103 protein-coding genes and 1 pseudogene (1 of these 104 running past the window's edge) are annotated in these 113,963 nt (G+C 60.1%); 49 read left to right on the forward strand and 55 right to left on the reverse strand.

What is annotated here, in order from left to right; all coding sequences use genetic code 11:
- The 3 genes from KHO30_RS05600 to KHO30_RS05610 form a co-directional block, all read left to right on the forward strand.
- Window positions 1-590: the end of a feruloyl-CoA synthase gene (locus KHO30_RS05600; protein WP_425312878.1), read on the forward strand. Its footprint begins 1,324 nt before the window's first position; 590 of the gene's 1,914 nt are visible here — the last part of the coding sequence; its start codon lies beyond the left edge, outside the window; the stop codon is at window positions 588-590.
- Window positions 591-699: 109 nt separating this feature from the next.
- Window positions 700-1,746, forward strand: coding sequence for a phytoene/squalene synthase family protein (locus tag KHO30_RS05605; RefSeq protein WP_211700291.1), 1,047 nt, complete (start codon window positions 700-702; stop codon window positions 1,744-1,746).
- Window positions 1,747-1,912: 166 nt separating this feature from the next.
- Complete coding sequence (locus KHO30_RS05610; RefSeq protein ID WP_093637584.1) at window positions 1,913-2,161, forward strand: hypothetical protein; 249 nt, start codon at window positions 1,913-1,915, stop codon at window positions 2,159-2,161.
- A 289-nt stretch (window positions 2,162-2,450) separates the two neighbouring features.
- On the opposite strand, the gene KHO30_RS05615 is transcribed toward KHO30_RS05610, so the two are convergent.
- The 4 genes from KHO30_RS05615 to KHO30_RS05630 all read right to left on the reverse strand — a co-directional run bounded on the left by KHO30_RS05615 (window position 2,451) and on the right by KHO30_RS05630 (window position 5,735).
- Entirely contained in the window at window positions 2,451-2,759 is a 309-nt protein-coding gene (locus KHO30_RS05615) for a DUF4148 domain-containing protein (RefSeq protein ID WP_200621429.1), read from the reverse strand.
- Window positions 2,760-2,986: 227 nt separating this feature from the next.
- A complete protein-coding gene (locus tag KHO30_RS05620; protein ID WP_054035533.1) occupies window positions 2,987-3,850 on the reverse strand; it encodes an ABC transporter permease in 864 nt (287 codons plus the stop codon).
- Window positions 3,851-3,867: 17 nt separating this feature from the next.
- The gene (locus KHO30_RS05625; protein ID WP_054035532.1) at window positions 3,868-4,662 is read right to left on the reverse strand and encodes an ABC transporter ATP-binding protein; all 795 of its coding nucleotides are present in this window, start codon (window positions 4,660-4,662) and stop codon (window positions 3,868-3,870) included.
- A 53-nt stretch (window positions 4,663-4,715) separates the two neighbouring features.
- Window positions 4,716-5,735, reverse strand: coding sequence for an ABC transporter substrate-binding protein (locus tag KHO30_RS05630; protein ID WP_200621428.1), 1,020 nt, complete (start codon window positions 5,733-5,735; stop codon window positions 4,716-4,718).
- 283 nt (window positions 5,736-6,018) lie between these two features.
- Between KHO30_RS05630 and KHO30_RS05635 the strand changes: the two genes are divergently transcribed.
- From KHO30_RS05635 to KHO30_RS05660, 6 genes are all read left to right on the forward strand, one after another.
- Entirely contained in the window at window positions 6,019-6,696 is a 678-nt protein-coding gene (locus tag KHO30_RS05635) for a response regulator (RefSeq protein WP_027778124.1), read from the forward strand.
- Complete coding sequence (locus KHO30_RS05640; RefSeq protein ID WP_211700292.1) at window positions 6,686-8,080, forward strand: sensor histidine kinase; 1,395 nt, start codon at window positions 6,686-6,688, stop codon at window positions 8,078-8,080. Before KHO30_RS05635 ends, KHO30_RS05640 begins: the two co-directional genes overlap by 11 nt.
- 185 nt (window positions 8,081-8,265) lie before the next feature.
- Entirely contained in the window at window positions 8,266-9,648 is a 1,383-nt protein-coding gene (locus tag KHO30_RS05645; protein WP_093637570.1) for a sensor histidine kinase, read from the forward strand.
- Between the two features lie 25 nt (window positions 9,649-9,673).
- Window positions 9,674-10,372, forward strand: coding sequence for a response regulator (locus tag KHO30_RS05650; protein ID WP_054035528.1), 699 nt, complete (start codon window positions 9,674-9,676; stop codon window positions 10,370-10,372).
- Between the two features lie 155 nt (window positions 10,373-10,527).
- Entirely contained in the window at window positions 10,528-11,283 is a 756-nt protein-coding gene (locus KHO30_RS05655) for a COG4705 family protein (RefSeq protein ID WP_200653535.1), read from the forward strand.
- Between the two features lie 73 nt (window positions 11,284-11,356).
- Window positions 11,357-11,776, forward strand: a complete 420-nt coding sequence (locus tag KHO30_RS05660) for a histidine kinase (protein WP_211700293.1) — start codon at window positions 11,357-11,359, stop codon at window positions 11,774-11,776.
- A 95-nt stretch (window positions 11,777-11,871) separates the two neighbouring features.
- Here KHO30_RS05660 and KHO30_RS39715 read toward each other — a convergent pair whose 3' ends face one another.
- The gene (locus KHO30_RS39715; protein ID WP_093637563.1) at window positions 11,872-12,150 is read right to left on the reverse strand and encodes a transposase; all 279 of its coding nucleotides are present in this window, start codon (window positions 12,148-12,150) and stop codon (window positions 11,872-11,874) included.
- 536 nt (window positions 12,151-12,686) lie between these two features.
- Between KHO30_RS39715 and KHO30_RS05670 the strand changes: the two genes are divergently transcribed.
- Window positions 12,687-13,463, forward strand: a complete 777-nt coding sequence (locus tag KHO30_RS05670) for an EAL domain-containing protein (protein WP_244863954.1) — start codon at window positions 12,687-12,689, stop codon at window positions 13,461-13,463.
- 208 nt (window positions 13,464-13,671) lie between these two features.
- Here KHO30_RS05670 and KHO30_RS05675 read toward each other — a convergent pair whose 3' ends face one another.
- The 3 genes from KHO30_RS05675 to KHO30_RS05685 form a co-directional block, all read right to left on the reverse strand.
- On the reverse strand, window positions 13,672-14,940 hold the full coding sequence (locus tag KHO30_RS05675; protein WP_211700295.1) for an isoprenylcysteine carboxylmethyltransferase family protein: 1,269 nt from the start codon (window positions 14,938-14,940) through the stop codon (window positions 13,672-13,674).
- A gap of 77 nt (window positions 14,941-15,017) precedes the next feature.
- Window positions 15,018-16,898 (reverse strand): collagen-like triple helix repeat-containing protein, encoded by a 1,881-nt coding sequence (locus tag KHO30_RS05680; protein ID WP_211700296.1) that lies wholly within the window; start codon window positions 16,896-16,898, stop codon window positions 15,018-15,020.
- Window positions 16,899-17,167: 269 nt separating this feature from the next.
- Complete coding sequence (locus KHO30_RS05685; protein ID WP_211700297.1) at window positions 17,168-18,328, reverse strand: iron-containing alcohol dehydrogenase; 1,161 nt, start codon at window positions 18,326-18,328, stop codon at window positions 17,168-17,170.
- Window positions 18,329-18,591: 263 nt separating this feature from the next.
- Here KHO30_RS05685 and KHO30_RS05690 point away from each other — a divergent pair, with 263 nt between their 5' ends.
- The 3 genes from KHO30_RS05690 (at window position 18,592) to KHO30_RS05700 (ending at window position 22,264) form a co-directional block, all read left to right on the forward strand.
- On the forward strand, window positions 18,592-20,172 hold the full coding sequence (locus KHO30_RS05690) for a methyl-accepting chemotaxis protein (protein ID WP_093637546.1): 1,581 nt from the start codon (window positions 18,592-18,594) through the stop codon (window positions 20,170-20,172).
- A gap of 263 nt (window positions 20,173-20,435) precedes the next feature.
- On the forward strand, window positions 20,436-20,909 hold the full coding sequence (locus tag KHO30_RS05695) for a hypothetical protein (protein WP_211700298.1): 474 nt from the start codon (window positions 20,436-20,438) through the stop codon (window positions 20,907-20,909).
- A gap of 56 nt (window positions 20,910-20,965) precedes the next feature.
- Window positions 20,966-22,264, forward strand: a complete 1,299-nt coding sequence (locus tag KHO30_RS05700) for an MFS transporter (protein WP_211700299.1) — start codon at window positions 20,966-20,968, stop codon at window positions 22,262-22,264.
- A gap of 99 nt (window positions 22,265-22,363) precedes the next feature.
- Here KHO30_RS05700 and KHO30_RS05705 read toward each other — a convergent pair whose 3' ends face one another.
- Window positions 22,364-24,070: an MFS transporter gene (locus tag KHO30_RS05705; protein WP_211700300.1), complete on the reverse strand. Its 1,707-nt coding sequence runs from the start codon at window positions 24,068-24,070 to the stop codon at window positions 22,364-22,366.
- A gap of 126 nt (window positions 24,071-24,196) precedes the next feature.
- Between KHO30_RS05705 and KHO30_RS05710 the strand changes: the two genes are divergently transcribed.
- On the forward strand, window positions 24,197-25,114 hold the full coding sequence (locus KHO30_RS05710) for a LysR family transcriptional regulator (protein ID WP_093637532.1): 918 nt from the start codon (window positions 24,197-24,199) through the stop codon (window positions 25,112-25,114).
- 48 nt (window positions 25,115-25,162) lie between these two features.
- Here the strand turns inward: KHO30_RS05710 and KHO30_RS05715 are convergent, their stop codons facing one another.
- On the reverse strand, window positions 25,163-27,352 hold the full coding sequence (locus tag KHO30_RS05715; RefSeq protein ID WP_211700301.1) for a TonB-dependent siderophore receptor: 2,190 nt from the start codon (window positions 27,350-27,352) through the stop codon (window positions 25,163-25,165).
- Window positions 27,353-27,759: 407 nt separating this feature from the next.
- On the opposite strand from KHO30_RS05715, the gene KHO30_RS05720 reads away from it, so the two are divergent.
- Window positions 27,760-29,988: an NADP-dependent isocitrate dehydrogenase gene (locus KHO30_RS05720; protein ID WP_211700302.1), complete on the forward strand. Its 2,229-nt coding sequence runs from the start codon at window positions 27,760-27,762 to the stop codon at window positions 29,986-29,988.
- Window positions 29,989-30,150: 162 nt separating this feature from the next.
- On the opposite strand, the gene KHO30_RS05725 is transcribed toward KHO30_RS05720, so the two are convergent.
- From KHO30_RS05725 to KHO30_RS05745, 5 genes are all read right to left on the reverse strand, one after another.
- Window positions 30,151-30,378, reverse strand: coding sequence for a hypothetical protein (locus KHO30_RS05725; RefSeq protein ID WP_093637525.1), 228 nt, complete (start codon window positions 30,376-30,378; stop codon window positions 30,151-30,153).
- Between the two features lie 397 nt (window positions 30,379-30,775).
- Window positions 30,776-31,582, reverse strand: a complete 807-nt coding sequence (locus tag KHO30_RS05730) for an alpha/beta fold hydrolase (RefSeq protein ID WP_211700303.1) — start codon at window positions 31,580-31,582, stop codon at window positions 30,776-30,778.
- A 217-nt stretch (window positions 31,583-31,799) separates the two neighbouring features.
- Complete coding sequence (locus tag KHO30_RS05735) at window positions 31,800-33,101, reverse strand: DUF3443 family protein (RefSeq protein ID WP_211700304.1); 1,302 nt, start codon at window positions 33,099-33,101, stop codon at window positions 31,800-31,802.
- Between the two features lie 29 nt (window positions 33,102-33,130).
- Window positions 33,131-33,637: a DUF2844 domain-containing protein gene (locus KHO30_RS05740; protein WP_234487007.1), complete on the reverse strand. Its 507-nt coding sequence runs from the start codon at window positions 33,635-33,637 to the stop codon at window positions 33,131-33,133.
- Window positions 33,638-33,986: 349 nt separating this feature from the next.
- Window positions 33,987-34,898 carry a LysR family transcriptional regulator gene (locus tag KHO30_RS05745; RefSeq protein WP_211700305.1) on the reverse strand — a complete coding sequence of 304 codons (912 nt, stop codon included), beginning with the start codon at window positions 34,896-34,898 and terminating at the stop codon, window positions 33,987-33,989.
- A 99-nt stretch (window positions 34,899-34,997) separates the two neighbouring features.
- Between KHO30_RS05745 and KHO30_RS05750 the strand changes: the two genes are divergently transcribed.
- Genes KHO30_RS05750 through KHO30_RS05760 form a run of 3 tightly spaced genes read left to right on the forward strand, consistent with a single transcriptional unit; the run spans window position 34,998 to window position 38,016 of the window.
- On the forward strand, window positions 34,998-36,302 hold the full coding sequence (locus KHO30_RS05750; protein WP_211700306.1) for a CitMHS family transporter: 1,305 nt from the start codon (window positions 34,998-35,000) through the stop codon (window positions 36,300-36,302).
- A gap of 33 nt (window positions 36,303-36,335) precedes the next feature.
- Window positions 36,336-37,694: an acyclic terpene utilization AtuA family protein gene (locus KHO30_RS05755; protein WP_211700307.1), complete on the forward strand. Its 1,359-nt coding sequence runs from the start codon at window positions 36,336-36,338 to the stop codon at window positions 37,692-37,694.
- 1 nt (window position 37,695) lies between these two features.
- Complete coding sequence (locus KHO30_RS05760; protein WP_211700308.1) at window positions 37,696-38,016, forward strand: AtuA-related protein; 321 nt, start codon at window positions 37,696-37,698, stop codon at window positions 38,014-38,016.
- Between the two features lie 73 nt (window positions 38,017-38,089).
- Here the strand turns inward: KHO30_RS05760 and KHO30_RS05765 are convergent, their stop codons facing one another.
- A complete protein-coding gene (locus tag KHO30_RS05765; protein WP_211700309.1) occupies window positions 38,090-38,800 on the reverse strand; it encodes a FadR/GntR family transcriptional regulator in 711 nt (236 codons plus the stop codon).
- Window positions 38,801-39,235: 435 nt separating this feature from the next.
- Between KHO30_RS05765 and KHO30_RS05770 the strand changes: the two genes are divergently transcribed.
- From KHO30_RS05770 to kdgD, 3 genes are all read left to right on the forward strand, one after another.
- Window positions 39,236-40,567, forward strand: coding sequence for an MFS transporter (locus tag KHO30_RS05770; protein WP_200652100.1), 1,332 nt, complete (start codon window positions 39,236-39,238; stop codon window positions 40,565-40,567).
- 52 nt (window positions 40,568-40,619) lie between these two features.
- On the forward strand, window positions 40,620-41,969 hold the full coding sequence (gene gudD, locus KHO30_RS05775) for a glucarate dehydratase (RefSeq protein ID WP_154559212.1): 1,350 nt from the start codon (window positions 40,620-40,622) through the stop codon (window positions 41,967-41,969).
- Between the two features lie 69 nt (window positions 41,970-42,038).
- The gene (gene kdgD, locus KHO30_RS05780; protein WP_093637486.1) at window positions 42,039-42,956 is read left to right on the forward strand and encodes a 5-dehydro-4-deoxyglucarate dehydratase; all 918 of its coding nucleotides are present in this window, start codon (window positions 42,039-42,041) and stop codon (window positions 42,954-42,956) included.
- Window positions 42,957-43,006: 50 nt separating this feature from the next.
- Here the strand turns inward: kdgD and KHO30_RS05785 are convergent, their stop codons facing one another.
- The gene (locus KHO30_RS05785; RefSeq protein ID WP_200619577.1) at window positions 43,007-44,515 is read right to left on the reverse strand and encodes an MFS transporter; all 1,509 of its coding nucleotides are present in this window, start codon (window positions 44,513-44,515) and stop codon (window positions 43,007-43,009) included.
- A gap of 433 nt (window positions 44,516-44,948) precedes the next feature.
- On the opposite strand from KHO30_RS05785, the gene KHO30_RS05790 reads away from it, so the two are divergent.
- Window positions 44,949-45,743: a substrate-binding periplasmic protein gene (locus tag KHO30_RS05790; RefSeq protein ID WP_200619576.1), complete on the forward strand. Its 795-nt coding sequence runs from the start codon at window positions 44,949-44,951 to the stop codon at window positions 45,741-45,743.
- Window positions 45,740-48,538, forward strand: a complete 2,799-nt coding sequence (locus KHO30_RS05795) for a bifunctional diguanylate cyclase/phosphodiesterase (RefSeq protein WP_211700310.1) — start codon at window positions 45,740-45,742, stop codon at window positions 48,536-48,538. Before KHO30_RS05790 ends, KHO30_RS05795 begins: the two co-directional genes overlap by 4 nt.
- 33 nt (window positions 48,539-48,571) lie before the next feature.
- Here KHO30_RS05795 and KHO30_RS05800 read toward each other — a convergent pair whose 3' ends face one another.
- Window positions 48,572-49,249 (reverse strand): FadR/GntR family transcriptional regulator, encoded by a 678-nt coding sequence (locus tag KHO30_RS05800; protein ID WP_093637468.1) that lies wholly within the window; start codon window positions 49,247-49,249, stop codon window positions 48,572-48,574.
- Between the two features lie 225 nt (window positions 49,250-49,474).
- Here KHO30_RS05800 and KHO30_RS05805 point away from each other — a divergent pair, with 225 nt between their 5' ends.
- The 4 genes from KHO30_RS05805 to KHO30_RS05820 all read left to right on the forward strand — a co-directional run bounded on the left by KHO30_RS05805 (window position 49,475) and on the right by KHO30_RS05820 (window position 54,559).
- Window positions 49,475-51,259, forward strand: a complete 1,785-nt coding sequence (locus KHO30_RS05805) for a gamma-glutamyltransferase family protein (protein ID WP_211700311.1) — start codon at window positions 49,475-49,477, stop codon at window positions 51,257-51,259.
- Between the two features lie 48 nt (window positions 51,260-51,307).
- Complete coding sequence (locus KHO30_RS05810; RefSeq protein ID WP_211700312.1) at window positions 51,308-52,726, forward strand: MFS transporter; 1,419 nt, start codon at window positions 51,308-51,310, stop codon at window positions 52,724-52,726.
- A 9-nt stretch (window positions 52,727-52,735) separates the two neighbouring features.
- Window positions 52,736-53,305, forward strand: a complete 570-nt coding sequence (locus KHO30_RS05815; protein ID WP_408280373.1) for a GAF domain-containing protein — start codon at window positions 52,736-52,738, stop codon at window positions 53,303-53,305.
- Between the two features lie 66 nt (window positions 53,306-53,371).
- On the forward strand, window positions 53,372-54,559 hold the full coding sequence (locus tag KHO30_RS05820; RefSeq protein WP_408279820.1) for an MFS transporter: 1,188 nt from the start codon (window positions 53,372-53,374) through the stop codon (window positions 54,557-54,559).
- A 64-nt stretch (window positions 54,560-54,623) separates the two neighbouring features.
- Here KHO30_RS05820 and KHO30_RS05825 read toward each other — a convergent pair whose 3' ends face one another.
- The 4 genes from KHO30_RS05825 to KHO30_RS05840 all read right to left on the reverse strand — a co-directional run bounded on the left by KHO30_RS05825 (window position 54,624) and on the right by KHO30_RS05840 (window position 57,182).
- A complete protein-coding gene (locus KHO30_RS05825) occupies window positions 54,624-54,926 on the reverse strand; it encodes a 4Fe-4S dicluster domain-containing protein (RefSeq protein WP_200619570.1) in 303 nt (100 codons plus the stop codon).
- Complete coding sequence (locus tag KHO30_RS05830; RefSeq protein WP_211700315.1) at window positions 54,923-55,237, reverse strand: hypothetical protein; 315 nt, start codon at window positions 55,235-55,237, stop codon at window positions 54,923-54,925. The genes KHO30_RS05825 and KHO30_RS05830 overlap by 4 nt, the downstream gene beginning before the upstream one ends.
- A gap of 12 nt (window positions 55,238-55,249) precedes the next feature.
- A complete protein-coding gene (locus tag KHO30_RS05835) occupies window positions 55,250-55,825 on the reverse strand; it encodes an RNA polymerase sigma factor (protein WP_093637440.1) in 576 nt (191 codons plus the stop codon).
- Between the two features lie 124 nt (window positions 55,826-55,949).
- Window positions 55,950-57,182 carry an NAD(P)/FAD-dependent oxidoreductase gene (locus tag KHO30_RS05840; RefSeq protein ID WP_211700990.1) on the reverse strand — a complete coding sequence of 411 codons (1,233 nt, stop codon included), beginning with the start codon at window positions 57,180-57,182 and terminating at the stop codon, window positions 55,950-55,952.
- A gap of 171 nt (window positions 57,183-57,353) precedes the next feature.
- On the opposite strand from KHO30_RS05840, the gene KHO30_RS05845 reads away from it, so the two are divergent.
- On the forward strand, window positions 57,354-58,127 hold the full coding sequence (locus tag KHO30_RS05845; protein ID WP_093637437.1) for an MBL fold metallo-hydrolase: 774 nt from the start codon (window positions 57,354-57,356) through the stop codon (window positions 58,125-58,127).
- A 42-nt stretch (window positions 58,128-58,169) separates the two neighbouring features.
- Here KHO30_RS05845 and KHO30_RS05850 read toward each other — a convergent pair whose 3' ends face one another.
- The gene (locus tag KHO30_RS05850; protein WP_093637433.1) at window positions 58,170-58,484 is read right to left on the reverse strand and encodes a helicase; all 315 of its coding nucleotides are present in this window, start codon (window positions 58,482-58,484) and stop codon (window positions 58,170-58,172) included.
- Window positions 58,485-58,718: 234 nt separating this feature from the next.
- Between KHO30_RS05850 and KHO30_RS05855 the strand changes: the two genes are divergently transcribed.
- Window positions 58,719-59,861 carry a sigma-54-dependent Fis family transcriptional regulator gene (locus KHO30_RS05855; RefSeq protein ID WP_200652093.1) on the forward strand — a complete coding sequence of 381 codons (1,143 nt, stop codon included), beginning with the start codon at window positions 58,719-58,721 and terminating at the stop codon, window positions 59,859-59,861.
- A gap of 81 nt (window positions 59,862-59,942) precedes the next feature.
- Window positions 59,943-61,745 carry an NAD(P)/FAD-dependent oxidoreductase gene (locus KHO30_RS05860; RefSeq protein ID WP_211700316.1) on the forward strand — a complete coding sequence of 601 codons (1,803 nt, stop codon included), beginning with the start codon at window positions 59,943-59,945 and terminating at the stop codon, window positions 61,743-61,745.
- A gap of 85 nt (window positions 61,746-61,830) precedes the next feature.
- Here the strand turns inward: KHO30_RS05860 and KHO30_RS05865 are convergent, their stop codons facing one another.
- The 5 genes from KHO30_RS05865 to KHO30_RS05885 form a co-directional block, all read right to left on the reverse strand.
- On the reverse strand, window positions 61,831-63,288 hold the full coding sequence (locus KHO30_RS05865) for an MFS transporter (RefSeq protein ID WP_211700317.1): 1,458 nt from the start codon (window positions 63,286-63,288) through the stop codon (window positions 61,831-61,833).
- A 102-nt stretch (window positions 63,289-63,390) separates the two neighbouring features.
- On the reverse strand, window positions 63,391-63,777 hold the full coding sequence (locus KHO30_RS05870; RefSeq protein WP_200619563.1) for a VOC family protein: 387 nt from the start codon (window positions 63,775-63,777) through the stop codon (window positions 63,391-63,393).
- Window positions 63,778-63,787: 10 nt separating this feature from the next.
- The gene (locus KHO30_RS05875) at window positions 63,788-64,744 is read right to left on the reverse strand and encodes a hydroxymethylglutaryl-CoA lyase (protein ID WP_211700318.1); all 957 of its coding nucleotides are present in this window, start codon (window positions 64,742-64,744) and stop codon (window positions 63,788-63,790) included.
- A 13-nt stretch (window positions 64,745-64,757) separates the two neighbouring features.
- Window positions 64,758-65,948: a CaiB/BaiF CoA transferase family protein gene (locus KHO30_RS05880; RefSeq protein ID WP_211700319.1), complete on the reverse strand. Its 1,191-nt coding sequence runs from the start codon at window positions 65,946-65,948 to the stop codon at window positions 64,758-64,760.
- A gap of 113 nt (window positions 65,949-66,061) precedes the next feature.
- A complete protein-coding gene (locus KHO30_RS05885) occupies window positions 66,062-66,976 on the reverse strand; it encodes a LysR family transcriptional regulator (RefSeq protein WP_200619561.1) in 915 nt (304 codons plus the stop codon).
- 448 nt (window positions 66,977-67,424) lie between these two features.
- Here KHO30_RS05885 and KHO30_RS05890 point away from each other — a divergent pair, with 448 nt between their 5' ends.
- On the forward strand, window positions 67,425-67,871 hold the full coding sequence (locus tag KHO30_RS05890; protein ID WP_054035492.1) for a hypothetical protein: 447 nt from the start codon (window positions 67,425-67,427) through the stop codon (window positions 67,869-67,871).
- A gap of 39 nt (window positions 67,872-67,910) precedes the next feature.
- Window positions 67,911-68,057, forward strand: coding sequence for a DUF3096 domain-containing protein (locus tag KHO30_RS05895; RefSeq protein WP_093637406.1), 147 nt, complete (start codon window positions 67,911-67,913; stop codon window positions 68,055-68,057).
- Window positions 68,058-68,091: 34 nt separating this feature from the next.
- On the opposite strand, the gene KHO30_RS05900 is transcribed toward KHO30_RS05895, so the two are convergent.
- A complete protein-coding gene (locus tag KHO30_RS05900; RefSeq protein ID WP_093637403.1) occupies window positions 68,092-68,970 on the reverse strand; it encodes an NmrA/HSCARG family protein in 879 nt (292 codons plus the stop codon).
- Window positions 68,971-69,085: 115 nt separating this feature from the next.
- Here KHO30_RS05900 and KHO30_RS05905 point away from each other — a divergent pair, with 115 nt between their 5' ends.
- Window positions 69,086-69,964 (forward strand): LysR family transcriptional regulator, encoded by an 879-nt coding sequence (locus KHO30_RS05905; protein ID WP_211700320.1) that lies wholly within the window; start codon window positions 69,086-69,088, stop codon window positions 69,962-69,964.
- A gap of 260 nt (window positions 69,965-70,224) precedes the next feature.
- A complete protein-coding gene (locus KHO30_RS05910; protein WP_093637396.1) occupies window positions 70,225-72,141 on the forward strand; it encodes an SMP-30/gluconolactonase/LRE family protein in 1,917 nt (638 codons plus the stop codon).
- 921 nt (window positions 72,142-73,062) lie between these two features.
- Here the strand turns inward: KHO30_RS05910 and KHO30_RS39155 are convergent.
- Entirely contained in the window at window positions 73,063-73,287 is a 225-nt protein-coding gene (locus KHO30_RS39155) for a hypothetical protein (RefSeq protein ID WP_244179419.1), read from the reverse strand.
- A gap of 349 nt (window positions 73,288-73,636) precedes the next feature.
- Between KHO30_RS39155 and KHO30_RS05915 the strand changes: the two genes are divergently transcribed.
- From KHO30_RS05915 to KHO30_RS05925, 3 genes are all read left to right on the forward strand, one after another.
- Entirely contained in the window at window positions 73,637-75,358 is a 1,722-nt protein-coding gene (locus KHO30_RS05915; protein WP_244863957.1) for a hypothetical protein, read from the forward strand.
- Between the two features lie 169 nt (window positions 75,359-75,527).
- Window positions 75,528-77,105, forward strand: a complete 1,578-nt coding sequence (locus KHO30_RS05920) for an amidase (RefSeq protein WP_211700322.1) — start codon at window positions 75,528-75,530, stop codon at window positions 77,103-77,105.
- Window positions 77,106-77,242: 137 nt separating this feature from the next.
- Window positions 77,243-78,802 (forward strand): GGDEF domain-containing protein, encoded by a 1,560-nt coding sequence (locus KHO30_RS05925; protein ID WP_200619553.1) that lies wholly within the window; start codon window positions 77,243-77,245, stop codon window positions 78,800-78,802.
- Between the two features lie 649 nt (window positions 78,803-79,451).
- Here the strand turns inward: KHO30_RS05925 and KHO30_RS05930 are convergent.
- The 5 genes from KHO30_RS05930 to KHO30_RS05950 all read right to left on the reverse strand — a co-directional run bounded on the left by KHO30_RS05930 (window position 79,452) and on the right by KHO30_RS05950 (window position 85,821).
- Complete coding sequence (locus KHO30_RS05930) at window positions 79,452-80,084, reverse strand: response regulator (RefSeq protein WP_054040705.1); 633 nt, start codon at window positions 80,082-80,084, stop codon at window positions 79,452-79,454.
- A complete protein-coding gene (locus KHO30_RS05935) occupies window positions 80,081-82,096 on the reverse strand; it encodes a hybrid sensor histidine kinase/response regulator (protein WP_200652082.1) in 2,016 nt (671 codons plus the stop codon). Before KHO30_RS05935 ends, KHO30_RS05930 begins: the two co-directional genes overlap by 4 nt.
- Complete coding sequence (locus tag KHO30_RS05940) at window positions 82,089-84,200, reverse strand: response regulator (RefSeq protein WP_342345951.1); 2,112 nt, start codon at window positions 84,198-84,200, stop codon at window positions 82,089-82,091. Before KHO30_RS05940 ends, KHO30_RS05935 begins: the two co-directional genes overlap by 8 nt.
- 118 nt (window positions 84,201-84,318) lie before the next feature.
- Window positions 84,319-84,717, reverse strand: a complete 399-nt coding sequence (locus tag KHO30_RS05945) for a hypothetical protein (RefSeq protein WP_211700324.1) — start codon at window positions 84,715-84,717, stop codon at window positions 84,319-84,321.
- Window positions 84,718-84,855: 138 nt separating this feature from the next.
- Window positions 84,856-85,821, reverse strand: coding sequence for a hypothetical protein (locus KHO30_RS05950; protein ID WP_211700325.1), 966 nt, complete (start codon window positions 85,819-85,821; stop codon window positions 84,856-84,858).
- Between the two features lie 225 nt (window positions 85,822-86,046).
- On the opposite strand from KHO30_RS05950, the gene KHO30_RS05955 reads away from it, so the two are divergent.
- From KHO30_RS05955 to KHO30_RS05965, 3 genes are all read left to right on the forward strand, one after another.
- Entirely contained in the window at window positions 86,047-86,754 is a 708-nt protein-coding gene (locus KHO30_RS05955; protein ID WP_093637782.1) for a dienelactone hydrolase family protein, read from the forward strand.
- A gap of 264 nt (window positions 86,755-87,018) precedes the next feature.
- Window positions 87,019-88,605: an alpha/beta hydrolase family protein gene (locus tag KHO30_RS05960; protein WP_211700326.1), complete on the forward strand. Its 1,587-nt coding sequence runs from the start codon at window positions 87,019-87,021 to the stop codon at window positions 88,603-88,605.
- Between the two features lie 55 nt (window positions 88,606-88,660).
- A complete protein-coding gene (locus KHO30_RS05965; RefSeq protein WP_211700327.1) occupies window positions 88,661-89,653 on the forward strand; it encodes a helix-turn-helix domain-containing protein in 993 nt (330 codons plus the stop codon).
- Between the two features lie 18 nt (window positions 89,654-89,671).
- Here KHO30_RS05965 and KHO30_RS05970 read toward each other — a convergent pair whose 3' ends face one another.
- Window positions 89,672-90,274, reverse strand: coding sequence for a phosphatase PAP2 family protein (locus tag KHO30_RS05970; RefSeq protein WP_093637364.1), 603 nt, complete (start codon window positions 90,272-90,274; stop codon window positions 89,672-89,674).
- A 237-nt stretch (window positions 90,275-90,511) separates the two neighbouring features.
- On the opposite strand from KHO30_RS05970, the gene KHO30_RS05975 reads away from it, so the two are divergent.
- Entirely contained in the window at window positions 90,512-91,387 is an 876-nt protein-coding gene (locus KHO30_RS05975; RefSeq protein ID WP_211700991.1) for a GNAT family N-acetyltransferase, read from the forward strand.
- Window positions 91,388-91,483: 96 nt separating this feature from the next.
- Here the strand turns inward: KHO30_RS05975 and KHO30_RS05980 are convergent, their stop codons facing one another.
- The 6 genes and pseudogenes from KHO30_RS05980 to KHO30_RS06005 form a co-directional block, all read right to left on the reverse strand.
- Window positions 91,484-91,789 (reverse strand): panthothenate synthetase, encoded by a 306-nt coding sequence (locus tag KHO30_RS05980; RefSeq protein WP_211700328.1) that lies wholly within the window; start codon window positions 91,787-91,789, stop codon window positions 91,484-91,486.
- Between the two features lie 94 nt (window positions 91,790-91,883).
- Complete coding sequence (gene arsH / locus KHO30_RS05985; protein WP_211700329.1) at window positions 91,884-92,666, reverse strand: arsenical resistance protein ArsH; 783 nt, start codon at window positions 92,664-92,666, stop codon at window positions 91,884-91,886.
- Entirely contained in the window at window positions 92,666-93,088 is a 423-nt protein-coding gene (gene arsC, locus KHO30_RS05990) for an arsenate reductase (glutaredoxin) (RefSeq protein ID WP_200619546.1), read from the reverse strand. Before arsC ends, arsH begins: the two co-directional genes overlap by 1 nt.
- Before the next feature lie 21 nt (window positions 93,089-93,109).
- Window positions 93,110-93,250, reverse strand: a pseudogene (locus KHO30_RS05995) (arsenical-resistance protein); the annotation flags it as partial.
- A gap of 131 nt (window positions 93,251-93,381) precedes the next feature.
- Complete coding sequence (locus tag KHO30_RS06000) at window positions 93,382-93,708, reverse strand: ArsR/SmtB family transcription factor (protein WP_211700330.1); 327 nt, start codon at window positions 93,706-93,708, stop codon at window positions 93,382-93,384.
- Between the two features lie 159 nt (window positions 93,709-93,867).
- A complete protein-coding gene (locus KHO30_RS06005; protein ID WP_244863958.1) occupies window positions 93,868-94,506 on the reverse strand; it encodes a methylated-DNA--[protein]-cysteine S-methyltransferase in 639 nt (212 codons plus the stop codon).
- 214 nt (window positions 94,507-94,720) lie between these two features.
- Here KHO30_RS06005 and KHO30_RS06010 point away from each other — a divergent pair, with 214 nt between their 5' ends.
- Together KHO30_RS06010 and KHO30_RS06015 are read left to right on the forward strand one after the other, a co-directional pair.
- Window positions 94,721-96,091 (forward strand): leucine-rich repeat-containing protein kinase family protein, encoded by a 1,371-nt coding sequence (locus KHO30_RS06010; protein WP_211700331.1) that lies wholly within the window; start codon window positions 94,721-94,723, stop codon window positions 96,089-96,091.
- A gap of 34 nt (window positions 96,092-96,125) precedes the next feature.
- Window positions 96,126-97,088, forward strand: coding sequence for a substrate-binding domain-containing protein (locus KHO30_RS06015; RefSeq protein WP_211700332.1), 963 nt, complete (start codon window positions 96,126-96,128; stop codon window positions 97,086-97,088).
- A 74-nt stretch (window positions 97,089-97,162) separates the two neighbouring features.
- Here the strand turns inward: KHO30_RS06015 and KHO30_RS06020 are convergent, their stop codons facing one another.
- Together KHO30_RS06020 and KHO30_RS06025 are read right to left on the reverse strand one after the other, a co-directional pair.
- Window positions 97,163-98,005, reverse strand: a complete 843-nt coding sequence (locus KHO30_RS06020; RefSeq protein ID WP_244863959.1) for a transposase — start codon at window positions 98,003-98,005, stop codon at window positions 97,163-97,165.
- A gap of 54 nt (window positions 98,006-98,059) precedes the next feature.
- Window positions 98,060-98,368 carry a hypothetical protein gene (locus tag KHO30_RS06025; protein ID WP_093637340.1) on the reverse strand — a complete coding sequence of 103 codons (309 nt, stop codon included), beginning with the start codon at window positions 98,366-98,368 and terminating at the stop codon, window positions 98,060-98,062.
- Window positions 98,369-99,002: 634 nt separating this feature from the next.
- On the opposite strand from KHO30_RS06025, the gene KHO30_RS06030 reads away from it, so the two are divergent.
- Window positions 99,003-99,212, forward strand: coding sequence for a hypothetical protein (locus KHO30_RS06030; RefSeq protein ID WP_093637336.1), 210 nt, complete (start codon window positions 99,003-99,005; stop codon window positions 99,210-99,212).
- Between the two features lie 895 nt (window positions 99,213-100,107).
- Here KHO30_RS06030 and KHO30_RS06035 read toward each other — a convergent pair.
- Together KHO30_RS06035 and KHO30_RS06040 are read right to left on the reverse strand one after the other, a co-directional pair.
- Window positions 100,108-100,488, reverse strand: coding sequence for a DUF4148 domain-containing protein (locus KHO30_RS06035; RefSeq protein WP_211700333.1), 381 nt, complete (start codon window positions 100,486-100,488; stop codon window positions 100,108-100,110).
- 67 nt (window positions 100,489-100,555) lie between these two features.
- Entirely contained in the window at window positions 100,556-100,882 is a 327-nt protein-coding gene (locus tag KHO30_RS06040) for a DUF4148 domain-containing protein (protein ID WP_372450015.1), read from the reverse strand.
- A 469-nt stretch (window positions 100,883-101,351) separates the two neighbouring features.
- Here KHO30_RS06040 and KHO30_RS06045 point away from each other — a divergent pair, with 469 nt between their 5' ends.
- A complete protein-coding gene (locus tag KHO30_RS06045; RefSeq protein WP_093637324.1) occupies window positions 101,352-101,861 on the forward strand; it encodes a DUF1269 domain-containing protein in 510 nt (169 codons plus the stop codon).
- Window positions 101,862-102,096: 235 nt separating this feature from the next.
- Here the strand turns inward: KHO30_RS06045 and KHO30_RS06050 are convergent, their stop codons facing one another.
- The 3 genes from KHO30_RS06050 to KHO30_RS06060 all read right to left on the reverse strand — a co-directional run bounded on the left by KHO30_RS06050 (window position 102,097) and on the right by KHO30_RS06060 (window position 103,817).
- A complete protein-coding gene (locus KHO30_RS06050) occupies window positions 102,097-102,417 on the reverse strand; it encodes a DUF4148 domain-containing protein (protein WP_211700334.1) in 321 nt (106 codons plus the stop codon).
- A gap of 623 nt (window positions 102,418-103,040) precedes the next feature.
- The gene (locus KHO30_RS06055) at window positions 103,041-103,343 is read right to left on the reverse strand and encodes a hypothetical protein (protein WP_211700992.1); all 303 of its coding nucleotides are present in this window, start codon (window positions 103,341-103,343) and stop codon (window positions 103,041-103,043) included.
- 156 nt (window positions 103,344-103,499) lie between these two features.
- Window positions 103,500-103,817 (reverse strand): plastocyanin/azurin family copper-binding protein, encoded by a 318-nt coding sequence (locus KHO30_RS06060; protein ID WP_372341822.1) that lies wholly within the window; start codon window positions 103,815-103,817, stop codon window positions 103,500-103,502.
- Window positions 103,818-104,259: 442 nt separating this feature from the next.
- Here KHO30_RS06060 and KHO30_RS06065 point away from each other — a divergent pair, with 442 nt between their 5' ends.
- Entirely contained in the window at window positions 104,260-104,763 is a 504-nt protein-coding gene (locus KHO30_RS06065; RefSeq protein ID WP_211700335.1) for a nuclear transport factor 2 family protein, read from the forward strand.
- Between the two features lie 476 nt (window positions 104,764-105,239).
- Complete coding sequence (locus KHO30_RS39180) at window positions 105,240-105,488, forward strand: hypothetical protein (protein ID WP_244863960.1); 249 nt, start codon at window positions 105,240-105,242, stop codon at window positions 105,486-105,488.
- Window positions 105,489-106,325: 837 nt separating this feature from the next.
- Here the strand turns inward: KHO30_RS39180 and KHO30_RS06070 are convergent.
- From KHO30_RS06070 to KHO30_RS06085, 4 genes are all read right to left on the reverse strand, one after another.
- Window positions 106,326-107,495 carry a porin gene (locus tag KHO30_RS06070; RefSeq protein WP_211700336.1) on the reverse strand — a complete coding sequence of 390 codons (1,170 nt, stop codon included), beginning with the start codon at window positions 107,493-107,495 and terminating at the stop codon, window positions 106,326-106,328.
- A gap of 462 nt (window positions 107,496-107,957) precedes the next feature.
- Complete coding sequence (locus KHO30_RS06075; protein WP_200619534.1) at window positions 107,958-109,271, reverse strand: SUMF1/EgtB/PvdO family nonheme iron enzyme; 1,314 nt, start codon at window positions 109,269-109,271, stop codon at window positions 107,958-107,960.
- 131 nt (window positions 109,272-109,402) lie between these two features.
- Complete coding sequence (locus KHO30_RS06080; protein ID WP_425312879.1) at window positions 109,403-110,197, reverse strand: helix-turn-helix domain-containing protein; 795 nt, start codon at window positions 110,195-110,197, stop codon at window positions 109,403-109,405.
- A 249-nt stretch (window positions 110,198-110,446) separates the two neighbouring features.
- Window positions 110,447-110,914 carry a universal stress protein gene (locus tag KHO30_RS06085; protein WP_211700337.1) on the reverse strand — a complete coding sequence of 156 codons (468 nt, stop codon included), beginning with the start codon at window positions 110,912-110,914 and terminating at the stop codon, window positions 110,447-110,449.
- 290 nt (window positions 110,915-111,204) lie between these two features.
- On the opposite strand from KHO30_RS06085, the gene KHO30_RS06090 reads away from it, so the two are divergent.
- Window positions 111,205-111,894: a FadR/GntR family transcriptional regulator gene (locus tag KHO30_RS06090; protein WP_054040669.1), complete on the forward strand. Its 690-nt coding sequence runs from the start codon at window positions 111,205-111,207 to the stop codon at window positions 111,892-111,894.
- A gap of 80 nt (window positions 111,895-111,974) precedes the next feature.
- On the opposite strand, the gene KHO30_RS06095 is transcribed toward KHO30_RS06090, so the two are convergent.
- A complete protein-coding gene (locus KHO30_RS06095; protein ID WP_093637295.1) occupies window positions 111,975-112,568 on the reverse strand; it encodes an acyl-homoserine-lactone synthase in 594 nt (197 codons plus the stop codon).
- A gap of 154 nt (window positions 112,569-112,722) precedes the next feature.
- Here KHO30_RS06095 and KHO30_RS06100 point away from each other — a divergent pair, with 154 nt between their 5' ends.
- The gene (locus tag KHO30_RS06100) at window positions 112,723-113,040 is read left to right on the forward strand and encodes a helix-turn-helix domain-containing protein (protein WP_054040665.1); all 318 of its coding nucleotides are present in this window, start codon (window positions 112,723-112,725) and stop codon (window positions 113,038-113,040) included.
- Here KHO30_RS06100 and KHO30_RS06105 read toward each other — a convergent pair.
- Window positions 113,024-113,728 (reverse strand): helix-turn-helix transcriptional regulator, encoded by a 705-nt coding sequence (locus KHO30_RS06105; RefSeq protein ID WP_093637292.1) that lies wholly within the window; start codon window positions 113,726-113,728, stop codon window positions 113,024-113,026. The two genes, KHO30_RS06100 and KHO30_RS06105, sit on opposite strands and share 17 nt — an antisense overlap.
- Between the last annotated feature and the right edge of the window lie 235 nt (window positions 113,729-113,963).

Consider the following 113,963-nt stretch of genomic DNA (forward strand, 5'->3'; position numbering starts at 1 on the left):
GGCGCGCGAATTCCGCGGAGTTGGACAGCGTCTTCGACGAAGAAGGCTACTTTTGCAGCGGCGACGCGTTGCGCTTTGTCGATATCGAACGACCGGAACTCGGGCTGCTGTTCGACGGTCGCATCGCCGAGGACTTCAAGCTGAGTTCAGGCACCTTCGTCAGCGTCGGCCCGATGCGGGCTCGCGTGATTTCCGAAGGCGCGCCGTACGTGCAGGACGTGGTCGTTACCGGGATGAATCGCGACGACGTGGGTTTGCTGGTGTTTCCGCGGCTCGACGATTGCCGGCGACTGGCTGGTTTGCCTTTGTCGGCCAGCGCGCGTGAGGTGATCGAAGCACCCGCCGTGCGCGCGCATTTTGCAGCCTTGTTGGCAACGCTCAATCGCGGTGCGACTGGCGGCGCGACGACGATCGCCCGTATCCGGCTGATGGACGTCGCCCCTTTGCTCGATCTCGGCGAGATCACCGACAAAGGGTCGATCAATCAGCGCGCGGTGCTCACGCATCGGGCGGCGCTCGTCGAAGCGATGTACGACGCGGCACAGCGCGACCCCGCCGTGATTTACGCGGCTGCGTGTGGCGCGACGTAAGGCACGCATCGTTCGCTAACCCTGGGTCTCTCGTCGCACGGCAAAGGCGCTTCGCCGTATACAATTCGGCAGCGCCTGATTCTTGCCCAATACTGACCTGATCCCACTCATGCCGAATCCGACCCGGGCCTTTCTTCTCGGCCCGCTCCTGAAAGGCGTTTCACGCTCCTTCTATCTCACCCTGCGCGTGCTGCCCGCGGGGATGCGCGATCCGATCGGCCTCGCGTACCTGCTCGCGCGCGCGGCCGACACGATTGCGGATACCTCGCTGATCTCGCCCGAGCAACGCCTTGCAATGCTGCTGTCGCTGCGCGACCAGATCAACGGCGCCCCGAATGACGGCGCGCTGCTCCAGCGCATGGCCACTGAAGTGGCGGGCCAACAGATCCAGTCCGATGAAAAGGTGCTGCTCGAGTCGCTAGGACCTGCACTCGAGGTGCTGTCGCAACTGAGCGAGTCCGACCGCAAGGCCGTACGCGAAATCGTGTCGACGCTGACCGAGGGCATGGAATTCGACCTTCGCAAGTTCCCTGACGAACGTTCCGGCCAGATCGCCGCGCTCCGCAAGTACGAAGAACTCGACCGCTATACCTACCTGGTGGCCGGCTGCGTCGGCGAATTCTGGACCACCATGACCTACGCGCACATGCCCGGTACGCTGAAAGAGCGGCCTGAGATCATGGCGCGCCGCGGCGTGCGTTTCGGCAAAGCGCTGCAGATGACCAACGTGCTGCGCGATTGCGGCAAGGATCTGCGGATCGGCCGCTGCTACCTTCCGCAGACAATGCTCGATCAATATGGTCTGAGCGCGCAAGACCTCCTGCAGCCGGCAAATTCCGTTCGCGCCCGGCCGCTGATGGTCGAACTCGTGCGCAAGTCGCTGGATCATTTTCGCGAGGCATTGGACTACACGCTGGCGATTCCCGCGTTTTCAGTGCGTTTGCGCCTCGCCTGCTTGTGGCCGATCCTGATCGGCCTCGATACGCTGCTGTTGCTGGTGGATAACAATGACTGGCTCGACCCGGCCAAGGTCTCTAAAGTGCGGCGCAATCAGGTGTATCAAATCATTGCGTCTTCACTGCTGCTGGTGCCTTCGAACGGTCTGGTGCGGGCGTCGGTTGAAAAGCGGATCAAGCAAATCGAAGCTCGATTCTGAGCGTGGGTTGCGATGGTTTTAACGTGGATTCAGTCATGCCGCATAGCCGATTCACGCGGCATTGCCTTTCAACTTAATCCGCATTATTGAATCGCCAGCAATCGGGAAACCCCTGGCACCCTGCATTGATGGTTCGCGTTAGTCTCTTCAAAAGAGGAGACGATTCATGAGACAAGCGTTCAATATTGCAGTGGTGTTGTTGCTTGGCTATTTGATGGCGGATAGAGCGCTGATGCGCGCGCAAGCCGGAGAGATGGGGACAATTACGTGCCACCAGGGCGCGGAACTGGTCAAAGCGAATGCGTTGAAAAAGGGTTTCGGTGACGCCGGGGCCAGCAGCCAGGGTGAAAATTTCCTGTCGAGCTGTCTCGTCACGGGTCGTGGCCAGGTGGGCGATCTGATCGCTCGCGAATAACGCAAGCAGCCTGGCGCCGCTAAGGCTCAGGCCAGACGTAGCACGACATAAACAAAAAGCGCCCAGACCGTGAAGGTCCAGGCGAAGTCATCGGGAACCCGATGACGGAGGTATCGAATACAGAACTGGCCCGCGATCGGGGATACTCGGTCGCGGGCCAGTTCGTTTGAATCAGAGCGTGCGGCTGTGTTGCGGGCTTAGCGGTCGATCAGGGCAGACGGCGTGGCCTCTCTGCCTCGATCCGCTGGACGGCCTGGTTGCCAACTGAGTTGGCAGCTCAGTTACCAGCTTAGTTACCGAAATAAACCGACTTCGAACCGCTCATCGGAACCGGCTGGCCCGACTGCGACGAGCCGTTCGCCACACCGCCGTAGCTGCTTTCTGCGGTACCGTTTTGCTGGGCGACACGAGCTTGTGCAGCCTGGATGTCAGCCGGATAGTACGGGTCGGAACGGCCCGGCTGGTAGCCTGCCTTTTCGAGTTGAATCAGTTGCGCGCGGACTTCGGCGCGGGTCACGGGCTGGTTGGACTGCGCGAACGAGGCAACAGGAGCGGCCAGCACAGCGGCGACAACAACGGCTTGAATGAGCGATTTCATGATGAACTACCTCCAGTTCGGTCTTTATCTTGCTACGAGCGGTGTTGTTCGTAGTCAGTGATTGCATTGTAGTTTTGCGATCTGACCGGAGTAATCATCAATTCAGCTAATGTTTGTTGCGAGATTTGCAACAAAAGAAGAGTGCTTTGGTTAATGCGCTCTTGTGCGCATCGCGAAAAAAAGGGCGCCGACGGCGCCCTTTCTCCCTTTACGACCTGACGTTCAACTCAAACCGCTGCGGGCCGCCACTTCAACAGCCGCTGTTCGACCGCAGTCAGCAGGTAGTCTGCGGCGAGCGCGACCACCGCCAACACGATCATCGCCGCGAACACGCCGCTTGCGTTGAACGCGCCTTGCGCAGTGGAGATCAAGAGACCGATACCTTGCTTCGAGCCGAGGAATTCGCCCACCACCGCGCCGACCAGCGCAAAGCCGAAGCTCACGTGCAAGCTGGCGAGAATCCAGCTCAATGCCGACGGGATCACCACCGAGGTTGTCACCTGACGGCGCGACGCACCCAGAATCTGCGCATTCGCGATCATGTAGCGGTCAGCTTCACGCACACCCTGGAACGCATTGGCGAACACGACGAAGAACACCATCACCACTGCCAGCGCCACCTTCGAAGCCATGCCAAGACCGAGCGCAATCACGAACACCGAGCCGAGTACGACGCGCGGAATCGAGTTGGCGATCTTGATGTAGAGGCTGAACACATCGGAGAGCAGCTTGTTGCGCCCGAGCACGATGCCGCAGAACACGCCCGCTACCGAACCGATAATGAAGCCAAGCCCGGTTTCTTCGAGCGTGACCCACACCTGCGTCAGGAGCGGTCCTTGCGACGTGCCGTTCACGAACCAGTCGATGATCTGATCGAAGATCGCACTCGGCATCGAAAAGAAGAACGGATCGATCCACTTCAGGCGCGCGGACAATTCCCATCCGCCGAGCACAACCACCAGCACGACAATACGCAGCGTGATCACCAGCGCATGACGTTGGCGGATACGTTTTTGCGCGACGCGTTCGACTTGCGCGAGCGACGCGGGATCGATGCCCGAAGGCATCGTCTGTTGAGGGGTAGTAGACATGTTTGCCGTTCCTTGGGTTATCCGATCTGCACTTCTTCGCGCAGGTCGTGCCAGATGTCGCGCGAGATTTCGATAAAGCGTGGGTCGTAGCGAACTTCCGACGTGACGCGCGGACGCGGCAGATCGATTTCGTACACCTTCTTCAGCGTCGCCGGACGCGCGGTCAGCACGAACACGCGATCCGCAAGCGCAATCGCTTCTTCCAGATCGTGCGTGACGAACACGACCGAACCGGCGCCGCCCCACAGTTGCAGCAGTTCGTCCTGCATCAGCGTGCGCGTCTGCATGTCGAGCGCCGAGAAGGGCTCGTCCATCAGCAGGATTTCCGGCTTGTTGATGAAGGTTTGCGCCAGCGCCACGCGCTTTCTCATACCGCCGGACAGTTGATGCGGGTAGTGCTTGCCGAACTTGTCGAGGCCCACGCGGCGCAGCCATTCGTTGGCTTCGTCGTACGCGGCGGATTTCGAGCGGCCGCGATAGAGCGGGCCGGCCGCCACGTTGTCGATGACCGAGCGCCACGGAAACACGGCGTCCGCCTGAAACACGAAGCCGATGCGCGGGTCGATGCCGTCTACCGGTGCGCCCATTACGCGCACTTCGCCGGTGGTGGGCTTCAGCAAGCCGGTGATCATGCTGAGCGTGGTCGACTTGCCGCAACCCGTCGGGCCGACAACCGCGACGAACTCGCCGCGCGCCACCGACATGCTGAAGTCGCGCAACGCGATCGTCGCTTTGCCATCCGGAGAGATGAAACGGCACGATACGTTGCGCATCTCGATGGCGGGCGTATCGCGTGACAGAGGTTGATTCATCGGCTGGTGCCTCGCAGTTCTCTTGATGTTGAAAGGGCGTGACGCAGAGGGTGTTACTTCGCCGCGGTCTTGACCGGTGCCGACACGTAGTCGTTGCTATAGGTCTTGGCGAGGTCGATATGCTTGCCCTTCACCGAAGGATTGAACGCCGACAGCACCTTCAGGACAGTGTCCGGGCCGTCGGCGGGCATCTTGCCGTCCTTCGTGAACATCGGCAGCGACGCTTTCAGCGCGCCGACGTATAGGTCCTTGTTGTTGCCGTAGTAATCCTTCGGCATCTTCGCGGCGATCTCTTCCGCGCTATGGGTCGCGATGAAGTTCAGCGTCTTCGCGAAGGCGTGCGAGAGCTTCGTGGCGTCGTCCTTGTGCGACTCGGCCCATGCGCGCTGCACGTAGAAGCTCGAAGCCGGATACGTGCCGCCGAGCGCAGCGCGCGTGCCTTCCAGCGTGCGCATATCGACCAGCACCTTGGCGTCGCCGGTCTTAAGCAGTTGTGAGACCGTCGGCTCGGTGGTCATGCCCGCGTCGATACGGTTCTGCTTGATGGCGGCGATAAAGCTGTTGTCCGCGCCAACCGGCAGCAGCGTGTATTGCGTGGACGGCACGCCCGCGCGTTGCGCGAGGTATTGCGTGAGGAAGCTGGTCGACGAGCCGAGGCCGGTCACGCCGAGCGTCTTGCCCTTCGAGTCGGCCATGCTCTTGAAGGTCTCGGCCGATTTGGTGGCGACCATTTCCACTTCACCCGGCACCTGGCCGAAAATCACCAGCGCCTGGACTTCCTTGCCCTTGCTCTGCAAGTCGATGGTGTGGTCGTAGAAGCCCACCACGCCTTGCACCGCGCCCGCCAGCAGTTCGTTTTCCGCGTCCACGCCGGCCGGTTGCGAGAGGATTTCGACGTCGAGGCCTTCGTCCTTGAAGTAGCCGAGCTGCTCCGTGAGCTTGGCCGGCAGATAGATGATCTTGGTGGCGCCGCCGACCATGATCGTCAGCTTCTCCGCATGGGCCGCGGCCGAAGCGGCGGCAAGGGTAAACGCAACACCTGACACGGCGGCAATCTGGCGCAAGGTACGCATGAAGCAGTCTCCTGAGGTTTATTCGCCGCCCTGTGCGGATACGGCGCTTTCTGGACGAATGACGGCGATTATAGAAATCTGAAACCTTCTGGCAGCTTTCGGGGCTGCGAGCAAATCATGGGTGTTAACCCGAAAATCCTCCGTAATCTTTGGGGCGCCCCCTGGCAAACCCCATAACGTGGGCCACAAAGCACCCAAGCCGCGCGCAAAGCCCTTGTTTTACGGCACAATCGGCGTCCTGACTTTTGCCGCGCATTAAGTTGCCTATTTCGCCGTTCTCCCCATGAAGCTGCTGCTCATCGAAGACAACCCCACGCTGGCGCACTGGCTCGCGAAGATGCTGGAGCAGGAGGCGTTCGCGCTCGACGCGGTGCAGGACGGCGACGCCGCCGACCGCTTGCTGCGCACCAATCACTACGACGTGATCCTGCTCGACCTGAATCTGCCGAAGCTGTCGGGCAAGAACGTGCTGCGCCGTTTGCGCCAGCGCGGTGACGCCACGCCGGTGCTGATCCTGACGGCGAGCGGTTCGATCGACGAAAAAGTGGAACTGCTCGGCGCCGGCGCGGACGACTACCTGGTCAAGCCTTTTGAAGTACGCGAGCTGATCGCGCGCATCAAGGTGGCGATCCGCCGCCAGTCGCCCTCGAAGGCGAGCGAGGTGGTGTGCGGCGATCTCGCGTTCGACATCGACACGCGCCAGTTCACGCTGAAGGGCGCGCCGCTGAACGTGACGCCGCGCGAGCGCTCGGTGCTCGAAACGCTGATCCTGCGTTTGGGCAAGACGGTAACCAAGCCCGCCCTGGTCGACGCGATCTTCACGCTCGCGGACGAGCCGAGCGAGGACGCGGTCGAAATCTACATTTCGCGGCTGCGTAAGAAACTCGACGGCAGTTCGGCCGCGATCGTCACGTTGCGCGGACTGGGCTATCTGCTGCGCAAGAAAGAAGATGACCAATAGCCTGCGCATGCGTCTGCTGTGGTGGCTGCTGGTGCCGCTTGCGTTGTACGTGTTCGTCACGGGCAAAGCGGAATACGACAACGCGCGGCGCACGGCGGACCTGGTGCAGGACAATCAACTTATCTCATCGGCGCGGATGATCGCCGGTGAAGTGGAGTGGGTAGATGGGTTTCTGCGCGTGGATGTGCCACCCGCCGCGCTTGAAGTGTTCGTGTCGCCCTATCGCGATCAGGTGTTCTACAGCGTGCGGGTCGACGATGGCCGCCTGCTGGCGGGCACGCCGGATTTTCCGCAGCGCTCGGCGCGCTCGCCCGACACGGCCGATCACTACGACACCGAACTCCACGGGCAACCCGTACGCGCGGTCGGCCTCGTGCGCCTGATGTACGACAACGGTGCGACGCGCCGCGTACGCGTGACGGTGGGCAAGACCGTACGCTCGCGCGACGCGATGGCGCAGCAATTGTGGCAACCGCAACTCGTGCGGCAGATCGAGATGATCGTGCTGGCGGTCGCGCTGGCCTGCATCGGCCTTACCTTCGAATTGCGGCCGCTGATGAAAGTGAAGGAAGAGGTCGCCGACCGTGACCCCATGCAGCTCGAACCGATTCGTGTCGAGCGCCTGCATACCGAGTTGCGGCCGATCGTCGAAGCGATCAATCAATGTATCGCGCGGCTCGGCGTGCAGGTGGCCGCACAGCGGCGTTTTATCGCCGACGCCGCGCACCAGTTGCGCACGCCGCTCACGCTGCTCGGCACGCAGTTGCAGTTTGCACGCCAGCAGGACGGCCTGAATCCCGCGCTCGACGAGGCGCTCGCCGCGATGCACCGCAGTAATCGTTCGATGGTCGGACTCACGAACAAGCTGCTGTTGCTCGCGCAGGCCGAGGCTGCCGACAACAAGCAACTCGCGGTGGAAACGGTCGATCTAGTGCCGCTGGCGATGGAAGTGGTGGAAGATCTGGCGTTGCTCGCGCAGGCCCGGGACATCGATCTGGGCGCGGAACTGAATGGCCCCGCGCCGGTGGCAGGGCATCGCGGCTTGCTTCAGGCGTTGATCGCCAACCTTGCGGAGAACGCGATCCGCTATACCGGCAGCGGCGGCCACGTCACGGTGGCGGTCAGCGGTCAAGCCGATACAGTCACCGTGACGGTGCTGGACGATGGTCCCGGCATTCCAGCCGAATCGCGCACCCGCGTGTTCGAGCCGTTCTTTCGGGCGTCGACAGATACTGAAGGGACCGGGCTGGGCCTCGCCATCGTGCGTGAAATCGCGGACGCCCATCACGGGGAGATTGTGCTTAAACCGGGTGAGGGCGGTAAAGGCGTGCACGTGACCGTCTCGTTTCCGCGCGCACCGACGGAAGAATCTCAGGCCGGTTAACTCGGCCGCTTCAAATCGGCGGCTTCAAAAGTACTCGGGACAAACCCGCAATCGGCACAGGAAACGCGTGTTCGAAAGCCTGTAGAAGGATTTGTACCCCTAGAATTTGAGGCAGGCGATTCATCGAACGCCCACCGCGCACGCGGGACATAGCGGAGACATCCAGCACAGAGGAACGAAGAATCGTGTTTTCAGGCAGTCTGCGCGGACGCTTGCTGTGGTGGCTCTTGCTGCCGCTGGCGGCGTTCGTTTCCATTTCCGGCATGATTTCGTATCGCAACGCGCAGACCACCGCCGACCTGGTTCAGAATAACGCGTTGCTATCGTCGATACGCATCATTGGCGAGGACATCGACTGGGATAACGGCAACGTGTCGGTCCAGATTCCGCCGGCCGCGCTCGAGCTGTTCGAGTCGCCGGAACAGGACAGTGTGTTCTATCGCGTCGAAGCAAGCGGCCACCGCCTGCTGGCCGGCAGTCCCGAGTTACCGTTGCCGCGCGGCGTGAGCGACGTGCCGATGCTCTATTCCACCCATCTCGAAGACGGCCGTGCCGTGCGCGCGGCTACTTACGTGCGGCAGCTGTACGACTCGGGCCGCACCGAAGAAGTTGTCGTCGCGGTCGCGAAAACGGAAGGTTCGCGCGACGCCATGGTGTGGCGCCTGCTGCGGCCGCAACTGTTCGGCGAAGTGCTCACGCTGGTGCTCGCGATGGTGTTCGTCTATCTCGGGCTGACTTTCGAATTGCGGCCGTTGATGAAGGTGAAAGACGACGTCGCCGATCGTAACGCGTCGCAACTTGAACCGATACGCGTGGCGCGCTTGCATGTCGAATTAAGACCCATTGTCGAAGCGATCAACCAGTGCATCGCGCGCATGGGCCAGCAGGCCGCGACGCAGCGGCAATTCATCTCCGACGCGGCGCATCAGTTGCGTACACCACTCGCGCTGCTGGTGGCGCAGATCCAGTTCGCGCGGCAACGTGAGAATCGGGACGCGCCGCTCAGCGAGGCACTGGCCGGCATGCATAAAAGCAGCCGCAAGCTGACCACCTTGACCAACAAACTGTTGCTGCTCGCTCAAGCCGAATCCGCCGCGCCTTCCAGTACGCGCGAACGGGTCGATCTGAGCGCGTTGATCGCGGGGGTGCTGGAGGAGTTGATAGCGTTCGCGCAGTCGCGTGAAATCGATCTGGGCGCCGAGTTGGAAGACGGTCTGTACGTAACCGGCGACGAGGCGCTGACCGCGGCGTTGGTGACCAATCTCGTCGATAACGCGCTGCGCTATACGCAACCCGGTGGTCGCGTCACTGTGCACACGCAGCGCGGTAATGACAGGGCGATCGTGCGGGTGATCGACAACGGGCCAGGTATCAAAGCCGAGGCGAGAGTGCGTGTGTTCGAACGTTTCTATCGCGCGTCGAGCCACGCTGACGGAACCGGGCTCGGTTTGCCGATCGTGCGCGAGATCGCCTGCCGGCAAGGCGGCACGGTTACGCTCGAGCCGGGTGAGGGCGGTGTCGGCCTGGTCGCCACCGTCGAGATGCGACTATGGTCGGCGGTGGTGTGATGCGCCGCCAAATCAGGGGAAACCTATGAAACTGCTGCTCGTTGAAGACGACGCTGACCTCGCGCGCTGGGTGATGAACCTGATGCAGGTCGAGAATTTCGTGGTTGACTGGGCGCAGGACGGCGAGCGTGCGGAGACGCTGCTCGGCATGCAGTGCTACGACGCAGTGTTGCTCGATCTGCGCTTGCCCGGCATTGGCGGCAAGGACGTGCTGGCGCGTCTACGGCGTAAACGCGACAACGTGCCGGTGCTGATGCTCACCGCCAACGGCTCGACCGACGACAAAGTGGCCTGCTTCTCGGCCGGCGCGGACGATTACGTCGTCAAACCTTTCGATGCGCGCGAGCTGGTGGCGCGCATCAAGGCGCTGATCCGCCGTCAGGCGGCCGGCGATAAGGGTCAGTCGATCGACTGCGGCGATCTGCGCTATCTGTTCGATTCCCGCGAATTCGTCTTGCAAAACGAGCCCTTGCCGTTACGGCGGCGCGAACACGCCATCCTCGAAACGCTAATGCTGAAGCAGGGCAAGACCGTCTCGAAGTCCACCCTGATGGACAAGGTGTTCACGCTCGACGACGAACCCAGCGCCGATGCCATCGACATTTACATTCACCGCCTGCGCAAACATCTGGCGAGTTCCAGCGCGAAGATCATGACCTTGCGCGGGCTTGGCTACATCCTGCGCGAAGAAGTGCCGTGCGAAGCGTTTGCCGAGTCGTTGTAGCGCAGCAGATCACTCCGTAAGGTTTTCCTAAGGTTCCCCATTGCACTATTCGCCGCATCGAGCGAGCGCAAGCGCGCCTGCTCGCAACGTCGAATTGAATGCCTATTGATGGGAGAACCCGCTTGCTAGAGACCTCGACTTATCGTGTTGCCGAGATGCGCAACAAAGTGCCCGAGGCAACACTTGTCTTCTGGGCGATCAAGATCATGGCGACCACCGTCGGCGAGACCGGCGCGGACTATCTGGCCGTTCACGTGGGGCTCGGCACCGCGCTCACCGGCGCAATGATGCTCACGTTGCTGATTGCCGCATTGGCCGTGCAGCTTCGCATGCGCAAGTACGTGCCGTGGATTTACTGGCTGACCGTGGTGCTGGTCAGTGTGGTCGGCACGCAGATTACCGATGCGCTGACCGACAAGCTCGGCATCAGTCTCTATGCCAGCACGATCGCGTTTGCACTCGCGCTGGCTGTGGTGTTCGCGCTCTGGTATCGCAGTGAACGGACACTGTCGATTCACACCATCTACACGACGCGGCGGGAGCTTTTCTATTGGGCCGCCGTGTTGTTCACCTTCGCGCTGGGCACCGCTGCCGGTGATCTCGCGACAGAAGCGTTGGGACTCGGCTTCATGATCGGCGTGGTGGTATTCGGTGCGCTAATCGCATTGGTGTGCGCCATCTACTACGTCGGCGGGAATCCGGTGCTGACGTTCTGGCTTGCCTACATTCTGACGCGGCCGTTGGGCGCCTCGTTCGGCGATCTGCTCTCGCAGTCACGCGCATACGGCGGTATCGGCCTCGGCACGATCAATACGAGCGTGCTCTTTCTGAGTGCCATTGTCGTTCTGGTCGTCTTCGCGAGCGCAGTCGAACAGCGCTCCACGCGCGCGATCGCCACACGTGAGCCTTGAGCGCGGGTCGCTCGACAAGTCGTAGACGTAGCCCTTTTCAATCGTATGTTGAATCAAACGGAAGTGAACAATCATGAACCAACGCACGCTCAACAAAGCCGTCATCGCTTCTTTCATTGCCCTCAGCGCCGTTAGCTTCGGGCATCGCGAGGCAGGTGGGATCGGCTTTCCGTCGGCTGCGGCTGCCGAGCCCGTCAAGGCATCAAAGCTCGGCGACCTCTCGCCGTTCCGCAAGATCGCTGCCGACACCGCGGTACTCGTCGACCAAGGCAATCTCGCGGGCGGTAAGGCGCGTATCAAGGATCTGGAACTCGCATGGGACGACGCCGAGCCTTCGCTGAAGCCTCGAGCCGCAGCTGACTGGCATACCATCGACAAAGCGATTGACCGCGCGCTGAGTGCGTTGCGCGCCGGCACGCCGAACGCAGCGGAATGCAAGCAGGCGCTCGCTGATCTGCTGGCGGTGATGGATCGAATGAACGGGAAGGCCTGACGCGCTGAAGGGTGCGAGCGATCACTGCGACCATCTGTGAAACACATGTTCGCCTTTGAATCGATACGGTATGCAAAACAATTATTACCGCTGATTCAGCAAGTTGAAAGCTCGTGGTCGCACAGTGGCAGGCGCTCGTTCACCTGGTCAAGAACGCCCGTTTTTTTCCAAGCCATGTATCGAAGATAACAAGTCTGTTGCGGCGGAAAAGTGGCCGGCAGCCTGTGCCACTTTTCTTTCGTCTGCAGCACCCAGAGTATCGCGTTGAGGATCTCGCGATCGCTGCGGCGAGGGCGCCCGCGCCCTGACGAAACCACGGGAAAAAGACTCTGAACACGCGCCCAATCGGCGTCGGTGAGGGGGATCTGAAGCATCTGCCGCCTTGAATGACTGTGTAGGGAATGCGCAGTCGTTACATGCTGCGTTTGCTGCCGATACTAGTAAATCTTTTTTTCTCGGTCAAATTTTATTGTTGCGGTGCGACGCCTTCATTTATCGCTTGTTGTTTAGCGATCTTATTCACGACGCATGACATGGTTTCGCCGTTTGAAGCGATGGACTTGTGGTAGCCGGCGCGTTCGACGTTTTGTGCGGCCCCGTAACGTCGATGCGAAACGCTACGTAACATCCGCGTTCATACAAACGTTTGGCGATTGAAATTACGCTTCGACAGATTTGATCGGATGGCCGTAAACCATTGAACTAAAGGGCTTGTTGGCCAAGGCCGCGGATAGTCGCGCAGTGAACGTGCCGCTTGGCACGACATGTGCATGCGTTAGTCAGGTTAAAAAATTGCGCCTACGCCATGCTATCGCTCGACTATGACAAGCCTGTATCGCTCGCAACGACATTCGGCATGCGTAACGTTTGCGTTGAACAGACCAATTGGGATGACTCACGCGACGATCCCATGGAACTGAGCGAACTCGAAAGCCGCGTCCACCAGGGTCTGCACGCGGGTGAATTTCATCTCGTGTTTCAGGGGGCTTATCGCGCGGCAGGTGGCGCGCTGGCTCGCCTCGAAGCGCAGGTTCGATGGACGCATCCCGACTACGGGTTGCTGCTACCCGGTATTTTCATGATGCCGCTCGAGCACCCGCAGGTTGCGCTGGAGATGGCCTTGTTCGTCATCGATGGCGTGTGCCGTGAACTGCGCGATTGCCTGTCGTCGAAGATGGCGTTGCTGCCGGTCGCGATCACGGTGCCGGCGCAGGTAGCCGTGCTCGAATCGTTTGCCGACGACCTCACGCGCATCGCGCGATCGTATGGCGTGCCGGGCAACCTGCTTGAAATCGAAGTGCCCGATAGCGCAGATGCAGCACGTCTCTTGTCTTTGCGTACTTTGACGGCTGGCCTTCGGTCTGCGGGAGCCGGCATCTCGCTGGGCAAGTGGGGCAATGGCGCGTCTTCGCTCGCACTGCTCGGCGCGCTCGACGTGGACACCTTCACGATTGCGCCCGAGTTGATGGCAGCGGTTCCACGCGATCCTCGTGCCTGCGTAGTGATGTCGGCGTTGCTGGATCTGCTTCATGCGCTCGACGTGCAGATCGTGGTGAATGGCGTCGAGACCAAAGCACAGTTGCAATGGTTGAGCGCGTCATGGCCGCAAGCGTTGGTGCAAGGCTTTCTGTTCTCTCGCCCGAAGGCCGGGTTGGCCAATGTGCTGGCGCCAGGCTGCGAGTCGTGAACACGGCAGAGGACGTTACGTAACGTCCTGCCTGCGATGTCATTGAGACGAGCACCCACTGCTCGCGGAAAATTGGCAACGGGCGCGCTCGTCTGTTTCCACCGGTGACTGCCTACAGGCGGTCAAAGATACTCATCGCCATCTTCACGCCGCTAAAGAATGGTGCGCTGCAATAAATGCACTCGACCGCGTTCGTAGCATAAACATCTCATTCAAACGCACGTGTGATCCTGGCGAACAGCCCGTTCCTCGCGATCCATTCTGCGTACGCCCGGTAGTTGGGATCGTTCATCAGATGCCGCTCCTCGGTTTTAGCGCGCATGAAATACAGCAGATTGACGCAGGCCAGCGCGAAGCAGTGCGTGAGCCCGACTTGCCAGCCCATGGGTTCGATGAACGGCACCGAGACCATCCAGAACGAGAGATTCTTCGTGATGTAGGCGGGATGCTTCGTGAAGCGATAAGGGCCTGACGTGATGATGCCGCGATTGGTCAAATTCGAAAACCGCAATCCGAACGCGATGGTGGAAAGCGCGTAGCAGAAGACCAACGCGATAATCACGGTGCCCCAGATGATTCGAACAATGGGCACGGATATCAACCAGCTGTCCCAGAACATCGCGCCCTGGTAGTGCATGTACTGGGCCGAGATCACCGACCAGAACGGCTGATAACAGAGAAGTGCAACCAGCCAGCCGAGCGTGGTCGGCTCCGCGCTACGCACGTGGGTATCGAGAATGCGCAGTGTGCACAGATAACCCACCGTGCCGAACATCAGGTCCATCGTGAAGGACAGGTCGTACATGAACCTGAACGTCGCAAGCGAGAACGGCGCGTTCATGGCGGTCGCAAGCGAGGCGCCGATATGGTCCGCATCGGTGGAAAGATAGGTGATCATCAGCGGCAGGAAGAACGCTTTCACCATCCATCCGGCGAGCATTTCACGCACGGGCTTCCAGTTGGCTGGACGCTGCCCGAGGAATACGAGGCGGCCCCACAACATATAGGCATCGTCGACTTCGCGTTGACGTCTGTCCATCCACGCAAAGTAAAACGGCGCGGCCACGATCAGGTACGGTGCGAGCGTGCGGATCAGAGACCAGAAGGGGTTATAGAAGGTGCCGTGATACTCGGGCAAGAGCCAGTAGAGCACACCGATGCTGACATACACGGAAGCCAGCGCGGCAAGACGCAAGCCTACACGCGCGATGCTGAGTGGTCGAACCGCCTGACCCGTAAGGCCGGCGCTTGGGCGTAGATACACGCGTGCGACGAACAGTTCGTATAGAGCGATCGTTGCGATGATCGCGAGGCAGGCGGCGGTGCTGCGGCGCGCGCCATCCAGCGCGGTACTGTCGCGCAGCAGCCAGAGTGTTAGAAGGCCGACGGCGATGCCAAGCAGGCCGACGGAAAACGGCGTCGCCGAACGCGGCCGCTGCTCCTGCACGTGCGCCACGTTATCCAGAGTGGAGTTCATGTCATCCTCGTAGTCATGACATTGATAGCGGCCGGGCTTTTGATTTTTTAAGTCCCGGCCGCTGTGCTGATTACCGCTTATTTACCTGCGACGCCACCCAGCAATCCGGTGACAAGGTTCGTCACCGGCGCCAGCGGATTCGTGCTGGACGAACCACTCCCGGCACTGCCCGCGCCACCGGTCAGGCCGCTCACGAGGCCAGTGACTGGCGCGAGCGGCGAGGCTTTACCGGACGATGCGCCGCTCAGCGTCGAAGTCAGCGTCGTGACGAGACCGGTGACGGGCGCGAGCGGTGAGCTTTGGCCTGCGGCGCCGCCCAGCGTCGAGGTCAACGTCGTGACAAGACCCGTGACCGGTGCGAGCGGGCCGCCGTTGCCGCCGGAAGTGCCGCCGAGCGAACCCAGGTTGCCGAGAAGTCCGGTGACCGGTGCGAGCGGGCCGCCATTGCCGCCCGAGGTGCCACCGAGCGAACCCAGGCCGCCGAGGAGTCCGGTGATCGGCGCGAGCGGATTACCGCTGCTACCGGTCCCACCGAGCGAACCCAGGTTGCCGATCAGGCCGGTCAGCGGCGGGATGCTGAGGCCGCCACCCGATCCAGTCGATCCGCCCAGTCCTCCGAGCGGGCCCACCAGGCCGGCGATCGGCGCCAGCGGGTTGGTCGTCGCGCCCGTCAGCAGTCCGCCGGTGCTCGTGACCGTCTTGCCAAGCTGGCTCACTACGCCGCCGATATCTTTGCCGACCTGATCACCCGTCGCGCCGGACACCTTCTGGCCGGCCGAATCGAGTCCGTTGCCGATGGTGCTCAGCAAGCCGTTGAGCGGCGCGCCGAGACCCGTGGTGTTGCCGATGGTCTGCGTCGTATTCGAGACGACGAGGGTGATCGGGTTGATGACCGTGCTCAGTTGGGTCTCGACCTGTTGAACCGGCGAGCTGGTCAGCGCCGAGTTCAATCCCGCGCCCACTTTGATGACGCCGGCGCCCACACCGGCGACAACGGTACCCACCGTCGACGTGACGGGTGCGAGCGGCGCAAGCGGCCCGGTTCCGAGACTTGTCACCACACCGCCCACCGCCGTAACGGCCGCGCCTGCATTAGTAACGAGGCCCGATGTGGAGGTCAGGGTCGGGCCAAGCGGATTGGTCGAACTGCCCAGCGTGCCGAGGCCTGCGGCCGTGCCGTTGCCGAGTACCTTGACGCCGTTGCCGAGATCGGTGATCGCGGCGCCGAGATTCGCAGTCGTTGCGCCGTTGACGCCAGGGACTGAAGTGCCGGTGATCTTGGAACCCGTATCAGCGACGGTCGTGCCCACGGCAGTGATGAGGTTGCTGCCTTGCGTGACGATGTTGCCGATAGGGGTGGAGGAGGTGCCTGAGGTGCCGGAGCTCGTACCGGAGCTGGTGCCGGAGCTCGTACCGGAGCTGGTGCCGGAGCTCGTACCGGAGCTCGTGCCTGAGCTCGTGCCTGAGCTCGTGCCGGAGCTGGTACCGGAGCTTGTACCGGAGCTGGTACCGGAGCTTGTACCGGAGCTGGTGCCGGAGCTCGTACCGGAGCTTGTACCGGAGCTGGTGCCGGAGCTCGTACCGGAGCTTGTACCGGAGCTTGTACCGGAACTGGTACCGGAGCTAGTGCCCGAGCTGGTACCGGAACTCGTGCCCGAGCTAGTACCAGAGCTGCTCGTACCGGAGCTGCTAGAACCAGAGCTACCTGAAGTGCCCGAGCTACCAGAGCTGCCCGAACTACCAGAGCTGCCCGAACTACCAGAGCTGCCCGAACTACCAGAGCTGCCCGAACTACCAGAGCTACCCGAACTGCCAGAGCTAGAGCCCGAAGTGCCGCCTAGCCCACCGCCACTAAGCCCGGTTTTGGGAGTACCGATGTTACTGGTTCCACAACCGTAGAGCGCGAGTAATGCGGATGTCGCGACAGCGATGGCTGTCCGACCGGCGAATTTTTGCATGATGGTCCCCGTTGAACGACTATTGGTGGGGCCAACACTGCAAGTTGCACGCCAAATGCCACTTATCGCTTCATCTCAGTAATTCAGCGAATAAGTGGTTAAAGAAATTATGATATGAAGAATTTATCGCGTCATAAACGCGATTCTGCCTAAAGGCGCGATGCCGTGTTCCACGTAGCATGCTACGTAACGTGTCCGCTGGCCGTAACGGCGCGGAGTCGTCGCCAAACATCTCGGCGACTCCCGCCCTCAATTACGCCCGTCGCCGATTAAAACGCAGCGCTATAAATCGCCAATGCATCGGCCTCGCTAACAGGCCGGGGGTTGTTCACCAGAAGCCGCGTTTGCAGCATCGCGTCGCTCGCCATCCGTTCGAGCCCGCTACGTTCGATGCCGACATCGCGCAACCTGGCCGGAATCGCGGTCGCGGCAATCATCTGTTCGAGCCGTTCGATCAACGCCTGCGTCCGGCTCTCGGCGCTGCCCGTGATGCCCGGCAGGACCACGTCCGCGAGTTCCGCGTACAGATGTGCCGCCGCCTCGGCGTTGAACCGCAACACGTGCGGCAGCACGAGCGCATTCGAAAGACCGTGCGGGACGTGATAAATGCCACCGATCGGATAGGCGAGCGCATGCACCGCGGCCACCGGTGAATTGGCGAACGCCTGGCCAGCGAACGCCGCGCCGAGCAACATTGCTTCGCGCGCCGCGCGGTTCTGGCCGTTCTCACACGCGGGCAACAGATTGCGCGACAGAAGTTCTAGCGCCTTCACCGCCAGCATGTCGGACACCGGGTTTTTCAAATGCGCGGACGTGTACGCCTCGATCGCGTGAACCATCGCGTCGACGCCGGTTGCAGCGGTTGCGGCAACCGGTAGTCCGAGCGTGAGTTCCGCGTCGAGAATCGCCAGATCGGCGACCAGTTGCGGCGCGACCACGCCCATCTTCTTCGCCTCGCCCACCGTCACGATCGATACGGCCGTGACTTCGGAGCCGGTGCCCGCGGTGGTCGGGATCTGCACGAGCGGCAGGCGCGACACCGTCACCTTGTTCACACCGTACATCTCGCTGAGCGCTTGTTGATCCTGCGGCGCCAGTACGGCGATCAACTTGGCCACATCCATCGAGGAACCGCCGCCGAGTCCCAGCACGATCTCAGCGCCAGCCTCGCGCGTGCGAGATGTCGCCTCGAGCACGATGTGCTCGGGCGGATCGGCGATTACGTCGTCGATCACGGTGGCGTTCCAGCCGTGCGCCGCGAGATCGGCGAGCGCCGGATTCAGCAGGCCACTCTGGTGAAGAAACCCATCCGTCACCACGCACAGGCGTGTAAGCAATGGAAATTGCGCGCGCAGCAAAGCGCCGAGACGGCGCGCTGCACCAAATTCGACGACCATCGTCGGCACGGTTTGAAACCGGAATGCGTTCATCTTCTCACCTGCAGGTCGGCACTGGCCGTTGATACGCCAGCAAGATCGGTACTTCCAACGTTCGGAGTCCGGACTCCGCCATTCGCTATCGCGGGCGGACAGGCAGACATCTTATAAGGATATCCCTACCTCTGTTTCAGGAATGGCCCACGGAATAGCGTCTTCAGGGTTGGCGTTCGCAGCCGTATACGTGTAGTGAGCGAACTCCGATAGTCCGTATTGTCAGCGGGTATTTTTCCCTTTGGTTATTGAAGAAACCGACTATGCCAACGTTTATTTCCAATCTGCCCATCGCCAAGCGACTGGGGGCGGGCTTTGTTCTGGTATTGATCATGTCGATGATCAGCATCGTCATAGGGCTTGCGCGCCTGTCCTCTGTAGCGCAGGCAACCCGCAATCTGGTTGCCAATCCAATCCAGACCGAGCGGCTTGTCAACGACTGGTCGCGCAATATCAGTACCGCAGTCACCCGCACGACCGCGATTGCCAAGAGCGCTGACCCTGGCCTTGCCAGTTACTTTGTGGAAGAAGCCGTGGCTTCGTCCAAGGTGTCGGGAGCGTTGCAAAAGTCGATCGAAGCCTTGATGACCTCTGACGAGGAAAAATCCTTGTTTGCCGCAATCGGTGAACAGCGCAAAGCTTTTATCGCTACCCGCGACCAGATCTATGCACTGAAAAAGTCGGGCAAAGCCGAGGAGGCGAACCAGTTGCTGGAGCAACAGTTCATACCCGCTTCCAGACTCTTTGTGGCGAAGGTCGACGCTTTAGTGAAGCAGCAGCGCGATGAAATCGACAGGGTGGCCACGCAGATTGAGGCCAACTACGAATACAGCCGCACGCTGATGATTGCTCTTGGCGTGGTCAGCCTGCTGCTGAGCGTGGTGTGTGCGTGGCTGATCTCCGGCAGCATCACGAGGCCGCTGGTCAAAGCCACCGGGGTAGCCCGCCAGGTCGCCGAAGGCGATTTGACCGCTCGTATCGATAACCACAGTACCGACGAAGTCGGCCAGTTGCTCACCAGCCTGAGAGACATGCAAACCAGCCTCGTGCGTGTTGTCTCCAACGTACGTTCCGGCTCGGAAAGCGTGGCCACCGCCAGCGCCGAAATCGCCCAGGGCAACGACGACCTCAGCGCCCGCACAGAAAGCCAGGCCAGCGCGCTGGAAGAAACCGCCGCCTCCATGGAAGAGCTCAGTTCCACCGTGCGCCAGAACGCCGACAATGCCCGCCAGGCGAACCAGTTGGCCATGAACACGTCTGAGGTCGCCATCCAGTGTGGGGAAGTCGTCAATCAGGTCGTGGAAACCATGAAAGGTATCAACGACAGCTCCAGGAAAATCGCCGACATCATTGGTGTCATCGACGGCATCGCCTTCCAGACCAACATCCTCGCCTTGAACGCTGCGGTGGAATCAGCCCGTGCCGGTGAACAGGGACGCGGCTTCGCGGTAGTGGCCAATGAAGTGCGCAGTCTGGCTGCACGTTCCGCCGATGCGGCCAAGGAAATCAAAAAACTCATCAGCGCGAGCGTGGAACGCGTTGCACAGGGTTCGGCCCAGGTCGAGCAGGCCGGCGTCGCCATGACCGAAGTTGTTCGCTCCATCCGCCGCGTCACCGACACCATGGGCGAGATCAGCGCTGCCAGCAACGAACAATCCCTGGGCGTGGCTCAGGTCGGTGAGGCTGTCACCCAGATGGACGAGACCACCCAGCAGAACGCCGCGCTGGTGGAACAAATGACCGCCGCGGCTAACAGTCTGCGCAACCAGTCCCACGAACTGGTGCAAGTCGTCTCGATCTTCAAGCTCGACGGCGGCGCGAGTCTCGCCATGTCGCTGGGTTGAGGGAGATGCGACGACCGTCGTACGAAGCCGCATGCCGGCATGCGTGAGTGGCGCGGGTCCAGTTGATCCGCGTTTTTTTATTGTGCGAATTTGCATCTATGCAAAATTCTCACGCATAAACACCGTGATGAAGTTTCTTAAAGTAAGTATGAGAAATTTTCTTCGCAATTTGATTTCGGATCAAATTCTTTAGAATTTGAATCAGAGCGCGGGTCAGGCTTGTCTGGTGTTTTGAAGCGACGTTGACCTTTCCGGAGGGTGCAATGGGTAGCCTGGATTCGCATGATGTGTCGAGCGCGGATTGGGATTGGATACTGCGGGCATCGGAATTCACGCAACTGTGCATCGTCGTCGACGGGAGCATTCCGACTTCGGTTGCACACGCGTTGGCGCAGCGTTTCACCGCCGTGTCTCAGGTCTCGATGCTGCGAATTCCCGAGCCTGTATCTCTGCATCGAGCATGGATTGAATCCAGCGAACACGAGACATTCTCCGGCGCTACGGCGACGGGGGATGCCGCCAAATCGTTGCGACAGTTATCCCGGGCCGTACAGCTGTTGCTGTGGTCCAGTGTGCCAGAAGAACTGGATTGGCTCGGCGGTGTTCACGGGCAGCCCGTCTTGCACATGCGCTATCGAATCGAAACGGACGAGGCGTCGGCCGTTTCGATCGGGATCGAGCGAGTCTTTGCTGTTCTCCGCGCAGTCGTCCTACGCAACGTAGCGACCGGTTATTGATACCACATCGGGTGTATGGCCCGCAGGTTCACTGCTAAGCCCTTATGGAGCATGTCATGGATACATCCGCAAGTGTGAGCGCCAATCTCCTTTCTCAGCCGAAGAAAACCAGCTTCTATCTCACCATATTTGCTGCGACTATCGGAAACGCTTTGGAATGGTTTGATATCCTGATTTATGGATTCTTTGCCACGACTATTGCGAAGACGTTCTTTCCAGCATCCAGTCCCGCGGTATCGCTGTTGGTCACGCTTGGCACCTTCGGTATTTCCTATCTTGTGCGACCCATTGGTGCTCTGGCACTTGGCTCCTACGCCGACCGGCACGGCCGGAAAGCGTCGATGCTGGTATCGATCATGATGATGATGGTCGGCACACTCACGATCGCCGTCATGCCGTCATACGCGTCAATCGGCATGGCTGCGCCTATCGCCGTGCTTGCTGCACGGCTGTTGCAGGGCTTTTCCGCAGGCGGCGAGTTTGGCAGCACGACCGCGTTTCTGGTCGAGCAGGCGCCGCACAGAAGCGGCTTTATGGCGAGCTTCCAGTTCGCGAGTCAGGGACTGAGCTATCTACTGGCCGCAGCGTTCGGCGCGGTGCTAACCAGCACACTGGACACGGCATCCATGGAATCATGGGGCTGGCGCGTTCCGTTTTTCTTTGGAATTCTGATCGGGCCAATCGGGCTGTACCTTCGCAGACAGATGAAGGAGGAGCATGACCTTCATACCCTGGGCAAATCGCCTGTCGCGCTTACGCCTGTCAGGACTGTTCTCGCGCAACAGAAGCTGCGCATGCTGCTTTCGATCGGCGTGTTGGCCGTGTCAACTGGCACGAGCTACGTGATTCTTTATATCCCGACCTACGCGGTCAAGCAGCTTCATATGCCGGCGAGTTTCGGATTCACCGCGACCGTATTGACGGGTGCAATTCTGATGTTCGTACCGCCGTTCATTGGTCTCCTCTCCGATCGGGTGGGCCGAATTCGCTTGATGGCGGCCTCTGGCGTGATCTTCACGTTGTCGATCTACCCGGTATTTGCCGCATTGATCCGTCATCCGAGCCTGGGCGCGTTAATGGCAATGATGGCGTGGATCGGTCTGCTGAAGGCCGTGTATTTTGGGGCGCTGCCCGCGTTGATGGCAGACGCCTTTCCGAAAGAGACGCGCGCTACCGGCATGGCAGTCAGCTACAACATTGGTGTAACGGTCTTCGGCGGGTTCGCGCCGTTGATCGTTGATTCGCTAATTCAACTCACCGGCAACAAGCTTTCGCCTGCGTTGTACCTGGCATTTCTCGGTGCGCTGAGTCTTGTGGCCTTGTGGAAATGCAAAACCGCTTTGCGGTTGCGCTGAGCGTTGCGAACTGCTTCTCGACCTTATCAAGGTGCCAGCGGCGCACTTTGACGCCGGAGGCAAAAAAATGCGCATCGAACGTCAAATGGCCGTTGGTATTTAGCAGGAATCGCATCGAACGGCGTGCGGTGTTGGGGCCGTTTCTATTTTCCTCAGCCTTCTCGAAGCGCTTCCCGAAATCACAAAACTCAACGCGGCGAGTACCCAGACCCCGACGCCGCCATAGAGCATCACCCAGCCAAAGCCGTCTATTAGCGCGGCGTGAACGGCGGTTCCGGATGGGTCGAGTGTGGCTAGTGCTGGGATTCCCTGTCTGACCGCTTCGACGTCTCCTGCGGCAATCTTCTCCGCCAGTCGTCCGAGTGGGGCGGTGTCGAGCGTCGCAGGCAGTCGCGCCCTCAGATTGACGAGGATGCCGCCAACCAGGATCGCGCCCATCAACGCGATGTTGATCGCAAGCGTAATCATGCGCGCGCTCATATCGATCCCGGATGCCATGCCCGCCCGCTCCGCCGGAACCGCACCGGTCGTCGTATTGGTGACAGGCGTGTTGGTGAGGCCGAGGCCGGCGCCGGCGAGGATGCAACCGGGCAGCATCGTCCACACGCCGGGATGCGGGACGTGACTGCCGTATTTCATCAACATGAAGCCGAGGCCGATCGTAAACAGGCCTGCAGGTATCGCGATTCCTGATCCGTAACGCAACGCAAGACGTTCACCGAGCGGCGGAAATAACAGTGTCGGCAGCGTGTATGCGAGCAGCGCAAGACCGGCGTTCACGCTGTCGTAGCCGAGGCCGATCTGGAAATAGATCGGCAGATAGATCATGAACGGCCAGAAGCTGAAGTTCATGCCCGCGGAACCCATCAACGCGCCGGAAAATTTCCGGATCCTGAATACGGAGAAGTCGAACATCGGGCGCGCACTGAGTCGCTCAGCGCATAGAAAAGCCACGAAGGCGACGACCGTTGCCACCAGAATCAGGATCGCGCGAAGACTCGCGAAACCAAGATCCGAGCCCTGTGTGATGTAGTACGTGAGTCCGAACACCGCCAGCGAAAGCGTGATGATGCCGGCAACATCGAGCGTGTGTGCGTGCGGATCGCGCGACTCCTGGACGCCGCCGAAAACGAGTGTCAACGTGATGGCGGCAAGCAGCGCGTGAATCCAGAAGACCCATTGCCACCCCGATACCGCAACGATCATCCCGCCGATGATCGGTCCAAAACCAAGCCCGATGCCGAGAATGATGCCCCACGCGCTGAAGGCCCGGACGCGCTCAGGTCCCTCGTTAAATTGATGCGAGAGCACGGCGACCTGGCATATCAGCATCGCACCGCCACTCGCGCCTTGCAGCAGGCGCGCGACGATCAACGTCGGCACGCTCTGCGCGAAACCGCAGATCAGCGAGGTGAGGCCGAACAGCGCGATCCCGACGACAAAAATACGTCTGCGGCCGAAGCGGTCCGCCAGCGCGCCGGTTGCCATCAGCACCGTAGTCACGCCGAGTGTGTAGGCATTCATGATCCACTGCATGCCCTTGAAGTCGCCGTGCAGGACGCGCTCGAGCGTCGGCAGGATCACCGGCACGCTGGAGATTTCGAGGCCGAACATCAGCGAAGCCAGGCACACGGCGCCCAAGGCCAAGGCGTTCTTGCTGATGGAGAAGCGAGTTGTCGGTTGCGCGGCATCGCTAGAAGGGGCGTCGGCTGCTCGCGTGTCCGACAAGCTTGATGGATGTTCTTCCGCGATAACCGCCTGCGAACCTTCGTCGTAGGACGGCGGCGCGTTTCTGGACCTGGACATAGGAATTCACCTCGATAGTCGATGGTTTTGGCCACCATGGACTGTGTAATATAGAGGGAATTTAAGTCCCGATTGACGCGAATGAGTCCCGGAAATGCGTCCTTCACGGAACCAATAAGGTAAGGTATGAGCGACATTCTCGACGGCGTGACAACGTTCGTGCGGGTGGTTGAGACGGGCAGTTTCGCGTTGGCTGCCGAGCGCATGGACGTGACACGCTCGGCGGTCGGCAAGGTCATCGTTCGGCTCGAAAAGCGTCTCGGCGTGCGTCTGCTCAATCGCACGACGCGCAGCCAGAGTCTCACCGAGGCCGGGCAAGCGTATTACGACCGTTGCGTGCGCGCGCTGGCTGAACTCGAGGCCGCCGAAGCCGATCTCGACTCGGGGCGCCGCGAACCGAAAGGACGTCTGCGGGTGAGCGTGCCGCAGGCCTTCGGCCATCATTGCGTGGCGCCGGTGCTGCTTGGGCTTGCGCGCAGGCATCCGCAATTGAAGATCGACATTTCGGTCACGGACCGCTTTGTGGATGTCGTGGAAGAGGGCTTCGATCTCGTCGTGCGGATTGGTCCACTGGTCGATAGCGTGAGTCTCGCGGCGCGGCGGCTCGGTGTTCAGTACGCAAGCATTGGCGCCGCGCCGGCGTACTTGGCGCGCTGCGGCACGCCGGGCCGCGTGGCTGAATTCCACGGGCACACGATCATTGCTTACTCACGTAACGGGGTTATCGAGCCGTGGAATGTGCTCGATGTCGATGGGCAAATCCGCCGCGCGGATGTCGTGCCGCAGCTTAGCTTTGACGATATGCAGGGGATCGTGGATGCCGCGATTGCGGGCTTCGGGCTGGCGTGGCTACCAAGCTGGCTGCTCACGCGTTTTGAGGCAACAGGTCAGTTGCAGACCGTGATGGAGAACTGTTTTCGACCTTCACAGGAGATCAACGTCGTGTGGCCGAAGAGCCGGTATCTCGCGTTGAAGACGCGCTGCGCGATCGATGCGCTTGTCGCTGAGATTCCTGGGATGCTTGGAGCGCCCCCAGCGAACTGATGAGGAAACGCGCCCGGCTGCGGGCGCGCTTCCTTTCCTACGTAATGCTTAGAACTGCAACGTAGCACTCGCCACGGCAGTCCGTGTCGGCGACGGCGCCACGTAATAGCCCCACGCCGTGGTCCAGTAGCGGCGATTGAATAGATTGTTGATCCCCGCACGGAACGTCACATCCTTGCCGGCGATTTTCGTCTCGTAGCGGCCACTCAGATCGTACGTGACATAAGCCGGCACGAACTGCGTGTTGGCCGCGTCGACCGCCTGGTTGCCGACGTACTTGCCGCCGAACGCCAGCGTCAACGGACGCAGATACGACGGGTTGTATTCGATCCGGCCGGTCACGGTGAATCTCGGCGCGCCATACACGCGCTTGCCTTCGACGCTGGCGTCGTCCACGTCGACCGCCTTTGCGTCGAGCCACATCACGCCGCCCATCACGCGCCATTCGCTCGTCAGCGCAAGCCAGCCGCTCGCATCGACGCCGGTATAGCGCTTCGTGCCGTCCTGCACGAAGATGTTGGCCGAGTTCGTATAGTTGTAGCCCTGATCGACACGGAACAGCGCAAGATTGGCGCCCCACTTGCTGTGGTCCGTCTTGAAGCCGACTTCATACTGCTTGCTCTTCAGCGGGCCGAACGTGTCCGGGTAATTGAGGTTGGTGTTCGATGCCGCGCCACCCTGTTCCAACGATTCGACATAGCTCGCGTACACCGTCGAATACGGGTCGGTCTTGAACATCAGCGCGAAGGTCGGCGTCACCGGATCCGCGCTGTATTGCGACGATACTGCGCCGCTCGTGTCGTACACGTGCTCGCGATATTGCGTGTAACGCACGCCAACCAGGGCGGACAGACGCGACGTGAGTTGCACCGTATCGCTCGCGTACACGGCGGCCTGCGTGGTGCGCTGCTGACGATAGAGATCCGAGCCGATACTGACTTCATCGTTGGTCAACAGCGTGCTGTTGTACAGATTGCCGTTGCCGAGGAAGTAGCCGCTATTCCAGCCTTCGCTGTTGCTGTACTCGCTGGTTTGCGTCTGGAAACCGGCGCCGGCCACGACGTCGTGCTTGATGCTGCCAGTGTTGAATTTACCCTGCACCATCGCGTCGACGTTCTGATAGAAGTAACGCGTCATCGCTGCGTAGAGCGTGTTCGAGTAGTTACCCGCGCTATCGGTGACATACAGGAAGCTGTCCGAATTGGTGCGGTTTTCCTTCGCGAAGCGGTACTTCACGCTCGCATGCCAGTTCTCGGAGAGGCGGTAATCCAGGCCCGTGCCGAACGAGGCCATCTCGGTCTGGTAGTAATTCTGCGGTTGCGTCAGCGCGTGGGTGACGGTGCTTGCGTCGGGAATGCTGAGTCCGCTGCCGAACATCAGGCCGAATAGCGTGCCGTTGGTTTTGCGCTTCTGATAGAAGGCGTCGGCGGTAAAGGTCAGGTCCGGCGTAATGCGGAAGTCGAACGCAAGCGAGGCCACCTTGCGGCGGATGTGGCCGTGGTCCTCAGCAGTATTGCCGTCTTCGTTGACGAGGTTCAGGCGGTAGCCGAAGCGATTGTCATTGCCAAAGCGGCCACCCAAATCGACCGCTTCGCTGAACACGCCAGCTGACTTGTAGCCGATCGAGATGCTGCGGTAGGGATCGTCGGTCGGGCGCTTCAGCACGTAGTTGACGATGCCGCCCGGCGAACCGAAGCCGTACATGAAACCGGACAGACCCTTGAGCAATTCGACCTGCTCAAATGGTTCGAGCGAGAGATCGGTGTCCCACGAGGGGAAGGTCTGGCCATCCACCTTGATGCTGTTCAGCGTGTCGATCGGCATGCCGCGCACGGTGAACATGGAGTTTTCGCTGATCCCGTTTTCGCTGATGGCCGATACCGCCGGGTCGTACTTGAACAGATCGTTGGCGGTTGCCGCCATCAGGTCCTGCGCTTCGTCGCTCGTGACTACGCGTGTCGAAAACGGCGTGTCCACCTGCTTGCGCGAACCTAGCGCGCCGGCGCTGACGGTGTCGGCCTGCGCCACGGTCGTATCTTTCGTGGCCGACACACTCACCGCGGGCAGCGTGGCGGCCGTATCGCTTGCCGCGACTTGCGCCCATCCCGATGATGACAAAGTCGACAACGATAAGCCGACGCTGACGAGGAGCCCTGCACTGAGTAACGACGGGGTACGGCGGTGGCCGCGCAAAACGATTGGGTGCGCTGGGCGTCCGGTGATAGATGAATTCTGCATGTTGTTTGAATTAGGCAGCACGACGCCCCGCACCAAAAAGTGCGGGATGGCGTCGGTCGAGCGAGTGGTGATTAAGCGGACGGTTCAACCTACAAAGCTTACGAATGTTAATGCATCTGATTCGCATTCACAATCGTTAATTTCAAACGGTAAGTCATCTATAAGACATCTGTCTTAAGACATAGGGCAATCGGCTCAAAGCCTTATCTGGTGGGGCTTGCCCCTCTGTGGGGCGTCACGGCGGCATGTTTGTTTAGCAGCGAGTACTGGAAAACACGCATATACTCACGTCCGTGCCGTAAAAAGTAGTGCCGTGGGTCGCGCTGCGTTCTTGCTGCTCTGTCGCCACCTCGTGGCTCAGCGCCACCAACGCTCTGTCTAACACTTCACCTAGCAAAGCATCAAACATGTCCACATCGCCGAAGATCATCTACACCCTGACCGACGAAGCGCCTGCTCTGGCGACTTATTCGCTGCTGCCGATCGTCAAGGCGTTCACGCGCTCGTCCGACGTGATCGTTGAAACGCGCGATATCTCGCTCGCCGGCCGGATCATCGCTGCATTTCCGGACTACCTGACCGCGGAACAGAAGGGTTCCGACGATCTGGCGGAACTGGGTGGACTCACCACGCGTCCGGAAGCGAACATCATCAAGCTGCCGAACATCAGCGCGTCGGTGCCGCAACTGAAGGCCGCGATTACCGAGCTGCGCGATCAGGGCTTCAAGCTGCCGCCGTATCCGGACGTGGCGAATACCGACACTGAAAAAGACGTCAAGGCGCGTTACGACAAGATCAAGGGCAGCGCGGTGAACCCGGTGCTGCGCGAAGGCAATTCGGATCGCCGCGCGCCGTTGTCGGTGAAGAACTACGCACGCAAGCACCCGCACAAGATGGGCGCGTGGAGCGCGGACTCGAAGTCGCACGTGGCGCATATGAGCGGCGGCGATTTCTACGGCAGCGAAAAATCGGCGCTGATCGCAGCAGCCGGCGCCGTGAAAATCGAACTGATCGCCGCCGACGGTTCGGCGAAGGTCCTGAAAGAAAAGACGGCCGTGCAAGCGGGCGAGATCATCGACGCTTCGGTGCTCTCGAAGAACGCGCTGCGCAGCTTCATCGAAGCAGAAATCGCCGATGCGAAAGCGAAGGGCGTGCTGTTCTCGGTGCACCTGAAGGCCACCATGATGAAGGTGTCGGATCCGATCATCTTCGGTCACGTGGTCTCGGTGTTCTACAAAGACGTGCTGACCAAGCACGCCGACGCGCTGGCGCAAGCCGGCTTCAACCCGAACAACGGTATCGGCGACCTGTACGCGCGCCTGAAGGATTTGCCGACTGAAACGCGCGAAGCGATTGAAGCCGACATCAAGGCTCAATACGCGCAACGCCCGCAACTGGCCATGGTCAACTCGGACAAGGGCATCACCAGCCTGCACGTGCCGAGCGACGTGATCGTCGACGCTTCCATGCCGGCCATGATTCGCGAGTCGGGCAAGATGTGGGGCGCGGACGGTGCACTGCACGACGCCAAGGCAGTGATTCCGGACCGTTGCTACGCCGGCGTCTACCAGGCAGTGATCGAAGACTGCAAGAAGAACGGTGCATTCGACCCGGTCACCATGGGCACGGTGCCGAACGTCGGCCTGATGGCACAAGCCGCTGAAGAATACGGTTCACATGACAAGACGTTCCAGATCCCGGCAAACGGCGTGGTTCGCGTGACCGACGCAGCCGGTACGGTGCTGATCGAGCAGGCGGTTGAAGCGGGCGACATCTGGCGCATGTGCCAGACCAAAGATGCGCCGGTCCAGGATTGGGTCAAGCTCGCGGTGAACCGCGCACGCGCCACCAACACGCCGGCTATTTTCTGGCTGGACGCGGCACGTGCGCACGACGCCCAGATCATCAAAAAGGTCGAGCAATACCTGAAGGACCACGACACCAACGGTCTGGATATCCGCGTCATGACGCCGGTTGAAGCGACCAAGTTCTCGATCGAGCGCATCCGCGCCGGCAAGGACACCATCTCGGTCACCGGCAACGTGCTGCGCGACTACCTGACCGACCTGTTCCCGATCATGGAACTGGGCACCAGCGCGAAGATGCTGTCGATCGTTCCGCTGATGGCAGGTGGCGGCATGTTCGAAACGGGCGCGGGCGGTTCGGCGCCGAAGCACGTTCAGCAATTGGTCGAAGAAGGTTTCCTGCGTTGGGACTCGCTCGGCGAATTCCTGGCGTTGGCGGCTTCGCTCGAACACCTGAGCGGCGCGTATCACAACCCGAAGGCGCAGGTTCTGGCCAAGACGCTGGATCAGGCAACGGGCAAGTTCCTCGACAACGACAAGTCGCCGGCGCGCAAGATTGGCGGTATCGACAACCGCGGCAGCCACTTCTACCTGGCGATGTACTGGGCGGAAGCGCTGGCCGCGCAAACCGACGACGCTGCCTTGCAGGCGCAGTTCGACGGCGTGGCGAAGGCGATGGCCGACAACGAAGCGAAGATCATCGAAGAGCTGGGTGCAGCGCAAGGCAAGCCGGTGGATATCGGCGGTTACTACCGTCCGAATGTTGAGCTGACGAGCAAGGCCATGCGCCCGAGCGCCACGCTGAACAAGATTGTGGACGCGGTTGCTTAATGGTTGGAATGACGTGCTGAGTGGCGTGCCGAATGAGGTACTTAGGCCGTTCCTGAAAGTACCGAAGCAGGCACTGAAGTAAGCAGCAAACAAAACGATGGCGCTCCCGAGGAGCGCCATCGTCGTTTCTACGCTTACTTGGGTGGCGGTCATGCCTGGCCCTCACACGTGAACGATTTCCCAATCGCTGAGTTTTTCTGGAATTTCGAGCGTCGACGTGTCGACTTCGGTCAACTGCGGGCAGGTCAGGCCGCGTGCGACTTCATCGGCTGCCTGTTGCGGGCTGGAAAATTCACCGAGCGTCTCGTTGCCGTAGGTTGCCTCCCAACCGCCCTGGCCCGGCAAAATGTAGAACGCTCCCTGGGTCGATCCAAAGCGAAAGCCTTTCATTTTTAGTCTCCCAATTGCCATTTAAAAACCGCTGCGCCGCGGCGGCTTCATGCGTGGAGCGGGGGACATACTGCGACTGCGTTTTCGTCCCGTCTATTTCGCTGCATCACATGAAGCGCCGACTCTTGTAAAAGAGTCTACGTCAGCGGGTCTCGGCGCAAGGGGCTGTTAGACAGTTCATTCGATCAAAAAATATCGTTTAAAAATAAAGGCTTGTTGTCGTCATTTTACGATGTGCAACGTGGGGCGGCATTGCGAAATGGCGAATTTGTGCCACGCACCACGATTTTTTACGAAGCAAGGACTCGTTCCACATCGTGAAATTTTGGCGGATCGGCCAAATAGTGGGGCGGGGTTCATTCAGGGCGGAGCGCGGCTTCGCCCGTGAGCGTTCTGTTCAGGAAAGAACCTGGCCTAGGAACGCCAACAACACGCGGTTGAATTCGTCCGGCCGTTGCAGCGGGGCGAAATGGCTCACGCCAGGCAAAAGAATCAACTTCGCGCCGGGAATGGTGCGGGCGAGGTAGTCGGCGTGTTCCGGCTTGATGAATTCGTCGTGCTCGCTCTGGACGATCGCAACCGGCACTCGAATCCCGGCCAGATCGCGCGCGGAGTAGTTGGGCTGGGTTCTCATCATTTCGCTGACCGCGCCGACAAATGCGTCGAACTCGTCCGGCGTCGCCGAGAGTTGCGCGTAGTCTTTGGCATGCCGTCCGAAGCAGCGATCGATGATCGGCGTCGGCACGAATTCCTTCGTCCCGCTCGGATCCATATTGCAGCCGAAGAAAAACACGCCTGCAACCCGCTCAGGGACCTGGCGGCCCAGCACCAGGGCGACGCATGCGCCGTCGCTCCAACCGGCTAGTGCGGCTCGGTCGAGTTGGAGCGTGTCCATTACGGCCAGCACGTCGGAGGCCATCAGCTCATACATATAGGGGCGCGCGTCGCGGGTGCTGCGGCCATGGCCGCGGCTGTCGATGACTATCACGCGATGCCCCGAGCCGACCAGCGCAGGGACCTGATAGCCCCAGTTGCCGCTGTGCCCCAGGCCGCCGTGCAGCAGGATCACCGGTTTGCCTGTTCCATATGACGCGTACCAGATTCGAGCGCCATCGTGCTCGACGTAGCCGTGGTCGTTCGGGACAGGCAGCGGGGCTGCGCCGTGGGCTGCGAAATGGGTGAGGTCGTCGTCGTGGGATTGCATGAGGGGTGCCTTCCTGGTGAGCTCAGTAATGCAAGGATCCACCAGGTTGCCGGCGCCGCCACCAGAAATTCAACAAAGCTACGAATTTTCGCGCCTGGACGGTGGGTGGCGCGACTTCTCTCCTCGGCGCGGGAAATACGACCGGCATCAACACGATCGACGCTACTAAAAACAGACCCGGCGCACAGGCCGGGTTTGTTTACAGAACCACTACCGCTCAACTCGAAACATACGCCACATACGGCCCCGTACCCCCACCCGTGGACGTCTTACCCGAAATGCCGTAGTACACGTGCCGGCCGTAGAAGAACGGCATACCAAAGTCGAACTGCCGCGAGATATAAATGCCGAGGTTGTTGAACGCGGAATTCCCCGACGCGTTCAGTGTCGCCCCATTCGCGATATTGAAACCGAGTGAGACACTCGCCGGACTGGTTGCCACCAGCGTCGACGTCCGCCCAACCGTGGTCGTCGGGATGTAGTACCCGGTCGTACTATCAACCGGGATCGTCAAGTCAGGGAAGAACAGCACCGTCGATCCGGAATCGAAGAACGTCTTCGTCAGCGTCGAGCCACCGTAGGTCGACGCGAAGTCGCCGTTCCCGTTCGTCCTGATCAGCGTGGCGCCCGTGCCTGACAACGTATTGTTGGTCTGCGTGTCGATTCCGAACACCAGCGTGCCCTGAGCCGTCGCACTGCCGCTGTCGGAAACCTGCGCCATCTCCAGAATGACACCGTTGTTATCCAGCGCGAACTTGGTGACCGGATTGGTGATCTGTCCGCTTACAGGCACCGAGGTGGCCACGCCCGCGTTGGTGTAGTAGAACGTCGACACCGCTGCATTCGCGCATGCCGAGCCGCAGTCATTCGGGCTCACACCGATGCCGAGAATGCCGTTTGCGCCGAGATCTGTCGTGGTGGTCAGTGAGCGGCCAACCTGGCACTCCGTCGGCGCAGCCACGGTCAGGTCCGAATCGCCGATCACGTGGATCGGTACGCTCGAGGCAACCTCACCCGACATCGCAATGTCCGCAAGATGGACGGAACCCCATGCATAGCCGCTGCCGAACAATGCGCATTCGGCGAGCGGGAGACCTCCCGACTGGGCGGTTTCGGCTGTCAGCGCGCTGAAGGTGGCGGCCGGAATCGCTGAGCGAACCAGACGCAGCCCGAACGATTCGGTATCGACGATCACGTTCGGGATCGTCGCGCAGCTGGTGCCGGCGCTAGATCCTGGGGCGCAGATCGTGACGCTGACCATGGGCTGATTGTGGATGCCCGTTTTGCTGACCGTCACGGCCATCGTATTGCCGGGACCGACCGCAGTAGGTACCGCCGACGCGTCCACCGCGAGGACGTTGGACGACGAACTCGTTCCACTCGGTGTCGCCGGCGAACCCCCTGGTGCGTTTATCGATGTGTTGCTGTTGGTTCCACTGTTGCTGCCCCCGCTACCGCCACCGCAGCCAGCCAGACTCAGGCCGAGCGCTGCGGCAATGATCCATGCGATTTTGCGCACTTTTATTCTCTCGATTGATTTTTAAAGACTTACTTGATGTCGTCAGCGCTAACGCCTTGCGGCAACGCTTGCGGCAGGTAGGCTCGACCCGCGAAGGCGCCCATATGGCCGCCCGTTTCAACGACCAGAGCCGACTGACGCACGACCGCTGAGCCATAGCCGCCGCCTTGCGCTGCGTGCGCGTCAGTGAGTCCCTGCACGTAAGACGGGAAGTAAGTGGCGAGCAGCGTGTTGAGCGGCGGCATGGTAGGGCCTTCCCAGCTCAACGCGAACACGGTGTTGCCTGCCGTGATGTACTCGTTCACGACCGTGCCCGACGCAAGCGTGGTCTGACTCACGGTGTAAGTGGACGAAGCTGCATTGCCGCTGGCGGCAAAGCGGGCCACGGCAGTGCCGCCCTGGCTGGCCGCCCCTGCGCTGGTACTGCTGGCGGTCACGGGGTAGGTCGGTGCGCCGCCTAATCCTGCATACGCCGGAGCAATCGTGGCGACCGAGGCCGCAGCCACCACGAGCATTCGAAATTGGCTGATTATCATTTTTTGGTTTTCGACGTTTTTGGAAAATACGCGCGAACGTTTCCTCGCGCCCACGCGATGTAAATACTAGTGCGCTGCTCTTTGATTAAATCAGATGAATAGCGAGGCGAATCGGGTTCTATTTGAAATTGAAAGCTAATGCACGATAGATAATCAATGCCCTGCGTGACCACGCCGCGCTGATATTCGGATCCCGGCTAACCGTCTGCCCAACCGGTAGCGCAAGGTAAGAACCTGTCCTTTCGGCACGTGCCTGACTCCCCAGTGTGGCCGCTTTATCTGGTGTGCGGCGCTAGATTTTGTCTCTGTCCGGTTGTGCTGTCGATTGAATCATTGAATACGCGTAATCTCAAGCCTGGCCGCCCACTTCAATCCTGCCGAGCTTTTCGATCAGTACCGCAACGAAGGTTTCCGTGACAGGCGGCAGGGTCTTGCCGCGCTTCTTGATAAGGGCGATAGGGCGGGTGAACGCGGGATCGTCGATGGGGCGCACTATCAGTTCAGGTTCCGCTCTGACCTCGCGGGCCGACGCCGGCAGGATGGTCACACCGAGCCCCGCGCGGACCATTGCGACCGCACTCATCATGTAGGTCGGCTCGCACGCGATCTCCGGCATGGCCTGTGCGTCGGCAAACGCACTGTCGACTACCGCCCGCACGCTCGTGCCCTGCGCAGTGAGCACGAGCGGGACACTGGCAAGATCGGCCAGCGTGATGCGCTTGCGGCGCGCCAGTGCATGGCGTTTCGGAAACACCGCCACCAGCCGGTCGATGCCCGCATGCAGCACCTCGAAGCTAGCGTCGCCCAGTTCGCCGCCGGTCAGGCCGATATCCACTTCCTCGTTGCGCACCAGTGTGTTGACCATGCTGGCGACCACGTCGCGCACATGAAAGCTCACGCGCGGCACGGTCTTCTTCACGTCCTGCACGAGTTCCGGCAATACGCTCGCCGCGAAAGTGGGCAAGCACGCGATCCGGACCGTGCCGCTCGAGCCCTCACCGAGCGCACGTGCGTCGATCAGCACGTGTTCCATGTCATGCAGGGACTTTTGCAGGAGCGGCAGCAGTTCGCGGCCGGTCGGCGTGAGTGCGACATTGCGGCTGTTGCGATCGAACAGGCGCAGCCCGACCGTCTCCTCGAGGCGCCGTATTTGCACCGTCAAGGCCGGTTGAGAGAGATGCAGGCGCGTGGCCGCGCGCGTGAAACTGCCGGTTTGCGCCACGGCGATAAACGCGCGAATGTCTCGAAGGTTCAGATCCATGATGGTTTGTAATAGCTGCGATCAATTCATTTCAATTGATTTATCGCCGCCTCGAACTTACGCTGGATCACAGTAAAAAACAACATCGGAGACAAGGACATGCTGCCATTGCTGGGGCTAGCCACCATCGTCGTGCTACTTGGCGCGATTCTGTCGAAACGGATGTCGCCGCTGGTGGCGCTCATCATCGTGCCGCTCGCCGCGTCGCTGATCGGCGGGTTCGGTTTTCAGACAAGCAAATTCGTGATCGACGGGCTCAAGAGCCTCGCGCCCGTCGTCGGCATGTTCGTGTTTGCGATTCTCTACTTCGGCACGATCACCGATGCCGGCACGCTCGATCCGATCATCGACCGCATTCTGCGCGCTGTGGGGACGCGGCCCACACGGATCGTGATAGGTACCACGTTGCTTGCGCTGCTGATTCACCTCGACGGTTCCGGCGCGGTGTGCTTTCTTGTCACGATTCCCGCGATGCTGCCGCTCTACGATCGTTTGAAGATGGACCGGCGCGTGCTGGCCGCGGCCGTTTCGATGGCCGCTGGCATCAATTTTCTGCCGTGGACGGGACCGATGATTCGCGCGTCGGCCTCGCTGCATCTGCCGATTTCGGCGTTGTTCAACCCGCTGATTCCCGTGCAATTGATCGGCCTGGTGTTCGTCTTCAGCGTTGCGTTCTGGCTTGGGCGGCGCGAAGAAAAGCGGCTCGGCCTCACCGCCGCGAACGGTTCCGCGCCGATGCCAAAACGAGAGTTGACGCCCGAAGAGCAAGCCTTGCGCCGACCGAAAAACTTCTGGTTCAACATCGTCCTGACGCTCGTCGTACTCGGCACGATGGTCGTGATGGGCGAGAAGATTCCGCCGGCCATCATGTTCATGGTCGGACTATGCATCGCGTTGATGGTGAACTATCCGAACGTCGACATGCAGCGTAAGCGGATCGACGCTCACGCGCGCGCCGCGTTGATGATGGCCGGCATTCTGCTGGCGGCCGGCGTGTTCACCGGCGTGATGCAGGGCAGCGGTATGCTGAAAGCCATGGCACAGGCGGCAGTCGGCTTCGTGCCGCCCGCCATGGCGGGCCACATTCCCGTCGCGCTCGGGTTGGTGTCGATGCCGTTGAGCATGCTGTTCGATCCGGACTCGTTTTACTTCGGCGTACTGCCGGTGATTGCCGAAGTGGCCGGCCAACTCGGCGTGCCCGCCGTGCATGTCGGCCAGGCCGCGCTGCTTGGCCAGATGACCACCGGCTTTCCGGTCAGCCCGCTGACGCCGGCGACTTTCCTTGTGGTTGGCCTGTGCGGTATCGATCTCGCCGACCACCAAAAATTCACGTTCCCCCTGCTGTTCGGCGCGTCGATCGTCATGACGATCGCCTGCGTCGTGCTGGGGATATTCTCGTTGTGAGATTGACTGTTTGACTGAATGGAAGCGACCAGCATGATAGCGACTCCACATAGGCAGCCGGTCCGAATCGGCGCGGGCGCGGGATATTCCGGCGACCGTATCGAACCCGCGGTCGAACTGGCGGAACACGGCGCGCTCGATTACCTGGTATTCGAGTGCCTCGCCGAACGCACGATTGCGATCGCGCAGCAGGCGCGCAGCAAAGAGCCTGAGCTGGGCTACGACCCGTTGCTCGAAACGCGCATGATGGCTGTGCTGCCCGCAGCGATTCGCAACGGCGTGCGGATCATTTCGAACATGGGCGCGGCCAATCCGCTTGCGGCGGCGCGAAAGACTGCCGAGATCGCGCGCTCGCTCGGTCTGGGTGACGTGAAGATTGCCGCCGTCACCGGCGACGATGTGCTCGACGTCGTGCGGCAGGGCAATTTCCGTTTTGAAGAGTCGGGGGAAAGCGTCGCTTCATATAGCGATCGCCTCGTATCCGCGAATGCCTATCTCGGCGCGGCGGCGATTGTCGAGGCGCTCGCGGCCGGCGCGCAAATCGTCCTGACCGGACGTGTCGCCGATCCGTCGCTGTTTGTCGCGCCACTGATCCACGAATTCGGCTGGCAGATGGACGACTGGCAGACCCTTGGCCAGGCGACTGTGACCGGCCATCTGCTCGAATGCGCGGGACAGATCACCGGCGGGTATTTTGCCGACCCGGGTTTCAAGGACGTGCCCAATCTCGCGAGGCTCGGCTTTCCGATCGCCGAGGTCGCTGAGGACGGCACGGTGGTCATCACCAAGCTCCCGCAGGCCGGTGGCCGGGTAACCGAAGCAACCTGCAAAGAGCAACTGATGTATGAGATTCACGATCCGCAGCGTTATTTGCAACCGGACGTGGTCGCCGATTTCACACAGGTGCGTGTTATGCAGGAAGCGCCGGATCGCATTCGCGTGAGCGGCGGGCGCGGCACGCCGCGTACCGATACGTTGAAGGTGTCGGTCGCTTACTTCGATGGCTATATCGGCGAAGGGCAGATTTCATACGGCGGTCCCGGCGCGCTGGCGCGTGCCCGGCTGGCACTCGATATCGTGCGGGAAAGGCTTGCCTTGACGGGCGTCGAAACGCGTGAATTGCGCTTCGATCTGATCGGTGTGAACGCATTGCATGGCGATGCGGCGGCTGCCGGTCACGCTGAGCCTTATGAAGTGCGAGTACGGGTCGCGGGGCGCGCTGAATCGCTGGCGCAGGCAGTGCGGATCGGCAACGAGGTAGAGACGCTTTACACGAACGGCCCGGCGGGCGGTGGCGGCGTGACGAAGTCAGCGCGCGAAGTCGTCGCGGTGCAATCGGTATTGTTGCCGCGCGCGCATGTCAAGCCGGCATTCTCGCTGGTGGAGGCGTGATATGAAACTACGTGAGCTTGCTCATTCGCGGACCGGCGACAAAGGCAATACGCTGAATATCTCCGTCATCTGTTATGACGCGAAGCACTATGAGCATCTGCGGGCGGTGTTGACCGTGGAGCGGGTCAAGGCGCATTTGAACGACGTAGTGCGCGGCGAAGTCGTGCGCTATGAACTGCCTGGCATCGCCGCATTCAACTTCGTGCTCGGCCATGCGCTCGGTGGCGGCGTGACGCGTTCGCTTGCGCTCGACGCGCACGGCAAATCGTTGAGTTCGGCTTTGATGGGGCTGAAGGTGGAGGATCCGGCTGCGGTCCCTTAGCCGGCTTCATGGTTAGCTGGCGCTGCCGGGCAGCCTGAGCCCTTAAGCGAGTTGAGGTCGCCGGGCATCCGGCTCAGCCGCTCGCCTTGCTCAACTCATGCGCGCGCCGAAGTCTCTCGCGGCTGTTGCTCAAATGCATGCGCATCGCGGCGCGCGCATCGTCCGCGTCCTGGCGTTCAATGGCCCGATAGATCATCTGATGCTCGCTGAGCACATTGCGCAGGATCTCGATATGGTCGAGCTCCGCGATCTCGGCGGTGCCGAGCCGCGTGCGCGGGCTCACCGCGCGGCCGAGTTGGCTGAGCACATCGAAGAAGTAGCGGTTGCCGCTGGCGCGCGCGATCTGCAGATGAAACTCGATGTCGTGCGCCAACGTGTCGGTGCTTCCCCGTTCGAGTTCGGATTCAAAGCGCTCCAGTGTGGCGCGAATCTGCTTGAGATTCTGCTCGGTGCGTCGCGCTGCCGCGAGCGCGGCCGAGGCCGCTTCGACGTCGATGCGGAATTCGATGATCGCCATGACGTCCAGCATGCTGGAGAGGTCGGCGGCGGGCAGCTGCATGGACTGTTCCGTGGCCGGCTCCAGAACGAACGTGCCGATGCCGTGACGCGTCTCGACCACTTTGGCCGCCTGCAGGCGCGAGATGGCCTCGCGGACCACGGAGCGGCTCACCGAGAGCTGCTTCATCATCGCGACTTCAGTCGGGATACGGTCTCCGGGCCGCAGGCTGCCGCGGCGGATTTCATCGGAAAGGGTGGCCACCACCTTCTCAGTTAGGCTGCTCATCTCTGTTGTTTATTGACTAATCGGCTGGAAATTCACACGTTGCGTGGGCGAGTGACGTCGCGAGTCGTCTCGTCTCGACACAGCCATCATAGCGTCTGTCCGAAAGGTGCCGATTTGAATCTCTTGCTCCCGATGCATACGACGACGGCTCGTTGACCGAACATGGCCTGCATAGCTCGCCAGTCTTTTATCATGTCATCAGACGTCTTAATTCGATTCTACAGTTTCAACGGCTACAGCGGTATCGTGGCGTCCGCATCCCAGCGTATATGGTGTGCATGGCAGGGTAAACACCCCATTGGAATCGGTGATTGGAACGGGGTAGACTGTCGTCAGACAACGTATCACGCATTTTAGGACCGAATCGCCCGGCCTGCTCGAATGTGCCGCGTGCGTTCGATCAGGCCGCCGGAGTGACCGGAACTGGAGACAACCTTGACATCTGCTCTCACCGCCGCTGCTGACCCGTTAGAGTCCGCGGTCTCGAAGGTCAAGCGGCACGTGCTGCCGCTTTTCCTGATCATGTTCATCGCGAACTACATCGATCGCGTGAACATCGGCTTCGTCAATTCCCACATGCAGACGGACCTCGGCATCGGCGCTGCCGCCTATGGCCTCGGGAGCGGGTTGTTCTTTGTCGGCTACGCGTTGTTCGAGGTGCCGTCGAATGTGTTGATGCAGAAGTACGGCGCGCGCGCCTGGCTGACCCGGATCATGGGCACCTGGGGGCTGGTCGCGGCGGCCATGGCGTTCGTCTGGAACGACACGTCCTTCTACGTGCTGCGATTCCTGCTCGGTATCGCTGAAGCCGGCTTCTTTCCGGGTGTGGTGTTTTACTTTACTCAATGGCTGCCGCAGAAAGAGCGCGGCAAGGCTGTGGCGGTTTTTCTCTCGGGCTCCGCGCTCGCGTCGGTGCTGTCCGGTCCGATCACAGGCAGTCTGTTGTCGATTCGCGGTCTTGGCCTGCACGGTTGGCAATGGATGTTTCTCATTGAGGGCGGCTTCTCCATCGTGCTGTGCGGTGTGAGCTGGCTGCTGCTGAAGTCGCGCATTCGCGATGCCTCCTGGCTGACAGCTAAGGAACAGACCGTTCTCGAAAGCGCGATCGCCGCGGAGCAGGCCGAGCGCGAGGCGCACGGCGGCGCGCATCTGCCGACCATGAAATTGCTGAAGGACCCGCAGATTCTGCTGTTCTGCTTCCTGTACTTCGCGATTCAATTGACCATTTACGCGGCCACTTTCTGGCTGCCGACGATCATCCGCAAGATGGGCGGACTCTCGGACTTCGAAGTCGGCATGTTCAACACCATTCCGTGGCTCATCGCCATGGTCGCGATGTATTGCTTCGCGGTGTTGTCGGCGAAATGGCGTTTTCAGCAAGCGTGGCTGGCGGTAGCGCTTGTTATCGCAGCGTGCGGGCTGTTCGCTTCGACGTCGGGTAATCCGGTGCTGTCGTTTGTGGCAATCTGCTTCTCAGCGATCGGTTTCAAGGCCGCGTCTTCGCTCTTCTGGCCGATTCCGCAGGGTTATCTGGACGCTCGCGTGGCCGCCGCCGTCATCGCGCTGATCAATTCGATCGGCAACTTGGGCGGGTTCTTCGCACCGGCTGCTTTCGGCTATCTGCAGCAGCACACCGGCTCGATCACCGGTGGTCTGTACGCCTTGGGCGTGGCTTCGCTGATCGCGGCGGCGGCCGGCTTCCTGACCCGCAATCGCCGTGTGAACCGCGACGCGTTGCCTGAGCCACTCCATAGCAAAGCGCATTGAATTTCGATCGACCGCCGCCAGTCGGCTTATTCACTTACCTGGTCCCACTATCATGTCCACGAACTCATCCCAATCGAACGCCACGCCGATCGTGACCGAGCTGCGCGTCGTGCCCGTCGCCGGCCGTGACAGCATGCTGATGAATCTGAGCGGCGCGCATGGCCCGTTCTTCACGCGCAATATCGTCATTCTGCGCGACAGCGCGGGACATACCGGTGTCGGCGAAGTGCCGGGCGGCGAGAGCATCCGCAAGACGATCGACGACGCGCGTCCGCTGGTTGTCGGGCAATCGATCGGCAATCTCCAGGCTATCCTGAACAAGGCACGTACGCAGTTCGCCGACCGCGACGCGGGGGGCCGTGGCCTGCAGACTTTCGATCTGCGCACCACCATTCACGCAGTGACCGCACTCGAAGCCGCGCTGCTCGATCTGCTCGGACAGCATCTGGGTGTCCCTGTTGCGGCACTGCTCGGCGAAGGCCAGCAACGCGACGAAGTGGAAATGCTCGGTTATCTGTTCTATATCGGCGACCGCAAGAAAACCGATCTGCCCTATGACAGTGGCGCGGAAGGGCGCGACGACTGGGAGCGCGTGCGTACCGAAGAAGCGATGACACCCGAGGCGGTAGTGCGGCTTGCCGAGGCAGCGCAAGCACGCTATGGATTCAACGATTTCAAGCTCAAGGGCGGCGTGCTGCCCGGCGACGCCGAAATCGAAGCGGTGACGGCGCTCGCCGAACGCTTCCCCAATGCCCGCGTCACGCTCGACCCGAACGGCGCATGGTCGCTCGCGGAAGCGGTGCGCCTGTGCCGCGACCAACACGACGTGCTGGCTTACGCAGAAGATCCGTGCGGCGCGGAAAACGGCTACTCGGGCCGCGAGGTGATGGCCGAATTCCGCCGTGCGACCGGTCTGCCGACGGCGACCAACATGATCGCGACCGACTGGCGTCAGATGGGTCACGCGATCCAGTTGCAGTCCGTGGATATTCCGCTTGCCGATCCGCACTTCTGGACCATGCAGGGTTCGGTGCGCGTGGCGCAGATGTGCAACGAGTGGGGCCTGACCTGGGGCTCGCATTCGAACAATCACTTCGACATTTCGCTCGCGATGTTCACGCATGTCGCGGCAGCGGCGCCCGGCAAGATCACGGCGATCGACACGCACTGGATCTGGCAGGACGGTCAGCGCCTGACGCGCGAGCCGCTGCAGATCGTGGGCGGCAAGGTCAAGGTGCCTCAGGCCGCCGGCCTCGGTGTCGAGCTGGATATGGACGAGATCGAGAAGGCGCACGCGCTGTATCTGCAACACGGCCTCGGCGCACGCGACGACGGCGTGGCCATGCAGTACCTGATTCCGAACTGGAAGTTCGATAACAAGCGCCCGTGTCTGGTGCGTTGAGTTTCCCCATGATCTGAGCGGCGCTTCGTGCGGCCGCTTGCTTTTACCCACCATTCACGCTGTCACGCTATGACCTCACCTCAAGAACTCAAAGCGATCGTTTCCGAAGGCCTACTGTCCTTTCCGGTGACCGACTTCGACGAACAAGGCGATTTTCGCGCCGATACCTATGCTGCGCGCCTCGAATGGCTCGCACCTTATGGTGCGACCGCGCTGTTTGCGGCCGGTGGCACGGGCGAATTTTTCTCGCTGACCAAAAGCGACTACACGAACGTGATTCGCACGGCGACCGAGACCTGCCGGGGCAAGGTGCCGATTCTTGCCGGCGCGGGTGGTCCGACGCGCGTGGCGATCGACTACGCGCAGGAAGCCGAGCGCCTCGGCGCGAGCGGCGTGCTGCTGATGCCGCACTATCTGACCGAGGCATCGCAGGAAGGGATTGCCGCGCACGTCGAGCAGGTCTGCAAGGCTGTGAAGAACATCGGCGTGATCGTCTATAACCGCGCGAATTCGAAACTGAATGCGGACATGCTCGAACGTCTCGCTGACAGTTGCCCGAACCTGATCGGCTTCAAGGACGGCGTGGGTGAAATCGAGGCGATGGTGACGATTCGCCGCCGTCTCGGCGACCGCTTCTCGTATCTCGGCGGCCTGCCTACCGCGGAAGTTTACGCCGCGGCATATAAGGCGCTGGGTGTGCCGGTGTATTCGTCGGCCGTGTTCAACTTCATTCCGAAGACGGCGATGGAGTTTTATCGCGCGATTGCCGCGGATGATCATGCGACCGTCGGCAAGCTGATCGACGAATTCTTCCTGCCGTATCTGGCGATCCGCAATCGTCGTCAGGGTTATGCGGTGAGTATCGTGAAGGCCGGCGCGAAGCTGGTCGGCCGCAGCGCAGGTCCGGTGCGCGCGCCGCTGACCGATCTGACCGCAGAAGAAATGGCGCAACTCGACGTGCTGATCAAGAAGCTCGGCGCGCAGTAAATTGGGCAATAAGCGGCACAAGTAGTGAGGGCGGTTTCGCCGCCCTCACCTCAACTCCGGCGAAACACAACGTGCGAGATGCGTTGTACGAGCAGTGCGGCCGCAAGCGCCGCCACTGCCGTCAGCCACACACCGATATGAATCGACTGCACCAGCGCATCGCGTGCCGTGTCGATCAACGCCAGTGTATTGAGCCCCGACGTCTTCATATCCGCAATCAGTTTCAGGCGCACCGTTTCGTCGATCAGGATGCGTAGATCGACAAAACGCGGCTGCCATTGCGATACTGCCGGCTCGCCGAGCACGCTCATCGTGCGCGTGACCACGTTGCGGTAGTGGTGCTGCACGACGGTTGCCACAATGCTGGTGCCGAGCATCCCACCCACCATGCGCGTGGACTGCAGCAGTGCGGTCGTGATGCCGAAGCGTTCACGCCCGGCAATCTCCTGGCCAAACACATTCAGATTGTTCAGGATGAAACCCAGGCCGATGCCGACGGCCGCCATCGGCAATTCGATCCACACGTGCGGCGTCTCCGGATTGGCAAACGCCAATGCGATCGACGCGAACAGCAGCAGCGCGAAACCGATCGATAGAATCCGCGTAGGTTTCTTCAGATGAATGACGATGCGCGTATTCAGCAGGCTGCCGAGCGCGATGCAAGCGGCGATCGGCGTCGCGAGCAGACCGGCCTGTTGCGGCGACAGTCCGAAACCGCCTTGCAACAGCAGCGGTGCGAAGAAGATCAGCGAGAACATCACGAAGCCGGACAGGAAGCCGAGTACGAAGAGCGTGACGAGTTGCGCGTCCTTGAACAGGTCGAGCGGAATGATCGGATGCGTGGCGCGTTTCTCGCACACCAGCAACGCAACGGCCCCTACGATCACGAAAGCCGCGAGCGCCAGGTTGCCGGCCGTCAGGCCGTCTTTCGGCACGGCTTCGATGAAAGCCTGCAGGCCGCCCAGCACGGCGGCGACAAGCGCCGCGCCGAGCCAGTCGATCTTGACCTCGCCCTCGTGCGGACGCTGGAAGTTGGGCAGATGCGCCCAGATGAAATAGAGTGCCGCGGCGCCCACCGGCAGGTTGATCAGGAAGGTGGAGCGCCAGCCCCAATGCTCGCTCATCCAGCCCCCCAGCGACGGACCCGCCGCGGTGCCGATTCCGTAGGCGGCCGCCATGACCACTTGCCAGCGCACGCGTGCGCGCGGATCGGGGAAAAGATCCGGGATCGATGCGAACGCCGTGCCCACCATCATCCCGCCGCCGACCCCTTGCAGACCGCGCGCGATGACGAGAAACAGCATGTCGTTCGCCACACCGCAGAGCACCGACGCCACCGTGAACGTGATGACCGCGGCGATCACGAAACGCTTGCGGCCGAAATAATCGCCGAGACGGCCGAACACGGGGACCGTCACCACCGACGCCAACAGGTACGCGCTGGCAATCCATGCGTAGTACTCGAAGCCATGCAGTTCGGCGACAATCGAGGGCAATGCGGTGCTGACGACGGTCTGGTCGAGTGCGACCAGCATGTTGACGAGGCCGATGCCGAGCATCGCGAAGAGGGCGTTTCGGAAAGGCAGGGCAGTCGCAGTCGGATTCACGGGGCTGGGAAAGAAGGGCGTGTCAGGGTAGGCGCTGCGCGGCAGGGCGCGGGCAGGGTCTCGACCACTATTGTGTCCTATAGTTGTCTGACCTCTCGTTTGGCGATTATACGGGTTTTCCCTTAAGAGAAACTATTCTCGACTCGATCTCGAGAAGCCGGCAGGAGGCCTTCAAAAACGACGACATAGTGTCGACAATGCGTACGGAAGTCTTGCAGAAGAAAATCTTGCGGGCTCGCAGCACATCGGCGACGCGTCGAAGCGGGAAAATTTCCCGGAATCTGTGATAAAAGTCAGATATTTAAAAAAAGCCTGTCTGAACAGGCCGTCAGATTGTGATCACTGATAAGAATTTAACTGGGCGTCGTTCCGCTACGGAGGCGTTGTGATTCGAAGCTGGCTTACCGGGGTGCTGTTTGCAGTGTGTTCCATCAGCAATGCGTTAGCGAGCGGACCGGATTGTTCCCGGCCGTTTACGCTTGGATTGCACGACCACGGACTGCTCTATTCGCTCGATACCGATAGCGGTATCGACAAGGACTTCGCCGACGAGTTGATCCGGCGTAGCGGTTGCCAGATCAAGGTCAGTCTGATGTCACGCGCGCGTATCTGGAAACTGATCGAGTCAGGCGCACTCGACTTCAGTCTTTCTGGAATCGCAAATGACGAACGCAATCAATATGCTTCGTTCGCGTGGTACTTCAGCAATAAATACTATCTGCTCGTGCGCAAGGATGCCGGCATCCAGAACGTCGCGGACTTCGAAAAAAGTAAACACGCGCAGCTCGGCGTGATCCGCAGTTTCCGCTACAGCACCTCGGCCAACGAACTGGTCGACAGACTGACGTCGGAAAACCGGGTGAGCCTCGCGGGCGGGCTCGAACCGCTCTACCAGGCGCTGATTCTTCGACAGATTCAGGGCATGATTATCGAGCCCTTCGATTACCCCGCGCTGGATGAGAAAAAGATCCGCGACGTCACGACGATCGTTGAGTTTAACGATCCTTCAGTGCCGCACGGTCTGATCATGTCGAAGAAAGCGCTTCCGGCCGCCGAGCGGGAGAAGTGGCGGGCGCTGGTGGACGAAATGCGTGCTGACGGAACGGTGCGCCGGATCTTCGAAAAGTACTTCAGGCCGGATCTGGCCGATGCCATGGTCAACTTCAAGGCGTCACCGTGATCCGGCTGCGCTCCGTCCTGCTGCCGTTGCTGGTGTTATCCGCGTCGCTTGGCGTGACCTGGGTAGTGTGGGATCACGAACGTCAGGCGACACGCAAGGAGTTTCAGACGCAGTTCGATTACACCCTGAGTGACGCGGTAGGCCGCATCGAACAGCGGATGGCGACCTACGAGCTGATGCTGCGAGGCGTGCAGAGCATGTTTGCCGCGAACGGAGAGTTCGATCGCGGCAGGTTCCGGCGCTACGTGAGCGCGCTCAATCTTGATGCGAACTTTTCCGGGGTCCACGCCGTGGGTGTGGTCGAATGGGTGCCCGCGGCGCGTAAAGCGGCCCACATAGCGGACATGCGCGAGGGCGGCGTTCCAGGCTACACGATTCATCCCGACGGGTTGCGCGGGGAATATGCCCCGATCGTTCAGCGCGAGCCCTTTGTTGGCCTTGCACGCAGCTCGCCCGGTTTTGACGCCTGGAACGAACCGGTGCGTCGCTCGGCGTTGGAGAAAGCCCGCGACTCCGGCCTCGCGGTTCTCTCGGGAAAGGTGCGTCTGTCGGTCGACATGGATGCGGACCCCCGGCCGGGCTTCATCCTGTATCTGCCGATCTACGCTGCCGGCAGACCGCAGGACAATGTTGCGCAGCGTCGAGCGAACATTGTTGGTTGGGTCTATGCATCGTTCCGGATGCACGATGTGATGGCCAGTCTCTACGGCGAACAGCCCCCCGGCATTTCGCTTGCCATTTACGATGGCGTCGAGCCCTTGGAGGCCGCGCTGTTGCATCGCACGTCAGATGCAAACAACCGGCATGCGCCGGCGCTCATCTCCGCAAACGAATATCTGGTTGTGGACGGACACGACTGGATGCTGTCGATGAGCGCCTCCGACGAGTTTCGATCCCGGATGGGGCGTAATGCCGAGGTGTTAATCGCAGGAACTGGCACGGGGTTGAGTCTCCTGCTGGCGCTTCTGACCTGGCTCATGATGACAGGGCGGGAGCGTGCCATGCGCCTCGCCTCGGCAATGACGCGGGAGTTGCGCGAGAACGAGGAGAAATTTCGCGCCATTGCCGACTGCACGGTGAACCTGGAAATCTGGTGGGGACCGGACGGCCAACCGCGCTGGATCAATCCCTCGGTTGAGTACTACACGGGCTATACAGTTGACGAATGCATGGCGATGCCCGATTTTGCCCGCACGCTGATCCATCCGGAGGACATCCCGCGCGTTGCGCCGGAATTTAAAAAGGGGCTTCAGGGTTCTCGCGGCGACGATCTCGAGTTTCGTTGCGTGCGCAAGGATGGATCGCTCCTCTGGCTGTCGGTCTCCTGGGTACCGATCAGCAATCAGAGGGGCGACTTCATCGGTTTTCGGACCAGCGGCCGCGATATCACCGAGCGCAAGAAGTCGGAGGAGAAGATCCGGGAACTTGCCTTCTATGACACGCTAACGCGCCTGCCTAATCGCGCGCTTCTTCTGGATCGGTTGAGGCAGTCAATGGTGGCCAGCCGGCAGAACAAGGTCTGCGCCGCCCTCATGTTCATCGATCTCGACCACTTCAAAACGCTGAACGATACGCTTGGGCACGACAAGGGCGATCTGCTCCTGCGACAGGTCGCGTATCGCCTGTCGAGTAGTGTCAATGAGGGCGACACGGTTGCCCGGGTCGGTGGTGACGAGTTCGTTGTAGTGCTGGGCAATCTCAGTCTGGACGTGGCTGATGCGACCATGGAAACCGTGGCGGTGGGAGAAAAAATTCTCTCCGTGCTGGGGAACGCTTACGAGCTCAACGGTGTTCAGTTTCGCAGCACCGCCAGCATAGGGGTCACCGTATTCAATGGGGAGCAGACGTCCACCGACGAGCTTTTCAAGCAGGCCGATCTCGCCATGTATAAATCGAAGGAGCGCGGCCGCAATGCCATGTGCTTCTTCGACCCTGCGATGCAGACGGCGGTGCTCAAGCGTGCCGAGCTGGAGGTGGGGCTGCGCAACGCCATCGAGGAGAACCGGTTTGTTCTGCACTATCAGGCGCAGGTCGTCGACGGCAATCACATAACCGGTGCGGAAGCGCTGGTGCGCTGGGAGCATCCCGAGCGCGGGCTGATTCCGCCTGGAGAGTTTATCCCGCTCGCAGAGGAGTCCGGGCTGATTCTCGAGATGGGCCGAACGGTATTGGCGTCCGCATGCACCCAGCTGGCCGTATGGGCAACGCGGCCATCGATGGCGCATCTGTCCATGGCCGTGAACGTCAGTGCCCGGCAATTTCGCGAGCCGGACTTCGTGGACAGTGTGCTCGACGTCATCAACCGGACTGGGGCGAGGGCGGACAGGTTGAAGCTCGAGCTCACCGAGAGCGTTCTCGTTGAGAACGTGCAGGACATTATCGAAAAGATGACCGCCCTTCGCGCTCGAGGCGTGACGTTCTCGCTGGATGACTTCGGCACTGGCTACTCTTCGCTGTCTTACCTGAAGCGATTGCCGTTGGACCAGCTGAAGATCGACCGCTCGTTTGTGCGCGACATCCTGGTCGATTCCAACGATGCGGACATCGCGAGAACGATCGTGGCGCTTGCCCGAAGTTTTAACCTGGGTGTCATCGCCGAGGGCGTCGAAACTGAAGCGCAACGAGATTTCCTTGCCGTAGCAGGGTGCCACGCCTATCAAGGTTTCCTCTTTTGCAAGCCGCTGCCGATTCAGGGTTTTGAACAGTTTGTGAGCCTGTTCAGTTCGCGGAGCCGGAGAGACGTTCGGTCGACGGGGAGCGACGAGAGAAACGTCGGTTCGGGTACGGTAAGCTGATCAATCGGTATCGAAGACAGACGTGCATGCTCCTCACTCGTGACGAAGGGCCGCTTCGTCGCTTTTGGCTGATGCGCGCCACTGAACGCTGAGCAGGTGCTCGCGCATACACCGAGCCGCGGCTTCGCCATCACGTGCCTTCATGGCGCTGACGATCTCCTGGTGCTGCGCGGCGAAATAGCTGCGTGTTTCCTGCGCTGACGTCTTCTCGCGTACGTCGGGTTTGACGCGCATCCCGTTGATCACCTCCATAAGGGAGATGAGCGCGGGATTGCGGGTGGCCTGTCCGATCAGCAAATGGAATCGATGATCCCATTGTTGCCACTCTTCGTCGTTTTTTGCCGCGGCGTTCTTCCGCGCGCACTTTTCAAGTTCCAGCAAATCGTCCCGACTGGCTTTCGTCGCGGCTAGCTGTGCGAGCGCGGGCTCGAACAACAGGCGCATTTCCGCGATGTCTGCCGGACTGGCTCCCGCTCGAAGTCCGCGTAGCGTCGGGGCGAACTTCAATGGTCTCGCGCCAAGATAGGTGCCGCGACCGACGCCGCGCCATACACGTCCTGATGCCTCCAGCGAAGCAAGCGACGAACGCAGTTCCCTTCGACTGACATTGAGGGCTTCGGCGAGCGTTCTTTCAGGAGGCAGTGCGTCGCCGTCCTTGAGTTGATGCTCGGCAATGTAGTCCAGCAGCCTGTCCAGTATCGAATTTTCCATTGTCTTTTTCGTGAACCAATAATCATTGGTTCAAAATTTACCATAGTCAAATCAACTGGGGTGAGATTCACAGCTTTTTTTGATCTGCTATTGTGTGCGAAATTTCGGGTTAACGCGCGGTGCAACCGGGCAATGTTCGCCGTAATCTCTTAGCTTATAGAATTTGTACCAATGCTTATTGGTTCATAGGAAACCAATCATTGGTCATCGCAAAAGGAGTCACGCATGTCGTTTACAACCCGCCCGGAGCTGATTGGCACATTCGGCATGGTGGCCTCCACGCACTGGCTGGCGAGCGCGTCGGCGATGGCCGTACTGGAGAAAGGGGGCAATGCGTTCGATGCGGCAGCCGCTGCCGGCTTTGTTCTGCAGATCGTTGAGCCGCATCTGAATGGTCCGGGCGGCGAGTTGCCGGTTGTGTTCTACAGTGCGCGCGAAGAACGCGTTCGCGTTCTGTGCGGGCAGGGCGTGACGCCGGCGGGAATGACGATAGCGCGCATGCGTGAGCTGGGTCTCGAAGTCGTTCCCGGCACGGGCTTGCTGCCGGCCGTAGTACCTGGCGCATTTGGCGCCTGGATGGCCATGCTGCGCGACTATGGCCAACTGCCGCTCGAAGACGTCCTGAGCTATGCGATCGGTTATGCGGAGAACGGCTATCCGGTGCTCCCACGCATGACGTCGTCGATCCTTGCAATCAAGGATTTCTTCAAGACTGAATGGCCCACGTCGGCTGAGCAATGGTTGCGCAACGGCGACGCACCGATGCCGAACCAGCTGTTCGCCAATCCGGCGATTGCGCAGTCGTACCGGCGCATCCTCGCGGAGGCGAATACCCGCAGTGATCGTGCGGAGCAGTGCGAAGTTGCCCGCAAGGTCTTTTATCGTGGATTCGTGGCCGAAGCGATTGATAAGTACTTCCGCTCAACTGCCGTTCTCGATACTTCCGGTCAGCGCAACTACGGTCTGCTCAACGCGGATGATCTCGCGCGTTGGGAGCCGTCCTATGAAGACCCGGTTTCATACGACTATGAGGGTTTCCGCGTTCACAAGACGGGTCCTTGGGGCCAGGGACCGATGTTCCTGCAGCAGCTCGCGCTGCTTAAGGGTTTCGATCTCAGTGCGATGGACCCGATGGGCCCCGATTTCGTGCACACGATAATCGAATGCTCGAAGCTCGCGTTCGCCGATCGCGAGGTGTTTTACGGCGACCCCGCGTTTGCACATGTGCCCATGGATGTGCTGCTGAGCGACGTTTACAACGACGAACGCCGCCGGTTGATCGATCCCGGCCACGCGTCGTTCGAATTCCGTCCCGGCAAGTTGGGCGACAGTGAACAGCGCGCCGCGCTGATCATGGCCAATGCGGGAAGGCAGCAGTCCGGCGGCTTCGGCCAGGGCGAACCGACCTTTGCGCCGCTGCCTGAACTACGCGGCGATACGGTTCATCTCGACGTGGTCGATCGCTGGGGCAATATGGTTTCAGCAACACCGTCGGGTGGCTGGCTGCAGGCCTCGCCGGCCGTGCCCGGTCTCGGCTTTAACGTGACCACGCGCGCGCAGATGTTCTGGATGGAGGAGGGGCTGCCGTCCTCGCTCGGCCCGGGGCGCCGCCCCCGCACGACGCTCTCGCCCACGCTCGTTACCCGCGAGGGCAGGCCGTATGCGGCATTCGGCACGCCGGGTGGCGACCAGCAGGATCAGTGGTCGATCCAGCTGTTTCTCCGGCACGTGCATGCCGGCATGAACTTCCAGGCCGCGGTGGATTCGCCCTCGTTCCAGACGGCGCATTTCCCCGGCTCGTTTTACCCGCGTTCGATGCAACTGGGCAAGATGTCCGCCGAGTCCAATTTTTCGGAACACACGCTTGCCGCGTTACGTGCGCGTGGACATGACCTCACCGTGGCCGAACCCTGGTCGCTGGGACGCGTCTGCGCGGTTGGGATCAGAAACGGTCTGATGCGTGGCGCAGCAACACCTCGTCAAATGCAGGCATACGCAATCGGGCGATAAGTTTCGCCGCCCAGAAACCGTATCCATTTCCGTCAGGGAGAACATGCCGTGTCCGCTATTGCCGCCCGACTCGAGCGACTGCCGTTATCAGGTTTTCATCGCAAGCTCCTGCTGATCGGCGGGTTGGGGTACATGTTCGACGGACTCGATTCGTCGTCGCTGGCGTTCCTGCTACCCGTCGTGAGCAAGCTATGGCACCTGACGAGTGCCGAGACGGGTCTCGTCGCGAGCAGCACCTACATCGGCTATTTTTTCGGGGCCTTTCTGTCGGGTGTGCTCGCGGATGTGATCGGGCGTCGTCGCATCATGATGAGCGCGCTTGCAATCTATTGCTGCGCATCGCTTGCGAGCGCCACCGCCACCGACTGGCACACGTTTTTCGCGTTGCGTATCGTCGCGGGTTTTGGCTCCGGTGCGGAGACCGTGGTGATCGCACCGTTTCTGGCCGAGTTCGTGCCACGGCGTTACCGGGGCATCTTTTGCGGCGCACTGGTCGGCTTCATGTCGTTCGGCTATCTGGGTTCGTCGATTCTCGGCTTCACCGTCGTGCGTAACTTTGCCGAAGGCTGGCGATATCTGGCGGTGGCGACGTCATTGCCCGTTGTCATGCTCCTCTGGTGGCGAAGAACCTTGCCCGAGTCGCCGCGCTGGCTTGAGAGCCAGGGGCGAGTCTCTGAGGCGGAGGGCATCGTGAGCGCAATCGAGTCGTGGTTCGCAGGCAAGGGCATCAGTCTTGCGCCAGTTGCATCGCTCGGCGCCATGTCTGCATCTGCATCGGCGCCTGCCAAGGGCAACGCGGTACAGAACGTGCTGACGCTGTGGTCGCCGCGGCTGGCGCGTACGACGGCAGTGAGTTGGCTGATGTGGTTCTCGGTCGCGTTCGCGTATTACTCGTTTTTCTCCTGGATTCCGAGCCTGCTCCTCAAGGAGGGGCTCACCATGACGAAAAGCTTTGGTTATTCGATCGCAATTTATGGGGCGCAGATCCCCGGATACTTCACGGCGGCATGGCTCAATGAACGACTCGGCCGAAAGGGCGTGGTGGCCTCGTACATGCTGTTGGGCGGGATTGCCGCGATCACGCTGGCGTTTTCTCATACCGGTTTGCAGATCATGGCCGCAGGCATTTGCCTGTCGTTCTTCATGAATGGCGCGTTCGCAGGCGTGTATGCGTATACCCCTGAAGTTTTTCCGACCGCAGTGCGAGCAACCGGCACTGGATCGTCCTCGTCTTTCGGCCGGATTGGTTCGGTGAGCGCCCCCATTCTGGTCGGCCTTGTCTATCCGGTGCTCGGATTTCTCGGCGTGTTTGCAATGACCACCACGGTCTTGCTGGTGGGGGCCTGCGTGGTGTTCTTCCTGGGTGTCGAGACTCGCAACCGGTCGCTAGAAGATATCGAGGAGGGCGGCGCCGGCCAGCCCCAGGACCTGCGCGTCCCGCTCAGCTCGACCGAAATGCGCGGCTGAGCGTGCATGATGTCCCAACTACACAGACAGATAATGCCAGGCAATCCGATCGATCCAGTCCTGCAAGCGTTGGATATTTCAGACCTCGAACGACTAGCAAGAGTCATGCGGCTGAGAAATCAACCCGACGAGATTTTCCGTGCGGTTCACGCGTTGGCTGCGAGCGCGATAGGTTTTGGCCTCTTCACGATCATGTCCTATGACGCGCAACGCGAGGAAGTCGAGCGCGTTTATACAAACATGCCGGAGGTGTACCCAATTGGAGGTCGTAAGGAAAAACGCGGCACTGCGTGGGCAAATCAGGTATTGCAGGATCTCAAGCCATTTCGCGCTGAAACGACGCAAGGCATCCGCGAGGCGTTCGACGACCACGCGGTGATGACCGGCATGGGACTCGGATCGATACTGAACATTCCGGTTGCGTACGACGGGGTATGCGTCGGCACGATGAACATGACACACAAGGAAGGCTGGTACACGGGCAGGCACGAGGAAATGGGCGTGCTGATTGGCGCCTTCCTCGCACCCGCGCTCATCAGGTGCAACATGATGCACGCCGATAGCGCAATGCGTCTCTGACGTCACTACGATCAAATGAATACAAGAACAACCTTGACCCGATCCGCTGAGTCCCAAAACACCTGGATGCTTGTCTTCATCCTCGGCTACCTTGCATTACTGGCCGATGGTGCGGACGTGATGATGTACGGCCTGACGCTCACGCGAATCAAGGACGAATTCGGTTTGAGCAATGTCGAAGCGGGGGCGTTGGGCAGCTTGACTCTGGTTGGCATGGCCATTGGCGGCATTCTCGGCGGCTGGGCCAGCGATCGCCTGGGGCGGGTGCGGGTCGTGGTCTGGGCATTGGCTCTGTTTTCGCTCGGAGCAGGGCTGCTGGGTCTCACCCACAGTTTTCTGGAATTTGCGGTCGTGCGGTTTATCAGTTCGATGGGCATCGGTTGCATGGTGCTGGTCACCACGCTGGTTGCCGAATACGTACCCACGGAGCGGCGTTCATTGATTCTGGGCGTGTTGCAAACGGGCATTTCCGCGGGCTACATCGTTGTCATTTCGCTCAGCAATTGGATTTTGCCGCACTACGGCTGGCGCACGCTCTACTACGTGTCGGCAATTCCTGTGCTGCTGGCGCTGGCGATAAAATTTGCCGTGCCCGAACCGGCAGCATGGCAGGCGAGCCGCGCAGCCAGCCGCAAGGGCGAACGTGGGCATCGCACCAACCGCTACTATCAGATTTTCAGTAACCGGCAGTCGCGAACCTTATTCATTCTGTGGACCTTGGCCTCGTTATTCGCGCTGTCCGGCTTTTACGGTTTGAACAACTGGCTGCCGACTTACCTGGAAAAGGAACTGCACATCAAATTCGGTGCAATGGCCGGGTACATGATCGGCACGTACGTGGTTGCCTTCATTGGCAAGATCTTTGCGGGATGGCTGGGTGACCGCTGGAGTCGGCGTGGTGTTTATGTGCTTGGCTGTGTGGGCGCCGCGCTCTTTTTGCCTGCGATCATTTTCTGGCATACGCGCGACAACATCGTGTACCTGATGCTTGCCTTCGGGTTTTTGTATGGTGTGCCGCTGGGGACGATCGGCACCTTCATGTCCGAGAGTTTCGCTACCGCCATCCGTGGAACCGCCGTGGGCGGATCCTATAACATCGGTCGTTTCTGCTCGGGCGCCGCGCCCATTATTATTGGCTACATTGCCACCCAGTTCTCTATCGGTATCGGATTTCTGGTGGTTGGTGGGGTTTTCTTTCTAAGCGGCGTTACCGCGTTTTTTATTCCAGACCGGCTGTATGACACACAACGTTAGTCCATGGGCAACGTGGGCGAAAACGTTGTGCGTCTGTCCGATCGATGCGAAGCAATACGCTACTTTATTGCGCCCCGATCCTGGCTAACGTAATGGCACGCTCGGGGCATGCAGTCACGCACAAGCCACATGCCCGACACGCATCGGCGTTCGGCGTGTATGCGACTTTCATTCCGTGCACGCGCAGCTTGAATTTGTTCAGCGCGCCCAATTGCTGGTAGTCGGCCGTATCGATCCGGCGGATGTCGAAAACATTCTCGGGACAGACTACCGCACAATCGCCTTTGCCTTCGCACCGTTTCAGATTGACCACGGGAACAATCACGCCCGGGGCCTGTTTGCATGCGGATGTCGAAGCGGTGCTCATGCGAGATCCTCCGGACGCTTGCCGTCACCGGACGACCGGTTCTTCTGGAAATTTTCGCGCTCCTCGGGCGTCATCCGTTCCCACCGGCGCCAATGCCGGCGTCCGTGGCAACCGCCGCGCCCTCGGAATCCGCCAAACAGAATCCGGCTCAGAATCAACAGGCCCAATGCGTGCGGAAAATCGATCGCACGGCCACCGATGAACAGCGCCGGGATAACCCAATTCCATAGCGTCATCACCATCCATCCCAGCACGACAATGCCCACCAGAACCAGCAGTGCCATGCCGAAGCATCTCAGTTTGAATCTCATCTATCTGCTCCTTTAGATATCCAGTTCGTCATACACGGCTTGCAAGCGAACGCGCAGATGCAGAACCGCGTAACGCTTGCGTGCCAATAACGTGTTCACGCCGACACCGCTCTCGGCTGCGAGCTCCTTGAAGCTGCGCCCTTCCAGTTCATGAGCGACAAACACGTCGCGCTGATCCGCCGGCAATTCGTTGAGCGCCTCTTGCAGGGCTTCCAGCAGCACCGACCTTGCATAGAGGGCTTCAGGGCCTGCGTCCGTTGCCGGGAGGGCGAGATCCAGTCGATACTCGACGTCATCGGAGTCGTCGGCTATTTCGGCCAGCGGCTGCTCGCGGCGCTTGCGAAAGCGGTCGATGATGCGGTTTCGCGCCACGCGGAACAGCCACGCGCTAACCTGTTCGATCGGCGCAGGGAGACGGTAGGCTTGCACGAACTCGTGGAAGACATCCTGCAAGATGTCTTCAGCGTCGCCCTGATCGTGCACGCGACGCCGGATGAAATTCCCGAGCTTCGTACGCTCACGCAACACAGTTGCAGTGATGTCCGTGTCTCGTTCGATCATCGATTTCGGGGTGCGCGGCGGTTCCATACGTCTGTAGACGGTTCACGAACAGGAATATTGTGGGCGCCGGAAAAAATAGCGATGCTACGCCGGTGGCGGGCGTGTTCGGTCCGAAGACGGTGATATCGGCCGTTCGCTGCGCGGCCAGATTCTAGAAGCGCTCCACCCTGAACGGCTGGGGGTCCACGAGCGTTTTCTCGTGGGTCATCATCTCGGCGATCAGCCGGCCCGTGACTGGGCCTAGTGTCAGTCCGTGGTGCGCGTGGCCAAACGCGAACCACAAGTCTTTGTGACGTGGCGCGGGTCCGATGATCGGCATCATGTCGGGCGTACAGGGGCGCCGTCCCATCCAGGGTTCAGCGTCGAGACGCTTGCCCAATGGAAACAGCGTGCGCGCAATCGGCTCGACCGCGGCGAGTTGCGTGGGCGTTTTGGGCGCATCGCAGTGGGCGATTTCCGCTCCCGTGGTCAAGCGGATGCCTTTTGCCATGGGAGCCAGCACGTAGCCCTTCTCGACGTCCAGAATCGGATGATTCAGGCGAGCCCCTGTCTCGGGCGCGTAGTGCATGTGGTAGCCGCGTTTCACGGCGAGCGGCAAGCGATAACCGAGCCGCGAAGTTACGCGATCCGACCACGGCCCTAATGCGACGACCGCTGATGAAGCCGTGATCGTTCCCGCTTGCGTATCGACCGCCCACTCCTCACGAAACGAGTCCGCATCGCCGATGAAAAACCGTCCGCCGAGCGCTTCGAAATATTTCGCGTAGGCGGTGACGAGCGCGTTAGGGTCACTCACGGAATTGGATGCCAGATAGCGCAAACCGCCCAGGAGCGCCTTGTCGAGATCGGGCTCCTTCTGTTGCAGGCGGCCCGCATCCAGCGATTCGGACTCGACACCATATTCCTGAAGCCACCGTTCGGCGAGCCGGGTTTCCGCGTCCCATGCTTTTTCGGTGCGAAACACCTTGATCCACCCGGTGGGGCGAAATAACGCGCTCGCACCGGCCGCGGCGGCCAGCGCGCGATGCTCGTCCAGGCAATGCTCGATCAGCGTCGCGTACGACTTCGCGATGGCCGCGTGTTTGGCTGGATGAGAATTGCGCCAGTATTGCCAAAGAAACGGTGCGGCCTTGAGTATGGCGTCGGCATGGTAGCGAACGTCCGGCGACTGGTTGCGCGCGTACCGAAGCAAGGTGCCGAAGTCGCGTGGAAAGGCATGGGGATACACACCTTCGCGCTGGATCAACCCGGCGTTACCGAACGACGTTTCGTTGCCGGGCTGCTTGCGGTCGACGAGCGCGACGCTGCGGCCGCGTTTCTGGAGATGCACGGCAACGCTCACGCCGATAATGCCCGCGCCGAGCACGACGGTATCGAATTTCATTATGGTCATGAATTCACTTGTTGCCGGTTACGCCAGGCGCGCCAGTACTGCAAATTCGACATGGCCGGACGCATTGAAAAGAAAGGGTAAGCGACGTGGGACGGAGGCGCTCATGTCGCCCATTGACGCAGAGTATGTCAGAGTAACGACTCTCACTCGTGGAGCGCGCGCATGACTACCTTACCAATTGCCGACCGATGGTTCGAACTCAAACGCATCAGCGACGACATCACGCTGCTTTGGGAGCCTCATGTTGTCCCGCTGATGCGTTGCAATATCTGGCATGTGCGTGGCCGTGACCGGGATCTGATGATCGACACGGGGATGGGCATTGCCAGTCTTCAGGATGCCGCGAAGCACCTGCTGCAGAAGAACGTCACCGCCGTTGCGACGCATACGCACTCGGACCATATCGGCGGACATCATGAGTTCGAACACACGCTGGTCCACGAACTGGAGGCGGATAACCTGCGTGCGCCACGTGAGCGAGGCACCCTGCTGGCATCGGTATTGGGCGAGGCGGCCATTCGCCGGTATCGTGAAGTCGGCTATCCGTTCGACGGCGATCTGATCACGGCGCTACCTAGCGCCGATTACTCGATGTCCGACTATCACGTGCGGGCCGCAACGGTCACGGAGATCGTCAAGGAAGGGAACATCGTCGATCTCGGCAACCGGCATTTTGAGGTGCTGCATCTGCCCGGCCACTCACCGGGCAGCATTGGCCTATGGGAAGCGGCATCCGGCACGCTGTTTTCGGGCGATGCGATTTACGACGGCCCGCTGCTGGATGAGATTGGAGGCGCGGATATTCCGACCTATGTGCGCACCATGAAGCGGCTGCGCGAATTGCCCGTGCAAGTAGTTCACGCCGGGCACGACGGGAGCTTCGGGCGGGAACGACTGCTTGAGCTGGTCGACGCGTATCTGGCTAAACGCACCTGACCGCGTCTGTTTTTAACCCGTTTCTAACCCCAATAACCCGTCTTACGCGTCTTTCAGCCAGGGCATTTCCACGGGCGACACCACGAGATGCCGGGATTCCCGTTTCAGCTCGAAGATGAATCCGACCAGAATCATGGAGTCGGCATACGGGATCGGGAATACCTGAGGATTTTCCGCCGTGCGCAGCGGGTGGGCGGGCGTGTTCGCCGTCGTCGCGGCGTTCTCGCGGACGCTTTCCAGTTCGTCGACCATTGCCTGACCACTTACTTTCAGCACGCGGCTACGCAGGTCGCTGAACGGTTCGATGCGCGCCCCGTCTTCGTTGTACTCGGGCACTTCATAGATGAACCAGGACATGTGCGTCTCCAAGGAAAAAGGCAAGTATTCTAGCAGTGGGCGTAACGCATCCGCGTTTTCCTCGCTCAGGAAATCGAGTTGCGCTCAGGCCCCACAACAATAAAAAAGACTGAGACAAAAGTCTCATCCGGAATGATGGTGCACTGCAATGTGCTGTTCTGGAACCCGCATGCTAAAAGTCATCCTAAGCGTGCCACTGAATGATGATGCGCGCCGAGCCGACCGGAGACATTCATGCCCTATGTTCCGCAAGTGAGACACATCGATCGGATCCGCAGGTTGATCGAAGGCCGAACGCCTGATCGCGGCGGTGATGCCACGCGGCTGACTTCATCGTATTGGCGCTCGCTCGAGCAATATCATCTCGATCCTGGCCTGACAAAGGGGCCGCGGATTCTGAGCGCGCCGGAACTGCGTGACGTACAGCATCGGGAAGAATCGGTTTTGCGGGCGTCGGGAGAATGTCTTTCGCGTCTGCATGAGACGGTTCGCGAAGCGGACTACTGCGTGATGCTCACCGATGCGCAGGGCGTGACGATCGATTATCGCGTTGACCGGGATCGGCGCCACGACTTCAAACGAGCGGGATTGTATTTAGGCTCGTGCTGGTCCGAGGAGGAAGAGGGAACCTGCGGCGTCGCGACCGTGCTGCTCGATTCGCAACCGATCACGGTTCATAAGACCGATCATTTTCGTGCCGCCTTCACCACGTTGACCTGCAGCGCCTCGCCCATCTTCGGGCTGGAAGGCGAACTGATCGGCGTGCTGGACGCATCGGCGATTCGCTCGCCTGACGAGCGCGAAAGCCAGCGTCTGGTCAACCACATCGTGCGTCATAGTGCGATGTTGATCGAGGACAGCTTCTTTCTCAACGCGACCACGCATTACTGGGTTTTGCTGGCGCACCGCAATCGCCACTACGTGGAGGCCCAGCCGGAGATTCTGATCGCCTTCGATGCGCACGGCAACGCAGTCGCGGCAAATCGCCGGGCAAAAGAGTGCGTGCCTGGCCTCGATCGGCTGCCGCGATCTGTCTCAGAGCTATTCGATGTACGCGCTGAGCGTCTTCTGGATGTCAGGCCAGGCCGCGACATGGTTTCGATCAAACTCGCGGGCAACGGCTCACCGCTTTATGCTCGCGTTCGTCCGCCCGTCATTCGTGCGCAACGGCGAGCTGTATCGAAGCCTCGCAACCCCGCGCCTCAGGCGCAACCCACACTCACTGATATCGACGCCCTGGAGCGTGACCGCATCGTCGCCGCTCTGACGGATGCGAAATGGCATCCGGACGAGACGGCCAGAACCTTGGGCATCTCACGTGCGACGCTTTACAGACGGATCGCGAAGTTCGGCATAGTCCCGCCGCACCGGCGCTAGCGGTCCACGCTTATCCAGCGGGCAAAGAACCCGCGTATTACTTCGACGTTTTACCAATCCGTATCGAATGGAGGAGCAACCATGCCTGAAAATAATGCAAGCAAGATTATTGGAAATGTTCTGGAATCTCTGGAATCGGCGCTTAAACGCGGTGATACCGCCGCGGCCGTCGCGTTGTTTCAGCCTGAGTGTTATTGGCGCGATCTGGTTGCGTTCACCTGGAATATCAAAACCATGGAGGGCCGGGACCAGATCGGCGCCATGCTCGACGCACAACTCGGCGCCATCAAGCCGACCAGACTGCGGATCGCCGAAAATGAAGTACCGACTGAAGCCGACGGTTTGGCGCAGGCGTGGATCACCTTCGAAACGGAAGTTGCCCGCGGCAGCGGTTTTATCCGCGTGAAGGATGGCCTGATCTGGACTTTGCTGACCACCATGGGTGAGCTGAAAGGCCATGAGGAACCCAAGGGCAACCGTCGTCCGATGGGTGCGGAACATGGCGCACGTATGGACCGAACGAGCTGGAAGGAACGTCGGGAAGCCGAAGCGCAGGCGTTGGGCCGCGCGGAGCAACCCTACTGCTTGATCGTGGGCGGCGGGCAGGGTGGGATTGGACTGGGCGCGCGTTTGCGGCAACTGGGTGTGCCGACGATCATCGTCGATAAGAATCCGCGTCCTGGCGACCAGTGGCGCAACCGCTACAAGTCACTTTGTCTGCATGATCCGGTGTGGTACGACCATATGCCTTACTTGCCGTTCCCGGATAACTGGCCGGTTTTCACGCCCAAGGACAAGATCGGCGACTGGCTCGAGATGTACACCAAGGTCATGGAGTTGAACTATTGGGGATCGACTACTTGCAAGTCCGCGCGCTATGACGAAGCGAAGGCGGAATGGGTGGTCGAGGTCGAGCACGACGGCGAAACGCTGACGCTGCGGCCAAAGCAGCTTGTGCTTGCCACGGGCATGTCGGGTAAGCCGAATATCCCATCATTCAAAGGCATGGATGTGTTCAAGGGCGAGCAGCATCATTCGTCGAAACATCCGGGACCCGATGCGTATAAGGGCAAGAAAGTGGTCGTGATCGGTGCGAACAATTCGGCGCATGATATTTGCGCGGCGTTGTGGGAAGCGGGCGTCGACGTCACGATGGTTCAACGGTCGTCCACGCATATCGTGAAGTCAGATTCGCTGATGGAACTTGCTCTTGGAGATCTCTATTCTGAGCGCGCGGTAGCCTCTGGTATGACGACGTCGAAGGCTGATCTGACGTTTGCATCGATTCCGTACAAAATCCTGCACACGTTTCAAAAGCCCGTATGCGACGCGATCAGAGAGCGCGACGCGGAGTTCTACCAGCGTCTGGAAAAGCGCGGCTTCATGCTCGACTTCGGGGATGACGACTCAGGGCTCTTCATGAAGTATCTCCGGCGCGGGTCGGGTTACTACATTGATGTTGGCGCCGCCGATCTTGTAGCGGATGGCAAGATCAAGCTGAAGAGCGGTGTCGATGTGGTCGAACTGAAAGAGCACTCTGTCCTGCTAAGCGACGGCACCGAGTTGGAGGCGGATCTCGTCGTCTATGCAACCGGTTACGGATCGATGAACGGCTGGGCCGCCGATCTCATCTCGCGTGAAGTGGCGGATAAAGTGGGCAAGGTGTGGGGGCTGGGTTCGAATACGACGAAAGACCCGGGGCCGTGGGAAGGCGAGCAACGCAACATGTGGAAGCCCACGCAGCAGGCTGCCTTGTGGTTCCATGGCGGCAACTTGCATCAGTCGCGCCATTACTCCCAGTATCTATCTCTGCAATTGAAGGCGCGCATGGAGGGAATTGCGACGCTGGTTTATGGCCTGCAGGAAGTGCATCACCTTTCCTGACGTCGGTGTGTGGTCGATGCGCGTCGCTCCTTCGTTCCAATGCCAGGAACACGGGCTAGGGTCGCGACGCGCGTCGATGAGCGGCTCAACCCGGATTGATTTCATCCTGGCTGCGTCGCGTAGTGCGAGGTCCAAAGACTCGCACCGTGATCGCCACGACGATCAGCGCAGCGGCGATGATGCCGAACATAGCGCCTGCTCCTTGCTGATTCAACACGGGGAGCAATACGAAAGGCAGCATGCCACTAACAATGCGGGACAGCGAGTAAGTACTGCCGATGGCAGTTGAGCGCACGCTCGCCGGAAAGATCTCAGACTGGTAGACGTGATACGCGTTGCTGAATACGTTCGAAGCGCATGTTGTCAACACACCAAAGAGAACGATCAGCGCCGAGCTGTTGGAATAGGCAAAACCCAGGCCAAAAACCGCAATGGACAATATGGCGCCGATCACCAGTGTGCGGCGTTCAATCCAGTTGAGCAGCGGAATAGAAAGCAGCGATCCAACCGGGTAGCCGAGAAACGACAGAGCGATAAAAAGCGTGCCGTCCGTCACGTCAAAGCCACGGCTTTTCACCACGGTGCTGGCGAGCGTGCCGAAACCATAGTAACCAAATCCCTGAAGCAGATGGAAGATGGTCAACATCAGGTAGCGCTTGTCATAGGGAGGGCGGCGCAGCAGTGCAATACGCTCGCCCAACGTCATGGGATTCCGCTTGACGTTGGTTTCAGGTGAGATGACCGATACCGTCACTCCTGCACTGGCGGCAAAGCGCCGAAGCATCGCATGAGCCTCCTCGACGCGGCCCTGAGCCAGTAGCCAGCGCGGACTTTCGGGCAGCTTATGTTGCACGAGCAGAACCAGTACCGCGCCCAGGCTACCGATCACCAGAATAACGCGCCAGCCTGCCACGGCGCCGAAGTGCAGAGGGTTGAGCCAAAGCGCCAGGAATCCAACTAATGGCACGGCGACATACGAGGTGGTGTACGCCCATGCAGCCATTCGCCCGCGACGTTCCTTGGGCAGAATCTCGGACAGAAAGCTGTCGGCAACGGGATAGATCGCACCTACGCCAATGCCGGTGAGGAAGCGGCAGATCACCAGCATCTCGGCGTTGACCGAGAATGCGCCGATCAGCGAAAAGGCGCTGTACCAGATAAGGTTGAACAGGAAGGCCCTGCGCCGCCCAATTCGGTCGGCCATGCTACCCAGAAAAAGCGAGCCAAAGAACATGCCGATAAATGCCGAGGCCAGCAGCAGCTTGAAGGCCATGCTGTGTCTGTCGATACCGTATTCTCCCTGCAACGCCGTGCCGATCGAACTGACAAGGAAAATCTCGAACATGTCGAAGAACAAGCCTATGCCGATCACCCACACCACAAATCGATGCAGCGAGCCTGCCGGCATGTTATCCATCCAGCCGCCCAAGGTGGTGGCTTTGGCATGAAGGGCGTGTGTATCGTCGGCCGCGCTCGGTTCGGGTGAGGCAATGCGCGAATTGACGGTCGCACTGCCGCTCACGTGCAGATTTCTGGTGTTCATGTTTGTCTCCGTTTCTTTGCTTTCGGGTCGGCTTATGCGCCGTTCACCACGTTGATCGGCGCGTATAAATCGCCGGATCTTGGATAGCAGGGTGTCATTCCATCAAGCCATCAGTTCGGATATCTCGATCAGATTCAGATCGGGGTCCCGCACATACACCGAACGAATCTTCTGCGTGGCACCGGTGCGCGCAACCGGGCCTTCGACAATTGGCCATTCGCAACGGGCCAGATGCGCAATTACTTCGTCGAGCGGTACCGTGGCGATGAAGCACAGGTCGAGCGCGCCCGGTACGGGAACATGGGCCTTCGGCTCAAACTCAGCGCCACGCACATGGACGTTGATCTTCTGATTACCGAAGCGAAATGCAATACGTCCTTCGCCAAACGTCTCGAGTTGCATCTGCATGACCTCGGTATAGAACCGCTTCGTCGCAGCGAAATCGACGCAAGTGAGTACGAGGTGATCAAGGTGGTCGATGAATGCCACGTCCTGCTCCTTATGAAAATGCGTGTTGTTCCGGCAGGCCGTCAGCGGTGCTGCAAGGCATCGAATGCAGATCCAGGCGCCGTCCTGCCTTCAGCAACTGGCTCGGCACGTCGTGGCCGATCAGTCCGGGAAGCAGGGCGGAGGCGGATAGCACGGCAGCGAGATCCACGCCGGTGTCGTAGCCGTCGAGCTCGAGCATATGCACCAGTTCCTCAGTGCAGACGTTGCCCGTTGCACCTGGCGCGTAGGGGCATCCGCCGAGACCGCCGAGCGATGCGTCGAAGCGATCGATGCCGGCATCCAGCGCGGCGAGCGTGTTGGCGAGCGCTATGCCACGCGTGTTATGAAAATGCAGCGTGAGTTCGAGCGCGGCGAAGCGCTCGCGCGCGGCGGCGCACAGCGTACCAACCTGCGACGGGTAAGCCATGCCGGTGGTATCGCACAACGTCACGCCATGCACGCCGAGATCGGCGAAGCGTTGCATCCACCCCAGCACTTCAGCCTGGTTGATATCGCCTTCCATGGGGCAGCCCATCGCCGTGGACAGCGATACGTTGATCGCCACCTTCGTTTGCCTGACCACGCCGATCACGTCGCGTAACTGGGCGAACGACTGCTCGCGGCTCATGCGCAGGTTCGCGCGGTTGTGACTCTCGCTGACCGACATCACGAGATTGACTTCATCGACGCCGCACGACAGCGCGCGCTCTGCGCCGCGCAGATTCGGAACGAGCACGGTATAGACGACGCCTTCACGTCGCACGATCCGTTGCATCACTGCTTCGGCGTCACGCAAGGCGGGAATCGCTTTCGGCGACGTGAACGAAGTCACTTCGATCTTGGCGTAACCACACGCGCTCAGACGATCGATCAGTTCGATCTTGGCGTCGGTGTCGACGAACCTCGCCTCGTTCTGGAAGCCGTCGCGGGTGGCGACTTCCTGGATATACAGACGCTTGCTGCTCATGCCGTGCTCCTGTTCAGATGATGCCGCGTGCGCGCCAGGCGTCGCGGGTCGTCGTGTCGATGCCGAGGTTTTCCAGCACTTCGTCGGTGTGCTGACCGAGCGTGGGCGCCTGGGTATTCACCGTACCCGGCGTCGCGCTCAGCTTCGGGACGATGCCGGGCAGTTGCACGGGCGTGCCGTCGGGGAGCTGGGCGTCGAGAATCATGTCGCGTGCGTGGTAATGCGGGTCGTTCGCGATGTCGGCGACGTCGTAGATTTTTCCGGCGGGAATGCGGGCTTCATTGAGCGCGGCGAGCACGTCATCGAGCGTGTGGCGAAGGGTCCATTCGGCGATCGCGGCGTCCAGCCGCTCGACGTTCTTTACGCGGCCATCGTTTTGAGCGAGTGCGGGATCGTCGGCCAGATCCTGACGGCCGATCAGTTCCATCAGACGCCGGAAGATGCTGTCGCCATTGCCCGCGATCAGCGCATATTTGCCGTCGCTGCAGCGATACGCATTCGATGGCGCGATCCCGGGCAAGCTGCTGCCCGCCGGTTGACGCACGGCGCCGAACGCCGAGTACTCGGGCAGCAGGCTTTCCATCATGTTGAAGACCGACTCGTAGAGCGCGACGTCGATCATCTGGCCCGCACCGCCGTTCTGGTCACGATGGCGCAGTGCGAGCAGGATGCCGATCACGCCGTGCAAAGCCGAGAGGGAATCGCCGATGGATATACCCACGCGCACGGGTGTGCGGTCGGTTTCGCCACTCAGATGCCGCAAGCCGCCCATCGCTTCGCCGATGACGCCGAAGCCAGGGCGGTCGCGGTAGGGACCGGTCTGCCCGTAGCCCGATACGCGCAGCATCACGAGACCCGGATTCAGGGCATGCAGTTCGTCCCAGCCGAGGCCCCATTTTTCGAGCGTGCCGGGACGAAAGTTTTCGATCAGCACATCGCTTTGCGCGACTAGCTGGCGAACCACGTCCTGGCCTTCGGGCGAGCGAAGATCGAGCGTGACGGATTCCTTGTTGCGCGATTGCGCCGCCCACCAGACGGACGTGCCTTCATGCAGCAGACGCCATTTGCGCAGCGGGTCGCCTGTGCCGGGTGGTTCGATCTTGATGACATGCGCACCGAACTCGGCGAGCATTTTTCCAGCGAAGGGGCCGGCGATGAGCTGGCCCATTTCAAGCACGCGAACGCCTTCCAGCGGCTTCGTCATGGTTGTCTCCTTGCAAACGTCGTTCTCTTGACGCTTACTTTGCGACAACCCGCGCGTGCTGAAAATCAATGGATTCTCAACGACCCTTTCCGTTCTGGAAAGGGTCGGCGAGCTTAACTGTCGGTGCCGTCTGTGCGGCCGGACATGAAGTCGAGAAGGCGCAGCGCTTCGGGCGACAGCGTTTCGCGCGAGAGTGTACCGATCCACAAGGTGCGCTGCGCCCACGCGTCGGTGAGGTTCACGGCGCGCAGGCCTGTCGCGAGAATTTCGGTGCGCACAGCGCCCTCGGGCAATATGCCGATGCCGAGCCCGTGTTCGATCATCCGGCAGATGCCGTCGAAGCTGTGCACCTGGATGCGTAGCTTGAGGGCCCGGTCCGCGCTGAATGCGGCATCGAGCAACCGCGCGAGCAGTGAACTGCCTTCGTTCAGGCCGACGTACTCGAAGTCGAGCGTATCGGCGAAGGCGACTTCTTCGAGGGACGCGAGGGGATGGTCTTGCGGCACCAGCAGCACGAGCTTGTCCTGACGATAGACCGCCTTCTCGATACCAGGTGCCAGCACGTTGTCCGCAAAGATGCCGATGTCGGCGGTGCCGCTGCGGATAGCCGCGACGACTTCGTCGCTCAGGCGCTCTTCGAGCGATATCTTTACGCTGGGGTTGTCGGAGAGAAAAGCCTGCACGTCGTGAGGCAGGAACTGGATGATCGATGAAGTGTTGGCCCAGACTCGCACGTGGCCGCGCACGCCGGCGGCGTAGTCGCTCATCTCGTTGGCCATGCGGTTCACGCGGTCGGCGACTTGCCGGGCATGCGCGAGCAGGCCCTTGCCGGCGGCCGTCAGCTCGATGCCGCGCGGTTGCCGCAACATGAGCGTGCAATCGATGCTGCGCTCCAGGTCGGCCATGCGTTTGCTGACCGCTGACAACGTCATGCAAGTACGCTCAGCCGCTTTCGTCAGGCTGCCGAGTTCTGCTACGACGATGAAAAGGCGCAGCGATTGCAGGTCGTAGTGAGAGGAACTGGTCATGGGTGTATGGCGTTTAGCGCGACTGGAAGTCGATAGCCTGCGCGTCGGGTCCTGGCCCGGCGTGGCGGGCTGACTTCGTGTGAAGCATAGCAGGGAGCGGGGCGCTGCCGGTCTGGGCAGTGCTGGACGTTGCTGAACGCTGCGATAGGGGAGGCGCTTCGCAGCGGATTTAAGCGGCATGACTACCTTTACCCGCCTGTGTTTCGACTTGCACAGTTGTTGTGCAGCCGTATGCGGATTTTCGTTGTGATTTATTATCTGCTCCAGTGAACGCCACGTGGCGTCGAGGCATACGGGACACCGTGTGCAGTGCGTTTATGCTTTGACTGATCTGAGCGTCACCGTACAGACTTGCCGGGTCAGCCGTACGATTCTGGGATCTCAACGATCTGCTGCCTCATGTCCTCGGGCTTTGCGGGCAATCCAGCAGAACGATCGCGCTACTACGATGAAACTGTCCGTTCTCCGCATGCTGATCGCCATTCCGTCGCTGGGCGTGGGATTCTCTGCAGCCGTTTGCAATGCTTATGCGCTCGATGCAAAACTGGACTGCCAGTCGAGCCCGCATGATTTCATCGCTCCGCTTCTGGACGAGCAGTCGATCGATGCCAAGCCAATGCGCATTGAAGCAAATTCGGTCAACGCATTTCGTCCCACGCGCGGCAGTAACCTGACGGCATTCGGCTTTCATGTCTATGCCGTCTTCGGGTATGAGCAAAACGATCCCATCTTCAAACAAGGCACCGGCCAACCGGTTACGCCCCCGACATACGGCGTGGTGGTGACCGGCTCTGCCGCAGCGGTTGAGGCAAGCGTACGGCGGGCCGGCAGCGATGCGGCCATTCGCGACGTCGTTCCACTTTTTCTCACAGCCGTCTTCTGCAATGGGCATTGACGGCTGTGCTGCGTGCGCACGAGAAGCGAGGAGACAATCATGCATATGCTCACCAATGCCGGTCCGCTGGTTTCATTGATCGCAGGCATTCTGATTCTTGTCGTGCCACGCCTCTTGAACTACATCGTCGCGATCTATCTGATCGTGATCGGACTGCTGGGGCTGTTCGGAAGCCACATTCGTTGAACGCGCATCCTTCTTTTTTCCCCAGCCTGTTCGATCAGCCCTTCGCCCACGCAGCGGCCGTGGCAACCGCGAAGTCCCGGTAGGATCGCGGCTGCCGCCCGAGCAGCGTAGCCAGACGATCGACTTCCGCTTTCGAAGCGACCGCGCCGTCCTGCTGATACCGCTGCATCATCAGGCGCATATCGTAGGCGAGCCAACCCGGCGCGACCGCCTTGAGACGCTGTTCGAGTGTGTCGAGATCGTCGCCGCCGTAGCGAACCGGACGTCCCAGCGCTTCGGCCCAGATCGCAGCGATGCTCTCCGAAGTCAGTGCGTCAGGACCGACGAGTTCGTATGTTTCGCGCGGTAGCGCATTGGCGGCGCGCTCGCGGCGCAGGAGTTCGCGTGCCGCGGCTTCGCCGATATCGCGGACGTCGACCATTGAAATACCTTTGCTGCCAATCGGCATGCCGTAGACACCGTGCGTCAGTAACGGGTCTTTCTGCCTGACGTCGTTCTGGATGAAATAGGCGGGGCGCAGCACCGTCGCGGGCAGATCGCAGTGTTCGATCATGCGCTCGACCGTGTGCTTGCCGGTGAAGTGAGGCACGTCGACATACTCCGCGCCCTTGAAAACCGACAGATAAACAATGCCTTTCACACCGGCCTCCCGCGCGATGCTCAGCGTCTGCAGTGCCTGTGTCAGTTCGTCCGCGGCGTTGGGGGCCAGCAGGAACACCGTGCTGACGCCGCTCAGTGCGCGCCGCACTGCATCGATGTCGGACAGGTCGCCCTTGACCGCGGTGACGCCAGCGGGGAATTGCGCTTTTTCCGGCGAGCGGGTCAGTGCCCGTACTTCGACGCCGCTGCCGTTCAGATGGTCGAGAACCTGCTTGCCGACTACGCCTGTGCTGCCAGTTACGAGGATTGCCATGATTTTCTCCTGGGGTTGAATGGACTGCGTGAGTCCGTGAGACGAACAATAGTCGTTCCATTGGGTGACCGAAAGTGCCAGAATAGAGACATCTCGTCTCGTATATGGAACGATCATGGATTTGACGTCACTGGCGGATTTCAACGCCGTTGCACTGCATGGCGGCTTCGGGCCGGCCAGTCGCGCGCTCGACCGTCCCAAGGCCACGCTGTCGCGGCGCGTGGCCGAGCTGGAAGAAGACCTCGGCGTGCGGCTGATCGAGCGGGGCGCCCGCAGGCTACGTCTAACCGAGGAAGGTCTCGCACTCCACGAGCGCACGCGGGGGCTCATGACGGAGATTCAGGAGGCAGGTGAAGCGGTCGCGTCGCGTGCGCCGGTGCCGCGCGGGCGCTTGCGCATCAGCGCGCCGGTCGTGTTCGCGCATGTCTTGTTATGCCAGATCGCTGCGCGCTTTGCGCTGGCCTATCCGCAGGTCGAGCTCGAAATCATCGCGGAAGACCGCGTCGCGGATCCGGTAGAGGACGGTTACGACCTGGTGATCCGTATCAATCCACCGCATGACGAGCAGCTCGTCGGGCGGCGCATTCTCGGTGATGAGCGCCTCGTGGTCGCTGCGCCGACTTTGTCGATACCGTCGATGCCCGCAGGCGAAGCCGACGAGCTGCAGGTGCCGGCGGTCGTGTCGATAGCGGCCCATGCCGACTTGCTCTGGAACATGCGCACGGAAGACGGCGTGAGGGTCATCAAGCCGATGCCGATGTTGCGGATGTCATCGCTGCTGATGGTGCGCGAGGCCGTTCTGCAAGGTGTGGGTGCGGCGCTCCTGCCTCGCCTGCTGGTTGAACAGGATGTGTCGACGGGACGGCTGGTTTGTTGGGGCGCAGAGGCAGGGCCGCCGGTGGAAATCTGGGCGCTCTATAGTTCGCGCCGTTTGCTGAGCGCGAAGGTGCGCGCGTTTATGGACATGCTGAAACTCGACTCAGTCAGGTTCTGATGGCTGCTGTTTGAACAGGGCAAGCGCGCAGAAGCTCACCAAACACGCTGGCGCCACGCACATCTTTCTTCCGTCTTAGTCATGCGTGCTGGTCTTATGCGTATGCGATCCTTAATGACATCAACTTGAGCGATACTCGCGAATTTGCGAATGGCCGGCAATAAATATGCTTGCTGAATTTATTACGTTTTTTTCAATGATTTAGGGTGATTTACGGTGATTTATGTTAACGAGGGATAATCGTCAGGAGAGCATCACCCATGTTTAAAAAACGAATACGTGCTGCATTGCTTGGCGCACTGATCACCGTGATTGCGCCGGCGTGTCAGGCGCAATACACCACCGACTGGCTGGCGAATACATTCGGAACGCTTGCCACGCATGTGGGCAACGGAGCGCGTTCGATGTGGGTCGCGCCTGAAGGCGTGATCTATACGGCTTCCCTATGGGATGAAAACGAGGGTGGCGTCGCGATCTATCAGAACGGCAAGAGCATCGGTTCTATTGGAATTAACAGCGAGTTTCAGGGTGGGGCGATAACGGGTAATGCCACATCGATTTTCGCCGCCTTGCAGTACAGCACCGTGTACGGCAGCGGGGCGGTAGGGCGATATAACAGAGCGACCCAGAAACGCGATGTCCTCATCCCCGTGAGCGTCTGGAACGCGGTCAAGCACGCCGATGTCATCACCGGGCTCGCCACGACCGGCACGCTCCTTTATGCGAGCGATTTCCCGGGCAATCGCGTCCGTGTCTACACCACCGACGGCGTGTGGCAGCAGGACATCAACATCTCCGGTCCCGGCGCACTGGCGTTGGATGGCGCGGGAAATCTCTGGGTAGCGCAGCAAAGCGCGGCCACGATCGTTGAATTCAGTCCGGCCGGCGCTCCGTTGAACACGATCCAGATGCCCGCGACGTCACGACCGTCCGCGCTGTATTTCGACGCGTCATCAGGACAGCTCATGGTCGGCGACCAAGGTCCCGACATGAATATCAAGCTCTACAACATCTCGGGCACGCCGACTCTGGTCGGCACATTCGGCATTCAGGGCGGCTATCTCGACAGCACCACAGGCATCAAAGGCCAGGTTGGCGACAAGCGCTTCACCCGTGTTGTCGGCATCGGCAAAGATGCAACCGGCACCCTGTATGTGCTCAACAATCCGTGGGGAGGCGGCTGGGACCTCGGCCGCAACGGCAGCACCGACATTCACGCGTATGACAGTGCCGGCAATCTGCAATGGAAACTTCAGTCGCTCAACTTCGAGGCGGTCGCCGCACCAGACCCGGTTACGGACGGCGCCTACTTCTATGGTGGCACCAACATTTACACCGGCACTGCGGGCGGCACCTTCGTCGCGAATACCGTCGACCCGTTTACTTACCCGTCCGATCCACGTCTCAACATGAACGACACGCAGCGCGACGAGCATTTCGGTCAGCTCGTTAGCGTGGGGGGAAACCGGATTCTCGTCGCGTCCGGTCAGAACCCTGGCATCTTTTATTTCTACCATTTCAATGCGGCGAGCGGCTATATCGCGATTCCGGATGCGTCGATTCCAGGCACTGCGTTCAATACGACGCTACAGATCACGGGCGGATTCTGCATCGATAGCAGGGGAGACGTATGGGCCGGTCTGGACAGAACGAATCACATCTATCACTACCCGCTGATCAGCTTCGACGGCAGCGGTAAACCGACATGGGGCCCCGGCATCGCCATCTCCATTCCGCAGAGCATCCGTCCGTTGACACGCATCATCTATCTGCCGGAGAGCGATACCATGATTCTCGCGCAAGGCATCGCCGGGAGCTGGGACTGGACGGCGATTCAATCGAGGATCGAGGTGTATCACGGCTGGAGCGCGGGCAACACCACGAAGCCCAATCCGGTGATCAACCTCACTAGCGCCAATCCGAAGTCAATCACGGCCGTGGGCAATTATCTGTTCGTCGGCTATGTGCATACGGTGCCCAACATCGACGCCTTCAATCTCACCACGGGTAACCTCGATACGACCTTGATCAACTCGAGTGCGGGCGCGGTGGATGTGGGCAACGACGTGGATTCGATGTATGGCCTGAGGGCATACCTGAGAGCGGCCGGCGAGTACGTGATCACGAAAGACAACTACAACGGCTCCAGCATTATTGTTTATCGCTGGACGCCTTGATCGGTTTACCCGAGGCTATGATCAGACGAGAAAACATGCGGTGCGCGTTCTACGCCTCGTTGAATTCGCATCGTTCAGTTCTCGCCGTCTATGCATTTGATACGCTGGCGTATTGATATTAATAATATAAAAACGGCCCGCGTTATTCTTTGCCCCGGTCGATTTATTTTTCTTCGAGGGAAAGTCAAAGACCTGCGTTTTCCGCCCCCGGTGAGGCAGAGATTTTCCATTTCCACTGCTTTGGAAAACCATCGGGAGCGTTTCCAGAAAGATTCTTTGAACTACTACTTATCGTCCCAGGTCGTGCCCACGTTACACAGATGAAACGTTTATAATTCGTCTGCCAAAACACTGGCTGTAAGTAATGCCGGGCGCGTGCCGGGAACGGCATCAATCAAGTAAAGCTTGCGTGGGTGGGCGATTTCAAGGCGCTGGACCAGCGTCTCTCATACGAATGGGTTGCGAATGAGTCGAGCGACTTTAACGCTACCTGTCAGCGGTTTTTACAGCTTTTCCTTTTCGGGAATTGGGCTCGAAACCTAATTAGATTTAGGTTCCGGACGGGCCTTGTCACGCCCTGGATTTGACTCGACTGAAATCGAGGATGCCGGGTGCGCCGTCAATCACTGATAGAACCTCATCACGCAAACATTCTTGGTTAATAGTAAGGATGACGTAATTGTTATCTGTTGAAGGGTGACAGCATCAAGATGCTGGGCGTACTGCCGCCAGGCGGCGCTCAGTGTGCGTTCGAATGCGTAACGGTATCTGCGAGCGGCTACCGGCACATCGGAAGCGCCAGTTTCATCAGCAATGAACGCGATCGTCGCGTTCGCCGCTTCAACTCTCTCAGTACTCAAAGAACGCCAAAGCGGGACGGCTTAGATCGATCTTGCTCAATCCTCGGGGACAACCTGATTTTTAGGGATACATACGGACAATGACGAGAAACTTCAAACTTTTGGGAGTTGCGGCAGCAACAGTGTTTGCATGGTTTGGTGCGGAGAATGCGCAGGCTGCGACGAGCACCATCACCGTCGCAGGACAGCAATACAAGTTGTGCGCACAAGAGAACGGCACCTGCAAATTCCTCGGAACTGGCTCGGTGGTGTTCGGTGCAGTGCCGCCCACCTCGCCGTCGGTCATGCTGACGACCCCTGCCACCTTTAGCAACGGCGTCGGATGCTATGTCGGCGCGGTTTCGCAGACAGATCCCGCATACGGTTACGGTAAATCATGTTGGGTGAAGGCGGTTGCCGCGAGCCCAACGCCGGCTCCGACACCCACGCCACCGCCGGCACCGACGCCGACGCCGACGCCGACTCCGACTCCGACACCAGCTCCGGCGCCGACGCCGACGCCGACGCCGACTCCGACTCCGACTCCGACTCCGACTCCGACTCCGACTCCGACGCCAGCTCCCACTCCGTCACCGTCCAGCTCGACCCTCTCGTGCGGCACGCCCACACACACAGCTGGCGGAACCGCGAATGGCGTGATCAGCGCCGACACGCCCACCACCGACGGCATGCGCATTTTCCAGAACAACGCGGCGTTCAAGCTCGCGATTACGACGAACGCGCCGAGCGCGGATACGGTCGTCTGGTCCGTGGCGGACTCGACCGGCGCGATCAAGGCGCAGGGCAGTTTTGCGGTTAGCAGTGGTGTGCAGACCAACTCGATTCCGTGTACGTCGACGTGGTCAGGCTATGGCGCGCTGACGGCGACGCTGCGCTCGAACGGCGGCACGTTGCCCAACACCGGTACGCGTCCGGTGGGCATTGCAACGTTCGGCGTGTTGCCGAACCTGACGTCGGTACTGGGTACCGTACCGTATGCCCATCAGGATCAGCACCGCTTCGGCATGCAGGGCTTCAACGGCAACATCGCCGCGCTGCATGATCTGGGCATCTCGTGGACCATCGACGACCGCGAGGTATCGGCCATGGAACCCAATGGCCCCAACACCTACACGCCGAACGTGAACGACCTCGATCCGTTCTACAAGGCCAACCCTGATCAGATGCGCATTGTGCGTCTCGATGGACTGCCTGCATGGGATTCGAAGACGGGGCAATTCAACGACAGCTACTATGCGCCGTCGAACATGCCTGAGTTCCAGAGTTTCATGGCCAAAGTTGGTACCGATACGAGCCTGATTCGCGCTGCCAACTATCCGAACCAGCAAAGCAACTATTACCAGGTGACGTGGGAACCGAGCCTGGGCTGGGCGGATAGCGACGCGAACTTCGTCGCGATGTACAAGGCCGCGTATCAGGGCATTCACTCGACCGATCCGAATGCCATTGTGATGGGCACCGGCAATCCGTTCCCTTCGAATTGCGACACCTGCACCACCGGCTATCTGCAGAAGTTCGGTGCGCTTGGCCTGTGGAATTACATCGACGCAGTTTCGACGCATGGCTACTGGAATGCGGGCACCTATCCGGCCCATCCGCCGGAATTGCAGGACTCCGATCCGGATCCGGCGAACCAGGCGAACGCGCTCGACAACCAGATGACGCAATTGCGTTCGGTGATGCAGGCGGGTAAGCCGAACATGAAACTCTTCTTCACCGAAGCAGGCACGAGCTACGATCCGGGTCTCAACTACGGCCCCACGGTGCCGTCGCAGAACCAGTTGTTCGCCCACGCTGCGGTTGGCGTGCGGTCGCACATCATTGTGCTTGGCGGTGGCGCACAGTTGACGACGCTTTTCTATGGTCCTGACTATCCGGGCGAAGTGGGATACGGCTCGTTCTTCGATCTGAATGACGCGCAAGGGGCTTACGGTGCGACGAACCTCTCGCCGAAACCTGAAGCGATGGCCTTCGCGACGATGACACGTGTGCTGGACGGCACGAACACATTGGGCCGGGTTACGGGTACGCCGTCTGGAACGTTTGCATATGCGTTCCAGCAGCTTGGCAACGGCAAGGTGGTGACTGCCGCATGGGCGCACAGCAACGCGCAGTGGCCCGCGAGCAGTGGTCTCTATAGCCAGACCTACTCGACGAGCTATTCGCTTCAGGTCGACGGTGCCGGTACGTCGGGCAATGTGACGAAGATCGATGGTTACGGCAATACCAGCACGCTTGCTTACACCAACGGTAAAGTCACGCTGACCCTCACCGAGGTGCCGCAGTACATCGTCTCGAACAACGCAACGGTCGCCAAGGCCAATGCGACTGTTCCGGTCGGGTATACGGGCCAATAAGGCCCGAGTCGTACCGACGCGCCGCTGATGAGAGCAGCGGCGCGTCGATCAATCCGAAGTGGTAGCGGTTGGATGAATTTTGGCGGGATAATCTCGCCACCTTCGGACCGCCTCGCCAACGTGTCATGCCTCGCGGATCGCTACAGCAAACGTCAATTCAAATTACTCCATGCGACGACGCAGATTCTTTGAATCAGTTGGTTTACTAGCAGCCGGGTTATTGTCAAAAGGCGCCAGCGCCGCTTCGCCGACATCGGTGCCTGCCGGACACCCGCCGTTCAAACCGGCCGGCGAGGCAAGCGCCACGCAGGCCGTGCGTCACGCTCTAGGCCGCATCGAAGCGATCGACCGGCGTGGCCCGCGGTTGCGCAGCATGATCGAACTGAATCCCGACGCTATGCAGATCGCGGCCGCGCTGGATGCCGAGCGCCGCGAGGGTAAGCGCCGCGGCCTATTGCATGGCGTGCCCGTCGTTATCAAGGACAACATCGCGACTGGCGACAGAATGGCAACAACGGCAGGTTCGCTTGCCCTCGACGGCATTCGCGCAACCCGCGATGCCGATCTCGTGCGCCGCCTGCGTGAAGCCGGCGTGGTCGTCATCGGCAAGACGAATCTGAGCGAATGGGCGAACATCCGTTCCACGCGCTCGACCAGCGGCTGGAGCGCCCGCGGTGGCCTGACGCGCAACCCCTTTGCGTTGGACCGCAACACGAGCGGATCGAGTTCCGGCTCCGCGGCAGCGGTCGCCGCGGGGTTGGTGGCCATGGCGATCGGCACTGAGACAGACGGGTCGATTGTGTCTCCTGCGTCGATCTGCGGAGTGGTCGGACTCAAGCCGACTGTCGGACGGGTAAGCCGTGACGGCATCATTCCGATTTCACACACGCAGGACACGCCCGGTCCCATTACCCGATCGGTCCACGATGCGGCGTTGCTGCTTTCGGCGATTGCCGGCGTGGACTCGCACGATCCGCAAACGTCGGCGGCGCCTGCACCGGACGACTACCTGCGAGCGTTGAACAAAGACGCGTTGAAGGGCGCCCGGATTGGCGTCGCACGAGAGTTTTTCACGGGCCACGACGAAGTCGACCGGCAGATCGAACTGGCTATTGCGCAACTGCGGCTGCTCGGCGCGGACGTGATTGATCCCGTCGATTTGCCGCGAGTCAGTTACGACAAGGAAGAGCTCTCCGTATTGCTGCATGAATTCAAACACGATCTACCGCTGTGGCTCGATACGTTCGCGCCGCATGCACAGGTTCGTAATCTTGCCGATGTGATGGCTTTCAACAACGCGCATCGCAATCTCGAGCAGCCTTACTTCGGCCAGGAACTTTTCACTCAAGCCCAGGCGCTGGGTGATCTCGATAGCGATGCGTATAAGCGCGCGTTGGCAACGTGCCGTACGCAATCTCGGGACGAAGGATTGGACCGCGTACTCGTTCAGCATGGTCTGGATGCGATCGTCGCGCCGACGGGCGGGACCGCATGGTTGACCGACTTCATCAACGGCGACAGCAGTAATGGCGGCTTCTCGACGCCGGCAGCCGTGGCCGGGTATCCGCATCTGACAGTGCCGGCCGGGCAAGTGCGCGGTTTGCCGGTCGGTTTGTCGTTTGTTGGGCCCGCCTGGACTGAAGCGCGGTTATTGGCATTGGGTTATGCGTTCGAGCAGGCGACCCAGTGGCGCAGAGACCCGCAATTTCTGACGCGGTCCAACGTACCTCCGTTGGTCAGTGCCTGAATTGCCGCCCATTTGCCGCGACTAGTGAAGGGGGGCGAACCCTGATCACTCTCGGGTGTTCGCCTGACATGCCATCAGCTAAGATTATCGACATTGTCGGCTTACACAAGAGAAGCTGAACCGCCATCGGCTTTACGATGGCTTTCACCTGGCTTCCTCAAGTTCGGGGTGAAATCTTGCACCGCTCGCCAAAATCGATACATCTCGCATGGTTCGCCTTGTCTTTCCTGGGCGTGCATGCAGTTTGCCTGATGCTGTTTCGATCCCGGGCGACGCTGGTCACTTATCCGTTCCTCATACTTGCTCCGTCGTTCGCGTTTGCGGCCACCTGCTGGCGCGCCCGCGCCGTGGAGCGGCAATCACGCACGCCATGGATTCTGCTCGCTGCCGGCCTGTTTTTGTGGACCTGCGGCATTGGTCTCAGCGCCTGGGAAGATCTGTTTCAACAGATGCCGGTGGGCATTGCGTGGTTCTCCGACTTTTGCTTTTTTCTCTATGGCGTGCCGATACTCCTCGCCGTCTCGTCCGTTTCAAGCAGACAGCGAATTCCGCTCTTCGTGTGGATGGATGGCATCCAGGCAGTATTGACCGCCTATCTTGCCTACATCACCATATTTACCGTAGTGCCGTTTTCCGACACTGCGCTCAAGCCAATCTCGGCTTCGGTCCTATTGCTGACCTACAACGTCGAGAACGTTGTTCTTGCTATGGCGGCGACGCTGCGTCTTCGTCTTTTGCCACGAGAAAAGGACCGCGGATTTTACAAACTCCTATGCGGCTACTTGTGGATCTATGCGATCGTGGCCGGCGTGTACAACAGTTGGGCCGCCTCTTCAGACGGTCATGCTGTGATCGACGTGATAGTCGACGTTCCTTTTCTGCTATTGGGCGTGGCGTGCATGATGCGCTCACCGCAAGAGAGTGAAGCCGATCTCGATGAAGAGAAGCCGCCCCTCGCCGTTGTCATCGAAAACGGTAGTCCAATTTTTTATACGTTGGCATTGCTCGCGTTGAGCATTCCGCTGATGCGCGAACACTTTTATGTCGGGACGGTTGGCATAGTCACCGCATTAGTCGTGCACACCATACGGACGGCAGCTTTGCAAAGCCGGTTGGTGCGGACTCAGCATGAGTTGCGCGATGCAAGAGACCGCCTCGAAAAGATTGCACTCACGGACGCGTTGACTAATGCGGCGAATCGTCGTTGCTTCGACCAAACGCTCGCACTTGAATGGAACCGCGCGGCTCGCAACCAGCTTCCGCTTGGCTTGCTGCTTATCGATATCGACCACTTCAAGAAGTTAAACGACCGCTACGGCCACCCAACGGGAGACAAGTGTCTCGTTGCGGTTGCAAGCGCTTTGCAAGCGGCTCTGCCGCGCAGTGGCGATCTGCTTGCACGCTATGGTGGCGAAGAGTTCGCCGCGATTCTGCCTGCGACGGACGAAGACGGAGCACGTCTGGTGGCAGCGAAAATGCTGGCTGCCGTCAGCTCGATGCATATCAGGAATGAGACGTCGCTCGGCGACTTTGTGACGGTGAGTATCGGGATCGCTGTTTTCGGCTCGGCCGGTACGGGTTCCGTGCACCAGATCGTTGAGGCTGCGGATCGAGCGTTATATTGCGCGAAAGAACGCGGGCGAAATCGCATCGAATCGATCGGACAACGGGATTTCCAGGGGACCGGATCAGTATAGCGATGGCCGGTAAAACGTGCGGCTGGTTCCTTTTGATACCGCCGGGCACCGGCAGCGCGATGGCTGCGTCGCATACTGTTTCGCCGACATCCGGATATTGTTCATACAAATAGATTTCGGATATCTTATACGAGAGAGTTAATGATCTTTTCTCTCAATTCCGGCACCTCGTTCTGTCTGTCATGGCAGGATCAGCTATCTGGTCTGTCTAACGGCGATTTTTCGCAAAGGGTTTAATTCAGCAAAGGTTTGCGAAAGAATTAAATTCTCTATTGAATTAATGACTTGGGAATCGGCCGGATTTCTATTTCAATAAGTAATCGGCAAAAAAAAGGCCGACACATTGTGTCGGCCGGAAAGACTCTGGCGTCCGAGGAATGCATGCCAGAACCTGAGAGACGTTAATCAGTCAATTTTACGGATCGCGGTACTGGGTGCGGGCATTATTGCCACATACCAGGATTTAACAATTGGGCGGCGTGTTTTCTCAGAACAGGGTTATTTTTAGCCTGCCGACTTCACTGGGGAGTGATCATAAACGAAAAGCTTTGGCCAAGCATAAGGACGTCAAAAAAATTTGTCGATCGGCCTTCGCCCAATCCGACATCGGGGAATGCGGATGTCCGTGTAGGGATTTCCTTAATTGAATTTATTCCGTACTAATGTGATGCCTGATCGCATAGCGAATCAATTCTGAATTATTAGTGATCCCCAGTTTTTGCATGAGGCGCATTTTATGTGTGCTGATAGTCTTCGCACTGAGCGCGAACGCTTCAGCAATATCGTTGATGCTCTTTCCGGCGGCCAAAGCTTGTAACACCTGGAATTCGCGATCGGACAGCATGTCGTGCGGCGGGGTGTCGCCGGAGTGAGTGCCGAAGATCATCGAGTCCACCAGCTTCGGATCGATGAATCTGCCGCCTTCGGCCAGCTTGCGAATCGCGGCAAGCAGGATCTCCGGGTCGCTGTCTTTGGTGAGATAGCCGGTTGCGCCGGCCCGCAGCGCACGCGAGACGACCTGGGCCTCGTTGTGAATGCTCAGCACGAGCACGGGGAGGGCGGTGTACTCGGCCCTGATGCGCCGGATCAGATCGATGCCGCTAATGCCCGGCATGGTCATGTCGAGCAGCAACAGGTCGGGACACCGGGCGCGTAGTTTCTCGAGTACTTCGGCGCCTTCGGCCGCCTCGTCGGCTACGATCATGTCGGTGGTGGTCGCGATGATCTGCTTCAGCCCACCTCGCACGATCGCATGGTCGTCTGCAATGAGGATCTTTATCATGTGCTTTTCTCGTCGGTCCTGAGCGGGATGTGAATAGAGACGGTTGTGCCCGCGCCGGGCGTGCTTTCGATCTGCAACGTGCCGCCAATCAGCCGCGCGCGTTCGCTCATGCCTAGTAATCCGTAGGAATAGCGCCGGCGCGCCGCGGGCAGATCGAAGCCGCATCCGTTGTCGCTGATATGGAGTGTCAATGAGCCGTTGCTCGCGGCGAGCGTGACGTCGACGCGCGAAGCGTCGGCGTGGCGCGCAACATTGGTCAACGAGGCCTGCGCGATACGGAACACGGCCGTTGCATGCGCATCCGGCAGAACCGGTTCGCTGCCATGGATCGACAACTGGCACGGCATGCGATTACGTCGAACGAAGTCGTCCACAAGCCACTCGAGTGCCGACAGGATGCCAAAGTTTAGCGCAGCCGGCCTGAGGTGGCTGGCCACGTTGCGGACCATCCAGATGGTCTTCTCGACCAGCTCACGCATGTCCTCGGTTTTTCTGGCTGCTTCCGAATCGCTGTCGAGCCGCATCCGCAACAACGACACGTCCATTTTCAGTGCGGTCAGCAATTGCCCGAGTTCGTCGTGAATTTCCATGGCGATCCACTTTCGCTCTTCTTCGCGAACCGCCTCCATGTACGCGGACAATTCGCGCAAACGCTCGCGCGATTCGAGCAGTTCCTGTTCGACCCGCTTACGTTCCGTCATGTCCTGAATCGTACCGACCAGCTTGAGCGGATGGCCAGGCCCTTCGTGTGCCGCTTCGGCGTGAAGCTGTACGATGCGTGGCGCGCCATCTCCACCGGTGAGGCGGCAATCGAGAAAATGCGGTTGCCGGTCGGCGATCACCGCTCGCACGGCGCGTCGTACAGCGGCCCGGTCCTCAGGGTGAATCGCCGCGCGCAGCGTGCGATAGCTGGGCCGCACGCCGTTCGGCTCCAAACCGAGGATCCGGTACATCTCATACGACCAGTGCGTCACGCCGGCGGCCGCAGTCCATTCCCAGTCGCCGAGCTTGGCCAGCCGCTGGGCGTTCGCCAGACTGGCTTCGCTGGCGCGCAATTTCTCTTCTGCCTGTTTGCGCGCGGTGACGTCGTTAAGACCGACATAGATTGCCGGGGCGTCGGCAAACGTCGCAATGCGAGCGGTCGCCACGGCCCAGAAGTGCTCGCCTTCCGAATTCCTGAACTGGATCTCGTTGTTGGTGAATCCGCCTTCGTGGCGCAGAAGTTCGACCGCTCTGTCGCGCTCCGTCGGGTCGACATAGAAGTCGCTCATGTAGGTGGTGCCGCAATCGTCCACGCCGAAACCGAACAGCCAGCGGAACGGCCCGTTCATGTAGAGGACCTGCCCGTCGTCCATGGACGTAATGCACAACGGCACCGGGCTCGTCTCGACGATCGTGCGAAAGCGCGCTTCGCTCGCCACGAGTTTCGTTTCGGTCCGTATGCGTTCGTCGATTTCGACCAGCAGACTCGCATTCGCGCGCGCGAGCTGGCCGGTTCGTTCGGCGACGCGGTCTTCGAGTTCGTCGCGCACGCGAGAGAGGGCTTCTTGCGCCTGCTGGCGAACCGCCACCTCGCTCGAGAGACTTTCGTTTTGCGAACGAAGTGCCTTGTGCATGGCACGCAGTGCGAGGTGGGTCCGAATGCGCGCCAACATTTCGGCGATCTGGAACGGCTTGGTGACGTAGTCGATGCCACCCGCCGAAAATCCTTCGACGAGGTCGTCAGGATCGGCGAGCGACGTCATGAAGATCACCGGAATTTCACGGGTCAACTCATTGCGCTTGAGCCGGCGACAGGTTTCGAAGCCGTCTATGCCCGGCATTTTTACGTCGAGCAGGATCAGGTCAGGCTGCGAAAATTGCGCCCGTTCGAGCGCCTCCTCGCCGTCGAGTGCAACGAACACGCGAAAGCCCTTGTCCTCGAGACTATCGGCCACGACACCGATGTTGATCGGCGCGTCGTCCACAACCAGAATGGTGGCCGGCTCCGCCGGGCTCGTTATGTCATTCATGGCTGGCCTTCCTCTCGAGATATTCCTCCGCGAGCAGCAGGATGGCCTTTGACTGATAGCCTTTCACGAGTGCACGCAACTCTGTTGTGAATACCAGATTGCGCTCGTCGAGGGCCGCCATCCTGTCGGCCCATTCGGCGATAGCACGCATGTCGCCGAGACGGGCGAGACGATGCAGCTTGTCGAGTTCGTCATCGGGCAACACGGGGGCGTGCGTGCGCGATGCGTCAGGATGCGGCGAATGAGTCGCCGGCGAGTCAGTCCACTTGAGCGCCAGCAAATCCGCCAGATGGGCCTGCAGCCGTTCGAAGTCGACCGGCTTGGGCAGGAAGGCATTCGCGCCTGCGTCGGTGCTTCGTTTCGCATCGCTCCAGGAAGGATTCGCCGACACGGCAATGATCGGAATATCGCTGTGTCCCGGCAAGCGGCGCAATCTGCGTGTTGTTTCGAGTCCGTCCATTTCCGGCATCAGGATGTCGGTCATGATGAGCGACGGCGCCTCGCTGCGCGCCTTTGCGAGCCCCTCATGGCCGCTGGCGGCCTCGATGGTGTCGAAGCCCAGTTGATCCAGAAGCTCGACCAGGACCGCCCGATTGACGGGCTCGTCGTCGATCACCAGCACTTTGTGGCGCGGACCGGTGTAGCCCGTCACGCGCGGCGCGGCCGGCGTTACCGGGGCGGTGCGCGCCGCGGACACATCGGCGACGGCCGGAGCGAGATCGAACCAGAAGACGCTCCCATGCGCGACCGTGCTTTCCGCGTGAATTTCGCTACCCATTGCGCGCACGAACTGCTGGCTGATCGCAAGACCGAGCCCGGCGCCGCCGGCGCGTCGTTCGGGGGCGCCGGCCTGCTCGAAAGGCTCGAAAATCGCGCCGAGCTTGTCGGCCGCGATGCCGATTCCCGAGTCACGCACGCAGAAGCGCACGGCGCCGGAGGGCGCACGGCTGACTTGCAGGCTGACGCAGCCTGTGTCCGTGAATCTGACGGCGTTCGCCAGCAGATTAAGCAGCACCTGCCGTAAGCGGCGCTCGTCCGCCCGCACAGCGCAGCCCAGGTCGGGGGCCAGCTCGCATAGGAATCGCAGGCGTTTTTGCTCCGCCTTCACACTGATGATGTCGCGGATCGTATCGAGGACGCCCGGCAGCGATACGTCGGCCATTTCGATGCGCATTTTGCCGGCCTCGATGCGCGCGAAATCGAGTGTGTCGTCGATCAGCGTCAGCAGATGCTCGCCGCTACGGTGAATCACTTCGACCGCGTTGCGTTGGCGCTCGCTCTGGCTGCCGTCGCGCAGCAGAATCTGCGTATAGCCGAGGATGCCGTTCAGCGGCGTGCGCAGTTCGTGGCTCATGTTCGCGAGGAACTCGCTCTTGGCCCGGTTGGCGGCTTCGGCAAGGTACCGCGCTTCCCGCTGCGCAGTGGCGTCACGCTCGGCGAGATAGGCGTCATGCAGCCGCGCGCCCATGCTGTTGAACGCGGCGACCACGCGATCAAGTTCGTCTGGCCAGCGCGGCTGGCGGCGCGGCAGGACGAACGGCTTCGGCGCCGCACGGAAGTCGTATTCGCCGACGAGTCGGGCAATCGTGGCGAGATGCCGCGTAACGAGGCGCGAGAAGATGTAGATGGTGAACAGCGCCACGATGAACGTATAGGTAGCCTGACTGATCAGAATGACCAGCGCGGTTTGCGCTAGCGCCTGATAGAGATTGGCAAGCGTCGCTTGCACATAGAGGGTGCCGATCTTCTGCTGGGCGCCGTGGATGCGATAAAAGATCGGAAATTCGCGGGATATCACGGCGCCTGTCCTGCGCTCGCCAGCCGTCACCACCAATGGCGTCGCGCTCGCGCCGGTCTCTCGTACCTCGGCGGCGCACATGTCGGCGAGCCTCAGGATGCCGTTCAGTTGAAGCTGGAGTTCTGTGCGGTTGAGCTGCCACAGACCTTCGCCGAGGCTGTCGCGATTGCTTCGGTCAATATCGGATAAACGTGTTTCGATCAGTTCGACGCCGCGGCTATAGTCGCGATAGAGCTGTAGTGCGGTGAGCAATAACGTGACCGCGCAACTGAACAGCAGCACGGTGGCCAGCAGGCGGAAAACCACGCTGTGCCTGAATCGGCCGGGCGAGACAAAGATTGAACCAACGCTATTCGCCAGCATATTTCCCCGCGAGTGCTGTGATTCTTGTTTGGGTATTCTGCACTCGTCGCCGAATTGCGGTCTATAAGGGGCCGTCGAGGAAGTCCGCCGCGGCAAATGCCGGCACTTGACCCGCTGCCTTCGCGAGCCGCACTCGCGCCCACATAAGGCCGGCACCGTTCGCGGCGGTGGCGCCGCGCGGCAATGGCTCGCCGATGATTTCGCGGGCGTTGCCGATGATTTCGCGCACCAGGGTCGACTCACGAGCACTGAGTTTCGCCGCCTGGAACTGGCACAGATCCGACATGGCATCAGCCAGACGCTTGACCACAACCGTATCGTGACCGGTCAACGGCCAGCAATGCAAAAGATAGGCGAGCGGTACCAGTTTTCTTTCTTCACACCAAAGCTCGAATAGACGTACGCACAGCTCGTCAATGCGTTCGACTGTTTTCTCGCTCGGCAAAAAGTAGTCGTTCATAACGGTGATCCGGCGATGGTATGTAAAGAACCACTTTAAACTCAGCGCTTGAGTGTCGCCGTCAGGTAGTCCGGACTATAGGCTGGTGGTTTCCTGATTTTTGGGTCAGGAAATCCTTAACGCCTATCGTCCCGCGCATCAATGCCGTTTCTTGCCGTCGAACGGATCGAGCCAGAGTTCTTTGCGATCGAGAGGCACCCATGACGGCAGCAGTGGATTCTTCAAATCGATCAGCACGCGGCGCTCGAGATGCAGATCGGCGATGCCTTGCGCGAAGTGTTCGCGGAATAGCGCCTCGAAACTCCCGTCCTTCAGCATGGCTTCGAGGCCGTCGCGAATCCGCTTCGCCAGCAACGGCTCGCTTTGGCTGACATAGAAGAACTGCGCGTACGGGTAGCGGATGAGCAGGTGGGAGTCAATCCTCATATTAGGGTAACTCGGCTGAAAGGCTTTGATTTCACGCGTGATCTCGACTACGCCGCGCGGGAACATGTCGAAGCGGTGGTCAGCCAGCATCGGAAAAAGCAGATCGTAACGGCTGGCAGTGACGAGTGGAACGCCGGCCGCGCGGTAGATCGGGACATCGCCCCAACCCTGGCCCTGGCCAACGCTGAGTGTGCGAAGACCCTGGAGGTCGTGGATGCTGTCGAGCTTAGCCTGCTCGCCTTGATTGATCAGCGCCACGCGATAGCCGAGCAGGCCCCGGTCGATGGGAATCGGCACCGGAATTGCCGAGGCGTCGAGTTCCGGGTGTCCGGGCTCGCTTGCCAGGACGTTGATCAGGCGGCCCGATATCACCTCGTCGATCTCGCGCTGGGCCGACATCGGTGAAAAATACGCGTCGATGACATACGGGCCGTAGGCCGCGACAGTGTGGTTCAGCGCGGAGATAAGAAAGGCCCAGCGGCCCTCCCTCACCACGTCCCCGGACAGGCGAAGAATTCGCACATGGGTGACGACGGCGGTCGACGGGACGGGCGAGCCGGCGCTGCCGAAGGCCGGGCTCAACAAGGCGCCGGCAATGAGGGGGAGCACCACTGATGGTTTGAAGCGTCCGCGGAATCTGGCACGGCGGATTCCATCAATGTGATCGAGGACGGACATGAGTAGCCTGAACCGGAAACGACGGGTAAGCCGCAGTATGGGTTCGAGGGGCGGCTTTGGCCAAATTCAATAAGGAACTGGGCCATCGATCGCAATGAGGTGATGAACAGGATCGTCGCCACAAAGTCGGGGTGCACAGGTCGTATTGATCGGGTTGCCGGGGGCCCAGCAGACCTTGCCACTCTGGCGCTATGCTAGCGGCTTCGGCTACTTCGAGGAGCAATGATGCAACGGACTGCAGGATCGATGATCACGTTTAACCGCCCTGACGGCAAAGACGTTCAGGGTTATCTGGCCAAGCCGCAGAAGCTGGAAGGCGCGCCTGCCATCGTCGTGATTCAGGAATGGTGGGGCTTGAACGACCAGATTCGCGGCGTGGCGGACCGGCTTGCGCAGGCCGGCTATCTGGCGCTGGTGCCCGATCTCTTCCGCGGCAAGTCGACGGTTGAAGAGGCTGAGGCGAACCATTTGCTGAGCGCACTCGATTTCGGCGATGCCGCGACACAGGACGTGCGGGGCGCCGTCCAGTATCTGAAGCAGCACTCGGCAAATGTCGGCGTGACCGGCTATTGCATGGGCGGCGCGCTGACTTGGCTCGCGCTATGCAATATCCCTGAAGTATCGGCCGGGGTGGTGTGGTACGGCTTCCCTCCGCTCGAGTACATCGACGCATCGAAAATCAAGGTTCCGGTGCTCGGTCACTGGGCGACGCAAGACGAATTCTTCCCGGCTGAAACGGTCGACGCATTGGAGTCCAAGCTCAGCGCGGCCAATGTCGACGTCGAGTTCCATCGCTATCTTGCGTACCACGCGTTCGCGAACGAAACGGCAGTCGGGCCGGGCCGCATCTCCAGGACCCAGTTCGATCCGGTCTGGGCGCAGCAGGCCTGGGACCGCACGCTGACCTTCTTCGGCCGCACGCTCTGGAAGTAAGCGGCAAGCGCGGACCCGCATTGAAAGGTGGACGCAAGCCGCGACCTGATCCCGTCAGCCAGCAGCGAGCCCGGTCGGCGTTTCTTATGCCGACCGGCTCTCGCGGCCGGACACCTCATGAAGCATTCCATTGCAAACTCGTGAAGGATGAGGGTGGCGGCGCGCCAATCTGTTTACCTATACTCCCCTCACTCTGTATGTAAGGCAGCCCAATCGCCGCAATACCAACAAGCGCAAACAAAAGCCAACAAGACGGAGCCTCACATGCCTGTAGCGATTCGGAACGCGGCCCTCGTGCTGCTGACATGTTTCACGTTGGGCGGCAGTGCTTATGTGCAGGCCGGCTCCGGTTGCGATGAGGGATGCAAGGCCCGCGGTCAGCTACTCGAACAGCGCGTCACGCTACGGCTCAGCGCCGCGGCGTTTTCGAAACTGCTTGCATCGAACGCATCCGGTCAGCAACTCGCGCAGATCGCCGGTGCGCCCGCTTGCGGGGTGGAGATCGTGACCTTCCGCTACCGCACCATCGGCGGCGCGGGCGAACCCACCACCTCCAGTGGCGCGCTGATGATTCCGGGCGGACGGTCGGCTGCATGCAGCGGGCCGCGTCCGCTGATGCTCTACGCGCACGGCACGACCGCGTACCGCAACTACAACATTGCCGATATCACGCAAACCGATCCGGGCAACGGCGACGGCGTCGGGGAGGGCATCAGCGTGGCTGCCATGTATGCGGCTCAAGGGTATATCGTGGTGGCGACAAACTACGCGGGCTATGCCGGCTCCGACCTCACATACCACCCCTATCTGAACGCCGACCAGCAATCCGCCGATGTGATCGATTCGCTGCGGGCGGCGCGGACCGCACTGAGTGCAGTGAAAGCGGAGAGAAAGACTCGCGAGAACGGCAAGCTCTTCGTTACCGGCTATTCGCAAGGCGGCTTCGTGGCTCTCGCGACGCATCGTGCTTTGCAGGCGGCCGGTGTCAAGGTCACGGCATCCGCGCCGGGATCGGGTCCGTATGCGCTTGCCGCCACTGCCGACGCGCTCATCGAAGGCGAGGTGAACCTGGGGTCGACGCTGTTCACGACCTTGATCGTGACGGGCTATCAACATGCCTACGAGAACATCTACCGCAAGCCCGGCGACTTCTATGAAGCGGCCTATGCCCCGGGCATCGAGAATCTCCTGCCGAGCCTGCAGCCGCTCAATACGCTATTTTCGAAGGGGAAACTGCCCTCGACGCAACTCTTCAGCAGCGTTCCGCCCGCGCCGCAATATGCTTCGATGACACCGCCGACTTCGCCGCCCCTCACCCCGCCCTCGCTGACGCCAGTGTTTGCTGCCGGATTCGGCAACGCCAATCTCGTGCGCAACGCCTATCGGCTGAGTCTTCTGGAAGATGCTTCAGCCAATCCCGATGGCGCGTTTCCCGACAGCACGGTGGCCTTGACGCCGGCCGCGAATCCGATGCATCCGCTGCGCCAGGCGTTCAAGCGCAATGATTTGCGCAACTGGCTGCCGCGCGCGCCGGTTCTGCTGTGCGGCGGCGGCTCGGATCCCACCGTGTTTTTCTTCAACGCTCGCATCGAGCAGGCCTACTGGCAGGACGCCAAAGTGCCGGCAGGGCTTACGTCCGTGCTGGACGTGGACTCTCCGATCTCCGGGCCTAACGATCCGTACGCGCCCATCAAGCAGGGTTTCGCGAGCGCGAAGGCGACGCTCGCGAATCAGGCCGTAGCGGGCGGCGCGACTGACGGCGGCGCCTCGGCTGTGCTTCAGGCCTATCACGGAGAACTGGTGGCGTCGTTCTGCATGGTCGCCGCCCGGGCCTTCTTCACGAACTTTTGAGCGCTGGCATCTGCGGCTATCATGCGCAGACAACGAGACTGCGCAGGGGAAAGCTTTGACCACCGATTCCGTGCCTTGGGACGCGGCGCCTTCGGCGTGCATTTACAGCCACTTTGATACGCACCGCGAAGCGCCGCGCGAGCAACTGCCCGCGTGGCGGGACCGGCTTGGCCACTTTCTCGACGTGCCGATCTCGCGCTGGCAACTGGCCGATGGCTTTAGCGGCACGATCGACAGCTACAAGGCCGCCGATCTGACATTCATGGATTGCCGCACGGACCCGGTTTCGCAGGCGCGATCCGTCGCTCGCATTTCCACCGATTCGGTCCGCCAGTTCGTCTTTCATGTGGCCGTGGAAGGCAGCATCGAGACCGGAACGGGTCTGTATCCGAAGCGCAAAGCGCTGCAAACGAGGCCGGGCATTCTCGCGCTGGATATGAACCAGCCGATGCAGATGGTGCGTAGTGCGTGCCGAGTGCAGGCTTTTTTCCTGCCGCGTGCGCTGGTTGAATCCGTCTTGCCGGAAGCGGAGTCGATTCATGGCAGCGCGATCGAATACGACTCGCCGCTCGCGCGTATGATTCCGGGCCATCTCGCCGACCTTACCCAGAACCTGCACAAGATGAATGGGCAGGAAGCGTATCGCGCGATGCGCACCTGTGCGTTGTTGATTGCGGCGGCCTTCGGCAAGGAGGCGCGTTTAACCGGCAATGCGCGCGCGGCCGCTCGCACCGCTATGTTCGCGACGGCGCGCCGCTATATCGAAGCCAATCTGGGGCAGGCGGATCTCACGCCGGAGAGCGTGCTCGCCGCGTCGCAACTTTCGCGGCCCACGTTGTATCGTCTCTTCGAACCCGAAGGCGGATTGGCCGCCTATATTCGCAACCGGCGGCTGCGTGAGGCGGCAGATGAACTGCATCGCTATCCGGAGAAGGCGATCGTCGAAATCGCTTATGGCGTGGGCTTCAATAGCGCGTCGGATTTCAATCGCGCGTTTCGTCGTGCGTACGAGATGTCGCCGAGTGATTTTCGGGCGTTGACCCGGTAGACGCGGTTTCGCAAAGCCCTATGAGGACAACCAGCCGCGCTCGATTGGCCACGCCAGCAGCTTGCGGTACACCTTGACAAGGCTGCCTGTCACCGTGGCGCCGCCCAGCCGCCACAGCGGCGCGATCAGCAGGAACGCCACGCACGCCACGGCGACGGCGCCAACCATGTCAAGCGGGAAGTGGACGCCGACAAACACGCGCGCCCAAGCCACGGCAAGTCCGGACAGCAGGATCGCCATGCCGTACCGCCTTACTCCGCCCAGCAACAAGGTCAGCGCGATGGTGGCGAAGAGGGTCCCGTGGTCGCTGGGGAACGACGAGTCGGGCGCATGCTCCAGGAACGTATGGCCGATTCCGATCACGAATGGCCGAGGGTGCGGCCAAACCAGACCGATAATCTGACTGAGCCCGAGGGCGAGCATGGCTACGCAAAATGCGCGCACGGCGACTTCACGCTGACGCGCATCGCCGAAGAGCCATATCGCGATCAGCGACAGCGGCACGAGATAAATGACGTAATCGGCAATCATTCGCGCCATGTCGATTTGCCAGGCGGGTGTCGATGGCGTGGCGTTGATCATCAGAAAGAGCGCCTGATTGAACGCTTCGAGTGTATTCATGCGGTGAGGTTTTTGAGGGGCGTGTGATGAATCGTGCCCCCAATCTTAGCGGGCCAGGCTTAGGAGAAGCTTAGGGGCGGGCGGAAGCGATTGACAGAATCGTCCGTCGCCGGGCCGTGTAATCTGTCGATGCATGTCGGCAAACATGCCGCCGGCATAGGCAAACATCAAACGAAACCAGGTGGCGGCTACTGCGGCGGCCGCTATGCTTCAGGCGCAGTGGGCGAGGCGATCGTGATGAACCCGGACGAGCACCGTGACTTTATCGTGCGCACCATGTCGGCCAACGATGTGGCGTTGGCGGTCGAATGGGCCGCAGCGGAAGGATGGAACCCCGGCCTGCACGATGCCGAATGCTTTCGCGCCGGCGACCCTAACGGGTTTTTTATCGGAGAGTGGCGCGGCGAACCGGTTGCCTGCATTTCCGCGATCGCGTACGGCGAGCACTTCGGCTTTATCGGTCTATATATCGTGAAGCCGGCGTTTCGCGGCAAAGGCTTCGGTATGCGCGTCTGGCAGCACGGCATGGACTATCTGGGTAAGCGCAATGTCGGATTGGACGGCGTTGTCGCTCAGCAGGCGAATTACAGGAAGTCCGGCTTTCGGCTTGCGTATCGCAACATTCGCTTTCAGGGTGTCGTTCAGGCATCCGCCCAAAACGTGACGGGTTCGAACATCCGTTCGAACATTTTGAATGCGTCGGCGCTGCCGTTCGAGCAACTACTCGACTACGATCGCCAGTGCTTTCCCGCCGCGCGTGAGCGTTTTCTCGCGACTTGGCTCGGCCAGCGTGACGCCACGGCGCTGGCCGTAGTTCGTGACGGTCAGGTTGCAGGCTACGGCGTAGTGCGTCGTTGCAGAACGGGATGCAAGATCGGTCCGCTCTTCGCCGATAGCGACGAGATCGCGAGCGATCTGTTCGATGCGTTGGTGGCGCGCATGCCGGACGAGGTCATCGTGCTCGATGTGCCGGAGACTAATCCCGCTGCCGTCGCGCTGGCGGAACGGCATGGCATGACAAGCGTTTTTGAAACCGCGCGGATGTATACGCAGGACTCGCCTGCTATTCAAATCGAACGCGTATTTGGCGTGACCTCATTCGAACTCGGGTGAGCGGAGCACACGTCTGCGCCTTTGCGCGCGTTGCCGTCTGGGGGGCGTCTTATGAACCGCAGACGGCAAGTTCATCGTTTGATACGAACGTATGCGCTACTTCCATTTTGAGCCGAGATTCTCCAGTCGGGCTTTCATGAGGTCCTGCGGCAACATGACGACGCGAAACTCGCAGTCGGCGTTGAGCTTCAGAAAAAATGGTTCTGCGAGTGCGGGAATTCCCGACGGTTCATCGAGGTTCACGATGAGTACCGCGCCACGTGTTCCGTTCTGCTCGGTGAAGTAGGCAGCTTCTGGTTTGATGTCTTCAAGTATTCGCCCTATCACTTCGCCGACAGTGCCATCGCGCACTAGCGTGTTAAACGGTTCGTGCGGAATACGTACGTTGAGTAGCATGCGCATGTCATCCTCCTGGTTGATGCCCAAAGGGCATCTTAAGGATAGGAGCTTTATGCGCTGCGAGCGCCAGGGTTAGCACTGCCGAGTGCCGTCGTCGTCATTCTGTTTCGCTGTCGTCGCTGTCGTCGCTGCCGTTGCTGTTTGCATTGGCGCTCGCGGCTTCATGAACCATCGCGTTGGCCGCCAACGCGCTCGCCAGTTCCGGCTGCGCTTCCTTGCGTTCGCTGTAGCGATCGGTCAGGTAATCCGAACGGTCGCGTACCAGCAACGTGAACTTGTACAACTCCTCCATCACGTCAACGACGCGATCGTAGTAGGCGGAGGGTTTCATCCGGCCGTCGGCGTCGAATTCCTGATACGCCTTTGCTACCGACGACTGATTGGGAATCGTCACCATGCGCATCCATCGGCCCAACACGCGCAACGCGTTGACGGCGTTGAACGATTGCGAACCGCCGCACACCTGCATCACCGCGAGCGTGCGTCCTTGCGTGGGGCGCACGCCCCCGCTTTCGAGCGGCAGCCAGTCGATCTGATTCTTGAACACCGCGGTGAGCGTACCGTGACGCTCCGGACTGCACCACACCTGTCCCTCCGACCATTCCGACAGTTTGCGTAGTTCGACGACCTTCGGATGATCGGCCGCTACGCTGTCCGTGATCGGCAGGCCGTGCGGATCGAAGATGCGTGTTTCGGCGCCGAATTGGCGCAGGATGCGTTCGGCTTCGAAAGTGAGCAGTTTGCTGAATGAAGTGGGACGCAACGACCCGTACAGCAGCAGAATTCGCGGGGCGTGTTGCGAAATCGCGTGCGGTTCGAGTTTTTGCGGATCCGGCGCGTGGAAATGTGGGGCGCTGATGTTAGGCAGATTCCCGAACATCAACGAACCCTCCGTCCCGCGCTGTCGATCACATGCTCGCCGTCCTCTTTGATAAACGCCCCCTGTTGCGCTGCGGGCAGGATATCGAGGACCACCTCGGACGGTCTGCATAGGCGTACGCCGAGCGGGGTGACCACAATGGGGCGATTGATGAGGATCGGATGCGCCAGCATCGCATCGAGCAATTGTTCATCGCTCAAGGATGCGTCCGCGAGACCGAGTTCGGCATATGGCGTGCCTTTCTCGCGCAGCGTGGCGCGCACCGTGAGCCCGGCGCGTTCGATCAGGTCCTTCAGTGTGGCTCGATCAGGTGGGTTCTTCAGATACTCGATGACCTCCGGCTCGATGCCGGCATTGCGAATCATGGCGAGCGTATTGCGCGAGGTGCCGCAATCGGGGTTGTGATAGATCGTAACGCTCATACACGTTGTCCTCATTGTCCTTTAACGCTGTGTTTTTGCCTCGTACCAATGCTGCGAACGATTGACGACGCCGACTACTAACAGCATCACCGGCACTTCGATCAGCACGCCGACCACCGTGGCAAGCGCTGCACCCGAATGAAATCCAAAGAGGCCGATCGCCTGGAAGAGTTGCGGAAGCAGTTGCCCGACCAGGATGCCGACTACGATGCACAGCGTCACCCAGACGGTCAGATAGCGCTCGAAGAATCCGATCGCCGGCCGTGCGCCACGCGCCACTGTGCTACCGGTGCTCATTTTTCGCAGCAGCCGGGGAGGTCGCTCGCGGCGCACGGTGCGCCGGCGCAGCAGTTTTCGGTCAGGAAGCCGATCAGGCCCGTCATCGCGTCGAAATTCGCCGAATAGATGATGAAGCGCCCGTCCTGCCGGGGTGTCACCAACCCGGCATGCGACAGGTCTTTGAGGTGGAAGGAGAGGCTCGATGGGGACAGTCCGAGCTGCTGCGCGATTTCACCGGCGGCGATGCCATCCGGCCCCGCGACGACCAGCAAACGGAAGATCGCCAGCCGCGATTCATGAGCGAGCGCGCCAAGGGCGCGTACAACAAGGTTCGAGTCCATGGTCGAACGATACGCTGATCGTTTTCATATTTCAAGTATTGTTGAAATGATATCGCCGATGAGCGTATGTGCGAGCAGAACCTGTTGCATTGGTGATGTGGTGCGTTAGGCGGCGTTGAACGCCGCCTCGTAATGTCACGACCGTTGCATCCAACCCGCTCAGTTGCCGAACAACGAGTGCTGGGTCCCACGGCTTGGCGCCGGGCGCGCTGGTTTCACAGCCGTTTCTCTGACGCCAGTTCCCGGAGTCGCGCTTGAAGTCGCAGCCGTTGCAGTAGCCGCAGCGTCATTCGAATCCGCAGCCGCTTCCAGCGAGGTCTGCCCGGCTTCCAGCGACAGAAGAAACATCTTGTTCACGAGTCCGCCGGCAAAGCCGGTCAGATCGCCGGACGCGCCGATCACGCGATGACACGGCGCCACGATCGAGATCGGATTTTTGCCGTTCGCCGCGCCCACGGCGCGCACCGCGTTGATGTTTCCGATTTGCGTCGCGATGTCCGAGTAGCTGCGCGTCTCGCCGAACGGGATCGTCAGGAGCGCCGCCCAAACTCTCTTCTGAAAGTCCGTTCCCTGGAAGTCGAGTTCGAGGTCGAACCGGTCTCTCGTCCCCGCGAAATATTCATTCAATTGCCGCTCGGTTTCGATCAGGATCGCGCGGTCATTCGCCTCGGCCATTTCCGGCAGGCGCACCCGGTTCGGCTTGTCGTTTTCCCACAGAATGGCGGCGAGCCGGTTGCCGTTTGCCACGAGCTTCAGTTCGCCGACGGGCGAATTCATTGACTTGTATGCGTATGTCACTTTGCTGGATTCCTGACTGGCTGGAGACTGAGATGGCTTGATGCGAGGCTGCGAACTTCGCTCTGCCATGGCTCCGATACCTGACAGCTTAACCCTCGTCCTCGCCGAGGTCACGCCGGATCTTGCTATCCAATTCCGCGCGCGGCCCACGACTCAGTAGAATTGATACCTTCGGCACATCGCTCACCGGCAACCGGAACTCTTCTCTACGACTGTGACAAGCACCCTCGAACAACTGCGGGCCGGACAACTGGCGGGTACTCGCCGACTTAAACTGGCGTGCGGGCTGAGCGAATTTCCACGCGAGATTTTCGATCTGGCCGATACGCTGGAAATTCTCGATCTATCGGGCAATGCACTTACGAGGCTGCCCGATGATTTGCCACGGTTAAGCAAGCTGCGCATCATTTTTGCGTCTGACAACCCCTTCACCGAATTGCCGGAAGTCCTCGGGCAGTGCTCGCAACTGAGCATGGTCGGCTTCAAGGCAAACCGCATTCGCAAGGTCTCGGGTCAATCGCTGCCGCCGCTGCTGCGCTGGCTGATCCTCACCGACAACGAGATCGACACACTGCCTGCGGAAATCGGCACCTGCACGCAACTTCAGAAGTTGATGCTTGCAGGTAACCGGTTGCGCACGCTGCCCGAAGAATTGGCGGCCTGCTCGCGTCTCGAACTGCTGCGTCTCGCGGCGAATCAACTCAGCGAACTGCCTGCATGGTTGTTGCGCTTGCCGCGGCTTTCCTGGCTGGCTTTCGCCGGCAATCCGTTTAGCGAAGCGCTGGAGACAGCGGCACTCACCGATACGCCGAGTGCCGATATTCGATGGGATGAGTTGAAACTTGAACAGCAGTTAGGCGAGGGCGCCTCCGGTGTCATTTATCGCGCGGCGCTTCTTGCTCGTCACGAACATGCGAGTAGGCCTGTGGCCGTCAAGTTGTTCAAGGGCGCGGTGACGAGCGATGGATTGCCGGACTGCGAGATGGCGGCCTGCATTCGTGCCGGCGATCATCCGAATCTGATCCCGGTGGTGGGCAAGGTGAAGGGCCATCCGGCGGGCACGCATGGCCTGGTGATGGAACTGATCGACCCGCAATTCACGAACCTCGCCGGACCGCCGAGCCTCGAGTCATGCACGCGTGATGTCTACGATGCCGACACGCGCTTCGAGTTTGCATCGGTGTTACGCCTTGCATACGGCATGGCGTCGGCAGCGTGTCATCTGCATCGACAAGGTGTGATGCATGGCGATCTGTACGCGCACAACATTCTGCACGGTGGCCAAGGTCGCGCGCTGCTGGGCGATTTTGGCGCGGCGTCTTTCTACGCGACTGATGATCGCCACTTCCGCTTCGCGCTGCAGCGCCTGGAAGTCAGGGCGTATGGTTGTCTGCTGGAGGAATTGATCGACCGATGCGACTTGGTGGCTGTGGAAGCGGACATTGCAGCGAAGCTGGTAGCGTTGAAAGAGAATTGCCTGAGCGAGGAGATCGACAGCCGGCCGTTGTTCGACGAAATCGCTGCCGTTTTGCGGCAGCTAACGGGCGCCGGAGATCGGGACACTGCAGCGTTCGCTGCGGTTTGATCCGTCGTCCGTGTGGTCCAAGGAGAGAAAATCAATGACGCAGAGGATGCGCCGCCGCGTGCTGGTTGCCGGCACGCTTGCTGCGGCAGGCCTGACAGGTGCGGTTCGTGTCGATGCCATGCAGGGTGGCAAGCTGAAGATCGCCCTCGTGTTGAAGTCGATGACCGATCCGTTCACGGTAGCTATGGCGAACGCTGCGCAGAATTATCAGAGGCACTTCGCGTCGCAGTTCGGCTTGACCATTCGCGGCACGGCAACAGAGCACGACACTGCCGCGCAGATCCGGATGGTCGACGAATTGATCAAAGCGAAGATGAACGCGATCGTCATCGCGCCGACTGACTCGAAGGCGCTGACAGCGATCGTGGCGCGGGGGATCAAGGCCGGCATCATCATGGTTACCATCGATAACCCGCTCGATGACGCGTCGCAGGATGCCGCCCACATCTCCGTGCCCTTCGTCGGTCCGAACAATCGAAACGGCGCGAAGCAGGTCGGCGATTATCTTGCGGAGCGGCTCAAGGCGGGCGATCAGGTCGGGATCATCGAAGGCATTTCCGCCGACCGCAATGCGCAGCAGCGTTCGGCCGGCAGCAAGGATGCTATGAACGCGGCCGGGATGAAGATCGTCGCGATACAAGCCGGCGACTGGGACTATGGGAAAGGACGGGACGTTGCGTCGAAGATGCTAGGAGACTATCCGCAGATCCGTGCGTTGATGTGCGGCAACGACAATATGGCGATGGGGGCGGTGGATGCCATTCGTGATGCAGGGAGAACCGGCGGCGTCTACGTCACCGGCTATAACGACAGCGAGGCGATCAAACCGCTGCTTCTCGACGGCCGCGTGCTTGCGACGATGAACCAGTTTGCCGACCGGCAAGCTGTGTTCGGCGTCGACGTGGCGTTGAAGGCAGTCACTGAGCACAGAAAACAGAGCGATTTGTCGCGCGCCATTGAAACGCCGCTGCAACTGGTGACTGCTGCAAGTCACTGAGGCAGAAAATCTATTGCCTACCGCCCCATAGTGCCTGTGCTGCGAATCTCATGGCTACGCCGCCGATGCGTTGTTCACCCGGATCGGACTTTCTGTTGCCACGAATCGCACTTCTCGGCGTTGACATCATCTCTGTCGACGTCGCTTTCCTCGTCGATCCACCGTCGGGCCCATTCGAGCGAGTACTGCTGCGCAGCCTCGAAGCTCGTGAAGCTCGGACCGATAAGTCCGGAACGGGCGATGCGCTGCGCGTCCCTCACGATCTCGGCCCATCCACGAAACCGGGCGTTCGCCACCCGATCGGCCGCAACGTAGATGACGTAGCCACGCGGGTCGGATTGGCGCTTGCCTTGTGAGGCGAGGCCCATCCATGGCGAGGCAGGCCGGTGGATGGATTGAGGGGCGTTCATCGAGCTGCGGGATTCGACGCGCTCAGGCGCAACAGGCGAAGAATCCTGGAGCTGCTGGGCGACTTGAGTGAACGTATCCACGCTATGGGGCGGCTGGCGTGCGCCATGCGGCGTTTGCCACGACGCCTGACTTGTCCAGAACACCTTGCGAAGGCCCTCGTCCTTGGATTGACGGTCGACGGAGCGGGGCTGGACATGTTGTGGTTGCAACCGGCCATCCGGACCGCAGCGGAACGTGCGGCCGCGGCTCGAAAGAAGCCCGTGCATTTCCGCAAGGGCGCCGGACCCACGCCACTTTTCGAAGCGTGACCGGCACGTCGGCACCGACGGATAGGTGTTCGGCAACCTGGACCAGGGTTCGCCAGTCACCAATACCCACAACACGGCATTCGCCACCAGACGAACTTGCGCGCGAGGCCGGCCGCGTTGCCCATGAACGATGACGTCATCCGACAGAACGGGCGCCAGCAGAAGCCACTCTTCGTCACTGATTTCGTTAAACTGCACGCTATATCCCCTCATACCAGTCGCGTTACGCGGGTTCGATATCTCCCGTTCACGCTACCCGCTGCTCATCGCCCACGTTGTCATGGCCGACAGAACAAGCAGGTCTTCGACGCAATCCGATAACTCGCAGAGTTCTTGAAATGACGCGTCGTTGGCGTCATGCAGATGGTGTCGCCTGAGATCGCGCAGCGCGTTGCCAAGGCGCCGGATGGCCTCGGGATCGCTGTTCGTCAGTGGCCAGCCTTTTAACAGGTACGTTAGCGGCGCGACGCTTCGGCTTTCGCACCACAGATCGAACAGATGGATGCACTTCGCGTTGATATGCTCAACCGCGTTTTCGCGTTCAGACAGATACGGAACCATGGCCACGCTCAGCAACAGGACGATTGACGAGTCTTCATCCTATGTGGATAGTTATCGCAGCGCTGTCAGGACATCAAGAAAGAAGGGCCGGTCAATGCTGAACTTCGTGTCAGGAAATCCCTATACGTTGCCTGTGTTTTCCCTGTCGATTCGGCGCACCGGTAGTCTGAACTGACCGCGATGCGATCAGATACCGCCTCGTCGGCGAAAAAACGAAGCTGTATTAATCGGCGCAGCGGTTTGATTAGGAGAATCCTGACATTCGAATCAGCCGTTCCTTAATGAACTATCCGGTGCTCCCGACGGAACCGCCGCTTCCAGCGCCTTACGATGACTTCACTTGCATCACGGAGTGTAGACATCGTGGCTGAAAAATCGTTGCGTGGGATCGTTGGAAAACTGCTTGGCACGGAATGCCGCCAGTCGGTCCGCGTGCTGTCGATACATCGGTCACGATCTGGCCGGACTCGTCGTGTGTGCGTCGAAGTGCAACGGCCGGGCGGTTCGCTTGCGCTGTTTTTCTTTCGGCACAGCGACGGAATCTGGCACGTGTTTCCGCCCAGAGACGCTCGTCCTGCGATGAGCACCGCCGTATTGCCGCAGAACGGCGAGACAATGGCGAAGGAGGCAGTGCATGGCTGAAGATCTGTCGAATGAATTTTCGCTGGACGAAGCAGGTCTGCGCGCATGGATGCTGGCGTGGTACGACCATGCCGTTTCAGTCGGCTTCCTCTGTCCGCCGTTCATCATGAACGACGTCATGGCTGAACGGCTTGAGGGCTATTTCAGAGTGGGACTCACGCCGGCCGAAGGTGCGGAAGCATTTTTCGGCGTCGCGCACTGACTTCGGTACATCAATATTCGACGTCAGGGCGTTACTTGCGTGCCGCAGTCGAGGTTAAACGCCCCTGTTCAGGTCCCCATTTTCTGCCGCTTGACTGGCTGGCCGTGGCCGTGCGGCCCCCACAGCTCACGATAAAGTTCTGATGATTCTCGTGTTCGCCAGGCGCCGCCACATAGGGATAGTCCTGATCTCGCTATGCTTTACGAATGGTAAATATTGTACTAGTCTAAATTGTACAATCGGAAAACATAATAATTATCATCGAAATTGGGTAAATCGAAAAAGATCAGGGTCGATTGTTGGCGAAAGTCCGCTCTTCAAATCTTGGCCTGCTGTACGCGAGTTCGGCGCAGTGTTTCCGGGCAATTTCGCGTACCGGGGGGAAGGGGACTATGTGTCGGTATGGAGGCAAGCCAAATGAGTCCAATTACAGTGAATTCCGCACCGGAGCGTGTGAGATTCGCGCAGCAATCGCTTCGTTCTGTGGTGGAGAAATGGCTTAGGCCAACGCCGGCCGCACCTGCCCGAGTGAGCGACTTCAGTCGAATGGCAGTCGGCGGCACGCGCTTCGTGCGCGTCGAGGTGTCGCGGCAGGAGCGACGGGTTTCCTTCTTGTTCTTCCGGCACATTGACGGTACGTGGAATGTTTTTCCGCCAGCTACACCGCGTCCGATGACCAAATTCTATTGAATGATACCTGCGCCGGCCAAACGCCTGGACGGCCGTCATTTGAGTGTGTCGGCGACGAAAGTGTCCGTCAATGTAGCCCGGTGCCTCCTTGCTCTTCTGCAAGTTTTTCTCGTCGTGCCATGCCAGGCAAAGCTAACACGGCACACGAGAAGTTAACACGGGGCGTTTATGAAACCACTTCTGGCGTAGCACGGTGGCGTGTGTCTCAAGAGCCGAAAAAAATATCGCAGAAACTGGCAGGTCCGACGCAGGTCGACGGATTTGAGGGATGCATATCCTGTTTTTTGTGGCCAGAATCGGTCGCGCCTTTCATTTCGGCGCCCATGCCACTGTCGCTTTCTTGCTGCTGGGGCGTGGCGGCTTGCTGTTCAGCGTCCTGGGCGGCTACCTTCGCCTCCGCAGCCTGGATATCGGCAGGATAGGTCGCGTCATCGCTGGTCGACGGATTGTATCCAGCCTGTTCGAGTTTGATGAGGTCGGCGCGTACCTGCGCTCTGGTGAGCGGGACAGACGCGGACTGCGCAAAAGTCGATGTGGAGATGACGACCGCACTGAGCGTCAGTGCCAACAGGGTGAGCTTTTTCATGATTGCGACTCCTTCCAACAAAGACCCCGGTTTGCCGGGGAACTAGTGAAGCACGTTGATGTGTGGCTCAAGAGCCGGAATAAATAGTGCAGAAGCTGACAGGCCCAACGCAGGCTGACGGATCTGAAGGAGGTGTATTCCGTTTGATGTGGCCGGCATCGCTTGTGCCTGTCGTTGCGACACCCATCCCACTGTCGCTGTCTTGCTGCTTGAGCCGCGCGGCCTGCTGTTCAAAGATCGGCGCAACGTCCGGGTACGACGTGTCACTTACAAAATTCAGCCCGTTGCGTTCGGCTTCGATCAACTCCTGCCACACCTGCGCCCGGGTCTTTTCTTGAGCCTGCGCGTTGATCGAAATGCTCGCTGCGGCAGCGAGAATTAGAGAGAAAATTATCGTTCGCTTATTCACTTTGGACTCCAATATAAATAACGGGAAGTTGCTGATTCTGCATCATGCAGCGCGCTCACACTACGGTATACCGGGAGCGGGCGCCGCTTATTCCCAAAGTTGCCAAGGATGCAGGCAAAACATGATGCGTTTGCGACCGCGTCGCCTGGCAAGCCTACGTTGACGGAAATCTCGAAGGATGCTGGGAGGAGGCGCCTCCCGCGAAGTTCCTGTAGATCAGATTCCCATGCGTCCAGCAACGCCGTCGCGGTCGATGAACTTGTGTTTCAACGCGGCTGCGACATGCGCAATCATCAGGAGTGCAAGCGTCAGCACCAACCCGCGGTGCAGCGTGCTATTCCCGGTCGGTTGCCAACACACCTGTCCCTCGGGAATAACCTCACTCGAGTTGCGGTATAGACAAGACACCCTCCCGATGCTTCGGGACCGGTGAACGACCGCTCGGGAGAAGGACATGAGACGTATCTATTTGCTATTGCCGAATGTGCATAGTGCACAGATGACCATCAACGAACTTCTGTTATTGCGGGTCGAGTGGCGACATATCCACGTGATCGCCAATCACAATGTGCCGCTCGAGGATTTGCCAGAAGCAACCCTGGCGCAACGCAGCGATCTGTTGCCCGCCCTCGCGAGAGGGGTAGCGATGGGCGGCCTCACGGGGACGCTGGCCTCACTGGTCGCACTGGCGTTCCCGCCGGCCGGCCTGACGATTGCAGGCGGAGCGGTCGTGGCGATCACGCTTTGTGGCGCCGGCTTTGGTGCATGGACGGCGACGATGATTGGCGTCGATGTGCCGAATACGCGGCTCAAGCGCTTTGAACAGGCTATAGAAAAAGGCGAACTGCTGATGATGGTCGACGTCGCGAAAGATCGCGTCGAAGAAATCGAGGAGGCGATCAAACTGCGTCACGCCGAGGCCGACATCAAGGGAACGGACCCGACGATTCCGGCGTTTCCGTGACGCTGCGTAATGCCATCTGGTTCCATCGCAATGACGCAGTCCGCCATGATGTGCGGATCAATATGAACGACAGATAGCTCGTTGTCGTGAGGGGCGGCGCGGCGAGGTGATGCCCTCGCCCCGAACGCTGCATTTTGCGTTGCACAACCATCGCCCGCGGCAACACCTGACTACCGTGCATCACGTCGCGTACGCGAGCAACGATGTACGCGGAATACTGGCGATCGTCTGTACCTCAAGGCACCGGCTTCACCTTCCCATTCTGGCCGGCGCTCATCAGTGCGTTTTGTTCCGCTCGATGTTTGGCGGCAACCTTCTCTTGCGCAGCCTGAAGATCTGCAGGATATGAACCGTCGTCGCCCTGGGACGGGTTGTAACCCGCCGCCTCCAGTTCGTAGAGTTCATGCATGACCTCTGCGCGCGTGACTCGATGTGTCGGCGGGTCAGGCATGGTTTGCGCAAACGCGCCAGCTGAAGTCGACATCAGAATCGCGCCAGCGACCGCCAGGTTGCGCAGCGACTGGTCGAATGACCGATGTTGTGAGATTGATTTCATGACGATACTCCTGGTGTTTTAAGGTGCTGGTTCGCAGGATAGAGAGGGCGAGCCGAGAATCAGATGAATGACAGCGGCTCAGGGTTGGCTCGACCTAACAAGATGAATCTATTCATTTCAGATTCCTTAGTATCTGGTGAATATTGCGAGATGTTCATTGAGTTAACCGCAGTTGGACGACGGATATTCCCGGGTTTGTGAAAAAGAACGCGGGCACCCTACAACACGCCAAATAATTTCGAGCTAGATGGGAATAAACGTGCGGCCGACCTGGAAGACGCTGTCATCCGGCCTCGTCGTCAAGCCGGATGGAGCCACGCGCGAACGACCGGGAGGTCGGTTGACGTCGAGCGGGTCGCGCATGGTTGGAACACGGACATCCATGGTGCGGATGTGCCAATTTATTGCGGGTTAATTGCAGGCAATCTGGGGATCACTCAATGAAGAAGCACTTCTGGCATTAGCAACGTTGTGCCCGCTGGCAGGTTTCGTCCATGCGCAAAGCAGCGTGACGTTGTACGGGCTGATCGATGAAGGATTCGAGGCCGTCAGCAATGTGCCGGTGGCTGGCAAGACCGGTGGCGGCACTCGCCATCCTGCACCAGGCCGACTCGTCTCGGCCATCAATTCTTCGGCGGCGGCACGACATAGGTCCTCACGCCGGCTAGTGGCGATCCATATCCACCAGACTGTGCATTGTTCGGCAAACCATTGGCGAGTTGCGCGCGCGGATCCGTCGGATTCAGATTCAGCTCTCCGGCCTGCCGATCACCGTGGGTGGGATACTCGCTCCCGGGTGCAGCCTGCGGCATCAACCGGGTGCTGTTTTCAGGCGAGTTGATATCGTCATATGGGCTGAGACCTTGCGCCGCGACGCTGCCCGCGGCGATACACGCTACCGCTAGCAGGAGTCCTCTCAATGCCATCAGTGCTTGCAGTGCGCTTGCTCTGTCGAAAACGATTTTCATATCAAACTCCTTAAGGTGTCGAAAACGTGAGACCGGCCTGTTTTGCCGGCCTGGGGCAGGGACGTGCATCCCGCAGCCATAAGTCCTACTCGGCTCAGACCGCAATAGTTCGAGTCACTGAACCGTGATCGTTTCCTTCATGTCAGGGTGGTCCCCACAATAGACCTTGTAGATCCCGGGCTTGTCGAACTTGTACGAAAACGTGTCGTCTTGATCGAGGTCGTACGAATGAAAGAGGCCCATGTCAAAGGCGCCTACGTCGTGGACTATCGTGTGCGGCTCCGCATCGAGATTCATCCACGTGATGGTCGTTCCGGCCTTGATCGTGGCGGACGAGGGCGAGAACATCAAATTCTTTATCGTCACGAGAGAGTCGCTCGCGCTTTGTGCGGACGCCGTGACTGTAGCTCCAGACGCTACCAGGCAGAACACGACCGCAAATACGGATTTCGGTAACGAATGATTTTTCACGATGATCTCCTCGAAGCGTCTGCAGTTACTGAATCGTGACCTTCTGAGCTTTCGCCGCCGGAAAGCGTGAACAGCGTTCCAAGTCCGCCATAGGTCATGCACCTCGAGACCCTGCGACGTGACGGATTGGATGGGTGCTGTGACGACATGAGATCCTCGCAAGCGAATCAGCAAGCTGAGCGGCCGGATCGCCTAGGAAGAAACCGGCGCCTTCAGCAGGGAGTACCTGTCCGATTGGAGATTTATTCCCACTGCCTGAGCTCGCCAGGCTTGCGAAGTCGCAGAATGTCTGCGGGCTTCCCGGTGTCGGGAGAGCGTAGCCGGATGTCGATTGGCTATAAGCCACCTGCGGATGCTAAAGTCCTTGCAGCCGCCGGCTTTCAACGAAAAGAGGGGGACCGTCATGCCAAACAGAACTTCCTTGCTCCAGCGCGTGGCAACCACCGCTGCTTTCTTTGTGCTGATCGCAAGCCATGTGGCTCGCGCCGAAGATAGCGTCGCGCCGGCTCATCCGGCCGCTCGCGATATTGCCCAGGAAGAGCGCAACCGCGCGCTAGTCGTGAACTTCTACGATGCGGTGTTCAACAGGCACGATCTCGGGACTGCTAGCGCCGTGCTCGCACCGAATTACATTCAGCACAATCCGCATGTGCCCACCGGGTCCGCGCCGTTCATCAGCTTCTTTACCGAATACTTCAAGCATGCCCCCAATGCCCGTTCGGCCATCGTGCGCAGTGCGACCGACGGCGATCTCGTCTTTCTGCATGTTCACTCGACCAGCAACCCGCAAGACCGCGGCAACGCCATCGTGGATATCTTCCGCGTCGAGCGCGGCAAGATCGCCGAGCACTGGGATGTGATTCAACCCGTGCCCGAGCAATCGGCCAACGACAACACGATGTTCTAGTCGATCCGGCGAACACGCTGTCTGCCGCGGGCCTCTCCTCGCACCAGACAGCGCGCCGCGGTTTAGTCGAGGCTGTCGAATACCGTTGTCAATCGAACTAAAGATGCACCCTCTCGGTGGCCGAAAGCCACACCAATCATCGAACCGGTCGCATTGGCTCAATTGATCGCACTTCGGTTCCCCTTGAGCTCATTGTTGCACTTGAAACGACGCACCTTCATTCCCGCCATTCGACCGTCCGCACAACAGGAAGCCGCATCTGGACCGGTTCGGCTCTGATCAAGAAAGCTCGCAAAAACTCGGGCAAATTGCACAGGCGCGCTGGAAATCGCGGCATGCCGCCACGTTCGAGGCTCGGGAATAAAGCGGACGCTGGCGTGGTTAGCTCAGTATACGCAGCACGATCGACAGGTCGCAGGGTTCCGCTACCGACAGCTGATCGTCGTGAGCTGCGGCAGAAATGGAAGGAGGCGAACATGAACATCGCCGAGAAGTCCCTGCGGTTCCTGGTAGAAAAATGGCTTACGCCGACACCGACGACGCGGCTCCGCGTAATTCAATTCGGCCGTACTGGTTGCGAGAGGAGACGCTATGTGCGCGTCGAGGCCATGGCCCCAAGCGGTTCGCATGCGATTTTCTTCTTTCGGCACGATGACGGTTGCTGGTGTGTATTTCCGCCTGCGATTGCACGGCCGGCAATGACGGGTCGTCGGCTTGCAGCGTAGAGGAGCGCGATACGGGTAAAAGGAGCATCAAATAAAAACGGAAACCACCGCTTTCCTGAGCAACCAGGAAATCTCTGACCGTGCCGCCATGCACCGTCGCAGCAGGGCAGAGCCGGTCTTTTACAACGTGGGGGCCGTGCCTGCCGTGGTTACGCTGACTAGATCTAACCGTAGGACCATCGCCAGAGCGGCGATATTCGCATCCATTTTCCTCAGTTCGAAGCTGGAATAAATTCCGAGCGACGTCGGTATAGGCTGGGAGAGCATGCCAGCGATCAAGCAGACGGTCCGGTCCACCGCCATTTAATTCCGGCGACATGATTCCGCAAAGCGAAGTGCCTGAACACATCAGTATCGATCGCGACCGCTAATGCCAAATCAAACTTCATAAACGTAGTTAGACGGGCTCCGTAACGCCGATGAATAGCGTTCTGACGTGAGCCACGTCGGATTCGCCGCAACGTGTAAGTCATTCGAAACCCGAGTTGTTCGTCGCGCCGATGCGCGCCCTGTCCAGTACTCGTGTATGCCTGAGGTCGATGATGAAATCGCTGCTGAGTCACCATGAGATCGCGATTCTGTTTCTACTGCTCGATGCGCCCAACCAGGTCGCACCTGGTGATCCAGACGCAATCGCTCTTCAAGAAGCGAGACTCGTCGAAATTGTGCCTACGGCTTTCGACGATGGCAGATTTCGGGTAACGCCAGCTGGCGCGGAACTACTCCGTCGTCTTCGCATGAGAGCGGATTGAAGTACAAATTGGTTTGAGCCGCAATCGGCGACCGCGCATGGGTCGTAGCCGCCGATCGCCGCGGTGGTAGCAAGTGCTGGGTTTTCTAGAACTTGTGACGCAGGCCGAGGTTGACCATTTCCTGCGTGCTGGTGCCTGCGTATCCGTACGAGCCGATCGAGGCTTGCGCCGCCATCGTGCCGCCTGTGCCATTGCCGGTTTCGCCGCTCGCATGCTGATAGGCGGCGGTCACATACACATCGGTGCGCTTCGAAAGGGAATAGTCAGCGCCGAGCGAGACCTGGTGATACGTCGCGGAGGTATCGCCGCTCGATTTTGTATAGCTGTAGCCCAGGCCGACCAGAAGGGCCTTGGTGGCTTGATAGTTCACGAATCCCTGACCCGTGTTGTATTTTTCGTTCGAAGCGAACACCGAGGCGTTGTCGCGGCGGTACTGCGAGTTGCTGTAGGCGGCCCCGAGCGTGAACTGCCCGAGCGTATATTGGCCCGCGACGCGGGCAATCCCGAGCGAGTGCGCGGTCTGGTATCCACTGTTGATCGGGCCATCGAACGTTCCGTCCGACGTGCTATTCCAACCTGCTGTCGGACTGCGTGGGCCCGCCGACGCTGGACTGTTTGCTGCATAGAAGTAACCGGCGGCGAGGGCGATCGGGCCATTGTTATAGGCGGCCGCCGCCGAATACGATTGCTCCGAGCCGGTGCTGCCCGCGATGCCGCCGAACGAGTACATCGCTTCAAACTGCAGACCCGACCAGACCGGCGACGTGTACTTGACTGCGTTGTTCACGCGGAAGCTGTTGTCGTAGTTGTCGACGTCGCCCGCGGTCGCGAATGCGCTGCCGAAATAGTTGTCCTCGGTGATGCCCTGTACGAGATCGATCAGCGGATCGTACTGGCGGCCGAGCGTCACGGAACCCAGCGAATCGCTTGTCAAACCGACGTAGGCCTGCCGCCCGAATAGCCGGCTGCCTTGCCCGAGTTTGCCGGTGCTCGGATCGAAACCGTTTTCGAGCTGGAAGATGGCCTTCAGGCCGGCGCCAAGATCTTCCGTTCCCTTGAGGCCCCAACGTGTACCTGACAGATTGCCTGCACTACTGTTACCGAGAGCCCAGAGATTCTTGTTGCCCTGTGCGTTGTGCACGTAGGTCAGCGACGTGTCGATCGCGCCGTACAAGGTCACGCTGCTTTGGGCATGCGCGGCGCCGGCGGACGCGAGCGCAGCCAGCGAAATTATCGAAAAGGTGGTGCGTTTCATCTCATCTCCTGCGTTGGACGTCAATCCTCATGCAGGGAGACTAATCTCGCAAAACAGTAATGTAAAAAGTTGAAATACAGATCGTGTCCGATATGCGACACCTGACAATTAACCATCCTTTCAATTAATGAAAAACAGAGTCGTGGTCATAGAGGAATTTGTCGAAATGTCCCTGAATCCGGCCGAATTCCGTCCCGTGCAAGCAGAAAACATGCTTGCCGTTTACCGTATCCGAAGACAGCCGATGCCTACGCTTAGCGCGGCTTCGGCCGGGTTTTTTGTCTGAAGTGTTCGCCGAACCGGGCGGTTTGCTCACAGCCGATGCCCAGAAGATAGCGTTCCGCCCAGGCATTGCAGCCTGGGCGCTCAACAACCGTCTGAAGAATGCGAGCCCTTGCGGCGTACTGATCTTTTTGGATTCAAGCGATAAGTGATTTCGGGCATCAGCTTATGCTTTGTTCGTCACGCCTTCACACACCGAAACCCCGCATACACATATTGGTAATGCGGTTGAAACCAGTTCCGGAAAGCCGGCCGCAACATGCATTGCGCGGTGCGTGCCGAACCGCCTTTGATCACGTAGTGCTGCCCGTCGAAAAAGTTGGCGGAGTAGCCCGGATAAAACGGAAACGCTTCGAAGCCCGGCAGTGCGTCGAACACCGTGGAAGTCCACTCCCAGCCGTTGCCGAATTGACCTTCCACGCCGAACGCGCTGACGTTGTCCGGATATGCGTCGACCGGCTGCGGATCCCAGCTACGAAAATCGAAATTGCCCGATGCGGCATGCGGTGCGCCATGTGCCGCGCGTTGCCATTGCGCTTCACTGGGTAGCGTCTTGCCGGCCCAGCGCGCGTAGGCGCTGGCTTCGGCGTGGCTCACGTACGCGGGCCAGTCGAGCGGCAGCGGCACGTCGTCGAACATCGTGCGCAGCATCCATGCGCTGTTCTGATCGCTTCTGGTTTGCTGCGACCAGCAGGCCGGATGCTCGATATGTTCGGCTTCTTTCCAGGCCCAATCCTTGTCCGTCCACCACTTCGGCTCGCGATAACCACCCGCCTCGATAAACTCCCGGAACGCGCCGTTCGTCACCATATGACGATCGATCTCGAACGCGGGCACGTCGACGCGCTTTTCGCCGAACTCGTTGTCCCAGCCGAAATGGCCGCTCTCGCGCGACATGCCGAGCACCGTTGCACCAGCCGGCACGCTGACCATAGACGACAACGCCTGCCGCGGTTCAGGAAGCGTGAGCGCCGGCTCCTTCAACCCGGCGACCTTCTGCGCAAGCGGCAATTGATGCAGCATGTACGCGAGCGTTTCCGCATGCATCAGCCGATGCTCGATCGCGACGTTCAGCAACTGCTCGGACGCGTCAGCATGATCGCCCTTGCGGCCGACGCGGGCGGAGTCGCTCAGCGCGTCGAGTTCGCGGTCGATCTGCTCGCGGGCGCGCAATCCGTAGGCGCGCACGGCGTCGAGCGAGGGCCAGTCGCTGGGTTGATCGGTGGGAAAGCCGCCGTCGACGGGATCGATGCCGAAAGCGAAGAGCTGGTCGAGGTGCGGGTCGAATGCCGGCAGATCGCACAGGCGCTGATCGAAAAGATTACGATCGAAAGCTTCCAGATGGCCGACGTAAAACACGATCCGGTGACGCTCACGGATCGGCCGTTCGTACAGAAATTCGGGTTTGACGATAGAAAACAATGCGTCGGTAATCTGACGCGCGTCGATCAGACGCTGGACGAGCGGGTGGTGCGGGGCGGGGTCGCGATTCATTTCGCCAGGTCTCCTTGCGGGGGACGGACTAAAGACTGTACCCGCTCGCAGGAGCCATGCCAAGACGAATGCGCGCTAAAAAGCAGGTGGCCGGGGACGCGGCGGCGCGGGCGAGGTCCTCCGCGTACGGCTTACACCTTCTGCAAGCCCTCCAGATCGACGATCCGGATGTGTTTGCCCTGTGTGTCGATCAGGCCGCGCTTTTGAAATCTTGACAGGGTGCGGCTCACGGTTTCGAGCGTCATACCGAGGTAGCTGCCCATGTCCTCGCGTGTCATGCGCAAATTGAATTCCGCCGACGAATAACCGCGTTGCGCGTTGCGCTCCGACACGTCGAGCAGAAACGCCGCCACGCGTTCGTCCGCTGAAAGGGAACCGAGCACCATCATCTGCCCGGCTTCGCGGACTATCTGTTCGCCCAGCAGTTTGTGCAGGCGGTCCTGCATCGAACTGATTTCACGGCACAGGGACTTGAGGGCGGGGTAGGGAACGATACATACGGTGCTGTCTTCGAGCGCGACGGCGCTGCATGCGTGCACGTCTTCGCTGATACCGTCGAGGCCGAGCGCTTCGCCGGCGAGGCGCAAGCCTGTGACCTGTTCGCGGCCGTCACGGTGGGCCATGACGGTTTTCATGGAGCCGGAACGCACGGCGTAAATATTGTCGAAGCGGTCGCCGCTGCGGTACAGCGCTTCGCCGCGCTGCACCGAGCGCGCGCTGCAGATGAGCGCTTCGAGTTTCGTTAGTTCGTTGGACGACAGGCCTTGCGGCATGCAGAGCGCCCGCATCGAGCAACTCGAACAACGAGCGGCGGTGCGCGCCGTTGCTCTCACTGGCGCGGCACGACGGCTACTCTTCGCCGGCGACGACTTCGGAGTGGAATCGGCGGCGCCAGCGGAGCGAGTCACAGCGGTAGGAGTAAGCATGTTCGGCAGCCATTTGTCAGAGTAACAACTGATTGTCCCACCGCCGATGCCCCCCGTTTAGCGGCAAAATGACGCGTTCGCGCAGTTAGGCATCTTGAGCGATGTCACGCTTGCATTGCTGCTTGTGGTTATGGACTGCTATGTATCGCGGCGAGGATGCTCTGCTCGGATTTTGGATGTATCGCAACTGCAGCCGCGCGTGCCCCCAATGCGGCGAGCACACGCTTTGCAATGTGTGTTACCAGGCGTTCAGGCGTTTTCACTGACCTTGCCGGCCGCAGAGGGGATCAGCAGTACAGGCAAGGTTGCCTGACGCACGCAGCGCTCGGCGACGCTGCCGAGAATCAGGCGCTGAAAACCGCGCCGGCCATGCGTGCCCATCACGAGCAGATCGGCGTTGAAGTCGGCGGCCGCTTTTAGCACGACCACTGAAACGTCATCGAGGGAGGAGGCCTCGCCCACAATCAGCTCCCCCTTGACGCCTTGCGCTGCCATGGCCAGGGCGAATTCCGCGCAGAGTTCTTTACCCTCTTCGACGAGGCGGTTGCGCAGAATGGACGGGTCATAACCCGGCGCTTCGAAATACATCGGTGTGTTTTCGACGACGTACAGCGGTTGCATGACAGCGCCGGTGGATTTCGCGAGCGCGAGCGCTGCTTCGAATGCGCGGCGCGAGGTGTGGCTGCCGTCGACCGCTACGAGGATGCGTGTGTACATATCGACTCCGCGTCTGAAAGATTGGGATGCCGCGGCCATTGCGTACGGCCGGACTTATTGACGATTTATTACGGATGCCAGCTTAAATGATCGCTGAAAAAGGTGCATCCTGACAGGATGTAAATCAAATACTTGTCAAATTTTGCGATAACTGCACGCTTCCCGGCAAACACCGCGCAGCAAGCGTTTGCGGCATTCCTGTCAAGCCGGGGCGCATCTATCAGATCAAGATAGGGTCAGGTTTGCCTTACAATCAGGACCTACTCAGACAAGCTGCTTCAGCACCGCTGATGAACGAGCGCAAAACGACGGGCTTGCCCGACAAGATCTACGGCGACATCCTCAATCGCATTCTTGAAGGCGAGTACAAGGAGGGCGAGCGGCTGCCTACCGAGCATGCGCTGGCCGAACGCTTTGCGACGTCGCGGCCCACTGTGCGCGAGGCCTTGGCGCGCCTGCGGGCGGACGGGATCATCATGACGCGGCACGGTTCGGGCACCACGGTCGCGCGGCGGCCGGACCCGGATGTGCGGCGGTTTGCGCCGCTCGAAACGCTGTCCGACATCCGCCGCTGTTATGAATTTCGCATCGTGACCGAAGCCGGCGCGGCCGAACAGGCAGCGCTCAAAGCCGATGCGGACGATATCGCCGCGATCCAGCATGCATGGGACCAGCTGGAACGGATCATCGAAACCCGGGGCATTGGCGCGCAGGACGATTTCATGTTCCACCTGGCGGTGGCGCGCGCCTCGAAGAACCCATTTTTCATCACGGTCATGTCGTTCATTGAAGAGCAGATTCTGTTCAGCATGAATCTGTCGCGCAATCTTTCGCTTGTGAAAACGGTGGAGCGGCAGCGGCTCGTGCAAGCCGAACATATGGCCGTGCTCGAGGCGATCCGCCGTAAGGACGGCCCTGCTGCGGGGAAGGCGATGCGCGCGCATCTCGAGAATGCGCTCGAGCGGATGTTCGGTTCCTGATATCCCGCGTGTCTCCTCCGCGGGTCGCAAATATCAGGTAGCCGGGCTGTCGCAACTGCGGCCCCAGTCGTGTCAAGACGTCAGGCGGCGGCAGCCATCGGCCCGAACAGGGCGGTGCGGGTCTTCGGACTGACCGCGATATCCAGCGCCACGGCCCGTTCCACGCCGATCTGCAGGGGTGATCCGAGCCGGCTGATGTCGATCCCGGTCTTGCGCAGCAGCCGTTCGATCGGCGTGGTGGTCACCGTGACGTAGCGGGTGATGCCCATCCGGTCGGCGAACGTCACGAGTTCGTGAATCGCCTGCATCGTCAGGTCGGCAAAGCCGAACGACTGTTCCTCGCCGCTGGTTTCGATCGCAAACCGGCTCAGTTCCCAGATATGCCGCCCGACCGGCGCATCCGCGCCATGGAGCAATTGCGGGAAGGTGTCCTTGAGCATGTTCGGGCCTTCCGTCGGCATCAGGCGCCAGCAGCCCCGCACGTGCCGATCGTCGCCCTGAATCAGCATGTAATGGGGCCCGAGGGCATCGTAGCCGTCGATTTCCATGCCCGCGATGGTCGGGATATCCCACCCGAGCCGTCCGTGAAACACCCGGGCCCGCAGGCGGTACATCTCGTTGATGTCCGCGTTGTCGAATTCCTGCCGCATTCCAATCCGAATTGCTGTTTGCATGACGTTCTCCTGAACGTGTTGGGGTACCCAATACGCAAGAAAACTTATGCATTTTGAATCTTTCCGCCACCTACCTACCTGGATAGGTGTGCATGCTTATCGGATAACGCAGAATTCGAGACAAGCCTCAGCCCTCAACCGACGGGACACAAAAATGGAACTTCTCGAAAACCACTGGCAAGCGCAACCTTCGATCCAAACCCGCCCGGCAGAGCCGTCATCGGCGGTGGATCGCGTTCTGATCATTGCCTATCGCAAGAAGAAGAAGGAAAGCCAGCGTCGCTTCTGGGCACGCTTCGGCGTGACGCAGTCGCGTGGCAGCCGATTCGAATCCGGGGCCGAAATTCCGGCGCCGGTGTCGATCCTGCTGGGCCTCTACTTCACCAAAACCGTTTCCGACGCCGATCTCGGGCGGGCCGAGCGGGTGCTGTACAGCCGCGACGCCGCCGCCTTGCTCAACCCGGGTCAATAAGCCCCAACTGCGCGGCGATCACGGCCGCCGCGCGCCGCGAATTCACACCGAATTTCGTCCTGATGTTCTTCATGTGGAAGTTCACCACGGCTTCCGAGCAGCTCAGGATATGGGAGATTTCCCATGTGGATTTGCCGCGCGCGGTCCATTTCAGGCATTCGCGTTCGCGCGGCGTGAGCTTGGGCAATAAAGTCTGAGCGTGCGTATTCAAATGGCGCTGACTGGTATCGATTACCAGATCGCGCAATAACACCAGATTCGGCAACGCAACGTTGACGTGGCGCCAGAACGCCTCAGTCGGATTGCTGTCATTGACGAAGCACATCATGCCGGCTTCCTGGTTCGGCCCATGAATCGGCAACGTCACACCGGCGCGCAGGCCGTGCGAGCGGGCTTCCTCATACATCGATTGCTGCGGCGCGGTCGTAAAAATGTCCGGCGACCAGATCAGCGGCGTGGCGCGTGTCGCGCAATGCGAGACAGTCGGGTCGATATGGACGAGCCCCTGCTCGTCGTAGGTGCGTCGCCAGGCCGGTGCGTAGGTGCTCCGCACATAGGCGTCTTCAAGGCGAATGGTCGGGCGCGGCAGCATGGCAATCAGAAGCCTGTCGAAGCCCCATGTGTCGGCCAGGCCCGCGATCGCGCCGAACCATTCCGCTTCATCTGCGGCGTTCAGTAGCGGTGCCATTTCCTCGATAAAATGTAGCGACAATTTGGTTCTCTCAGACTCGCAAACGTCCCGTTGCGGTTAATTGCGGTACGGCGATCCGTCCGGCTGTTTTTATCTTCACAATCTATCACTAAAAATTATTTCGCAAGCCGAGGGCGATTTCTAAAGAAGCGCCACCAGCACTGGTTCTGCTACCAGGCGAACGAATTACTCCTTATATCGGATTTCTTCGACCTGATTAACATTCACGGGT

The organism is Paraburkholderia aspalathi (assembly GCF_905220735.1).
GTDB classification, from domain to species: domain Bacteria; phylum Pseudomonadota; class Gammaproteobacteria; order Burkholderiales; family Burkholderiaceae; genus Paraburkholderia; species Paraburkholderia aspalathi.

What these genes read in the sequence shown, in the direction of transcription:
- KHO30_RS05885 (WP_200619561.1), bottom strand. Translation starts at nt 66,976, where the DNA reads ATGACCAGTTCCTCTCACTACGACCTGCAATCGCTGCGCCTTTTCATC.
- KHO30_RS05875 (WP_211700318.1), bottom strand. Translation starts at nt 64,744, where the DNA reads ATGAGCAGCAAGCGTCTGTATATCCAGGAAGTCGCCACCCGCGACGGC.
- KHO30_RS05635 (WP_027778124.1), top strand. Translation starts at nt 6,019, where the DNA reads ATGAAGCTGCTGCTCATCGAAGACAACCCCACGCTGGCGCACTGGCTC.
- KHO30_RS05845 (WP_093637437.1), top strand. Translation starts at nt 57,354, where the DNA reads ATGACTACCTTACCAATTGCCGACCGATGGTTCGAACTCAAACGCATC.
- KHO30_RS06015 (WP_211700332.1), top strand. Translation starts at nt 96,126, where the DNA reads ATGACGCAGAGGATGCGCCGCCGCGTGCTGGTTGCCGGCACGCTTGCT.
- KHO30_RS06090 (WP_054040669.1), top strand. Translation starts at nt 111,205, where the DNA reads ATGAACGAGCGCAAAACGACGGGCTTGCCCGACAAGATCTACGGCGAC.
- KHO30_RS05690 (WP_093637546.1), top strand. Translation starts at nt 18,592, where the DNA reads ATGCCAACGTTTATTTCCAATCTGCCCATCGCCAAGCGACTGGGGGCG.
- arsC (WP_200619546.1), bottom strand. Translation starts at nt 93,088, where the DNA reads ATGAGCGTTACGATCTATCACAACCCCGATTGCGGCACCTCGCGCAAT.
- KHO30_RS06000 (WP_211700330.1), bottom strand. Translation starts at nt 93,708, where the DNA reads ATGGACTCGAACCTTGTTGTACGCGCCCTTGGCGCGCTCGCTCATGAA.
- KHO30_RS05785 (WP_200619577.1), bottom strand. Translation starts at nt 44,515, where the DNA reads ATGCTCGGCATCGGCCTCGTCAACATGCTGGTCGCACTCGACCAGACC.
- KHO30_RS05865 (WP_211700317.1), bottom strand. Translation starts at nt 63,288, where the DNA reads ATGAACACCAGAAATCTGCACGTGAGCGGCAGTGCGACCGTCAATTCG.
- KHO30_RS05835 (WP_093637440.1), bottom strand. Translation starts at nt 55,825, where the DNA reads ATGGAACCGCCGCGCACCCCGAAATCGATGATCGAACGAGACACGGAC.
- KHO30_RS05620 (WP_054035533.1), bottom strand. Translation starts at nt 3,850, where the DNA reads ATGTCTACTACCCCTCAACAGACGATGCCTTCGGGCATCGATCCCGCG.
- KHO30_RS06055 (WP_211700992.1), bottom strand. Translation starts at nt 103,343, where the DNA reads ATGGCATTGAGAGGACTCCTGCTAGCGGTAGCGTGTATCGCCGCGGGC.
- KHO30_RS05765 (WP_211700309.1), bottom strand. Translation starts at nt 38,800, where the DNA reads ATGAGCAGCCTAACTGAGAAGGTGGTGGCCACCCTTTCCGATGAAATC.
- KHO30_RS05745 (WP_211700305.1), bottom strand. Translation starts at nt 34,898, where the DNA reads ATGGATCTGAACCTTCGAGACATTCGCGCGTTTATCGCCGTGGCGCAA.
- KHO30_RS05860 (WP_211700316.1), top strand. Translation starts at nt 59,943, where the DNA reads ATGCCTGAAAATAATGCAAGCAAGATTATTGGAAATGTTCTGGAATCT.
- KHO30_RS05980 (WP_211700328.1), bottom strand. Translation starts at nt 91,789, where the DNA reads ATGCGCATGCTACTCAACGTACGTATTCCGCACGAACCGTTTAACACG.
- KHO30_RS05720 (WP_211700302.1), top strand. Translation starts at nt 27,760, where the DNA reads ATGTCCACATCGCCGAAGATCATCTACACCCTGACCGACGAAGCGCCT.
- KHO30_RS05800 (WP_093637468.1), bottom strand. Translation starts at nt 49,249, where the DNA reads ATGGAAAATTCGATACTGGACAGGCTGCTGGACTACATTGCCGAGCAT.
- KHO30_RS05880 (WP_211700319.1), bottom strand. Translation starts at nt 65,948, where the DNA reads ATGACGAAGCCGCTGGAAGGCGTTCGCGTGCTTGAAATGGGCCAGCTC.
- KHO30_RS05805 (WP_211700311.1), top strand. Translation starts at nt 49,475, where the DNA reads ATGTCGTTTACAACCCGCCCGGAGCTGATTGGCACATTCGGCATGGTG.
- KHO30_RS05715 (WP_211700301.1), bottom strand. Translation starts at nt 27,352, where the DNA reads ATGCAGAATTCATCTATCACCGGACGCCCAGCGCACCCAATCGTTTTG.
- KHO30_RS05925 (WP_200619553.1), top strand. Translation starts at nt 77,243, where the DNA reads ATGGCTTTCACCTGGCTTCCTCAAGTTCGGGGTGAAATCTTGCACCGC.
- KHO30_RS05910 (WP_093637396.1), top strand. Translation starts at nt 70,225, where the DNA reads ATGTTTAAAAAACGAATACGTGCTGCATTGCTTGGCGCACTGATCACC.
- KHO30_RS05950 (WP_211700325.1), bottom strand. Translation starts at nt 85,821, where the DNA reads ATGTCCGTCCTCGATCACATTGATGGAATCCGCCGTGCCAGATTCCGC.
- KHO30_RS05725 (WP_093637525.1), bottom strand. Translation starts at nt 30,378, where the DNA reads ATGAAAGGCTTTCGCTTTGGATCGACCCAGGGAGCGTTCTACATTTTG.
- KHO30_RS06030 (WP_093637336.1), top strand. Translation starts at nt 99,003, where the DNA reads ATGGCTGAAGATCTGTCGAATGAATTTTCGCTGGACGAAGCAGGTCTG.
- KHO30_RS05935 (WP_200652082.1), bottom strand. Translation starts at nt 82,096, where the DNA reads ATGAATGACATAACGAGCCCGGCGGAGCCGGCCACCATTCTGGTTGTG.
- KHO30_RS06080 (WP_425312879.1), bottom strand. Translation starts at nt 110,197, where the DNA reads ATGCTTACTCCTACCGCTGTGACTCGCTCCGCTGGCGCCGCCGATTCC.
- KHO30_RS05755 (WP_211700307.1), top strand. Translation starts at nt 36,336, where the DNA reads ATGATAGCGACTCCACATAGGCAGCCGGTCCGAATCGGCGCGGGCGCG.
- KHO30_RS05710 (WP_093637532.1), top strand. Translation starts at nt 24,197, where the DNA reads ATGAGCGACATTCTCGACGGCGTGACAACGTTCGTGCGGGTGGTTGAG.
- KHO30_RS05670 (WP_244863954.1), top strand. Translation starts at nt 12,687, where the DNA reads ATGGAACTGAGCGAACTCGAAAGCCGCGTCCACCAGGGTCTGCACGCG.
- KHO30_RS06095 (WP_093637295.1), bottom strand. Translation starts at nt 112,568, where the DNA reads ATGCAAACAGCAATTCGGATTGGAATGCGGCAGGAATTCGACAACGCG.
- KHO30_RS05625 (WP_054035532.1), bottom strand. Translation starts at nt 4,662, where the DNA reads ATGAATCAACCTCTGTCACGCGATACGCCCGCCATCGAGATGCGCAAC.
- KHO30_RS05740 (WP_234487007.1), bottom strand. Translation starts at nt 33,637, where the DNA reads ATGATAATCAGCCAATTTCGAATGCTCGTGGTGGCTGCGGCCTCGGTC.
- KHO30_RS39715 (WP_093637563.1), bottom strand. Translation starts at nt 12,150, where the DNA reads ATGCTTCAGATCCCCCTCACCGACGCCGATTGGGCGCGTGTTCAGAGT.
- KHO30_RS05820 (WP_408279820.1), top strand. Translation starts at nt 53,372, where the DNA reads ATGCTTGTCTTCATCCTCGGCTACCTTGCATTACTGGCCGATGGTGCG.
- KHO30_RS06075 (WP_200619534.1), bottom strand. Translation starts at nt 109,271, where the DNA reads ATGAATCGCGACCCCGCCCCGCACCACCCGCTCGTCCAGCGTCTGATC.
- KHO30_RS05850 (WP_093637433.1), bottom strand. Translation starts at nt 58,484, where the DNA reads ATGTCCTGGTTCATCTATGAAGTGCCCGAGTACAACGAAGACGGGGCG.
- KHO30_RS05750 (WP_211700306.1), top strand. Translation starts at nt 34,998, where the DNA reads ATGCTGCCATTGCTGGGGCTAGCCACCATCGTCGTGCTACTTGGCGCG.
- KHO30_RS05855 (WP_200652093.1), top strand. Translation starts at nt 58,719, where the DNA reads ATGCCCTATGTTCCGCAAGTGAGACACATCGATCGGATCCGCAGGTTG.
- KHO30_RS06025 (WP_093637340.1), bottom strand. Translation starts at nt 98,368, where the DNA reads ATGGTTCCGTATCTGTCTGAACGCGAAAACGCGGTTGAGCATATCAAC.
- KHO30_RS06065 (WP_211700335.1), top strand. Translation starts at nt 104,260, where the DNA reads ATGCCAAACAGAACTTCCTTGCTCCAGCGCGTGGCAACCACCGCTGCT.
- gudD (WP_154559212.1), top strand. Translation starts at nt 40,620, where the DNA reads ATGTCCACGAACTCATCCCAATCGAACGCCACGCCGATCGTGACCGAG.
- KHO30_RS05610 (WP_093637584.1), top strand. Translation starts at nt 1,913, where the DNA reads ATGAGACAAGCGTTCAATATTGCAGTGGTGTTGTTGCTTGGCTATTTG.
- KHO30_RS05920 (WP_211700322.1), top strand. Translation starts at nt 75,528, where the DNA reads ATGCGACGACGCAGATTCTTTGAATCAGTTGGTTTACTAGCAGCCGGG.
- KHO30_RS05680 (WP_211700296.1), bottom strand. Translation starts at nt 16,898, where the DNA reads ATGCAAAAATTCGCCGGTCGGACAGCCATCGCTGTCGCGACATCCGCA.
- KHO30_RS05975 (WP_211700991.1), top strand. Translation starts at nt 90,512, where the DNA reads ATGAACCCGGACGAGCACCGTGACTTTATCGTGCGCACCATGTCGGCC.
- KHO30_RS05705 (WP_211700300.1), bottom strand. Translation starts at nt 24,070, where the DNA reads ATGTCCAGGTCCAGAAACGCGCCGCCGTCCTACGACGAAGGTTCGCAG.
- KHO30_RS05730 (WP_211700303.1), bottom strand. Translation starts at nt 31,582, where the DNA reads ATGCAATCCCACGACGACGACCTCACCCATTTCGCAGCCCACGGCGCA.
- KHO30_RS05970 (WP_093637364.1), bottom strand. Translation starts at nt 90,274, where the DNA reads ATGAATACACTCGAAGCGTTCAATCAGGCGCTCTTTCTGATGATCAAC.
- KHO30_RS05660 (WP_211700293.1), top strand. Translation starts at nt 11,357, where the DNA reads ATGAACCAACGCACGCTCAACAAAGCCGTCATCGCTTCTTTCATTGCC.
- KHO30_RS39180 (WP_244863960.1), top strand. Translation starts at nt 105,240, where the DNA reads ATGAACATCGCCGAGAAGTCCCTGCGGTTCCTGGTAGAAAAATGGCTT.
- KHO30_RS06035 (WP_211700333.1), bottom strand. Translation starts at nt 100,488, where the DNA reads ATGAAAAAGCTCACCCTGTTGGCACTGACGCTCAGTGCGGTCGTCATC.
- KHO30_RS05905 (WP_211700320.1), top strand. Translation starts at nt 69,086, where the DNA reads ATGGATTTGACGTCACTGGCGGATTTCAACGCCGTTGCACTGCATGGC.
- KHO30_RS05650 (WP_054035528.1), top strand. Translation starts at nt 9,674, where the DNA reads ATGAAACTGCTGCTCGTTGAAGACGACGCTGACCTCGCGCGCTGGGTG.
- KHO30_RS05960 (WP_211700326.1), top strand. Translation starts at nt 87,019, where the DNA reads ATGCCTGTAGCGATTCGGAACGCGGCCCTCGTGCTGCTGACATGTTTC.
- KHO30_RS05955 (WP_093637782.1), top strand. Translation starts at nt 86,047, where the DNA reads ATGCAACGGACTGCAGGATCGATGATCACGTTTAACCGCCCTGACGGC.
- KHO30_RS05615 (WP_200621429.1), bottom strand. Translation starts at nt 2,759, where the DNA reads ATGAAATCGCTCATTCAAGCCGTTGTTGTCGCCGCTGTGCTGGCCGCT.
- KHO30_RS06050 (WP_211700334.1), bottom strand. Translation starts at nt 102,417, where the DNA reads ATGAAATCAATCTCACAACATCGGTCATTCGACCAGTCGCTGCGCAAC.
- arsH (WP_211700329.1), bottom strand. Translation starts at nt 92,666, where the DNA reads ATGTTCGGGAATCTGCCTAACATCAGCGCCCCACATTTCCACGCGCCG.
- KHO30_RS05685 (WP_211700297.1), bottom strand. Translation starts at nt 18,328, where the DNA reads ATGAACGCATTCCGGTTTCAAACCGTGCCGACGATGGTCGTCGAATTT.
- KHO30_RS05760 (WP_211700308.1), top strand. Translation starts at nt 37,696, where the DNA reads ATGAAACTACGTGAGCTTGCTCATTCGCGGACCGGCGACAAAGGCAAT.
- KHO30_RS05840 (WP_211700990.1), bottom strand. Translation starts at nt 57,182, where the DNA reads ATGAAATTCGATACCGTCGTGCTCGGCGCGGGCATTATCGGCGTGAGC.
- KHO30_RS05695 (WP_211700298.1), top strand. Translation starts at nt 20,436, where the DNA reads ATGGGTAGCCTGGATTCGCATGATGTGTCGAGCGCGGATTGGGATTGG.
- KHO30_RS05675 (WP_211700295.1), bottom strand. Translation starts at nt 14,940, where the DNA reads ATGAACTCCACTCTGGATAACGTGGCGCACGTGCAGGAGCAGCGGCCG.
- KHO30_RS05815 (WP_408280373.1), top strand. Translation starts at nt 52,736, where the DNA reads ATGTCCCAACTACACAGACAGATAATGCCAGGCAATCCGATCGATCCA.
- KHO30_RS05930 (WP_054040705.1), bottom strand. Translation starts at nt 80,084, where the DNA reads ATGATAAAGATCCTCATTGCAGACGACCATGCGATCGTGCGAGGTGGG.
- KHO30_RS06085 (WP_211700337.1), bottom strand. Translation starts at nt 110,914, where the DNA reads ATGTACACACGCATCCTCGTAGCGGTCGACGGCAGCCACACCTCGCGC.
- KHO30_RS06045 (WP_093637324.1), top strand. Translation starts at nt 101,352, where the DNA reads ATGAGACGTATCTATTTGCTATTGCCGAATGTGCATAGTGCACAGATG.
- KHO30_RS05890 (WP_054035492.1), top strand. Translation starts at nt 67,425, where the DNA reads ATGAAACTGTCCGTTCTCCGCATGCTGATCGCCATTCCGTCGCTGGGC.
- KHO30_RS05605 (WP_211700291.1), top strand. Translation starts at nt 700, where the DNA reads ATGCCGAATCCGACCCGGGCCTTTCTTCTCGGCCCGCTCCTGAAAGGC.
- KHO30_RS06070 (WP_211700336.1), bottom strand. Translation starts at nt 107,495, where the DNA reads ATGAAACGCACCACCTTTTCGATAATTTCGCTGGCTGCGCTCGCGTCC.
- KHO30_RS05825 (WP_200619570.1), bottom strand. Translation starts at nt 54,926, where the DNA reads ATGAGCACCGCTTCGACATCCGCATGCAAACAGGCCCCGGGCGTGATT.
- KHO30_RS39155 (WP_244179419.1), bottom strand. Translation starts at nt 73,287, where the DNA reads ATGACCGACGGCGAGGTGGGCGGCACTGCACCGAACACCACCGAGCCA.
- KHO30_RS05895 (WP_093637406.1), top strand. Translation starts at nt 67,911, where the DNA reads ATGCATATGCTCACCAATGCCGGTCCGCTGGTTTCATTGATCGCAGGC.
- KHO30_RS05700 (WP_211700299.1), top strand. Translation starts at nt 20,966, where the DNA reads ATGGATACATCCGCAAGTGTGAGCGCCAATCTCCTTTCTCAGCCGAAG.
- KHO30_RS05640 (WP_211700292.1), top strand. Translation starts at nt 6,686, where the DNA reads ATGACCAATAGCCTGCGCATGCGTCTGCTGTGGTGGCTGCTGGTGCCG.
- KHO30_RS05830 (WP_211700315.1), bottom strand. Translation starts at nt 55,237, where the DNA reads ATGAGATTCAAACTGAGATGCTTCGGCATGGCACTGCTGGTTCTGGTG.
- KHO30_RS05945 (WP_211700324.1), bottom strand. Translation starts at nt 84,717, where the DNA reads ATGAACGACTACTTTTTGCCGAGCGAGAAAACAGTCGAACGCATTGAC.
- KHO30_RS05900 (WP_093637403.1), bottom strand. Translation starts at nt 68,970, where the DNA reads ATGGCAATCCTCGTAACTGGCAGCACAGGCGTAGTCGGCAAGCAGGTT.
- kdgD (WP_093637486.1), top strand. Translation starts at nt 42,039, where the DNA reads ATGACCTCACCTCAAGAACTCAAAGCGATCGTTTCCGAAGGCCTACTG.
- KHO30_RS06105 (WP_093637292.1), bottom strand. Translation starts at nt 113,728, where the DNA reads ATGGCACCGCTACTGAACGCCGCAGATGAAGCGGAATGGTTCGGCGCG.
- KHO30_RS06100 (WP_054040665.1), top strand. Translation starts at nt 112,723, where the DNA reads ATGGAACTTCTCGAAAACCACTGGCAAGCGCAACCTTCGATCCAAACC.
- KHO30_RS05655 (WP_200653535.1), top strand. Translation starts at nt 10,528, where the DNA reads ATGCGCAACAAAGTGCCCGAGGCAACACTTGTCTTCTGGGCGATCAAG.
- KHO30_RS05630 (WP_200621428.1), bottom strand. Translation starts at nt 5,735, where the DNA reads ATGCGTACCTTGCGCCAGATTGCCGCCGTGTCAGGTGTTGCGTTTACC.